112 protein-coding genes and 1 pseudogene (1 of these 113 cut by a window edge) are annotated in these 112,491 nt (G+C 64.6%); 42 read left to right on the plus strand and 71 right to left on the minus strand.

The features are described 5' to 3' along the window. The 3 genes from ADBZ9O_RS18560 to ADBZ9O_RS18570 form a co-directional block, all read right to left on the minus strand. Positions 1-49 carry the start of a sterol desaturase family protein gene (locus ADBZ9O_RS18560; RefSeq protein WP_526524391.1) on the minus strand. It extends 623 nt beyond the left edge of the window, so only the first 49 of its 672 coding nucleotides appear in the window; the start codon lies at positions 47-49; its stop codon lies beyond the left edge, outside the window. Then, positions 46-768, minus strand: coding sequence for a FadR/GntR family transcriptional regulator (locus ADBZ9O_RS18565; protein WP_526524393.1), 723 nt, complete (start codon positions 766-768; stop codon positions 46-48). The genes ADBZ9O_RS18560 and ADBZ9O_RS18565 overlap by 4 nt, the downstream gene beginning before the upstream one ends. 62 nt (positions 769-830) lie before the next feature. Further along, complete coding sequence (locus tag ADBZ9O_RS18570) at positions 831-2,054, minus strand: cytochrome P450 (RefSeq protein WP_526524395.1); 1,224 nt, start codon at positions 2,052-2,054, stop codon at positions 831-833. A gap of 160 nt (positions 2,055-2,214) precedes the next feature. Here ADBZ9O_RS18570 and ADBZ9O_RS18575 point away from each other — a divergent pair, with 160 nt between their 5' ends. Together ADBZ9O_RS18575 and ADBZ9O_RS18580 are read left to right on the plus strand one after the other, a co-directional pair. Next, positions 2,215-2,835 carry a Pr6Pr family membrane protein gene (locus tag ADBZ9O_RS18575; protein WP_526524397.1) on the plus strand — a complete coding sequence of 207 codons (621 nt, stop codon included), beginning with the start codon at positions 2,215-2,217 and terminating at the stop codon, positions 2,833-2,835. A gap of 31 nt (positions 2,836-2,866) precedes the next feature. Continuing rightward, positions 2,867-3,370: a hypothetical protein gene (locus ADBZ9O_RS18580; RefSeq protein ID WP_526524399.1), complete on the plus strand. Its 504-nt coding sequence runs from the start codon at positions 2,867-2,869 to the stop codon at positions 3,368-3,370. 7 nt (positions 3,371-3,377) lie between these two features. On the opposite strand, the gene ADBZ9O_RS18585 is transcribed toward ADBZ9O_RS18580, so the two are convergent. Next, on the minus strand, positions 3,378-3,914 hold the full coding sequence (locus ADBZ9O_RS18585; RefSeq protein WP_526524401.1) for a hypothetical protein: 537 nt from the start codon (positions 3,912-3,914) through the stop codon (positions 3,378-3,380). A gap of 199 nt (positions 3,915-4,113) precedes the next feature. Here ADBZ9O_RS18585 and ADBZ9O_RS18590 point away from each other — a divergent pair, with 199 nt between their 5' ends. Further along, on the plus strand, positions 4,114-4,515 hold the full coding sequence (locus ADBZ9O_RS18590; protein WP_526524403.1) for a hypothetical protein: 402 nt from the start codon (positions 4,114-4,116) through the stop codon (positions 4,513-4,515). On the opposite strand, the gene ADBZ9O_RS18595 is transcribed toward ADBZ9O_RS18590, so the two are convergent. After that, a complete protein-coding gene (locus tag ADBZ9O_RS18595; protein WP_526524405.1) occupies positions 4,512-5,645 on the minus strand; it encodes a nitronate monooxygenase in 1,134 nt (377 codons plus the stop codon). The genes ADBZ9O_RS18590 and ADBZ9O_RS18595 overlap by 4 nt on opposite strands. Before the next feature lie 251 nt (positions 5,646-5,896). On the opposite strand from ADBZ9O_RS18595, the gene ADBZ9O_RS18600 reads away from it, so the two are divergent. After that, complete coding sequence (locus tag ADBZ9O_RS18600) at positions 5,897-8,578, plus strand: glycoside hydrolase family 2 protein (protein ID WP_526524407.1); 2,682 nt, start codon at positions 5,897-5,899, stop codon at positions 8,576-8,578. Here the strand turns inward: ADBZ9O_RS18600 and ADBZ9O_RS18605 are convergent. Continuing rightward, on the minus strand, positions 8,575-9,708 hold the full coding sequence (locus ADBZ9O_RS18605; RefSeq protein WP_526524409.1) for an alpha/beta fold hydrolase: 1,134 nt from the start codon (positions 9,706-9,708) through the stop codon (positions 8,575-8,577). The genes ADBZ9O_RS18600 and ADBZ9O_RS18605 overlap by 4 nt on opposite strands. 137 nt (positions 9,709-9,845) lie before the next feature. Between ADBZ9O_RS18605 and ADBZ9O_RS18610 the strand changes: the two genes are divergently transcribed. Continuing rightward, positions 9,846-10,511 carry a GNAT family N-acetyltransferase gene (locus tag ADBZ9O_RS18610; RefSeq protein WP_526524411.1) on the plus strand — a complete coding sequence of 222 codons (666 nt, stop codon included), beginning with the start codon at positions 9,846-9,848 and terminating at the stop codon, positions 10,509-10,511. 3 nt (positions 10,512-10,514) lie between these two features. Further along, complete coding sequence (locus tag ADBZ9O_RS18615) at positions 10,515-11,810, plus strand: competence/damage-inducible protein A (RefSeq protein WP_526524413.1); 1,296 nt, start codon at positions 10,515-10,517, stop codon at positions 11,808-11,810. A gap of 314 nt (positions 11,811-12,124) precedes the next feature. Here ADBZ9O_RS18615 and ADBZ9O_RS18620 read toward each other — a convergent pair whose 3' ends face one another. Further along, positions 12,125-13,036 (minus strand): alpha/beta fold hydrolase, encoded by a 912-nt coding sequence (locus tag ADBZ9O_RS18620; protein WP_526524415.1) that lies wholly within the window; start codon positions 13,034-13,036, stop codon positions 12,125-12,127. 58 nt (positions 13,037-13,094) lie between these two features. Then, a complete protein-coding gene (locus ADBZ9O_RS18625; RefSeq protein WP_526524417.1) occupies positions 13,095-14,576 on the minus strand; it encodes an amidase in 1,482 nt (493 codons plus the stop codon). Between the two features lie 161 nt (positions 14,577-14,737). On the opposite strand from ADBZ9O_RS18625, the gene ADBZ9O_RS18630 reads away from it, so the two are divergent. The 3 genes from ADBZ9O_RS18630 to ADBZ9O_RS18640 all read left to right on the plus strand — a co-directional run bounded on the left by ADBZ9O_RS18630 (position 14,738) and on the right by ADBZ9O_RS18640 (position 18,281). Further along, positions 14,738-15,226, plus strand: coding sequence for a lipoprotein LpqH (locus ADBZ9O_RS18630; RefSeq protein WP_526524419.1), 489 nt, complete (start codon positions 14,738-14,740; stop codon positions 15,224-15,226). Between the two features lie 74 nt (positions 15,227-15,300). After that, the gene (locus tag ADBZ9O_RS18635) at positions 15,301-16,959 is read left to right on the plus strand and encodes a hypothetical protein (RefSeq protein WP_526524421.1); all 1,659 of its coding nucleotides are present in this window, start codon (positions 15,301-15,303) and stop codon (positions 16,957-16,959) included. Beyond that, positions 16,941-18,281, plus strand: coding sequence for a CHAT domain-containing protein (locus ADBZ9O_RS18640; protein WP_526524423.1), 1,341 nt, complete (start codon positions 16,941-16,943; stop codon positions 18,279-18,281). Before ADBZ9O_RS18635 ends, ADBZ9O_RS18640 begins: the two co-directional genes overlap by 19 nt. Before the next feature lie 20 nt (positions 18,282-18,301). On the opposite strand, the gene ADBZ9O_RS18645 is transcribed toward ADBZ9O_RS18640, so the two are convergent. Then, a complete protein-coding gene (locus tag ADBZ9O_RS18645) occupies positions 18,302-18,976 on the minus strand; it encodes a hypothetical protein (protein WP_526524425.1) in 675 nt (224 codons plus the stop codon). A 67-nt stretch (positions 18,977-19,043) separates the two neighbouring features. Here ADBZ9O_RS18645 and ADBZ9O_RS18650 point away from each other — a divergent pair, with 67 nt between their 5' ends. Together ADBZ9O_RS18650 and ADBZ9O_RS18655 are read left to right on the plus strand one after the other, a co-directional pair. Beyond that, positions 19,044-20,378: a hypothetical protein gene (locus ADBZ9O_RS18650; RefSeq protein WP_526524427.1), complete on the plus strand. Its 1,335-nt coding sequence runs from the start codon at positions 19,044-19,046 to the stop codon at positions 20,376-20,378. Continuing rightward, the gene (locus ADBZ9O_RS18655) at positions 20,375-21,535 is read left to right on the plus strand and encodes a hypothetical protein (RefSeq protein ID WP_526524429.1); all 1,161 of its coding nucleotides are present in this window, start codon (positions 20,375-20,377) and stop codon (positions 21,533-21,535) included. Before ADBZ9O_RS18650 ends, ADBZ9O_RS18655 begins: the two co-directional genes overlap by 4 nt. Before the next feature lie 3 nt (positions 21,536-21,538). On the opposite strand, the gene ADBZ9O_RS18660 is transcribed toward ADBZ9O_RS18655, so the two are convergent. The 5 genes from ADBZ9O_RS18660 to ADBZ9O_RS18680 are packed head-to-tail and all read right to left on the minus strand — an operon-like array spanning position 21,539 to position 24,782. After that, positions 21,539-21,838: a cytochrome C oxidase subunit IV family protein gene (locus tag ADBZ9O_RS18660; protein WP_526524431.1), complete on the minus strand. Its 300-nt coding sequence runs from the start codon at positions 21,836-21,838 to the stop codon at positions 21,539-21,541. Positions 21,839-21,842: 4 nt separating this feature from the next. Beyond that, a complete protein-coding gene (locus ADBZ9O_RS18665) occupies positions 21,843-22,430 on the minus strand; it encodes a cytochrome c oxidase subunit 3 (RefSeq protein WP_526524433.1) in 588 nt (195 codons plus the stop codon). Then, the gene (locus tag ADBZ9O_RS18670; protein ID WP_526524435.1) at positions 22,427-23,179 is read right to left on the minus strand and encodes a hypothetical protein; all 753 of its coding nucleotides are present in this window, start codon (positions 23,177-23,179) and stop codon (positions 22,427-22,429) included. Before ADBZ9O_RS18670 ends, ADBZ9O_RS18665 begins: the two co-directional genes overlap by 4 nt. Next, positions 23,176-23,886, minus strand: coding sequence for a hypothetical protein (locus tag ADBZ9O_RS18675; protein WP_526524437.1), 711 nt, complete (start codon positions 23,884-23,886; stop codon positions 23,176-23,178). The genes ADBZ9O_RS18670 and ADBZ9O_RS18675 overlap by 4 nt, the downstream gene beginning before the upstream one ends. A gap of 47 nt (positions 23,887-23,933) precedes the next feature. Then, positions 23,934-24,782, minus strand: coding sequence for an AraC family transcriptional regulator (locus ADBZ9O_RS18680; RefSeq protein ID WP_526524439.1), 849 nt, complete (start codon positions 24,780-24,782; stop codon positions 23,934-23,936). 24 nt (positions 24,783-24,806) lie between these two features. Here ADBZ9O_RS18680 and ADBZ9O_RS18685 point away from each other — a divergent pair, with 24 nt between their 5' ends. Both ADBZ9O_RS18685 and ADBZ9O_RS18690 read left to right on the plus strand, forming a co-directional pair. Further along, positions 24,807-26,069 (plus strand): amidohydrolase family protein, encoded by a 1,263-nt coding sequence (locus ADBZ9O_RS18685; protein ID WP_526524441.1) that lies wholly within the window; start codon positions 24,807-24,809, stop codon positions 26,067-26,069. A 9-nt stretch (positions 26,070-26,078) separates the two neighbouring features. Further along, positions 26,079-26,534, plus strand: coding sequence for a GNAT family N-acetyltransferase (locus ADBZ9O_RS18690; RefSeq protein ID WP_526524443.1), 456 nt, complete (start codon positions 26,079-26,081; stop codon positions 26,532-26,534). Here the strand turns inward: ADBZ9O_RS18690 and ADBZ9O_RS18695 are convergent. Genes ADBZ9O_RS18695 through ADBZ9O_RS18705 form a run of 3 tightly spaced genes read right to left on the minus strand, consistent with a single transcriptional unit; the run spans position 26,525 to position 29,807 of the window. After that, complete coding sequence (locus ADBZ9O_RS18695) at positions 26,525-26,965, minus strand: response regulator (RefSeq protein WP_526524445.1); 441 nt, start codon at positions 26,963-26,965, stop codon at positions 26,525-26,527. The two genes, ADBZ9O_RS18690 and ADBZ9O_RS18695, sit on opposite strands and share 10 nt — an antisense overlap. Next, positions 26,962-28,596 carry a sensor histidine kinase gene (locus ADBZ9O_RS18700; protein WP_526524447.1) on the minus strand — a complete coding sequence of 545 codons (1,635 nt, stop codon included), beginning with the start codon at positions 28,594-28,596 and terminating at the stop codon, positions 26,962-26,964. The genes ADBZ9O_RS18695 and ADBZ9O_RS18700 overlap by 4 nt, the downstream gene beginning before the upstream one ends. Beyond that, a complete protein-coding gene (locus ADBZ9O_RS18705) occupies positions 28,593-29,807 on the minus strand; it encodes a PP2C family protein-serine/threonine phosphatase (RefSeq protein WP_526524449.1) in 1,215 nt (404 codons plus the stop codon). The genes ADBZ9O_RS18700 and ADBZ9O_RS18705 overlap by 4 nt, the downstream gene beginning before the upstream one ends. Before the next feature lie 183 nt (positions 29,808-29,990). Between ADBZ9O_RS18705 and ADBZ9O_RS18710 the strand changes: the two genes are divergently transcribed. Then, positions 29,991-31,619 carry an acetolactate synthase large subunit gene (locus tag ADBZ9O_RS18710; protein ID WP_526533272.1) on the plus strand — a complete coding sequence of 543 codons (1,629 nt, stop codon included), beginning with the start codon at positions 29,991-29,993 and terminating at the stop codon, positions 31,617-31,619. Between the two features lie 12 nt (positions 31,620-31,631). Here ADBZ9O_RS18710 and ADBZ9O_RS18715 read toward each other — a convergent pair whose 3' ends face one another. Both ADBZ9O_RS18715 and ADBZ9O_RS18720 read right to left on the minus strand, forming a co-directional pair. Beyond that, complete coding sequence (locus tag ADBZ9O_RS18715; protein WP_526524450.1) at positions 31,632-32,216, minus strand: class I SAM-dependent DNA methyltransferase; 585 nt, start codon at positions 32,214-32,216, stop codon at positions 31,632-31,634. Between the two features lie 33 nt (positions 32,217-32,249). Further along, a complete protein-coding gene (locus tag ADBZ9O_RS18720) occupies positions 32,250-32,939 on the minus strand; it encodes a hypothetical protein (protein WP_526524451.1) in 690 nt (229 codons plus the stop codon). 714 nt (positions 32,940-33,653) lie between these two features. Between ADBZ9O_RS18720 and ADBZ9O_RS18725 the strand changes: the two genes are divergently transcribed. Then, positions 33,654-34,082 (plus strand): MmpS family transport accessory protein, encoded by a 429-nt coding sequence (locus tag ADBZ9O_RS18725; protein ID WP_526524452.1) that lies wholly within the window; start codon positions 33,654-33,656, stop codon positions 34,080-34,082. Further along, entirely contained in the window at positions 34,079-36,994 is a 2,916-nt protein-coding gene (locus ADBZ9O_RS18730) for an MMPL/RND family transporter (protein WP_526524453.1), read from the plus strand. The genes ADBZ9O_RS18725 and ADBZ9O_RS18730 overlap by 4 nt, the downstream gene beginning before the upstream one ends. 89 nt (positions 36,995-37,083) lie before the next feature. Here the strand turns inward: ADBZ9O_RS18730 and ADBZ9O_RS18735 are convergent, their stop codons facing one another. From ADBZ9O_RS18735 to ADBZ9O_RS18765, 7 genes are all read right to left on the minus strand, one after another. Continuing rightward, positions 37,084-37,491: a DUF5078 domain-containing protein gene (locus ADBZ9O_RS18735; RefSeq protein ID WP_526533274.1), complete on the minus strand. Its 408-nt coding sequence runs from the start codon at positions 37,489-37,491 to the stop codon at positions 37,084-37,086. A gap of 93 nt (positions 37,492-37,584) precedes the next feature. Beyond that, positions 37,585-37,920: a DUF732 domain-containing protein gene (locus ADBZ9O_RS18740; RefSeq protein WP_526524454.1), complete on the minus strand. Its 336-nt coding sequence runs from the start codon at positions 37,918-37,920 to the stop codon at positions 37,585-37,587. A gap of 88 nt (positions 37,921-38,008) precedes the next feature. After that, positions 38,009-38,749, minus strand: coding sequence for a YqjF family protein (locus ADBZ9O_RS18745; protein ID WP_526524455.1), 741 nt, complete (start codon positions 38,747-38,749; stop codon positions 38,009-38,011). 2 nt (positions 38,750-38,751) lie between these two features. Further along, entirely contained in the window at positions 38,752-39,729 is a 978-nt protein-coding gene (locus tag ADBZ9O_RS18750) for an alpha/beta hydrolase (RefSeq protein ID WP_526533276.1), read from the minus strand. 100 nt (positions 39,730-39,829) lie between these two features. Continuing rightward, positions 39,830-41,641 (minus strand): sulfatase-like hydrolase/transferase, encoded by a 1,812-nt coding sequence (locus ADBZ9O_RS18755; RefSeq protein WP_526524456.1) that lies wholly within the window; start codon positions 41,639-41,641, stop codon positions 39,830-39,832. Beyond that, positions 41,634-42,086 carry an SRPBCC family protein gene (locus tag ADBZ9O_RS18760; RefSeq protein ID WP_526524457.1) on the minus strand — a complete coding sequence of 151 codons (453 nt, stop codon included), beginning with the start codon at positions 42,084-42,086 and terminating at the stop codon, positions 41,634-41,636. The genes ADBZ9O_RS18755 and ADBZ9O_RS18760 overlap by 8 nt, the downstream gene beginning before the upstream one ends. Before the next feature lie 28 nt (positions 42,087-42,114). Further along, positions 42,115-43,032, minus strand: a complete 918-nt coding sequence (locus tag ADBZ9O_RS18765; RefSeq protein WP_526524458.1) for a helix-turn-helix transcriptional regulator — start codon at positions 43,030-43,032, stop codon at positions 42,115-42,117. Positions 43,033-43,213: 181 nt separating this feature from the next. On the opposite strand from ADBZ9O_RS18765, the pseudogene ADBZ9O_RS18770 reads away from it, so the two are divergent. Next, positions 43,214-44,032, plus strand: a pseudogene (locus ADBZ9O_RS18770) (aldo/keto reductase); the annotation flags it as partial. A 25-nt stretch (positions 44,033-44,057) separates the two neighbouring features. On the opposite strand, the gene ADBZ9O_RS18775 reads toward ADBZ9O_RS18770, so the two are convergent. Continuing rightward, positions 44,058-45,323, minus strand: a complete 1,266-nt coding sequence (locus ADBZ9O_RS18775; protein ID WP_526524459.1) for an acyltransferase family protein — start codon at positions 45,321-45,323, stop codon at positions 44,058-44,060. A 217-nt stretch (positions 45,324-45,540) separates the two neighbouring features. On the opposite strand from ADBZ9O_RS18775, the gene ADBZ9O_RS18780 reads away from it, so the two are divergent. Then, complete coding sequence (locus tag ADBZ9O_RS18780) at positions 45,541-45,759, plus strand: hypothetical protein (protein ID WP_526524460.1); 219 nt, start codon at positions 45,541-45,543, stop codon at positions 45,757-45,759. A 17-nt stretch (positions 45,760-45,776) separates the two neighbouring features. Here ADBZ9O_RS18780 and ADBZ9O_RS18785 read toward each other — a convergent pair whose 3' ends face one another. Genes ADBZ9O_RS18785 through ADBZ9O_RS18795 form a run of 3 tightly spaced genes read right to left on the minus strand, consistent with a single transcriptional unit; the run spans position 45,777 to position 47,199 of the window. After that, positions 45,777-45,968: a hypothetical protein gene (locus tag ADBZ9O_RS18785; protein ID WP_526524461.1), complete on the minus strand. Its 192-nt coding sequence runs from the start codon at positions 45,966-45,968 to the stop codon at positions 45,777-45,779. A gap of 25 nt (positions 45,969-45,993) precedes the next feature. Further along, positions 45,994-46,782 (minus strand): molybdate ABC transporter substrate-binding protein, encoded by a 789-nt coding sequence (gene modA, locus ADBZ9O_RS18790; protein WP_526524462.1) that lies wholly within the window; start codon positions 46,780-46,782, stop codon positions 45,994-45,996. 15 nt (positions 46,783-46,797) lie between these two features. Continuing rightward, complete coding sequence (locus ADBZ9O_RS18795; RefSeq protein WP_526524463.1) at positions 46,798-47,199, minus strand: TOBE domain-containing protein; 402 nt, start codon at positions 47,197-47,199, stop codon at positions 46,798-46,800. Positions 47,200-47,372: 173 nt separating this feature from the next. On the opposite strand from ADBZ9O_RS18795, the gene ADBZ9O_RS18800 reads away from it, so the two are divergent. Genes ADBZ9O_RS18800 through ADBZ9O_RS18810 form a run of 3 tightly spaced genes read left to right on the plus strand, consistent with a single transcriptional unit; the run spans position 47,373 to position 50,496 of the window. Continuing rightward, positions 47,373-48,581 (plus strand): acyltransferase family protein, encoded by a 1,209-nt coding sequence (locus ADBZ9O_RS18800; RefSeq protein ID WP_526524464.1) that lies wholly within the window; start codon positions 47,373-47,375, stop codon positions 48,579-48,581. Positions 48,582-48,625: 44 nt separating this feature from the next. Next, entirely contained in the window at positions 48,626-49,318 is a 693-nt protein-coding gene (locus ADBZ9O_RS18805; protein ID WP_526524465.1) for an Rv0518 family GDSL lipase, read from the plus strand. Continuing rightward, positions 49,315-50,496 carry an alkaline phosphatase family protein gene (locus ADBZ9O_RS18810; protein WP_526524466.1) on the plus strand — a complete coding sequence of 394 codons (1,182 nt, stop codon included), beginning with the start codon at positions 49,315-49,317 and terminating at the stop codon, positions 50,494-50,496. The genes ADBZ9O_RS18805 and ADBZ9O_RS18810 overlap by 4 nt, the downstream gene beginning before the upstream one ends. 1 nt (position 50,497) lies before the next feature. Here the strand turns inward: ADBZ9O_RS18810 and ADBZ9O_RS18815 are convergent, their stop codons facing one another. From ADBZ9O_RS18815 to ADBZ9O_RS18845, 7 genes are all read right to left on the minus strand, one after another. Beyond that, positions 50,498-51,913: an HNH endonuclease signature motif containing protein gene (locus tag ADBZ9O_RS18815; protein WP_526524467.1), complete on the minus strand. Its 1,416-nt coding sequence runs from the start codon at positions 51,911-51,913 to the stop codon at positions 50,498-50,500. A gap of 130 nt (positions 51,914-52,043) precedes the next feature. Beyond that, complete coding sequence (gene katG / locus ADBZ9O_RS18820) at positions 52,044-54,260, minus strand: catalase/peroxidase HPI (protein ID WP_526524468.1); 2,217 nt, start codon at positions 54,258-54,260, stop codon at positions 52,044-52,046. Positions 54,261-54,296: 36 nt separating this feature from the next. Continuing rightward, on the minus strand, positions 54,297-54,794 hold the full coding sequence (locus ADBZ9O_RS18825) for a Fur family transcriptional regulator (protein ID WP_526524469.1): 498 nt from the start codon (positions 54,792-54,794) through the stop codon (positions 54,297-54,299). A 31-nt stretch (positions 54,795-54,825) separates the two neighbouring features. Further along, positions 54,826-55,521: a cutinase family protein gene (locus ADBZ9O_RS18830; RefSeq protein ID WP_526533278.1), complete on the minus strand. Its 696-nt coding sequence runs from the start codon at positions 55,519-55,521 to the stop codon at positions 54,826-54,828. 166 nt (positions 55,522-55,687) lie between these two features. Further along, positions 55,688-56,644, minus strand: a complete 957-nt coding sequence (locus tag ADBZ9O_RS18835; RefSeq protein ID WP_526524470.1) for an alpha/beta fold hydrolase — start codon at positions 56,642-56,644, stop codon at positions 55,688-55,690. Between the two features lie 4 nt (positions 56,645-56,648). Continuing rightward, positions 56,649-57,860: an acyl-CoA dehydrogenase family protein gene (locus tag ADBZ9O_RS18840; protein WP_526524471.1), complete on the minus strand. Its 1,212-nt coding sequence runs from the start codon at positions 57,858-57,860 to the stop codon at positions 56,649-56,651. 96 nt (positions 57,861-57,956) lie between these two features. Continuing rightward, entirely contained in the window at positions 57,957-58,610 is a 654-nt protein-coding gene (locus ADBZ9O_RS18845; protein ID WP_526524472.1) for an MOSC domain-containing protein, read from the minus strand. Positions 58,611-58,675: 65 nt separating this feature from the next. Here ADBZ9O_RS18845 and ADBZ9O_RS18850 point away from each other — a divergent pair, with 65 nt between their 5' ends. Beyond that, on the plus strand, positions 58,676-59,653 hold the full coding sequence (locus ADBZ9O_RS18850; RefSeq protein ID WP_526524473.1) for an o-succinylbenzoate synthase: 978 nt from the start codon (positions 58,676-58,678) through the stop codon (positions 59,651-59,653). Positions 59,654-59,733: 80 nt separating this feature from the next. Further along, positions 59,734-61,335: a GMC family oxidoreductase gene (locus tag ADBZ9O_RS18855; protein WP_526524474.1), complete on the plus strand. Its 1,602-nt coding sequence runs from the start codon at positions 59,734-59,736 to the stop codon at positions 61,333-61,335. On the opposite strand, the gene ADBZ9O_RS18860 is transcribed toward ADBZ9O_RS18855, so the two are convergent. Then, a complete protein-coding gene (locus ADBZ9O_RS18860; RefSeq protein ID WP_526533280.1) occupies positions 61,332-61,775 on the minus strand; it encodes a hypothetical protein in 444 nt (147 codons plus the stop codon). The two genes, ADBZ9O_RS18855 and ADBZ9O_RS18860, sit on opposite strands and share 4 nt — an antisense overlap. A gap of 108 nt (positions 61,776-61,883) precedes the next feature. On the opposite strand from ADBZ9O_RS18860, the gene ADBZ9O_RS18865 reads away from it, so the two are divergent. From ADBZ9O_RS18865 to ADBZ9O_RS18890, 6 genes are all read left to right on the plus strand, one after another. Then, positions 61,884-62,579 carry a TenA family protein gene (locus ADBZ9O_RS18865; protein WP_526524475.1) on the plus strand — a complete coding sequence of 232 codons (696 nt, stop codon included), beginning with the start codon at positions 61,884-61,886 and terminating at the stop codon, positions 62,577-62,579. Next, the gene (locus tag ADBZ9O_RS18870; RefSeq protein ID WP_526524476.1) at positions 62,576-63,133 is read left to right on the plus strand and encodes a cysteine hydrolase family protein; all 558 of its coding nucleotides are present in this window, start codon (positions 62,576-62,578) and stop codon (positions 63,131-63,133) included. The genes ADBZ9O_RS18865 and ADBZ9O_RS18870 overlap by 4 nt, the downstream gene beginning before the upstream one ends. 29 nt (positions 63,134-63,162) lie before the next feature. Next, entirely contained in the window at positions 63,163-63,834 is a 672-nt protein-coding gene (locus ADBZ9O_RS18875) for a hypothetical protein (RefSeq protein ID WP_526524477.1), read from the plus strand. Positions 63,835-64,044: 210 nt separating this feature from the next. Then, positions 64,045-64,539: a thiol peroxidase gene (tpx, locus tag ADBZ9O_RS18880; RefSeq protein WP_526524478.1), complete on the plus strand. Its 495-nt coding sequence runs from the start codon at positions 64,045-64,047 to the stop codon at positions 64,537-64,539. A 187-nt stretch (positions 64,540-64,726) separates the two neighbouring features. Further along, positions 64,727-66,799 carry an adenylate/guanylate cyclase domain-containing protein gene (locus tag ADBZ9O_RS18885; protein WP_526524479.1) on the plus strand — a complete coding sequence of 691 codons (2,073 nt, stop codon included), beginning with the start codon at positions 64,727-64,729 and terminating at the stop codon, positions 66,797-66,799. Further along, the gene (locus tag ADBZ9O_RS18890) at positions 66,796-68,208 is read left to right on the plus strand and encodes a mechanosensitive ion channel domain-containing protein (RefSeq protein WP_526524480.1); all 1,413 of its coding nucleotides are present in this window, start codon (positions 66,796-66,798) and stop codon (positions 68,206-68,208) included. Before ADBZ9O_RS18885 ends, ADBZ9O_RS18890 begins: the two co-directional genes overlap by 4 nt. Before the next feature lie 10 nt (positions 68,209-68,218). On the opposite strand, the gene ADBZ9O_RS18895 is transcribed toward ADBZ9O_RS18890, so the two are convergent. Continuing rightward, positions 68,219-68,380, minus strand: a complete 162-nt coding sequence (locus ADBZ9O_RS18895; RefSeq protein ID WP_526524481.1) for a hypothetical protein — start codon at positions 68,378-68,380, stop codon at positions 68,219-68,221. Between the two features lie 216 nt (positions 68,381-68,596). On the opposite strand from ADBZ9O_RS18895, the gene ripD reads away from it, so the two are divergent. Continuing rightward, positions 68,597-69,220 (plus strand): NlpC/P60 family peptidoglycan-binding protein RipD, encoded by a 624-nt coding sequence (ripD, locus tag ADBZ9O_RS18900; protein WP_526524482.1) that lies wholly within the window; start codon positions 68,597-68,599, stop codon positions 69,218-69,220. On the opposite strand, the gene ADBZ9O_RS18905 is transcribed toward ripD, so the two are convergent. After that, positions 69,210-69,527 carry an EthD family reductase gene (locus ADBZ9O_RS18905; protein WP_526524483.1) on the minus strand — a complete coding sequence of 106 codons (318 nt, stop codon included), beginning with the start codon at positions 69,525-69,527 and terminating at the stop codon, positions 69,210-69,212. The genes ripD and ADBZ9O_RS18905 overlap by 11 nt on opposite strands. 46 nt (positions 69,528-69,573) lie before the next feature. Beyond that, positions 69,574-70,515 carry a R2-like ligand-binding oxidase gene (locus ADBZ9O_RS18910; RefSeq protein WP_526524484.1) on the minus strand — a complete coding sequence of 314 codons (942 nt, stop codon included), beginning with the start codon at positions 70,513-70,515 and terminating at the stop codon, positions 69,574-69,576. Between the two features lie 84 nt (positions 70,516-70,599). Here ADBZ9O_RS18910 and ADBZ9O_RS18915 point away from each other — a divergent pair, with 84 nt between their 5' ends. Continuing rightward, positions 70,600-72,435: a fatty acyl-AMP ligase gene (locus ADBZ9O_RS18915; RefSeq protein ID WP_526533282.1), complete on the plus strand. Its 1,836-nt coding sequence runs from the start codon at positions 70,600-70,602 to the stop codon at positions 72,433-72,435. Positions 72,436-72,453: 18 nt separating this feature from the next. On the opposite strand, the gene ADBZ9O_RS18920 is transcribed toward ADBZ9O_RS18915, so the two are convergent. Genes ADBZ9O_RS18920 through ADBZ9O_RS18930 form a run of 3 tightly spaced genes read right to left on the minus strand, consistent with a single transcriptional unit; the run spans position 72,454 to position 75,123 of the window. Next, positions 72,454-72,795 (minus strand): hypothetical protein, encoded by a 342-nt coding sequence (locus ADBZ9O_RS18920; protein WP_526524485.1) that lies wholly within the window; start codon positions 72,793-72,795, stop codon positions 72,454-72,456. Positions 72,796-72,848: 53 nt separating this feature from the next. Continuing rightward, positions 72,849-74,159, minus strand: a complete 1,311-nt coding sequence (locus tag ADBZ9O_RS18925; protein ID WP_526524486.1) for an NAD(P)/FAD-dependent oxidoreductase — start codon at positions 74,157-74,159, stop codon at positions 72,849-72,851. A 37-nt stretch (positions 74,160-74,196) separates the two neighbouring features. Next, a complete protein-coding gene (locus ADBZ9O_RS18930; protein WP_526524487.1) occupies positions 74,197-75,123 on the minus strand; it encodes an NADP-dependent oxidoreductase in 927 nt (308 codons plus the stop codon). A gap of 109 nt (positions 75,124-75,232) precedes the next feature. On the opposite strand from ADBZ9O_RS18930, the gene ADBZ9O_RS18935 reads away from it, so the two are divergent. Next, on the plus strand, positions 75,233-75,889 hold the full coding sequence (locus ADBZ9O_RS18935; RefSeq protein ID WP_526524488.1) for a C39 family peptidase: 657 nt from the start codon (positions 75,233-75,235) through the stop codon (positions 75,887-75,889). Positions 75,890-75,896: 7 nt separating this feature from the next. Here ADBZ9O_RS18935 and ADBZ9O_RS18940 read toward each other — a convergent pair whose 3' ends face one another. The 5 genes from ADBZ9O_RS18940 to hslR form a co-directional block, all read right to left on the minus strand. Beyond that, entirely contained in the window at positions 75,897-77,555 is a 1,659-nt protein-coding gene (locus ADBZ9O_RS18940; protein ID WP_526524489.1) for an SLC13 family permease, read from the minus strand. Positions 77,556-77,593: 38 nt separating this feature from the next. After that, positions 77,594-78,352: a cutinase family protein gene (locus ADBZ9O_RS18945; RefSeq protein ID WP_526524490.1), complete on the minus strand. Its 759-nt coding sequence runs from the start codon at positions 78,350-78,352 to the stop codon at positions 77,594-77,596. Between the two features lie 102 nt (positions 78,353-78,454). Next, on the minus strand, positions 78,455-78,850 hold the full coding sequence (locus ADBZ9O_RS18950) for a hypothetical protein (protein ID WP_526524491.1): 396 nt from the start codon (positions 78,848-78,850) through the stop codon (positions 78,455-78,457). A 102-nt stretch (positions 78,851-78,952) separates the two neighbouring features. After that, positions 78,953-79,507 carry a class I SAM-dependent methyltransferase gene (locus ADBZ9O_RS18955; protein WP_526524492.1) on the minus strand — a complete coding sequence of 185 codons (555 nt, stop codon included), beginning with the start codon at positions 79,505-79,507 and terminating at the stop codon, positions 78,953-78,955. Continuing rightward, entirely contained in the window at positions 79,500-79,877 is a 378-nt protein-coding gene (gene hslR / locus ADBZ9O_RS18960; protein ID WP_526524493.1) for an Hsp15 family ribosome-associated heat shock protein, read from the minus strand. The genes ADBZ9O_RS18955 and hslR overlap by 8 nt, the downstream gene beginning before the upstream one ends. 116 nt (positions 79,878-79,993) lie before the next feature. On the opposite strand from hslR, the gene ADBZ9O_RS18965 reads away from it, so the two are divergent. After that, entirely contained in the window at positions 79,994-80,626 is a 633-nt protein-coding gene (locus tag ADBZ9O_RS18965) for a hypothetical protein (protein ID WP_526524494.1), read from the plus strand. A 157-nt stretch (positions 80,627-80,783) separates the two neighbouring features. Here ADBZ9O_RS18965 and ADBZ9O_RS18970 read toward each other — a convergent pair whose 3' ends face one another. Continuing rightward, a complete protein-coding gene (locus ADBZ9O_RS18970) occupies positions 80,784-82,757 on the minus strand; it encodes an OPT family oligopeptide transporter (RefSeq protein ID WP_526524495.1) in 1,974 nt (657 codons plus the stop codon). A 125-nt stretch (positions 82,758-82,882) separates the two neighbouring features. After that, positions 82,883-83,656 (minus strand): helix-turn-helix domain-containing protein, encoded by a 774-nt coding sequence (locus ADBZ9O_RS18975; protein WP_526524496.1) that lies wholly within the window; start codon positions 83,654-83,656, stop codon positions 82,883-82,885. Positions 83,657-83,709: 53 nt separating this feature from the next. Here ADBZ9O_RS18975 and ADBZ9O_RS18980 point away from each other — a divergent pair, with 53 nt between their 5' ends. After that, positions 83,710-84,306 (plus strand): class I SAM-dependent methyltransferase, encoded by a 597-nt coding sequence (locus tag ADBZ9O_RS18980; protein WP_526524497.1) that lies wholly within the window; start codon positions 83,710-83,712, stop codon positions 84,304-84,306. Here the strand turns inward: ADBZ9O_RS18980 and ADBZ9O_RS18985 are convergent. After that, entirely contained in the window at positions 84,303-85,433 is a 1,131-nt protein-coding gene (locus tag ADBZ9O_RS18985) for an FAD-dependent oxidoreductase (protein ID WP_526533284.1), read from the minus strand. The two genes, ADBZ9O_RS18980 and ADBZ9O_RS18985, sit on opposite strands and share 4 nt — an antisense overlap. A gap of 82 nt (positions 85,434-85,515) precedes the next feature. Here ADBZ9O_RS18985 and ADBZ9O_RS18990 point away from each other — a divergent pair, with 82 nt between their 5' ends. After that, positions 85,516-86,181: a TetR/AcrR family transcriptional regulator gene (locus ADBZ9O_RS18990; protein ID WP_526524498.1), complete on the plus strand. Its 666-nt coding sequence runs from the start codon at positions 85,516-85,518 to the stop codon at positions 86,179-86,181. 8 nt (positions 86,182-86,189) lie between these two features. On the opposite strand, the gene ADBZ9O_RS18995 is transcribed toward ADBZ9O_RS18990, so the two are convergent. The 3 genes from ADBZ9O_RS18995 to ADBZ9O_RS19005 all read right to left on the minus strand — a co-directional run bounded on the left by ADBZ9O_RS18995 (position 86,190) and on the right by ADBZ9O_RS19005 (position 89,138). After that, positions 86,190-87,803, minus strand: a complete 1,614-nt coding sequence (locus ADBZ9O_RS18995) for an alpha/beta hydrolase (protein ID WP_526524499.1) — start codon at positions 87,801-87,803, stop codon at positions 86,190-86,192. A gap of 114 nt (positions 87,804-87,917) precedes the next feature. Continuing rightward, on the minus strand, positions 87,918-88,550 hold the full coding sequence (locus ADBZ9O_RS19000; protein ID WP_526524500.1) for an FKBP-type peptidyl-prolyl cis-trans isomerase: 633 nt from the start codon (positions 88,548-88,550) through the stop codon (positions 87,918-87,920). A gap of 12 nt (positions 88,551-88,562) precedes the next feature. After that, the gene (locus tag ADBZ9O_RS19005) at positions 88,563-89,138 is read right to left on the minus strand and encodes a TetR/AcrR family transcriptional regulator (protein WP_526524501.1); all 576 of its coding nucleotides are present in this window, start codon (positions 89,136-89,138) and stop codon (positions 88,563-88,565) included. Positions 89,139-89,227: 89 nt separating this feature from the next. On the opposite strand from ADBZ9O_RS19005, the gene ADBZ9O_RS19010 reads away from it, so the two are divergent. Then, a complete protein-coding gene (locus ADBZ9O_RS19010; protein WP_526524502.1) occupies positions 89,228-89,962 on the plus strand; it encodes an SDR family oxidoreductase in 735 nt (244 codons plus the stop codon). Positions 89,963-90,047: 85 nt separating this feature from the next. Here the strand turns inward: ADBZ9O_RS19010 and ADBZ9O_RS19015 are convergent, their stop codons facing one another. From ADBZ9O_RS19015 to ADBZ9O_RS19025, 3 genes are all read right to left on the minus strand, one after another. Then, positions 90,048-90,962 carry an MBL fold metallo-hydrolase gene (locus tag ADBZ9O_RS19015; RefSeq protein ID WP_526524503.1) on the minus strand — a complete coding sequence of 305 codons (915 nt, stop codon included), beginning with the start codon at positions 90,960-90,962 and terminating at the stop codon, positions 90,048-90,050. A 105-nt stretch (positions 90,963-91,067) separates the two neighbouring features. Continuing rightward, positions 91,068-92,795: an amidohydrolase gene (locus ADBZ9O_RS19020; protein ID WP_526524504.1), complete on the minus strand. Its 1,728-nt coding sequence runs from the start codon at positions 92,793-92,795 to the stop codon at positions 91,068-91,070. 143 nt (positions 92,796-92,938) lie between these two features. Continuing rightward, entirely contained in the window at positions 92,939-93,475 is a 537-nt protein-coding gene (locus ADBZ9O_RS19025; RefSeq protein WP_526524505.1) for an HD domain-containing protein, read from the minus strand. An 803-nt stretch (positions 93,476-94,278) separates the two neighbouring features. Here ADBZ9O_RS19025 and ADBZ9O_RS19030 point away from each other — a divergent pair. Further along, entirely contained in the window at positions 94,279-95,835 is a 1,557-nt protein-coding gene (locus ADBZ9O_RS19030) for a hypothetical protein (RefSeq protein ID WP_526524506.1), read from the plus strand. A gap of 37 nt (positions 95,836-95,872) precedes the next feature. Here the strand turns inward: ADBZ9O_RS19030 and ADBZ9O_RS19035 are convergent, their stop codons facing one another. The 10 genes from ADBZ9O_RS19035 to ADBZ9O_RS19080 all read right to left on the minus strand — a co-directional run bounded on the left by ADBZ9O_RS19035 (position 95,873) and on the right by ADBZ9O_RS19080 (position 105,884). Further along, on the minus strand, positions 95,873-97,258 hold the full coding sequence (locus ADBZ9O_RS19035; RefSeq protein ID WP_526524507.1) for an NAD(P)/FAD-dependent oxidoreductase: 1,386 nt from the start codon (positions 97,256-97,258) through the stop codon (positions 95,873-95,875). Beyond that, positions 97,255-98,127, minus strand: a complete 873-nt coding sequence (locus tag ADBZ9O_RS19040) for an ABC transporter permease (protein ID WP_526524508.1) — start codon at positions 98,125-98,127, stop codon at positions 97,255-97,257. The genes ADBZ9O_RS19035 and ADBZ9O_RS19040 overlap by 4 nt, the downstream gene beginning before the upstream one ends. Next, positions 98,124-99,080 carry an ABC transporter permease gene (locus ADBZ9O_RS19045; protein ID WP_526524509.1) on the minus strand — a complete coding sequence of 319 codons (957 nt, stop codon included), beginning with the start codon at positions 99,078-99,080 and terminating at the stop codon, positions 98,124-98,126. The genes ADBZ9O_RS19040 and ADBZ9O_RS19045 overlap by 4 nt, the downstream gene beginning before the upstream one ends. After that, positions 99,077-100,222: a polyamine ABC transporter substrate-binding protein gene (locus ADBZ9O_RS19050; RefSeq protein WP_526524510.1), complete on the minus strand. Its 1,146-nt coding sequence runs from the start codon at positions 100,220-100,222 to the stop codon at positions 99,077-99,079. Before ADBZ9O_RS19050 ends, ADBZ9O_RS19045 begins: the two co-directional genes overlap by 4 nt. A gap of 49 nt (positions 100,223-100,271) precedes the next feature. Continuing rightward, a complete protein-coding gene (locus ADBZ9O_RS19055; protein WP_526524511.1) occupies positions 100,272-101,429 on the minus strand; it encodes an ABC transporter ATP-binding protein in 1,158 nt (385 codons plus the stop codon). After that, entirely contained in the window at positions 101,426-103,078 is a 1,653-nt protein-coding gene (locus ADBZ9O_RS19060) for an amidohydrolase (protein ID WP_526524512.1), read from the minus strand. The genes ADBZ9O_RS19055 and ADBZ9O_RS19060 overlap by 4 nt, the downstream gene beginning before the upstream one ends. A 4-nt stretch (positions 103,079-103,082) precedes the next feature. Beyond that, on the minus strand, positions 103,083-103,727 hold the full coding sequence (locus ADBZ9O_RS19065) for a helix-turn-helix domain-containing protein (protein WP_526524513.1): 645 nt from the start codon (positions 103,725-103,727) through the stop codon (positions 103,083-103,085). A gap of 152 nt (positions 103,728-103,879) precedes the next feature. After that, positions 103,880-104,551 carry an NADPH-dependent F420 reductase gene (locus ADBZ9O_RS19070; protein ID WP_526524514.1) on the minus strand — a complete coding sequence of 224 codons (672 nt, stop codon included), beginning with the start codon at positions 104,549-104,551 and terminating at the stop codon, positions 103,880-103,882. After that, positions 104,548-105,369, minus strand: coding sequence for a helix-turn-helix domain-containing protein (locus tag ADBZ9O_RS19075; RefSeq protein ID WP_526524515.1), 822 nt, complete (start codon positions 105,367-105,369; stop codon positions 104,548-104,550). The genes ADBZ9O_RS19070 and ADBZ9O_RS19075 overlap by 4 nt, the downstream gene beginning before the upstream one ends. 74 nt (positions 105,370-105,443) lie before the next feature. Beyond that, positions 105,444-105,884, minus strand: a complete 441-nt coding sequence (locus ADBZ9O_RS19080) for a pyridoxamine 5'-phosphate oxidase family protein (RefSeq protein WP_526524516.1) — start codon at positions 105,882-105,884, stop codon at positions 105,444-105,446. Between the two features lie 207 nt (positions 105,885-106,091). Between ADBZ9O_RS19080 and ADBZ9O_RS19085 the strand changes: the two genes are divergently transcribed. From ADBZ9O_RS19085 to ADBZ9O_RS19105, 5 genes are all read left to right on the plus strand, one after another. Continuing rightward, a complete protein-coding gene (locus ADBZ9O_RS19085; RefSeq protein ID WP_526524517.1) occupies positions 106,092-106,706 on the plus strand; it encodes a dihydrofolate reductase family protein in 615 nt (204 codons plus the stop codon). Between the two features lie 152 nt (positions 106,707-106,858). Beyond that, complete coding sequence (locus tag ADBZ9O_RS19090) at positions 106,859-107,362, plus strand: nuclear transport factor 2 family protein (RefSeq protein ID WP_526524518.1); 504 nt, start codon at positions 106,859-106,861, stop codon at positions 107,360-107,362. A gap of 64 nt (positions 107,363-107,426) precedes the next feature. Beyond that, a complete protein-coding gene (locus tag ADBZ9O_RS19095; protein WP_526524519.1) occupies positions 107,427-108,497 on the plus strand; it encodes an NAD(P)H-dependent amine dehydrogenase family protein in 1,071 nt (356 codons plus the stop codon). Beyond that, positions 108,494-109,303 (plus strand): SDR family NAD(P)-dependent oxidoreductase, encoded by an 810-nt coding sequence (locus ADBZ9O_RS19100; RefSeq protein WP_526524520.1) that lies wholly within the window; start codon positions 108,494-108,496, stop codon positions 109,301-109,303. Before ADBZ9O_RS19095 ends, ADBZ9O_RS19100 begins: the two co-directional genes overlap by 4 nt. 4 nt (positions 109,304-109,307) lie before the next feature. Then, positions 109,308-110,414 carry an FAD-dependent oxidoreductase gene (locus ADBZ9O_RS19105; protein WP_526524521.1) on the plus strand — a complete coding sequence of 369 codons (1,107 nt, stop codon included), beginning with the start codon at positions 109,308-109,310 and terminating at the stop codon, positions 110,412-110,414. On the opposite strand, the gene ADBZ9O_RS19110 is transcribed toward ADBZ9O_RS19105, so the two are convergent. From ADBZ9O_RS19110 to ADBZ9O_RS19120, 3 genes are read right to left on the minus strand one after another with little or no spacing between them, the layout of a single operon-like run. Then, positions 110,390-110,908: a hypothetical protein gene (locus ADBZ9O_RS19110; protein WP_526524522.1), complete on the minus strand. Its 519-nt coding sequence runs from the start codon at positions 110,906-110,908 to the stop codon at positions 110,390-110,392. The genes ADBZ9O_RS19105 and ADBZ9O_RS19110 overlap by 25 nt on opposite strands. Further along, a complete protein-coding gene (locus tag ADBZ9O_RS19115; protein ID WP_526524523.1) occupies positions 110,905-111,567 on the minus strand; it encodes a TetR/AcrR family transcriptional regulator in 663 nt (220 codons plus the stop codon). The genes ADBZ9O_RS19110 and ADBZ9O_RS19115 overlap by 4 nt, the downstream gene beginning before the upstream one ends. 2 nt (positions 111,568-111,569) lie before the next feature. Next, complete coding sequence (locus tag ADBZ9O_RS19120) at positions 111,570-112,379, minus strand: SDR family NAD(P)-dependent oxidoreductase (protein ID WP_526524524.1); 810 nt, start codon at positions 112,377-112,379, stop codon at positions 111,570-111,572. Positions 112,380-112,491: the final 112 nt, after the last annotated feature.

Raw genomic sequence — 112,491 nt, forward strand, 5'->3', positions numbered from 1 at the left:
CGGCCTCGGTCAGGGTGACACCACGGCGGACCGCCGGGGTGGCGGTCATGACTGCGCACCGAACTCGTCCAGCGCCACGATCATTGCCGTCGTTGCGGGCTCGAGAAGCTCGACGGCGGCCCGTTTCGCGGCAACGGGATCACCCGCGCAGATGGCGTCGGCGAGTACGCGGTAGGCCTGCGGTCGACTCACCTCAAGGTCCATCAGGGTGGCCAGCGCTGGCAGTGCCGGCTCGTACGTCGCCCGCAGCGTGTTGTACATCAAGCGGAAGGCGATCGAATCGGCGTGGTCGACGATGTGATCCCAGAAGGCCAGTGCATGACGTTGTCGTTCGACGGCGTCGCCCTGGGCTTCCAGCGCAGCGATGGCGTCGGCGAGCAACCCGGCCAGCGCCGGGCCGTGCCGCTGGGCGGCCAGTTCGGCAATCTTTGGGCCGTTGTGTAACCGGGTTTCCAGAATGCTGCGGGCCACCGACGGATCCAGCCCGCCGTCACGTACCAGCAGCCGCGGGAGCAGGTCGAGCCCGCCGTGCCGCCGGAAATCGCGCACGGTGGTCGCATCGCCTTGGCGGACCTCCACCAACCCAGCGGCCGTCACCCGCTTGAGTGCCTCGCGAACCGCAGGCCGGGACACGCCGAGCACTTCGGCGAGCTTGCGCTCGCTGGGCAGGGTTTCGCCGGGCGCCATATCGCCGCGCAGTACTTCACCGACGATCTGTTCGAAGACGTCCTCGGGTACCGAACGCCGATTCACCGGTTGTAAGGCCATCAGGCCAGCGTGCCCCCACAGAGGACAGACGTCAAGTGGTCAGACCAGTCGGTTTTCTGGTCTTAGTAGCTCACCTGCCAGTGTTTGATGCCATTGAGCCAGCCCGAACGCAATCGCTCCGGGGTACTCAGCGGGGCCAGGTCCGGCATGTGGTCGGCGATCGCATTGAACATCAACTCGATCGTCATCCGCGCCAGGTTGGCACCGACGCAGTAGTGCGCCCCGGTACCGCCGAACCCGACATGCGGGTTGGGGTCGCGCAGGATATTGAAGGAGAAGGGGTCGTCGAACACCTCTTCGTCGAAATTCGCCGACCGGTAGGACATCAGCACCCGCTGGCCCTGCTTGATCTGGGTCCCGGACAGCTCGTAGTCGCTCAGCGCAGTCCGTTGGAACGTGCTCACCGGCGTGGCCCACCGGACGATCTCGTCGACTGCGGTCGCCGGTCGGTCCCGCTTGAACAGCTCCCACTGCTCGGGATGTTCGGCGAAGGCGATCATGCCGTGAGTGATCGAGTTGCGGGTGGTCTCGTTGCCGGCCACCGCCAGCAGCACCATGAAAAAACCGAACTCGTCATCGGTGAGTTTGTGGCCGTCGACGTCGGCCTGGATCAGCTTGGTGACGATGTCCTCGCCTGGCTCCTCGGCGCGAACCGCAGCCAGCCCCATGGCGTACATGATGAGTTCTGTTGCCGAGTTGCGGCCGTCGTGATGGGCGAACTCAGGATCGTCGTCGGCGACCATTTGGTTGGACCAGTCAAAGATCTTCTTGCGGTCCTCCAGCGGGATGCCGATGAGTCCGGCGATGGCTTGCAGCGGCAGCTCGCAGGAGACCTGTTCGACGAAATCGCCGGTTCCCTCGGCGGCTGCCGCCTTGGCGATGTCCTGCGCGCGTTGACTGAGGTCCTCCCTGAGCAGTTCGATCGCACGCGGTGTGAAGCCGCGCGAAATGATCTTGCGCAGGTGGGTGTGCCGGGGTGCGTCCATGTTCAGCAGGACGAAGCTGCCGGTCTCCAGCTGTTCCTGGGTGGAACCCTCCGGGTATCGAGGCAGGGCCGTCTTCGCCAGACTGGAGAAGACGTCACTACGTCGCGAAATCTCCTTCACGTCTTTGTGTTTGGTCGCCAACCAGTAGCCGCCGTCGCGGAATCCCGAGTCCAGCGGCTGCTCGTTCCACCAGATCGGCGCACTGCGGCGTAACTCGGCGAGTTCCTCGACCGGGAGTCGCTCGCGATTGAGGTCGGGATCAGTGAAATCGAAACCGGGCGGCAGGCTCGGACTCGGCATCGGTGCTCCTTCATACGAGATGTTCTAGGCTTCGACTGCATTGGTACACCGCTGATGGGCGCGTTGTGGCCGCTTCTGAAAAGCTTGCGAAATGCAAAACTGGAACGTGTTCTGAACGAGGGTGGTCGCGTCGAAACCGCTGCAAAACATCACGACGTGTATGACTGAAGACGTGCGGTTTGACGAGCGGCAGGTGCGCGTCGTGCTGCGCGCGGGCATCATCGTCGCCGTCCTCGCGGCGATGGCGTTGGTGGAAACACAATCCCGATCCGGGGTGTTGTGGCGGCTGGTGACGTTCACCTACCAAGCCAATGTGCTGGCCGCCGCCTACTACCTGTGGACGCTGGTGTCACCGCGGGCCGACAATCGGGTGGGCCTGCGCGGGGCGGTCGTCATGTACGTCCTGGTCGCCGGCGTGATCTGGAACCTGTATCTGGTGGACATGAGCATGGGCTACACCGGCGCGAACATTCTGCTGCACATCGTCGTACCGGCGCTCGCGGTCGCCGATTGGCTCCTGGTCGGGCACAGCCAAAGTCAGGTCCGATGGTGGCAGCCCCTGGCCTGGCTGTCGTATCCCGCTGTCTACCTCGGTCTGGCTCTGCTCGTGCTCAATCGCGCCGGCCGACGGGCGCCCTATTACTTCCTGGACCCGGTCACCGTCGGGATGAGCGGACTGCTGATCAACATCTCCCTCCTGGCCACCGGTCTCGTCATCGTGGGATATGGACTCTCGGGCGCCGGGCGGGTTGCGGTCAAGGCGCGGGTGTTGTCGCTGTAACGAATGGGGCGGCTGAGGTGAAGCACTAGTTATGGTGCGTATCGAATCCCGCCGGGTGGCGATGTCGGCAGCCCTCGGTGCACTCGGAGTCCTCACGGTAGTAACGCTGACGTCGATGCCGGTGGCATCCGCTGACCCGGCCCCGCTCACGCCGGATCCCAGCCAACCTGTTCCGGTCCAACAGCTGTCCGCAGACCCTGCGCCTGCGCCTGCGGCTGTCCCGCATCTGCCCAGCCCGGACAACCTGCCGCCGGGCACCACGGATGATCCGACCGGCCCGCCGCAGGGACACGGTTTGTCCTATCTGCGGGAACTCTGGCATGCCGTGCAGACTCAGGACGTCAGTGGTGGCGACGCCCTGCTGCTGCTCACGCAACGCCCGATGGACGCCAATGCGACACCGCCGGCCGGTATGTCCACAGGTCCGCAGTCGGCCGCGCCTGCCGATGCAACGGCACCGCTGCCCCCTGCGGATGCGGTTCTGCCCGTCCCGACTGCGCCGGCAGCCGAAGCCGTGCCCGCGCCGAGCCTCTAGCTGAGCGCTATCCCGTCGGCTTGGCGGTGGTAGTGGTAGCGGTCGTCGCCGTGGTGAACGTCGGCTGCTGCCGATATTCGATCCAGGTGTCGCGGTAGATCACCTTGTCGTTGGAGGTGACGACCAGTTCCGTCGGGGACACCGAATACACGGCCCCGTCGGTATCGGCCTCGAAGCCGTCGCTGGTCGCCGTCGCCGGCGTTTGGAGATCGGCGTCGTCACTGACCCGAACCGCCCGGTACTCGTAGCCACCGGTGCTCGTGGAGCAGATCACGACAAGCGATCGTTGGGTCCGGCCCAAGGCCACCGCTGTTTGGCCGTCATCGCAGCGGGCCTTCGAATCAACGAAGCCGCGGGTGTCGGCGGCATAGGGGTCCGACCTGGTGGTCGAGGTTGTGCTTGTCGTGGTCGAGGTCGGTGCCGCATCGGCGGCGGGGAGGGTGCCTGCGCCACCGGGGCGGGTCACCACGCCCGCGACCAACACCAGCGTCGCGAGCAGGGCCCCGAGTCCTGCCAGCATCAGGAAATTGCGGCTGGACAGCATCGCTCTAGGTAACCACCCGCAGCGGCGATGTGCCCGTTGCCGGTACCGCGTTTCGCGTAAAAGATCGTTTCGCGCAACCAGAGCAATAGATGTGAGTTGACCATGGCCGTCGATCACACCCACTAGGCTTTCCAGCTGCAGGGGTGGCGGGGGCACAGGCTGTGAGAGTTACGAACCTTCAAAGCGTCGAGGGCGGGACATGATTCGCAAACTATCCACTGCACTGAGCGCGGCCGCCATGGTCATCGCCGCTGTCACTGCGCCCCTGACGACCGCACCGGCGGCCGGCGCGGCGCCCACCCAGGGCCTAGCCGACGTGCCCAACATGGTCTACGGCGTCGAATACAGCACCGCTTGCACCAGCTGGGAGCGGTTCATCTTCGGTCGTGGCGATACCGGCCAGACCTACGCCTGCCACTACATCCCCAACCAGTGGCCGCCAGTGGAGACCGGTTTCTGGGTGTGGTCACCGCCGCTGTACGGAGTGCAGACGATCGGTGCGCCATGCCCGAACCCCCGCGGGGCAGCAGCGCAGACCGTGGACGGCCTGGCGCTGCTGTGCGCGGGTGCCAAGGGCTGGCAGCAGGACTTCTACGCCTAGACGGACGCGGCTTCGTTGAGCTGCTCGAGCGTGCTTGTCGCCTCGAGGTATTCCTGCACCCAACGCTGGATGACCGTCGAGGTCTTCTCCACCTTCGTGAACTGACCCACCACCTGGCCGACCGGGTTGAACGCGACGTCGACGGACTCGTCGGGATATTTGTTGGTTGCCGATACCGCGAGCCCGGAGACCATGAACTGCAACGGCATTCCGAGCGGCTTCGGGTTGTCCGGGTTCTCCCAGGCCTCAGTCCAGTCGTTGCGCAGCATCCGGGCCGGCTTACCGGTGAACGAGCGGCTGCGGACGGTGTCGCGGCTGCCGGCCTTGATGTAGGCCGCCTGCTGCACGGGGGTGTTCTCGGCTTCCTCGACCATCAGCCACTGCGAACCGGTCCAGGCGCCCTGCGCGCCGAGCGCGAGTGCCGCGGCGATCTGCTGGCCGCTGCCGATCCCACCGGCGGCCAGCACGGGCACCGGTGCCACCTCTTTGACGACCTGCGGCCACAGCACGATCGAGCCGACCTCGCCACTGTGCCCGCCGGCCTCACCGCCCTGGGCGATGATGATGTCGACGCCGGCGTCGGCGTGCTTACGCGCCTGCGACGCCGACCCGCAGAGTGCGGCGACCTTGCGGCCCTCGGCGTGGATGTGCTCGATCATGTCCTTCGGCGGAGTACCCAGCGCGTTGGCGATCAGGGTCATCTTCGGATGCTGCAGCGCCACCTCGACCTGCGGGGTGGCCGTCGCCTCGGTCCAGCCAAGCAACTGCAGCGTGCTCTCGTTGTCCTCCGCCGTCAGCGGGACGCCGTGATCGATGAGGATCTTCTTGGCGAAGTCCAGGTGCTCCTGGGGCACCATGTCCACCAGCATCTTCGCCAGTTCGTCGGCGGGCAGGTTCGAGTCCATGCCTTCGTACTTGTTGGGGATGACGATGTCCACGCCGTAGGTGTGGTCGCCGATGTTCTCGTCGATCCAGTTCAGCTCGATCTCGAGCTGTTCGGGCGTGAAACCGACCGCTCCGAGCACGCCGAAACCGCCCGCCTTACTGACTGCGACCACTACGTCGCGGCAGTGGGTGAACGCGAAGATCGGAAATTCGATGCCGAGCTGGTCACAGAGAGAAGTGTGCATTGCCTGTTCCTTGCTGGGGCGATGGGCGAAACTGAAACGTGTTCTAGTTTAGTACGCCGGCGGCTCGGTTCGTCGGCGCCTCCCGAATCTCGTAATGTATCGGCGTAGTCACGACAGGAGGCCGGGTCATATCGAGTGGGACGCGTCGAACCGCCGGCCGTCGGATTCTCGCCGCCTCGCTGGTCCTTCTCCTCATCCTGTGCGCCGGAGATTTTCCTGCGTTTGCCCGGCCTGAGGCGGCTCCCTCGACGGTGGAACTGGCCCAAGGTTGGCAACTGAGCTCAGCGCGCGATGTGCGAGCCGACGGCGCCGCCATCTCCAGTGCCGACTACCGCGCAGACGACTGGCATGTGGTCAAGCAGATGCCGGCGACGGTCTTGCAGGCGCTTTCCGATGACGGCACCTATCCCAATCTCTACTACGGCACCAACCTGCGCGATGAGGTGCCGCAGGACCTCTTTCAACAGGACTGGTGGTATCGCACCACGTTCACCGCGCCCGCCGGGCACAGCACGTACACCTTGCAATTCCCGGGGATCAACTACCGGGCCGAAATCTGGCTGAACGGTCGCCTGGTTGCCGACAACAAGCAGATCGCGGGGATGTACGTCGCGCACGAACTCGACGTCACACCGTTCCTTCGTCCCGACGAGGTCAACGTCCTAGCCGTCAAGGTCACCCCGGAGCAGGCGATCCAGGACGTCGACGGGGTTGAACTCGCCGACAGCTGGTATGACTGGATCAACTGGAAGTACCTCGGATACCAAGGGCCGCAGAAGAATCCGGCCAACGGCAACTCCTTCCCGGCGGACCGCAACGCCGGCATCTGGAAACCGGTGTACCTCAAGAGTTCGGGTGCGGCGACACTCGGCGCGGCGACGGTCACCACCGAACTTCCGTTGCCCAACACCGATTCCGCCCGACTGACGATCAATGCCGACGTACGCAACGATTCGGCCAAGGCGCTGCGCGGCGTGCTGCGGGCGACCATCTCCCGCGCCGGTAAGCCGAGCATCCAGGTCGAGCAGCCGGTGACGCTGTACCCCGGCCAGCGACGAGAAGTCACCTTCAGCCCAGACGCGTTCAGCGAGCTGACGATCCAGCACCCGGACCTGTGGTGGCCCTACACCATGGGTAAACCCGACCTCTATGACCTACAGCTGGAATTCCGCCAGTACGACCGCGCGGTGGATACCGCCCACCAGCGTTTCGGTATCCGCACCGTCACACAGCATCGCGACCAAGACACCCAGTTCCCCGAACTCGGCACAGGTGGCAATTTCTATCTGACGGTCAACGGCAAGGACTTCCTGATCCGCGGGGCCACCTATACGCCGGATCTACTCTTCAAATACGACCCGGACCGCGAGACCGCAATTCTGAGCTACGTCAAAGACCTCGGGCTCAACATGCTGCGGCTGGAGGGCAAGTTCCCCGGCGATCACCTGATCGAAACGGCGGACGAGTTGGGCATCCCGCTGATGTACGGATGGATGTGCTGCAACCAGTGGGAGAAATGGGCGCAGTGGGACACCGAGGACCGCAATATCGCGCAGGCCAGTATGCGGTCCCAGATCCAGGAGTTCGGTCCGCACGCGTCGGCGTTCATCTGGGCCAACGGTAGCGACGGGCGGGCGCCGCCGGAGGTACGTGGCTGGTACCACGACATCCTGTCCGAATTGCATTGGCAGAACGCCACTGTCGACACCGTCTCGTCCATCAACCGGGATGAGAACGGCGATATCGCCTGGGACGGCATCCAGATGGCCGGACCGTACAGTTGGCGGCCGCCGAGCTATTGGTTTGCCGGTAAGTACGCCGCCACCCGTGGATCGTCGGCGGAGCAGGGCGATAACGAGCACATCCCGCCGTTCGCGAGCCTCAAACAGTTCATCCCCGCCGATAAGTTGTGGCCCATCAACGAGGCCTGGTCTTTTCACGCCGGGTCCGACAGCAGCAATTCGCAGCTGGAAAGCATCCGCACCGCTGTCGTCCGCCGCTACGGGTCGTCTCGCGGCGCCGAGGAATTCGCACGCAAAGCTCAACTCGCACACTATGAGTCGACCAGGGCCCAGTTCGAGGCGTTCGCTGCCAACGGCTGGGACACCCACAAGATGACCATCTACTGGATGCTCAACAACCACTGGCCGTCGTTCTTCGGCAACTTGTTCGACTACTACCTGCGGCCCGGCGGCGCCTATTACGGCGCCAAGACCGGCCTACGGCCGCTATCGGCGGTCTTCGACGCCTACGCCACCGGCGACCACAGTCAAGCCAAGATCACCGCCGTCAATCAATCTCCGGACGACCAACGGGACCTGCAGGTGCGGGTCCGTACCTATGACCTGCAGGGCCGGGTTCGTGATGACCGCACTGCCGCCGGTATCGATATCCCGTCCGGTGGTGCGGCACAGGCACTATCGCTGCCGCGGATACCGGTCAGTTCGCCGGTGTATTTTGTGCGATGCGAACTGATGGACGCCGCCGGAAAGGTCCTCAGCGAGAACGTCTACTGGCAATCGCAGCAGCGTGACGATGTCGGCGATCCGAGTAACGATGCGGCCTTCGCGCTCAAACAGACCAGCTGGGCGGATATGACCGCCTTGAATTGGATGCCCCGTACACCGCTGGACGTCCGCGCACAGCGCTCAGCTGAAAACGGCGGTGACGCCGTGACCATCGCGCTGACGAACACCTCCAAACAGGTGGCGTTCTTCGAACGGGCAGAAGTGACCGCCACCCGCGACGGCGATGAGATCCTGCCTGTCGAGTACAGCGACAACTACGTCACGGTGTTCCCCGGCGAGACGGTGCAGGTGCGCGCGCTGGTGCCGACATCCGGTGCGACACCGCAATGGGTCCGGGTCAACGGGTACAACACCGATCAGATCGTGGTGCCCATCGATACCGGTAAACCGGCAGCGGTCCGCTAGCGCACCGTCGCGAAGAACGCCCGCACATCGTCGACGAAGGCAACGGGCTGCTCGAAAGCGGCGAAGTGCCCGCCGCGCGCCATATCGCTCCAGTGGGTGATGTTGTAGGCGACCTCGCACCAGGCCCGCGGGGATCGGATGATCTCCTTCGGAAAGGAAGCGATTCCGGTGGGCAACTCCACACGCGCGCCGGCACCGCCACTTCCGAAGCTCTCCCAATACAGCCGTGCCGACGACGCTCCAGAACCGGTGAGCCAGTACACCATCACGTTATCGAGCAGTTCGTCGCGGCTGAGCACATTCTCGGGGTGACCGTCGCAATCCATCCACGACCAGAACTTCTCGACGATCCAGGCCAGCTGCCCCACCGGGGAGTCCACCAACCCGTAGCCGATGGTCTGCGGCCGGGTGGACTGCTCCTTGGCATAACCCGAATCCCACTTCTGGTAATACTGCAGCCGAGCCAACGCGGCCTTATCGTCCTCGCTCGGCTCGCCCCCGCCGCCGGCCGGCGGCCTGCCCAGCGGCATGTTGAGGTGGATTCCTGCGCAGCCGCCGACGTTCCGCCCGATCGCAGTGGTGACCGCCGCACCCCAGTCCCCGCCCTGGGCGCCGTAGCGGTGATAGCCCAGGCGGCGCATCAGCACCTCCCATGCCTCGGCGATTCTGTCCACCCCCCAGCCGGTGCTGGTCGGCTTCGCTGAGAAGCCGTAGCCGGGCAGCGACGGACAGACCACGTGGAAGGCATCTTCGGCCCGCCCGCCGTGCGCGGTCGGGTTGGTCAGTGGCTCGATGACTTTGTGGAATTCGACGATCGACCCGGGCCAGCCGTGTGTCAGCACCAACGGGAAAGCGTCGTCATGGGGTGAGCGCTGGTGGATGAAGTGGATATCGAGACCGTCGAGTTGGGTGATCGACTGGTCGAACCTGTTCAGCGCGGCTTCCCTGGCGCGCCAGTCATAGTCGTCACGCCAGTACTGCGCCAAGTCGCGGGTGTAGGTCAAGGGCATGCCCTGACTCCAGTCGTCGACGCATTCCGCTTCGGGCCACCTGGTGCGGCTGAGTCGGGTGCGGAGATCGTCGAGATCGCTGTCGGCAATGTCGATGCGGAACGGGCGGACCTCGGTCATCGGGTTAAGATAGCCCTGCAAGTACGGCTGCTGGTCCACGGCCCACGCGATGGTCCCGTTGCAGCTGGGCAGCAGCGAAACCGCGAACCCACGTCATCGGGGACCGTTCTGAGCCGGCACTGTTCTAGGCTTGCGGCATGCCCGATCAAGACATCGCCGCCGACCGCCGTGAAATCACCGACGCCCTTCTGACGGCGTTGAACCGTCGGCACGAGGTGCTCGACGCGATTGTCGAAGCCGACGACAGGGCGGCCGCACTCGAATCCCTTGCTGCGTTACTCGACACGTCGACACGTTGCGCCGAGGCCGTGCTCGGCCTGTCCTTCAACCAGCTGACCAAGGACTCGCGCCGGACCATTGCCGCCGAACTCGACGACCTGAACAGCCAGTTGCACTTCACGCTCCAGGAGCGGCCGGCCAGCCGTGGTGACACGTTGGCACTGCGCCCGTTCTCCCACACCAGTGACCGCGACCTCTTCGCCGCGCGTACCGATGACATCAAGGCTGCCGGTGACGGTTCTGGCAGTCCCGCAGGCGATCTCGACGACGAGATCCGCGCGGCGCTGGCCAGGGTCGCTGCAGAGGAGGCCGCCTGGTTTGTGGCGCTCGAAGGTGCCGACAAGGTCGGGATGGTGTTCGGTGAACTCGTCGACGGTGAGGTCAACGTCCGGATCTGGATCCACCCGGAGCACCGCAAACACGGTTACGGGACTGCGGCGCTGCGCAAATCGCGCTCGGAGATGGCAGCGTACTTTCCTGCCGTCCCGATGATCGTCCGCGCTCCAGGCGTTGCGCCGGCCTAGCGGGTGAGTGTTCGCGCGGGAATTGTCGTCACCGGGACCGAGGTCTTGACCGGTCGGGTGCAGGATCGCAACGGTCCGTTCATCGCCGATCAACTGCTGGAGTTGGGTATCGAACTGGCCCATATCACCATCTGCGGTGACCGGCCCGGCGATATCGATGCCCAGCTGCGTTTCCTCGCCGGTGAGGGTGTCGACCTCATCGTCACCAGCGGGGGACTGGGCCCGACCGCCGATGACATGACCGTCGCGGTGGTGGCCCAGTTCTGCGGCCGCGAGCTGGTGCTGGACGACGCTCTCGAAGACAAGATCGCGGTGATTCTCAAACGCCTGATGGCGCAACGTTTGACAAGACCCGGCAATACGGCCGATTTCGAGTCGGTGCTCGCCGCCAATCGCAAACAGGCCATGGTGCCCGCCGGTGCGGTGATTCTCGACCCGGTGGGCACGGCACCAGGGGTGATCGTGCCCGGCGATGGTCCGGGAAAACCCACCGTGCTGGTGCTGCCGGGGCCGCCGCGCGAATTGCAGCCGATGTGGCGCATGGCAGTGGAAACTCCCGCGTTGCAGCAGGCGATCGCCGGCCGTACCCATTACCGGCAGGACACCGTGCGGATGTTCGGCCTGCCGGAGTCGGGACTGGCCGAAACGTTGCGCGATGCCGAAGGGATGATCGACGGCTTCGACGGCCTGGAGATCACCACCTGCCTTCGGCGCGGCGAACTTGAGGTGGTCACCCGCTACGAGCCGGACGCCGCGGACGCTTACGCCCGGCTGGTGGGACTGCTGCAGGACAGGCACGGCAGCGTCGTCTTTTCCACCGACGGTTCGTTGATCGATGACCAGGTGGCCGGGCTCTTGTCGGGTCGGCGCATCGCGACAGCGGAATCGTGCACCGCGGGTCTGGTCGCGGCGCGGCTGACCGAGCGACCCGGTTCGTCGGCCTACGTGGCCGGCGGCGCCGTGGTGTACGCCAACGATGCGAAAACCGACCTGCTGGGCGTGCCGGCGGATCTGATCGCCAGCGCCGGGGCGGTATCGGAACCGGTGGCCGAGGCGATGGCGCAGGGCGCGCTGAACCGGTTTGCCGCGGATACCGCGATCGCGATCACCGGGATCGCCGGACCAGGTGGGGGAACCGAGGCCAAACCGGTGGGCACGGTGTGTTTTTGCGTGAAGTTGGCTGACGGCCAGACCCGCACCACAACCATGCACCTGCCGGGAAATCGGGCCGATATCCGTGAACGGTCCACAACTATCGCCATGCACCTACTGAAACGGGTGCTCGCGGGCGAGGATTGACCCATGCACGAGGTGGACCAGACGACGGAACAAATGGTGCGCAGCGTGCTGGCCTACGCCGAGAATCGGCTCCGGATGAACCCGGTTCCGCTGGACAAGGGTGTGCTGACCGCCGCCGAGCTGCATGCCCGCCTCGACGGGTTGATCCGCGACGAACCGCGACCGCCTGGGCCTGCATCGCGATCAGGTGGCGTTCATCCCGCCGACCAAATGGGACGGCGAAACCGTCGGACGATTCGCCTTCCTGCATCCAGACACCAGCATCGACGTCGTACACCAGGTACTGGCCCGCACCGAGTGATCGTCGTGCTCGGTCACTCCGGTAGCTGGTCGTCCCAGATTTCCAGCATCGTGCTCAAGATGTCCTCCGCCCGCCCGAGGGCACCGAGGTGACTCTCTCCGGCCAGGGTGTACAGCTCGGCGTCGGGCAGAAGCGACACGACGTGCTGACCGTGCGCGTAGGGCACGATATGGTCCATATCGCCGTGCCACCACCGGACCGGGACCTTGATCTCTTCGAGCCGGAAACCCCAGTCGCGGGCAAAGACGACGACATCGGCGAACGGCGCGGCCATTTGTTTGCGGCTGCCGTTGAGCAGATCGTCGAGGAACATCGCCTTGAATTCGGGCCGGGCCAGCATCCGGCGGTCACCCTCCGGTGAGATCCGCGCGTACACCTCCAATGCCGAGGACGCGACCGGTCGGATCAACTGGATCAAGCTGACCGCGGCCAGTCGCAGCGGCAGCCCGATGATCGGAAGTGCCGGTGCCACAGCCGAACCCAGCGCCATCACACCGCCGGCGATGGCATCGGGACCTCGGGTGGGTGCCACCCCGCCGAGCACACCGACAGCCAGGACGCGATCGGGCATCACCGCCGCGCAGCCGAGTGTGTAGGGGCCGCCGCCGGACAATCCGACCACGGCCATCTGGTCGATGCCCAGTACGTCGGCGATCGTTCGCAGGTCATGGGCGAAATCGGCGACAGTGCCGTACTGATGCGGGGTCGACGAGCCGATGCCAGGCCGGTCGACGCCGATCAGGCGGATGCGGTTCTGTTCGGCGTACACCCTGGCCTCGACCGGGATCTGCCTACGCGCCCCCGGAGTCCCGTGCAGCCAGAAGATGGCCCGGCCCGCAGGGTCACCGAACTCGGCGAAGCCGATCTGCCGGTCGTCGCTGACGGCGACATTGCCCTCGAGTCTCGGGCGCGCGATATCGATCATTCGCAGAGTCTCGCACGGGTGATATCTGGACCGACGCAGTCCAGACAGACCCACAGCGTCAGGTAGCTGCCGGTGCGACCCACCGTGGCGGCCGCCGATCAGACCACGGCATCGCCAGTTCGAGCTGGGCGGCCAGCTGCAGCAGGATCGTCTCGTCCGGCGCCATCAGCTGAACACCGATCGGCAGACCGCTCGACGTCGTGCCCAGTGGCAGTGAGATTGCCGCCCAGCCGGTGATATTGGCCAGCGTGGTCCAGCCGGTGGTGGCGAACTCCACGTCGAAGAATGCCCTGGTCGTACCGCGTGGCTGGTCCAGCAGTTTGTATGGCGGCGGCCCGGTCAGCAGGGTGGGGACAAGCAGCACATCATGAGCACCCATCGTGGTCGTGAAGCGCCGGGTCTGCGCATGCACGGCATCGATGGCTGCGGCATAGGCGACACCGGTGGTGTGGAAACCTTCGCGGACCATCACCCAGGTGCTGGCCTCGAACTCGTCTTCATGCGGCTCGCGGCCGAGGTGGCTGGTGGCCAGCGCATGCAGCTGCGCGTTGCTGACGGTGTGCAGAACAGCGATCGCATCGGCCACTTCGTCGGGGTCGATCGTCGGCGCACCGGGTTCGACGCGGTGGCCGAGGCGTTCGAGCACCAGGCCCGTCGCCTCGACGGCCGCGGCGACCGCGGGATCGGTGGCGGTTCCGGGAAACGGTGAGGTGGTGCTGATCAGGATCCGCTGTGCCGGGGGTACCTGGTAGATCGACGTCAGATACGGGGCGGCGGGCGGGGGCGCCGAGTACGGATCCCCTGGTTCGGCGCCGGCCACGATATCCAGCAGTGCCGCGCTATCGCGGACCGTGCGAGTCAGGACGTGGTTGTTGACCAGACCTTCCATCCCGTGCCCGGCCCCCGGCGCGAACGACGTCCGCGCCCGCCGCGGTTTGAGCCCGACGAGTCCGCAACACGAGGCCGGGACTCGAATCGATCCGGTGCCGTCCCCGCCGGATGCCGCGGGCACGATGCCCGCAGCCACCGCCGCGGCCGACCCGCCACTGGAGCCGCCGGGGGTGATCAGGGGAGACCACGGATTGACGGTGGGGCCGAACAGTGATGGTTCGGTCGTGCAGTGGTTACCCCACTCCGGGGTGTTGGTTTTACCGAATACGACCAGCCCCGCCGCCAGGTACCGCTCGATGATGGCGGACGTTTCCGTTGCGGTCCGGTTCCGGAACGCGCGGGAGCCCATCGCTTCCGGTGCGCCGGCCAACGATGCGCCAAGATCTTTGAGTAGGAACGGAACTCCGGCCACCGGACCGGCAGTGCCGGTGCGTAGAACACCGTCGGCATCGAGGGCGGCGGCCTGGTCGAGTCCCCGATCGAAGAGGTCGGCGATAACGGCGTTGAGGTCGCGCGCCGACTCCAGCCGGGTGATCGCGGCATCGAGGAGCTCGGTCGCCGACAGCTCGCCGGAGGCGAGGAGGCTGCCCTGCCCGATCGCGTCGACGCCGGCCAGTTCAAAGGCGAGTTGTACATCCTTGGAAGTCATTGACACGGATCTTGCGGTCTCACGGTGTCCGGGGCAACTCGGCGGTCCAGAGTGTGCCCACCAGCGAGAGCCTGCCGATGTTGGGATCGGTAGCGTTCCACGACGTCTGTACTTCTCTTCGACGGCGCCAACGAGGCGGCGCATGAACGAAGGGAAGACCCGTGAAACGAGTTCTCGCGGCAGTGGTCGGATTGAGCGCGGGCGCCACGATCCTGATGGCCTGCTCGGACACCCAGAGCAACAACAGCGGCAGCAGCACCCCCGCCGCCAGCAGTAAGCCCGCCGCCGCGGCAAGCGGTAACGAGGTCACAGTCGACGGCGCAGCGCTGGTCGGCCTGGACACCAGTACCGTGACCTGCGTCAAACAGGGCGGCAAGATCAACGTGGCCAGCGGTGCGATCGGTGGCCAGCAAGGGCTGGGCATCGTGATGACCGACGAAGCAACGCCCAAGGTCGAATCACTGGGCATGGTCGTCGACGGCAACGCGCTCGCGGTGAGCGACAACATGGGGATGAAAGTCGGCAACGCCTCGGTGTCGGTCGACGGCAACTCCTACACCATCACCGGTGAGGCCTCCGGTGCCGATATGAAGAATCCGATGGCCGGGATGATCAACAAGAAGTTCACCGTCAAGGTGACCTGCAGCTGATCCTTCGGCCAATCCCTGACCTGGCCAGCGGTGGGCGTGCCTGGCACGCCCACCGCTGGCCATATGATGCTGCCGTGTCGATCACTTCCGATCTGCAAGGGGAGCTCGACCAGGCGCGCCAACGTGCGTTCGCCGCCGATGAGGCAGGTGCCAGAGACCTTCTGCTGGCGCTGTTACCGCGCATCGATGCCGCCGATCGGCGGGATCTGGCACTGCAGGCATTCGCTCAGCTGGGGGAGATATACCTCGCCCGGAGCGCCAATGATGCAGTGGCCGAATGTATTCAGCGAATCTCTGGCCTTATGGAAGCGGCTCCTGAGCAGCTGATCCGGCGCTACCTGCGATGGGTGCGGTTGCTGCGGACCGGCTTGGCTGCGGCCAACGGTGAGCACGATGCCGCAGCTGCGGAGCTCGCACTCCTGGCTGATGAGCAGGACTATCTGCTGATCTATGCCACGGTGCTCTGTGCCAAAGCCCTCTGCGATGACGATCTGCATATTCGGTCGGGGCCATTGTGGGAGCAGGTGATCGCCGCCGTCAGCGCGCCGGAGGTCTACCCCAACGATGAGTCGGACCGGCTCCTGGTGATCGCGGGCACCGGATACGGCAGATTCTGCGTCGAGACCGGCCGCCTGGCGCAGGCGCTGCCCTGGCTTGCGCGGGCCGGGGCGCGGGCCACCGCCCGCGGCTGGGAACTAGACACCGCCAGAACACAATTGGAGCGAGCAGCGGCCAGCTGGTCGGCCGGTGACCACCTGATGACCGAAGAGCTGGTCGGGGCGGCCTATCCGGTGATCGCCCGGCACGCCCGAGCCGATGACGTTTCCCGCTGCTGGTTGTATTTCGGACTGACCAGGATGGCCGCCGGTGCCCTCGAAGCCGCCGATCAGAGCTGGGAGCACGCCGAGCGGCACTGGCTCGAACTCGGCAAACCGCTCTATATCTACCGGATTTTGATGCAGCGCAGCTGGATTCCGATCTTCCTCGGTAGGTTCGCCGATGCGGTCGAACTGGTTGCGCGGGCCAGGGATGCCCTTGATGCATGGCCGCGGGCCAACTGGCTGCAGTACGCAAGACTCGACGATCATCTCGGCACCATCTGGCGCGCCGACGCGCTGGCCGATCTCGGTTTCGACGGCGCAGGCGATCCGTCGGAGACCTGGCAGGAGGCCGAGGCCCGGCAGGTCACCGCACTGGGTGTGACGTACGCCGAAACCGGTAGCGCCGGATACCGGAGTGCACTGATCAAACTCGACCAGGCCGCCGACCTCAAGGTGCCCGCCGCCCTTGCGGTGGATTCGGTGCGCTATTCCATCGCCGACGCCGACGCCAGATTGCGCTGGGCGGGCCGCGTCGCGGCGCCGATCCTGGCCGGCGCGTTCGCCGTCGCCTGGGAAGCCGATAATACCGAACTGATCAGCGAGCTCATCGAATACCACAGCGCGCGCGGCACATTCAGTACTGCGCCGCAAGCTGAGCAGATGGGGGACTGGGCGGCCACCGCGACGGCCGTCAGGGCAGACGAGGATGAATTGGCGCTCGTTGCCGGTTCCCTGACAGCGGCCGGACCCTTGGGCCCCGGTGGCCGGGCACTGACCCGGTTGGGCCCGCTACCACCGCTGCAGATGCAACCCGGCAGCCAGCCGATCCTCGGGCGTTACCGGGCACTGGCTTATGAGCGTTACCACCGCGAGGTCACCGCGGACGAGACCGCATGGTCGACGTGGCCGTGAGTGCACCGGCCGATCGACTGACGCTGGTACTGCGATTCGCCGATGTCGGCATCGCGACCTATGCGAGTCTGCGCGTGATCGGGCAGCCGTCCAGAACCGTCACCTGGGTGGTGGAGGAGCCGATACTGCTGACCGCGCTGGCGCAGCTGGTCGATGCGATGCCCAATCCGCAACCGGCCGAGTCGCGGCGCGACGCCATCGAAAGAGCCTTGACCGCAGGGCCATTCGCGACGCCGCAGACCGAGCTGACCATCGCCTACATTCTGGGTGTCCTGCTGATCGGCGCCCCTGGATGGGACCTGCTGATGGAGTGCGTCAGTGCGGACCGCGCGGTGCTGTTCGTCGCGCCGAGCGCGCGCCTGGCCGGTGTGCCATGGGGGCTGCTGGCTGTGCCGATCACCGGGCCCACGCGGGAAGAACTGGTCCGTGCGCGGGCCGCCGCGATGACGCCGTCGGGTCCTGAGCCGGCCCGAATTCCTTGGCAGCTGGATGATCTGAGTGGCCGCACCGAGGGTTACCGGTTGATGGAACTGGTCGACGTGTTGATGGCGGCACCGCCGAATATCGTGCACTCACCCCGCTCGCCGACCCCGTGGGCCCAGCTGGCCGGTCACCCGCCGCTGCTGCTGCTGGACCCTCGGGTGCCAGGGCAGCGCCCCGACTCGGTGCTCGGCTCGGTTCTGGGTCGGCCCACCCCGCAGACCCGGTTGGCGCGGTACTTCGCCGAGCTGATGGCCGCTCAGCCAGTGCTACCGGCTGTCGACACCTCGGTCGAGTTATTCCGGCGCACCGATGCCGATCGGGAGTGGTTGGCCGGCCAGCTCGCTCAGGCGCCGAATCGGCTGCTGTTCGTTGGGCACGCCAGTGCCGCCGATGGTGATATCGGGCATGCCGACCGGGCGTCGATCCACCTGGCGGAGCAGACAGCGCTCACTGCTGCCGACCTGATGGCCATGCGGCTGCCGTTGCCGCCCCGGGTGGCGCTGCTGGCCTGCGCGTCCGGGGGCGACTATCAGTTCGATGAGGCGACGGGTCTGGTCGCCGCCATGATTCTCGGCGGCGCGCAGCTGGTGACCGCCACGCTGTGGTCGCTGCCCACCACCGCGGGTTTCCGGCAGTTCACCGCGCCGGCTGGGCCGGAGGTCGATCCGATGGCCGAGTTGATCATCGCGGTGGATGGTGCGCACCAGCAGGCCGACGCGGGGTTTGCGGTGAACCGCTGGCAGCGCGCCCAGATGCGCCGTTGGCGCGGCGGTGACGCCGGTGCGAGCCCGCTGTATTGGGCCGCACTGGTCACCTTCGCCGTCGACGGTCAGCGCTGAGAACGGCCGGCGGTGAAGGTTCAGCCAGGCGGCACGCAGATCGCTATCGCCGACTCGTCATCGGGCCGATAGTAGGTGTCGATCATGGCGCCGGGACCCACCGTCGCCACCGCGGACGCCGGGATCAGGGCCGTCTCATGGGCCGGGAACTGTCCGCCCCCGGGTCTGCGGATCATCAGGTCCAATTCGACTTCGCGATGGTCTTCGCGGGTCACTCCGGTGCAGCGCACCGCGGTCACCACACCGCAGGTCCTGATGCCATGCCGGATCAGGTCGAGATGGGCGGCCGTGGCCAGTCCCTTGCGAATCAACATCCGGTCAAACGCCGCACGTACGGCGACCATATCGTCTGGCAGTGAGAGATGTTCTCTGGCAACAGGATCGAAGGCGACGAGGACCACACTGCCGGGACGTAAGGCTGCGGCCACCGGGTCACCCGCGGAGCAGTGCAGCCGACCGGTGAACAGGTGCCCGGGTGCGGTCTCGACATCGATGGTGACCTGGTGTCGCCCTCCATTGACAGCGCGCACGGTGCCGATACCCACTGCCAATTCATCGGATACACGGCCCGCCCGCGTCGGTGCCAGGCCCGCCAGGCCCGCCAGGCGCGCCCGAACGACGAGCGCGGCCGCCGCGGTGAGGGCACACAGCACGGCCAGGAGTATCACGACGAGCTCGAGGGACGACGTTGTCATCGGTCCAGGCTCCGACAGGTCTTCGGCTACCGAACCCAACTTTGACGGTGCGCCCTATCCTGAGCGGATGAGCACGAGCCCCCAGGCGATACCGGTGGCCGGGGCGCGCGAGCCGACCGAGCGCCAGCCGCGCCGCGCGGTCATCGACCAAGCGTGGCGGGCGATAGGTCCTGGCGTCGAAGTGCTCAGCGGTGATGACGGCGGGCCGCTGCGCAGGACGGTCAAGCGCATCCTTGACCCGCTGGTGTTCCGGTTGCGGGTGAATCCGCAGTTCTCGGCGCCCATCCTGGAGGCCGGTGTGGCCTCTGCCATGCACGACCTGATCGTCGATCACGCCGACCATCTGCGGTGCACCGCCGCCTGGTTCGCGGCGCTGAAAGTCGAGCGCAGGCGACTGCGCCTGACCACAGGTAACGCTCAAGAGCTGTACTTCCCGGTCTGCTTCGAATTGGCGATCACCGAGGGGGTGCCGACTCGAAACGCCGCGCGGACACCGGAATCGGTGCTGCGGGAGATCCATCACGACCGTGATCGCACGGCCATCGAGGTACTCAACCGCTATGTCGCCGACGGGCGGGTGATCGCCTCTCTGGAGCGCCAACGTGATCGCAGCTGGCGAGATGTCCGCGCCGATGACGCCATCACCGGCCCCTTCCTGGCCGGGCTGACCACCGTGCTCGGGCCCGCCGACGATCATCGCGCCGCCGTGGCCCGGCAACGGGTGTGGTCGGCCCTGATCGCCGACGCGACACCGTTCAACCTCGGCGCCAGAACCAGAAACCCGGCACCGGAACTGCCGTGGTCCATCGTCGACATCGGACTCAGTGTTGTTGCACCGCAACGACCGCCACCGATCTGTGCCGAACCGAGTAGCGATCGACCGCTCGACCGCACCGTCATCGACCGGGTCAGGGCCACCCTGCGGCGCGCGATGGACCGCGACGAACTCCCCGATATTCCGGCGCTGTGCGCAGAGGAGGTCGACAGGGCCTGCGCGCCTTGGGGTCTGCTGGTCGAAGACAAACAGGCCACCCTGGTGGCCGGTATCGCACTCGCGGTCCAGCTGGCCCCACTGGCCGACCCGCCGGTCGCCACCTATCAGCTGGCCGGACAGATTTCGGCCCGGCTGCGCAAGGAGGCCTATGTGCTGCGCGCCCGGCGGTATCTGGCCGAAGCTGGGCCGGTGCACCCGCGCCAACAGCAGGTGATCGACGATCTGGCCGCCTTCGCCCGCCCCTATCTGAGCCGGCTGTGGGCTCGATTGCACGGTCGCGATGTCTGGCAGGAACCATGCGATGACGTCGACGACGTGCGGGCCCTGCTGGAAGGCGTGGCACGGTCGGTGAGCCTGGATCATCGCCAGCGCATCAAGGCGATGCTGGAAATGCAGGTGGTGTTGTGAAGCTGGTGTCCGATGCCGGGTTGTGGAGCACGGTGGCGCGGACGTCACCCGCGCCGTTGGTGGCGCTGCTCGAGGTCAGCGGCGCGGTACTGGCGTGGCCGATCGATGACCCGGTCGCCGCGGACACCCCGCAGATCACCTTCACCGATCCCCGTCGCGCCGACTGGCTCTGGCGGGTACTCGGCGAGTCCGGGCACGTGGCGGTCGCCGCTGCGCTGGCAGGTTCTGCACCCGGCAGGGTATCGACTGTCGAACTGGCCGGGGTTGACCTGATCGCGGGCTCCACCGACCGGCTGCGTCGGCTGGCACTGGGACATTGGCTACGGCGTTGGTGGCCGGCGAGTGAGCGCGACGGGATTGCCGGACTCGATGCGGCGCTGCTCGACGCCGAGATCGCACTGTTGACCGCCGGCGCTCAGGAGTTCTTCACCGACGACACGTTCGATTCCGATGTGCGCGGGTTGCTCGCACCGCATCCCGTGGCGCTCACCGAGCACATTCGCAACGGGGATCATCGGATCGACGAACTGATCCGCGCCTGCGCCGACCTGGCCGCGGATATCGGTATCGACAGTGCAGGCTGGACGCAACTCTATGCGGCTCTTGATGATTCACCTCGGCCCGAGCGGGGCGAGATGGCGTTACCGACCGGTCATCGTGACGATTACGCCTTGGCTGCGGGAGCCGGCGGCGGGGTGAACGGCACAGGGGTGATCGGTGCAGGCGTTTGTTCTGTTCAGTGGTCGGCGGTGCCCCCAGGCATCTTCGATGCGGCGGAGAACACCGTCAGCTGGGCCATCGACGTGGTCGACGGGCTTGCCGTCGCGACCGTTCAGGTTGCGGTGCTGGGGCCGGCGGCACCGTCAGGGATTGCGGTATCGCTGAGATCCGGCGCGATCGGGGGCGCCGGCCTTCTCGATGCGGTTGGCCATTCGGCCATTGCGCTTGTCGATTCTGAGCAGCAGCCGATCACCGAAGCCGCGGCATGGGATCACCGGTGGTCAGCCACCACGGTGACGGTCGGTGCCGACGGGCAGCAGCTGGGGGAGTCACCCCAGCTGCGTCAGCGAATTCGCGATATCGCCAGGACCCGGCTGCAGCGGCAGGCAAGTGACGCCTATCTGGCGGAAATCGTTGCGGCAGAATCGGATTACTGAACCTCACCAGAGATAGATCGCCAACACGGCCCCCCAGAACACGACGAGCCAGGTATCGGTGGCGATCCGCAGCCATCGCGGGGCGGTACGGACCTCCATGAAATACCGGATGATCAGACGCGATTTGATCAGCCCGAGGGTCAGTACGGCGACGGTGATGGGGGCGCTGGCAACGAGGGGGCCGCGGGCGTGTCCCGGCCCCAGCCACCACGAGACGACGGTGATGACGCTGAGAATCACCCACACCACGGTGATCACGCGGTCGCTGGACCGTGCGACAGTGGCGGTTTCGCCGGCGGTCACCGGGTCACCTCATCACGTACACGAGTGCGAATATGACGACCCAGAGCAGGTCGACCATGTGCCAGTAGGTGGCACCGGTCTCCACCATCGTCACCCGGCGAAGGGCGGGGTTGCGCAATTGCAGGAAGACGACGCCGAGGAAGACCAGACCGAGTGCGACATGGAACAGGTGCACACCGGTGAGCAGGTAGTAGAACATGTAGAAGTCGTTGCTCGGAAAGGTCAGTCCCTGGCCGATTTTCATGGTCCACTCGTAGGCTTTGACGGCGATGAACACCACACCGCACCCAGCGCCGAGCACGGTCAGCCGCAGCGCGTGATCGAATTCACCTCTGCGCGTTGCCAATACGCTTCCGGCGACGAACCATGAGCTGGCCAGCAACACCAGCGTGTTGACGACGCCGACGGTCAAGCTCAGGTGCTGCTGCGAGTCCAGGAATAGCTGGTGCTCCCGGTTGCGGTAGATCATGAAGATGATGAAGTAGGCCGAGAAGATGACCAGGTCGCCGAGGACGAAGATCCAGATGTCCCGGTCGGCAGGCAGGTGGACGCCCGGCTTCTCGGTGGGCTTCTTTGCGTCGGTGGTGGTCAATCCTGCACCCGTTCGTCGGCCGGTTGATTCTTGATCGCCGTGTACAGCAGCCGGATCATGCAGATCTCCCAGACCACAAAGACTGCTGTGCCCACCCAGAAGCTGATCGAGCCGTTCCAGGCCAGGGGTCCCGACCGGAACACGAACACCGGGCCGGCCAGCAGTTCGGTGACGATCATCCAGATCGACATGTAAGCCAGCCATTTCGGCAGAATCCCGTTGTTGTCCAGGAAGATTGCGAGAGCCAACACCAGGTTCTGGGCGACGAAACAGCCCAGCGAGCCGACGAATGACAGCAGCCCGAGATCGTAGAGGAGCGCGATCAGCGCCGGGTCGCGGTCGGGTCGGAAGGCTGCGGTGACGAAGGCGAAGGCGGCGAACAGGCACCCGGGTATGGCGCCGACGACCAGGGTGGCGATATAGCCGTAGGCGAAAACCGGTGCCACCGACATCCTTTTGATCTGATAGGCGATCAGCCCGTTGGCCACCCCGGTGAACCCGACGACGACCATCAGCAGCGCGAATCCGATTCGGATGCTCAGTGAATGGGAGGCGAAGAAGTCGACCATCTGATCCTGGGTGACATCCGGCCGAGGCGGTGGCATCACCCGGGTGAGCACGCAGAAGATCAGCCCGAACAGGTTGTAGAAGATCGGCAGTGTCCACCAGCAGATCCAGAGGTCCAGCTTGGCCCTGCGCTGGGGCGCGGCGGGATCCCTGGTCGCCTCGGCCAGCGCTGTGCCGGTCACGCCGTCACCATGGCCGGTTCGCTGCGCGCTTGCTCTTTGATGGCGGCCCGCACGACGACGAACATCACCGCCAGGTACACCGAGAAGGTGCCGATCTTGAGCCAGAAGGACACGGCGCCATCCCAGGCCAGCGGTCCCGTCCGGAAGATGACGGCGCATGCCGCGGGAGTCATGGCCGCAGCGGCAACCAGGCTAAACGGCGCAACCCAGCGCGGAAAGACCGGCGCGTCGCGGGCATCGAGGTACACCGCAAGCGCCAGGACCAGATTCTGGACGACGAGCATCCCGACCGGCGCGGTGAACATCAGCCAGGCCATATCGTTGAGCATCATCGTCAGCTGCGGGTCGCGTTCCGGCCGGTACGCCGCGACCAGCCAAAAGACGTCGGCGACGGCGAAAACCGTTGCGCCCGTTGCGGCAGCACTGAGGTAGCAGTAGGCGAGCACGGTACTTGGTGTCGCCATCCGCTTGATCTGCACGACGATCACCATGAAGAACGGGATCAGCAGGATCCCGCAGAGGTTGAACGTGATCATGCTGAACCGGATCATCGCCGAGTTCTCGGTGTAGAAGGCCGCCACTTCGCCGGCACTCATCCCCGGTGACATCGGCGGGAAGAATCCGGGGAATGCCAGAAAAGCGATCAGCAGGAGCGCGCCAAAAAACGGCGTCATCCACAGGCTGATCCACTGCGCGCGTACGTTCATCGCTCGCAGAGTAGCCGATCGGCTACTTGGATTGTGGCGCTTTTGGCTCAGCTCTCGGCGCGAGTCACCCGCCGCCGATACGACGACGGCGTCTCCCCGCAGAACAGCGTGAATGCGCGGGTGAAGGAACTCAGGCTGTCGAAGCCGACGGCCGTCGACGTCTCCTGGACCGACTGCCCCGGCGCGGCGAGCAGTGCCATCGCCCGCAGCATCCGCGCGTGCAGCAGATAGGTACGCCACGACAGGCCCAGCGTGTTCTGAAACAGGCGGCGCAGCGTGCGCTCCGACACCGCAACCGCGCGGCTGACCTGATCGGCCGTCACGGAATCGAGGTGTTCCTTGGTGTACGCCATGGCCGCCGCCACGATCGGATGATCGGATGTCGGAAGACTCAGCGGCGCTTCATGATCCAACGCCTCGGCGACCAGGGCCGCCAGGGTGCGAAAGAAATTGTCCGACTCGTCATCGCCGACTGCTCGCTCGATCGGCCAGCGCAGCGCGTAGATCATCATCTCCCGGATCAGCGGCGAGACCGCGATGATGCGCGCCCGCCCACCGGAATCGGGGATCAGTGCAGGGTCGAACATCACCGCCACGGTCTTGACGTCGGGGTTCATCACGGCCTGGTGCTCGAGGCCGACCGGAATCCACGCGGCCTGCTGTGGGGGCAGCAGATAATGCGCCGAATCGGTCTCGACCTCGACAAGACCGTGCAATGCGTATTCGATCTGATGGACTTCGTGCGAGTGCCAGCCGGTGATCAGTCCGTCGCCCTCATAGAGGTAGCTCCCAGCCATCGCGCGGCCGCCGCGACGCAGTTCGACGACCGGTCTGGCCTGGTTTTCCAGGTTGGCCGATTGAGTCAAACGTCTGTCCGATAGCGCAGAGACGGTCACGGAATCCGAGGGTACTAGTTGGATATGAACAAAGACGACCTGATTCTGGTGAGTATCGACGACCACGTCGTCGAGCCGCCCGATATGTTCCTGCGCCACGTGCCGGCCAAGTACAAGGACCAGGCACCGATCGTCGTCACCGACGACAACGGCGTCGATCAGTGGGTCTACCAGGGCAAACCCCAGGGTGTCAGTGGCCTGAACGCGGTGGTGTCCTGGCCGCCGGAGGAGTGGGGTCGCAACCCCGCGGGCTTCGCCGAGATGCGGCCGGGTGTGTACGACGTGCATCAGCGGGTCAAGGACATGAGTCGCAACGGCATCCTGGCGTCGATGTGCTTTCCGACCTTCACCGGTTTCTCGGCTCGGCATCTCAACCAGTTCCAGGACCCAACCACCCTGATCATGGTGTCGGCCTATAACGACTGGCATATCGATGAATGGGCTGGCAGCTACCCGGACCGGTTCATCCCCATCGCCGTGTTGCCGACCTGGAACCCCGAAGCCATGTGTGACGAGATTCGCCGGGTGGCCGCCAAGGGCTGCCGGGCCGTCACCATGCCTGAGCTCCCGCACCTCGAGGGCATCCCGAGCTACCACGACGAGGACTACTGGGGCCCGGTGTTCCGGACCCTGTCCGAGGAAAACGTGGTGATGTGCCTGCACATCGGTACCGGATTCGGGGCGATCAGCATGGCGCCCAACGCGCCCATCGACAACCTGATCATCCTGGCCACTCAGATCTCGGCCATGTGCGCGCAGGATCTGTTGTGGGGCCCGGCGATGCGCAACTATCCGGACCTGAAATTCGCCTTCTCCGAGGGCGGTATCGGCTGGATTCCGTTCTACTTGGACCGCAGCGACCGGCACTACACCAACCAGAAATGGCTGCGCCGGGACTTCGGCGACAAGCTCCCCAGCGATGTGTTCCGTGAGCATTCGCTGGCCTGCTATGTCACCGATAAGACATCGCTGAAACTGCGCCACGAGATCGGCATCGACATCATCGCCTGGGAATGCGACTACCCGCACTCGGACTGCTTCTGGCCCGATGCGCCCGAGCAGGTGCTCGCCGAACTCAACGCCGCCGGTGCCGACGACTCCGATATCAACAAGATCACCTGGGAGAACTCCTGCCGGTTCTTCGGCTGGGATCCGTTCAAACGGACCCCCCGAGCACAAGCCACGGTAGGCGCCTTACGGGCGACGGCCACTGACGTCGACGTCTCGATTCGGCCGCGCAAGGAGTGGGCAGCGCGCTACGCGGAGAAGCACCTCGCGACGACCTAACCTGAGGTGGTGCGACGCGCAACAGAACAGGACCTTCCCGCCATTGCCGCGCTGGTCGACGCGGCGTACCTCAAGTACGTGGAGCGCATCGGCAGAAAGCCCGCCCCGATGACCGAGGATTACGCGCAGTTGCTTGCGTCCTCGCGGATATGGGTGATCGACCATGGCGCAGCGCTTGTCGGAATGCTGGTCACCGAGAACAAGGGCGACCACTTGTTCCTCGACGTGATCGCCGTCGCCCCTGACGCGCAGGGCCACGGGTACGGCCAGCAGTTGATGGACCGCGCCGAACTCGATGCGCAAGAACAGGGCTTGGCCGAAGTGCGGCTGTACACCAACCAGGCAATGACGGAGAACCTGACCTTCTATCCGAAACGTGGCTACCGCGAAACCAACCGCGGTGGGCAAGACGGCTTTCGTCGGGTGTTCTATACGAAAACCCTGGACGCCGACTATCAGATCTGAGGCAGGCGGACGACCTGGACGAAGAATTCGTCAATCTGCCGGACCGCTCCCATGAACTGATCCAGGTCCACCGGCTTGGTGACGTAGGCGTTGGCATGCAGCTTGTAGCTGCGCAGGATGTCTTCCTCGGCCGAGGACGTGGTCAGGACAACGACCGGGATATGGCACAGATCGGGATCGTTCTTGATCTTCTCCAGCAGTTGCCTACCGTCGTATTTCGGCAGGTTCAGATCGAGCAGGATCAGATCCGGCCGGGGTGCATGCTCGTAGGAACCGCGCTTGTACAAGAAGTCGAGACCCTCTTGGCCGTCATGCGCCACGTGCAGAGTGTTGCTGATCTTGTTGTGCTCGAACGCTTCCCGCGTGATGAGCTCATCCCCGGGGTCGTCTTCGACAAGCAGTACGTCGATGGGTCGACTGGCGGGAGTCATTGTGGTGATCCTTCCATAGCGGCCGCCGTCGTGCCTTCTGGCTGGGCCGGGGTGGGGTGAGTGGAGATGGGCAGGGTGAACCGGAAGCGGGTGCCCTCGGTGTAGGACGTGTCGATCCAGATGGTGCCCCCGTGATGCTCAACGATCTTTTTGCACAGCGCCAGGCCGATACCGGTGCCTGTGTATGCGTCCCGGACGTGGAGGCGCTGGAAGATCACAAAAACCTTGTCGACGAATTCTTCGGCGATGCCGATCCCATTGTCCGACACGGTGAATGACCACTGGCCCGCATACTCACCGACGCCGGGCTGGCAGTCGATGACGATGCGCGGTGCGGCCCCCTCGCGCCGGAACTTGACCGCATTGCCGATCAGGTTCTGCCACACCATGGCCAGCAGCGTCGGATCGCCGTCGATCTGCGGGAGATGTCCACTCTGGCGGACGATCTCAGCACCGGATTCCTCGATCCCGGTGGCCAGATTCGCCAGGGCCGTATCAAGCGCCGCGTCCATCTCGACCTCGGTGTGGGTGGCATTGAGCCTGCCGACCCGAGAGAACGTGAGCAGGTCGTTGATCAGCGCCTGCATGCGTTTGGCGCCGTCAACGGCGAACGCGATGTACTCGATACCGCGCTCATCGAGCTTGTCGGAGTAGCGCCGCTCGAGCAGCTGGCAGAACGACGCCACCTTGCGCAGTGGTTCCTGCAGATCGTGCGATGCGACATAGGCGAACTGCTCGAGTTCGGCATTCGAGCGGCGCAACTCCATCGCCTGCGCGTCGAGCGCCTCGGTCTGCTCTAGCAGTTCCGTCCTTGCGGTCCTGGACAATTCGAGTTCGTCGACGATCCGCTGTCGCATGTTGTCGACATCGGTGGCAATGGCTCGAATGTCCTTGGGACCATGCGGCACGATCTGCTGGCTGAAATTGCCTTCGCTGGTTCGTCGGCACGCTGCGGCGAGCGCCTTGAGCGGCCGACTGACCGCGGTCTGCATCACGATGGCCAGCACCACCGCCGCGATCAGCACTACGGCGACGATGCCGATCAGGACACCGTTGCGCCAGCCGCGAATCGTGTTCAGGTCGTTGATCCCGACTTCCCGGGCTTTCGTCAGATTCTGGTTCTGAGTATCGAAAAGCGCTCGGATCCGATCGAATTCGACCTTCCCCCGTTCGGCGAGGGCAGGACTGACCACCGTCGGGCTGCCGGGTACGACGCTGGCGATGGCCGGTTCGGCGAAGTCTGCGCGCCACGAGGTGGATGCCGCCTCGATCGCGTCCACGTCAGCGACGAGCTCCGTTCGGCCACCTGCCCGGTCCCGGATATCCTGGGCGGCCTGTTTCTCGGCTTCCTGGCCCGCGTAGTACGGCGCGAGGAAGTCCCGGTCGGCGCTGATCGCGTAACCGCGGACCGCGGTTTCCTGGTCGCGCAACGCAGCCTGCAGGCGATAGGCCGCCGACCGCGACGGCTGTACGTCCTCGATCAACTGACTGGACACCCGGTCAGTGCGGTCGAGCAGGACAACACCGCCCACCGCGCCGACGAGCACCAGCACAGCCATAACCAGCAGCACCAGCGTCTGCAGCTGCTGCACAGTCAACGGCGACCTACGCCACGGGCCAGGATCTTTCACTTACTCGTCCGCTCCACCCGCACCACCGCAATATCGTCGGTCAACCCGCCGAAGGCATGGGCGCGTTGTTCGGCGCTGTCGATCAGCGCATCGACGAATGCCGGTCCGGGCAGGGACGCCAACGAACGCGCCAACTCCAGGAGGCCGTCCTCGCCGAGGCGCTCGTTACCCCGTCCCGAATGGCCTTCGAACAGCCCGTCGGTCAACAAGACAATCGCGTGTCCTTCGGGCAGTTCCAGCTCGTTGAGCGGCCAGCCGTTCCCGCTCAGACCGAGTGCGCGCCCGGCGGTCGGTTCCAGCCACTCCACCGTGCCCGGGCCGTGGAGCAGCATTCCGGGGTGCCCGGCACGCACCGCGGTGAAGCGCAGGCTGTCGGGAGCGAACGCCAGACTCAGCACCGTGGCGAAGGTGGCGCTGCTGGAACTCTCGGCGCGCAGCAGCCGCTCCATCTCGCGCATCCGTTCGTTACCCCGCAGGCCGGCGAAGGTCAGCGCCCGCCAGCCGATCCGCAGTGCCACACCGAGGGCGGCTTCATCCGGCCCGTGCCCGGCCACGTCACCGACCACGACGTGCACGGTTCGGTCCGGGGTCTGGACGGAATCGTAGAAGTCGCCGCCGAGGAGGGCATCCGGGCGACTGGACCGGTACCGGGCGACGATGTCGACACCGGGGCTATCGAGCAGCAGGGGAGTGGCCAGCAGGCCGCGTTCGAGCCGGGCGTTTTCCTTGGCCCGATGTTCACTGGCATGTAGTTCCACCGCTGTCAGCTCGGCCCGCTTGCGTTCGATGGCGTACAACATTGCGCGCCGCAGGACCTCGGGTTCGACCCGACCCTTCACCAGGTAGTCCTGTGCGCCGGAAGCGACGGCGGATACGCCGAAGTGCTCATCGTTGAGGCCGGTCAGTACCACTATCGGCACTGTGGGGTCGAGCTTGGCGATCCGATCCAACGCCGCGATCCCATTGGCGTCCGGAAGGTTCAGATCGAGCAGCACGCAGTCCGGCCTGGACCGGCCCAGTTCATACTGCGCCCGCGCCATCGAATCCGCCCACACCAGCTGGATATCGCCGACGGCGTCGGCGATCAGCTCTTCCACCAGCAGGGCGTCGCCCCTGTCGTCCTCGACCAGGAGCAGCGATAGCGGCTGCAATTGGGCGACGGCGGGGATATCGGGCACCACAGCCAGTTCCGCGTCACGCGGCCCAAGCATTGCCAAAACAGATCCTCACGTCACAACGACCACGACAACGAAACCCGGTGCTGGAGTTCGACGTCCCGCCAACAATACCGGCCGGTCCTGGTCAGGCAGCCCATTGGGCCGAACCGGTATTTGCGTAGGGTCTTAGTCGTGGACGAATCAAGTCGGACCAAGAGCCTTACCGCGGCCGAACTCATCGTTGAATGCCTGCAAAACGAAGGCGTGACGCATGTCTTCGGCATCCCGGGGGAAGAGAACATCCGATTCGTGGAGGCCCTGTCGAGGTCACCGATCGACTATGTCTTGACCCGGCACGAACAAGGCGCGTCATTCATGGCCGAGGTCTACGGTCGGCTCACCGGTAAAGCGGGCGTGTGCTCGGCGACCCTGGGCCCCGGCGCCATCAACTTGCTACTCGGTGTCGCCGACGCCACCACGAATTCGACTCCACTGGTTGCCATTTCGGCGCAAGTCGGGATGCGCCGCAGCTTCAAGGAATCGCACCAAGGCGTGGACCTGGTCTCGATGTTTGAACCGGTGACGAAATGGTCGGCGCTGGTGGCGACGCCGGGTTCGATTCCGGAGATGGTCCGTAAAGCCTTCAAACTTGCCCAGACCGAACGACCAGGTGCGGTATATCTCGCTGTGCCAGAGGATATCGAGTCCGCCGAGGCGGCGTCGGATTCACGGCCGCTTCGGGTGAATAGCCCGCGGCCTGACGATCCGTCGGCCGCGCAGCTGGAGCGGGCCGCACAGATCTTGCGAACCGCGCGCAACCCGATTCTGCTGGCTGGTCACGGCGCTGCCCGCGCCGACGCCGCCGATGCGGTGCGTCGCTTCGCTGAAACCCTCGGCATCCCGGTGGCGACCACCTTCCACGGCAAGGGCGTCATGCCCGATGACCATCCGTTGGCACTTGGCGCAGTGGGTTTCATGCGCCACGACTATGTGAACTTCGGTTTCGACCGTGCCGATGCGATCATCGCCGCCGGCTATGAACTGCAGGAATTTGATCCGATCAAGATCAATCCGCGCGGTGACACCCCGATCATCCACCTGCACCGGTTTCCGGCCGAAGTCGACGTCCACTACGACGTCGCCGTGGGGGTACACGCCGATATCGGGCGCAGTCTGGACGCATTGGCGTCGGCGGTGGGGCCAGACCACGACTATGCCGCAGGCGGTGAGCGAATCCGTGAGTTGCTCTCCGGTGAGCTCGACCGCGGTCGTCTCGACGACCGGTTTCCGCTGGCCCCGGCCCGTATCGTCGCCGACACGCGAGCGGCCTTGGCGCGCAACGATATTGCGCTGGTGGACACCGGCGCACTGAAGATGTGGATGGCCCGCCTCTACCCGACCTACGAGCCGAACACCTGTCTGATCAGCAACGGGCTGTCTACCATGGCCTGGACATTGCCCGGCGCGATCGCGGCCAAGATCGCCAGGCCGCAGTCGAAAGTTCTGGTCGCCACCGGCGACGGCGCATTTCTGATGAATTCCCAGGAGATCGAGACCGCGTTGCGCATCGGCACCCCGATGGTGATCTTGATCTGGGTGGACGACGCCTACGGACTGATCAGCTGGAAGATGGAAATGGAAATCGGCCACAGTGTCGATACTCGATTCAACAATCCGGATTTCGTCGCCTACGCGGAGAGTTTCGGTGCTACCGGCTACCGGATTTCATCCGCCGATGAACTGCTGCCCACCCTGCGCGAGGCGCTGGCCGCAGACACCGTCAGCGTCATCGCCTGCCCGGTGGACTACTCGGTGAACAGTGCCCTGATCGCCACCCTCGGCGGACTGGACGAGTCGTTATCGTGACGGCCTGACGGCTCAACGATGGTGAACGGTCACCGCGTAATCGCCGTCGTCGAACGGAGCGCGCTCCCAGCTGGACCAGCGAGCCACCGGCTCGAGGCCCGCCGCCGCCGCCAGCTCGTCATACTCACCCACCCCGAGTCGATCCGGGCGGAGCGAGAATCCCGAGACCAGCAGCGCGCCGGGCTGTAGATGGTCGGCCAACGCGCGGAGCACCTGTCCCTCGGTGCCCGGCTCCAGGTAGATCATCACGTTGCCGGCCAACACGATCAGATCGAATGATCCGCTGAGACCGGCGCCGGGCTCGGCAAGATCGGCCTCGATCCAGGGCAGGTCCGGCGCCTTGGCCCGTGCGGACCCGAGCATCGCGGCGTCGGTATCCACACCGGTGACCGCGAAGCCGCGCCGCGCCAGTTCAATTGCCACGCGTCCGGTGCCGCAGCCGGCGTCCAGGACGCTGCTACCGCCGGTTTCCTGCAGGAGTGCCTCGACGAGGTCGGCTTCACCGTGCAGATTTCGTCCCTCGGCGGCCAGCGCAGTCCAGCGCGCGTCGTAGTCGTCGCCCCGCGGCGCACGGGTCCGCTGCCACCGGGTGCTCACCGCTCGATAGTAGGTGCCCGCGTTTCGTCATGCTCAGATCGTTCGAAGATTCGCACCGCTGCGTTCGACACGTTTCTTCAACACCGCCATCATGCGGGCCTGCATTATCCAGACGACCGGAACGTAGATCCAGAAGTTATAGAACCGTTCCAACCATTGAGGTCGGGTGGCTTGGTAACCCCCGATAACCAGACGTGTCCGGCTGCCCTCAAGCTCGTTGAGCTGGAAGCACCACAGCCCTTCGGTGTAGGCCGTGGGTCTGGGCTGTTTCGGGTCGAGGGCTTGGCCTCGAAGATCGCTCAACCAATACAGCCCCAGAAACCGGTTCGGTTCGAGGATCGCGATCTCGTAGGAGTCCATCATTGCGCCACCCGGCGTACGGAACTTCAGGCGATCGCCGACGGCGCGGTCCTGCCACTGCGGGTGCACCTCATGGGCACTCGATACGCCGGCGTTGTCGAGGAGATCCCACGAGTACCAGCCGGCGCGATCGCCGCCCAGCTGGACCAGCCAGGGCCAGACTCGATCCGGAGGTGCCTCGATTGTGACGGCCATCGTCACCCCTCGTGAGCCGCCCGGAACCCATTCCGCGCCGGGGAACGGCCCGGCTACTTCCTCGTCGCTGGCGCCCCAACGCCAGAGCCGGGGCCGCGCCAGCCGGGCATACCCAAGTGCCGCTGCGCTGGCCGCCGCCGCTGATACCAGTACGATTTGGTCCTTCACACCGACAGCGTCTCCTGATTGGATCGCCGGCGGCAGAGACCAAAGTCACCTCGACAGCCCCCGGATCGTCGGCGACCGGTCTGGTGAGTGCAAAGCCGTTCATCCCAGGGCGTAATAAAAGCGTCAGCGGCGAGAGACCCGCTTGACTGGCAAACAATAAAACGCCGTTAACCCGGGTCGATATGGTTCATAGTTCACGTACGCATGTACGTGTTTCCAATGCATACAGGGGCGCCGTCGCCGATCGCGTCAGGAGCGAGGCTCGCGTGGCGCGGCGATTTATCCGCCCACCTGTGAACGCGATGCGCCGATCGCGGCGGCGATCGGCACAGGGTGGCCAATTCTCTTGTGATCATTGAGAATTCGTGGAATATCGGAACTGTGGCCGACGGCATTCGGGGGTCATGGCGACGCGATTGTGCTGACGATCTGGTGCGACCGCAGAGCCATTGCGGTACCAGAAACGACGCCATTGCGCCCTGCGAGTTAAGGCCGCGAAGTGTGATCAAATAAGCGACGCCCCGAACGCGAACGCCCGCTGGGCCCGCGATCAGTGATGCTCGCCACAGCTACATGCCCAATCTGTGGTGCCACTTAGAACTTAAATGTACTAATCTGTGGCGACAGTAAGAAGAATGAGGTCGATATGGGACGAACAGACGGCAGCATCCGGGGCTCGATGGCCCCAGTCGCCAGCGCAGGAACCGCCGCCGCATGACCGGCTTGTTGAAGCGCGCTTGGATTCCGGTGCTCATTCTGGTCGTCGTACTCATCGGCGTTTTCACCGTCATGAGAATCAAGACATTCTTCGGTGCTCCGGATCCGGCCAGCCAATCCAGTAAGCCCGCCGAGGACACCAAGCCGTTCAACCCCAAAGTGGTCAAGTACGAGGTGTGGGGTAACGGCAGCTACGCCGATATCAACTATCTGGATCTCGATGCCCAGCCGCAGCGGATCGACGGTGCCGCCCTGCCCTTCACGCTGACACTGAGCACCACAGATCCATCGGTCTTCCCGAATATCGTCGCCCAAGGTGACAGCACCGATATCACCTGTCGCATCACCGTCGACGACGAGGTCAAGGACGAACGAACCTCGACCGGCGTCACCGCCCAGACCTTCTGCTTGGTGAAATCTGCATGAGTTCTACCCATAACGACGAGCCCACGGATGCCATCCCGACCGGCGGCCGGCAGGCGACGTCGCCGGCCGAGCGGCACGGCCGCGACGGTATCGCCAAATGGATCCGCAGGCTCGCGATCCCGATCATCCTGGTGTGGATCTTCCTCATCGGTGTGCTGAACACTGTCGTGCCCCAACTGGAGGCAGTGGGCATTCTGCGCTCGGTCTCGATGACGCCTGACGACGCCCCATCGGTGGTGGCGATGAAAGAAGTCGGCCACGTCTTCAACGAGTTCAAATCCAACAGCTCAGTGATGCTGGTACTGGAAAGCGACCAGCCACTCGGTGATCCGGCGCACCAGTATTACGACGGGTTGATCCAGAAGCTCGAAGTCGACACCAAACACGTCGAGCACGTGCAGAACTTCTGGGGCGACCCACTGACCGCATCCGGTGCGCAGAGCCCGGATGGTAAAGCGGCCTACGCCCAGGTCTATCTGGCAGGCAACCAGGGTGAGGCCCTGGCCAACGAGTCGGTTGAAGCAGTCCAGAAAATCGTCGAGGAGGATCAGCCGCCGGCGGGCCTGAAGGCCTTTGTCACCGGTCCAGCAGCCATCTCAGCCGATCAGCACATCGCCGGCGACCGAAGTCTGCAAATGATCACCGCGCTGACCTTCGTGGTGATCATCGTGATGTTGTTGCTGATCTACCGATCGATCGTCACGGTGCTCATCGTGTTGGTCATGGTGGTGCTCGAGCTAGCCGCGGCCCGCGGGTTGATCGCATTCCTGGGCTATCACAACATCATTGGGCTCTCGACGTTCGCCACCAGCCTGCTGGTCATGCTGGCCATCGCCTGTGCGACGGACTACGCCATCTTCCTGATCGGCCGATATCAGGAAGCGCGAAGTCTCGGCGAGGACAAGGAAACCGCCTACTACTCCATGTTCCACGGCACGGCCCACGTCGTCCTCGGCTCCGGTCTGACCATCGCCGGCGCCACCTTCTGCCTGCACTTCACGAATCTGCCGTATTTCCAGTCGCTGGGCATTCCACTGGCCGTCGGCATGGCATTTGTGGTGCTGGCCGCACTTACGCTCGGCCCGGCCGTCATCACGGTGGCCAGTCATTTCAATCTGCTCGAGCCCAAACGGGCGCTGCGGACCCGGGGTTGGCGCAAAGTCGGTGCCGCCGTGACGCGGTGGCCCGGACCGATTCTGGTCGCGACGATCGCCCTGGCCCTGGTGGGTCTGCTGACGCTGCCGGGCTATCGGACCAACTACAACGACCGCAACTACCTCCCGACGGATCTGCCTTCACAGCTGGGATATCAGGCCGCCGACCGGCATTTCTCGCCGGCTCGGATGAACCCTGAACTGTTATTGATCGAATCCGATCACGATCTGCGGAACTCGGCGGACTTCCTGGTGATCGACAAGGTCGCCAAGGCCATCTTCAAGGTGCCGGGAATCTCACGCGTGCAAGCGATTACGCGGCCACAAGGCACGCCGATCGAACACACGTCGATTCCGTTCCAGATCAGCATGCAAAGCACCACGCAGAAGATGAACGAGAAGTACAACCAGGACATGACGGCCAATATGCTCAAACAGGCCGACGATATGCAGAGCACCATCGACTCGATGACGAAGATGTCGAGCATCACCGCGCAGATGGCCGACGTCACGCACAACATGGTCGTGCAGATGAAAAACATGACCATCGATATCGCGACGTTGCGCGATAACATCGCCAACTTCGACGATTTCCTGCGGCCGATTCGCAACTACTTGTATTGGGAACCGCACTGCTACGACATCCCGATGTGCTTCTCGATCCGATCGGTCTTCGACACCCTTGACGGTATCGACACCATGACCGATGACATCCAGGCGTTGATGCCGCAGATGGAAAAGCTCGACACCCTGATGCCGCAGATGGTCGCCTTGATGCCGTCGATGATCGAGACCATGAAGAGCATGAAGACCATGATGCTGACGATGTATGCCACCCAGAAGGGTATGCAGGATCAGCAGACGGCCGGCTCGGAGAACGCCACCGCGATGGGCCAGGCCTTCGACGCCGCACAGAACGACGATTCGTTCTATCTGCCACCGGAAACGTTCAACAACCCCGATTTCAAACGCGGTATCAAACAGTTCATCTCGCCGGACGGCAAGGCGGTCCGCTTCATCATCAGCCATGACGGTGATCCGATGACGCCCGAGGGCATCAAGCATATCGACGCCATCAAGCAGGCCGCGAAGGAAGCGATCAAGGGCACGCCGCTGGAAGGATCGAAGATCTTCCTCGGCGGCACCGCTGCCACCTTCAAAGATATGCAGGACGGCGCCAACTACGACCTGCTGATCGCCGGAATCGCCTCGCTCTGTTTGATTTTCATCATCATGCTGATCATCACGCGGGCCGTTGTCGCCGCTGCCGTCATCGTCGGGACGGTGGTGTTATCCCTGGGCGCATCGTTCGGCCTGTCGGTGCTGATCTGGCAGCACATCATCGGGATCGAGCTGCACTGGATGGTGCTGGCGATGGCGGTGATCATCCTGCTCGCCGTCGGCGCCGACTACAACCTGCTGCTGGTATCCCGGATCAAGGAAGAAATCCACGCCGGGCTGAACACCGGCATCATCCGGGCCATGGGTGGCAGCGGCTCTGTGGTCACCTCCGCGGGCCTGGTGTTCGCCTTCACCATGATGTCGTTCGCGATCAGCGAGCTCACCGTGATGGCCCAGGTGGGCACCACCATCGGCCTCGGCCTGCTGTTCGACACCCTGATCGTCCGGTCGCTCATGACACCGTCTATCGCGGCGCTGATGGGCAAATGGTTCTGGTGGCCGCAGCGGGTCCGCCAACGCCCGGTCCCCGAACCATGGCCCAACCCGCCGACTCCCAAGGAGGAGGCGACCGTCTAGAGGCGGTTCCCGCGCTCTGGGACAACAGCACCCGATACGAAAAGCCCTCCCACTCATGTTGAGCGGGAGGGCTTTTCAGCTGTCAGAGGTCAGTAAACCCAGACTGAGGGGTCACTGGGTGGGTAGTTCATGCAGATGTCGGTGGAGTTGGCGGCGACGCCTTTGTTGTTGAAGAAGAGTTTGGCCCAGTTGCCCCAGTGGGTGGCGACTTGTTCGTAGTAGACGTTGGTGGCGGTGTCTTCGGAGTATTGGCGGCGGCCTGCGGCGTCGAGGGAGAAGAACCAGTAGATGCGGTCGCGGGCCATTTGTTCGATGGCGGGGCCGCGGTTGTTGTAGTCGATCATGTACCGGGAGTAGTAGATGGGTTCGACGTCGCGGGCGGCGGCCATGTATTGGTCGACGGTGCAGGTGGTTTTGATGATCCGGTTGGGGATCGGGTAGTCGTCGGAGGCGTCGGCCGAGGCGATGCCTGGCACGGCGGTGACGGCGGCGGTCATGGCCAGTGCGGCGGCGGTGGTGCGGAACAAACGACGTGTGTGAGACCGGCGCATCGCGGTCACCTCTCTATCTCTTGGCCGTGGTGAACTGACTTAGCTTTGCGGTGCTGCGGCTGCCTGGAGGACGGGCAGTTTGTCGGGGCAGTAGAAGTTGATGGCCGAGCCCAGGAATTGCCAGGCTTGGGCGGTGGTGCTGCCCTTGGGGAGTTGCATGGAGACGAAGTGGGCGGACTTGTAGGCGTCGCCGTCGAGTCCGTCGTACATGCGTTTACAGGCGATCTTGCCGATCCAGGCGTTGTAGTCCCGCGGACCGTAGATCCCGTAACTGTGCAGCTCGTTCGCGAAATCGGTATCAGGATCGGCATGCGCGGCCGGAGCGAGGCCGACGGCAGCGGAAGCCAACAATGCAGCGAGGAAGACGCCTTTCATAACCGAGGATCTTAGCCTGTCTAAGCCTAATAGTCCTAGTTAGGTAACTTATTCGCCCGCCGAAGATGAGGGCTGCGTCATCGCAGGACTACCGCACTACGGTGGGACGACCGAATTGCGTGCGGACACCGGGGGAGAACAGGGCGCGTAGTGGTTCACCGGCGGGCTGGACGCCGCTTGCAGCCAACAGATCGTCGTCGATGTCGACGATGTCTGCGATCCGGACCGGCCAGGCGTCATGCGTATTGGGCACCCACCAGGTGCGCCCCGCCTTGCGGGTGTGCGCACCCCAGCGTGCGGTGAGCCACATCTCCAGCGGCGTGGGTGTCGCGACGGCACCGATATCGATTGTCAGTTGGCTGCGCAGACCACGCTGGGGCCATCGTCGCAGCGTCTCGTAGGTGATCCGGTCACCGGATCGTGTCATCCGCATCCGGGCCCAGGTGTACGGCACGCCCATGGCGATGCGGACCGTCGGCACCACCGCCAGGCGTGCCGTTTCCAGCGAACGGAACAACACGCCGTGGCGACCGGCGTCGTCCACCGAGTACAGCCGGATATTGGTCTCCAGGAACCTGCCGAAATAGGGCAGTGGAAGTGATGCGCCAATTGCTGTGCGCGCCATGAAGAATGGCACCAGCGCGACATAGGTGAACCCGTCGGCGAAGACGTCAGGTCGGGTGCCAGGCGGGTAAAGATGCGCAATGGTGTCCGGCCGCACCGGCCAGTGCACAAACGTCAGGTCTGCCCAACTCTGGTCGATGTATACCGGACCAGCCAGGGCTGGCGGGTCGACCGGGTAACCCTGCAGTGCCGGGTCGGTCACCATCGTCAGCCGGGCGGCGCGGGCACCGGCGCAGGAGCCGGCGGCGGAGGGGGATTGAGCAGACGCTGCAGGTCGGGTTTCATCGCCTGCAGCTGGCCGCCCCAGTAGCCCCAGCTGTGGGTGCCGTTGGGCGGAAAATTGAACACCGCGTTATGCCCACCCGCAGCAAGATAGTTCTCCTGGAACTGCTTGTTGGTGTTCAACGTGATGTTCTCCAAGAAGCCTGCGCTGAACAGGCCGCCGGCACTGGCGTCTCCGCTGGAATCCAGGTCCGACGGAGTGCCGGTACCGCAGTAGACCCAGACCGCGGTCCCGTTGGCGACCAGCCTGCGGACGTTGACCATGGGATCGTTGCGTTTCCAGGCCACATCACTGGACGGACCCCACATATTGGCGGGGCTGAAGCCGCCGGCATCCTTCATGGCCAGCCCGATCATCGTCGGCCACAATCCCAGCGAAGGATTGAGGAAACCCGATAGCGATGCGGCGAAGACGAACTGGGCCGGATGCCAGATGGCCAGTGTCAACGCCGAGCCGCCCGACATGGACAGGCCGACGACGGCGTTACCGGCCGGCGAGATCCCCCGATTCTGGGCCAGCCAGGCCGGCAGCTCCTGAGTCAGGAACGTCTCCCACTTATAGGTGACCGTCCCTGCGCTGTTGGCCGCGGGCTGGTACCAGTCGCTATAGAAGCTGGACTGCCCGCCGACCGGCATCACCATCGACAGACCGGACTCGTAGTACCACTCGAATGCGGCCGTGTTGATATCCCAGCCGTTGGCGTCGTCCTGGGCCCGCAGACCGTCCAGCAGGTAGACCGCATGCTGGCCGCCGCCCTGGAACTCGACGCGGATGTTTCGACCCATCGACGGTGACGGCACGTCGATCTGTTCGACCGGCAATCCTTCGCGTGAATACGCCGCTGCCACCGCCGATACACCCGCGACCATCAGGAAACCGGGGAGCATGGCGGCCAGCACCATAAGGACACGAATGCGGAACGCGTTCACGCCACCCAGCTAACCGCACGAGCGGGGTGGGCCCCGTAGCCCACGCTGGCCGTGACCGGCTTGTTATCAGCCGCTATCGCTTGTTCAGGAACCACAACTTTCGACGTTTACCGGTCAACGGCCGGCGCACCGCGTAGGGCCAGGGTTTGTTGCGCTCGGGAATGGAGTCGGCGCGAGCCGCCTTGAGCTGCATCCGCAGGTACGTCCGGAGCTCGTGCAGGTTGGGATCGGTCCACCGATTATCGGCCTCGACCGGGTCGGCGGTCAGGTCGTAGAGCTCCCACTGGTCATCCAGCGGGGACATCCGGTAGGCCTCACCGCCGAAACCGTTCGCCGCGAGGTGTCGCACACCGGGTTCGGTCCAGGTAGCCGGATCGTCGAAACTGCGGACCAACTTCCACAGATGGTCCGAACCGCCGCGCGCCACCGTGTCGGCCACCTCAAGGACAAGGCCCTCGAAATTCGAGGCGACGTATGCGGGGATCTGAATGCGAAGCGGGGCAGGCGGATTCGCGGCGCGCTTCAACCGGCGACCGAGCCCCGACGCGCGACTGTCGCCGTCGAGCATATTGTCGCGGGTCATCAGGTACACCGCTCTGCCTTCCTCGGCGGGTGCCCCGTCGACAATGGGCATCAGGTCCCGACCCGGCAGGGGGTGCACCTCGGAGAATGACTCGGTCAAGGTGGCGGCAAGCGCATCGATGTCGACGCCAGCCGCACCGAGCAGGGTGGGCACGAGATCGACGTGTGAGGTGGGCGCGGTGATGACGCGCGGCGCCGTCGCATCCTGGCCCACCCGTGCGATGACGAACGGGACTCTGGTGGCCTCGTCATAGAGGTTGAACCACTTCTGGTGCAGTCCGCCGTGGGCTCCCAGTAGGTCGCCATGATCAGACGTCCGGACCAGAACGGCGTTATCGGAGCCGCCCTCGGTGACCGCCCGGCGAACGCGGTCGATCGGGCCGTCGGCTTCTGCGTGCAGGCGGTAGTACAGCTCGCGGTATTGCGCGGCATTGCGGTCGTAGATCCGGCTGATCGCGGCAGCTGGGCCGTACCCGGAGTAGTACGCCTCGCGGAAAGCGATCTGCGCGGCGGGTTTTGCCGCCAGGTCTTCATTCGCCGTCGGCGCGGCAGGCACCGGCGGCGGGTCCAGCGGTGACGGTGCCAGCGGGCTGCGTCGAAACCAGGTTGGGAACAGCACGATATCGTGCGGGTTCACGAAACTGGCGACCAGCAGGAACGGACGAAGAGCCGCGGCGTCACCGGCCCGTCGGCGGGCATAGCGATCGTGCAACCAGGCCACCACCCGATCGGCGATCAGGGGATCGCGCCGAAAACCGCTGTTCGCCAGGCTGGCTCCATGCGGTTCCGGGCCGACCCAGCCCGAGAAGCCGAAGGGGTCCAACGGATCGGCGTCGAGATAGCGCGCGACGGCGGCGCTGTCGATGGCACCGTCGTCGTCATTGGTGGCCAGGGCACCATGACCCGACGGGTCGGGCAGGTCGGCGTGCGAGATATGCCACTTACCGTCGTAGTGCGTGTCGTAGCCCGCTGCGCGGAACCAGTTGCCAAGTGTCGGCACCTCGCCTTCACGCAGCCACCGCATCCGCGAATCGTCGAACATCTTGCCGATACCGTCGGTCTGGGTAACGCCGTGCAGGTCGGGATACTGTCCGGTGAAGATGGTCGGCCGGCTGGGCACACACGCCAGCGACCCCGTGTAGTGCCGGTGGAAGCTCACGCCGTGCTCGTCGAACCACCTTCGGCCACTGAGTGTTTGGTTGCGCCAGGCCAACACATCGGGCGATTCGTACGGGGGGATCGCACGTTCCTCGTCGGTCATCACGATGACGATGTCGGGGCGAGCGGATGCGGATTCAGACATGGTGTTTTTCCATCCGGTTGGCCAGACCCGCGAGCAGCGCCTCGGATTGCTTGGCCGCAACGCGGCAGATGGCGCGTTCGGCAAGTCGTTGGTGCGGCCGATTGCCCATATTGACCGTGCTGGTCAGTGTGACCGCGGTGGCACCGGCCGTCGGGGTCAGTGTCCAACGGTTACGCAACGATCCCAGCACTCGCGGTAGTCCGGTCACGTCGTAGGCCAGCACCGATTCGGGGACGAATTCGACGATCTGCTCGACGACGGTGTTCCTTTTGAGCTGGACGCGACGGGTCGTGCCGATCGGACCACCGTCGGGGCCGTGCTCCAACACACAGGAATGGTCGACATCCTCGGCCCAGGAACTGATCCCGCCGAAGTCCGCCAGCACGCCCCAGATCTCCTGCGGCCCTGCCGCTATGGTGCGCGTTCGGCTGATGTCGGAAGTCACAACACCAGACACTAGTGCGGGATGCCCGTCATGGCAGGTGAGTTACGTGTTCAGGTGCGGCGCTCGACCGTAAAGCCGCAGCGTGCTGCCCCGGTGGTGCGCCGAACAGGCGCCGGTATTCGCGGTTGAATTGCGTTGGGCTGTCATAGCCGACGAGATGCCCCACTCCGGCGACGTCATCTGCACCTGCCATCAAAAAGGCACGCGCCTGCTGGAGGCGAATACGCTTCTGAAACTGCAACGGGCTCATCGCCGTAATGGCGCGGAAGCGCCGGTGAAACGCCGACGGGCTCATCCCCGCCAGTCTCGCGATGTCCTCGATCCGCATCGATTCGGCGTAGTTATCGCGCATCCAGGTGATCGCACGACTGATATGCGCCAGCCCGCTGTCGGCCAGGCCGATCTCGCGCAGTACGGCGCCGTGCGGGCCGGTCATCACCCGCCAGAGGATCTCGCGTTCGACGAGCGGAGCCAGCACGCGCGCATCCGTTGGGCACTCCAGCAGTCGCGCCATGCGGACCACCGCATCCAGCAGATCGACCGAGGCGTCGCCGGTGGCGATGGCGGGCAGACCCGCCGCGCGACGCGACCACCGTGGCGCCGGATTCTCCAACATCAGCGATGCGATCGCTGTCGATCGGAGCGTGAGCCCCACCCCGAGCGCAGGTGACTGCGGGCTGGCGCCGAGGAAATGTCCGGTCACCGGCAGATCGGCCGTGACGATCAGGCACTGACCGGCGCGGTACTCGAAAACCTGGTCTCCCAGCAGGAGTCGCTTTCCGCCCTGGGCCAGCACCACCAGCAGCGGCTCAGTCAGCGAATAGTCAGGCGCCGAGGTCTCGACCCGGGAGACCAGCAGCCCATCGATCGTGCTGCGCATATCCGGGTTGGCGTGCCGCTCGATCAGGCGGCCCATCTCGTCGAGCAGGCCGGCCACGGTGTGCATAAGCCTGATTCGATCAACTTTGCGTGGATTAGGCAAGATCACGGTCGCATCGGCCTACCGCCGACCAGGCCGCAGGCGTTCGATAAAGCGAACATCCCAACAAGGAGCCACGATGCCACTCGATCACTACCTCACCCTTGGCCGGTCCGGTCTACGGGTCAGTCCGTTCGCCCTCGGCGCGATGACGTTCGGCGACGATCCCGGGGGAGCCGGCTGCAGCGTCGAAGAGTCCGAACTGATCCTGTCGACGTACCTCGACCTGGGCGGAAACTTCATCGATACCGCGAATTTCTACACCAACGGCCATTCCGAGAAGATCCTCGGCGACTACTTCGCCGCGCGACCTGGGCTCCGTGAGCGAGTGGTGTTGGCATCGAAGTTCTTCACGAACATGTATCCGGGTGACCCCAACGGGGGCGGCGCGGGCCGCGCGTCGATCATCGCCCAGCTCGAGCAGACACTGCGTCGACTGCAGACCGACTACCTTGACGTGTACTGGTTGCACAACTGGGACCGGTACACGCCGATCGAAGAAACCATGCGCACGCTCGATGATCTGGTCCGGATGGGCAAGATTCGCTACCTCGGATTCTCCAATACCCCGGCCTGGGTGACCGCGCAGGCGCAGACGATGGCGTTGCTCAAGAACTGGACACCCTTGATCGCGCTGCAGGTGGAGTACTCGCTACTGGCGCGGACCGTCGAAGGTGAGCTGGCACCACTGGCGGGTGACCAGGGGATGGCGTTGGCGGCGTGGAGCCCACTGAAGAACGGCTTCCTGTCCGGCAAATACCGGCGCGGTGACCACGTGACGGACTCCTCCCGCACCGCCTTCGTCGGCGCTCCGAGCGATGCCGAGTATCAGGTCATCGACGCGGTCACCGGCGTCGCCGACGAATGGGGCAGTACCGCTGCGGCAGTGTCGCTGGCCTGGTTGCGGTCCCGGGAAGGCACGGTGGTGCCGATTCTGGGTGCGCGGCGGGTGGATCATCTGCTGAACAATCTTGCGGGGCTGGAGCTGAGCCTCACCGAGGAGCAGTTACACCGGTTGGCTGCAGTGTCGACACCGCAGCTGAACTATCCGGCACCGATGCACGGGGACCTTCAACAGATGCTGCAGTTCGCGGGCGCCACCGTGCACGGCCGGCCGTCGATGGTGTATCCGCCGCTGACACAGAGCGATATCCGCTACTGAACCGGCGCAGCAGCCAGGCCAGTGGCACGGTCAGCAGCAGCGTCACTACGAACAGCCCTGCCGTCGAACCGGTGAAAACCGGCCAGTGCAGCACCGACGCCATCACGATCTCCATCACCATCACGTGCACCAGGAAGATCTCGTAGGAGATTTCGCCGAGCCAGACCATCGGCCTGCTGGCCAGCAGACGGGCGTAGCCGCCTCGACTGCCGAGTGCCAGCGGCGCCACCGCCAGCGTGGCGATCGACGCATAGAACACCGCCTTGATCAGCGGTTGCCACGGTTGCATCGGCGTGGTGATATCTCCGGCGATCGGTGTTGACACGATCAGGAAGCCGACCACCGCCACCGGGATCACGGCGAGCGCGTGGCAGCGCTTGCCCATCACCTGCAAGACCGCCAGCGCCATCCCGCCGACGAAGTAGAGCAGGTAGCCGGGCAGCCACATTCCGGCCGAGCTCGGTAACCAACCGGTGGTGATGAACGCCCATGACCAGACCAGGCTGAACACGGCGAGCCCGGCCAGCCCGGCCAGCAGCAGAGCAGGGCGCCACTGTCGGCGACACAGGACGCGGATCAACACATAGGCCAGCGCCGGCAGCGTCACATAGAACGCGGCCTCGACAGCCAGGCTCCACATCTGGGTCAGCCCCTGGTGGAGCTGGGTGCTCAGATAGGTGTTGCTGTAGATCTGTGTGAGGGTGAGATGGCGCACCAGGCCCAGCCAGGTATGTCCGGGATTTGGTGTGGCGCTGCGAAATTGGTACAGCAGGTAGGCCGCCAGCACCGTGACGACGTAGGCGGGCATGATTCGGCGGACGCGGTGCAGGCCGTAGCGGCTCAGCCGCGGTGACGGTGCGCCACCTGCAGCGGCCCGCACCCACGGCCGAAAAAGCAGGAAGCCCGAGAGGACGAAGAAGATCGACACGCCGATCTCCAGGCGGGCCAGCGCGAGACCGAGATAGCCGTGCGTGAGCACCCCGGTGCCGAACGCGGCGTGGGTTCCGACGACCAGCAGCGCGGCCACGGCCCGCATCCCGGTCAACGACGCCACCCGGTCGACGGCGCGAGTACCGAGCGCCGAATCTGGGTCCATTCTCGTGAGAATACCTAAGCAATCTAATGGCATTCGAAGTGTTTGCCATAGCAACGGTCTGAATCGTCGAACTGCCAGTCGGCGATCAATTCCTGCCAACGGAATTAATGCCATGAACATCGGAGTTAGTACAGCCAGACCGGCCAGATTGACCACCACCACAGGCCGCAACAAGGGTTCGGGCGACATCACGCACGGGCCAAAAGGAGTTAGCACCATGAAGAATTTGGGATTTGCCGCAATCATCGCCGGTGGACTGACCGCAGGCATCGTCGGGCTGGCTGCACCCGCGCAGGCTGCCGTCGTCGAAGCGCCCACCGCCGTCGCGTCCATCTTGGTGCCGGCCGGTATCGACCATCATTCGTGGCTGGACCAGATCACCCCGGATGTGCACGTGCCGAAGGTGGACACCTCGGTTCAGCACAGCGGCCGCTAACGGATTGGGCCGTTTGGCTAGGGCTTGCGTGAGCGCCAGCCGAACGCCGCAATCGCGATGCCGACCACCACGGTGATCGGGCCGATAACCGACCAGGTGACGGTATTGCTCATCGGGCTGCCCAGCAGTACGCCGAAACCTTGGAGGGCCCAGATCAGGCCGAAGATCGCCAACAGCACACCGAGGCCGAGCAGGAGGATTGCGCGCATCGTCCGACAGTAACCCAGCCAGCTGTCAGGGCTTGGTGAAGCCGGCTGCTGCCAGCACCTTCTGGCCGGCTTCGCCCTTGACGAAATCAACGAAACTCTGTGCCAAGGTGGCATTCTCGGATTGCCTGAGCACCGCAATAGGGTAGGTGTTGACCGCACCTGACGACTCTGGGAATGGCACCGCCGTCACCTTGTCACCGGCGCTGAGCGCGTCTGTCACGTAGACCAGGCCCGCATCGGCCTGGCCTGTGGTGATTTTGTTGAGGACATCGGTGACCGATGATTCCTCACTGACCGGGGTGAGTTGCACACCCGCGGCGTCTTCGACCTTCTTCGTCGCCGATCCGCACGGCACCTGCGGCGCGCACACCACCACGGTGGTACCGGACTTGGCGAGATCGCCAAATGACTTGATCTGCAAAGGGTTTCCCGGCGCGACGGCGATGGTCAAGGTGTTGGACGCGAAGTTCACCGGATCGCCGGCCAACAGATTGGCCGTCGCCGCCTTGTCCATGTTCTTGGTATCGGCTGAGGCGAAGACATCACCGGGGGCGCCCTGCGTCAGCTGGGTGACGAGGTCCGAGGATCCCGCGAAGTTGAACTCGACCGATACGCCGGGGTGACCGCTGGTGAACTGCTGGCCGATATCGGTGAACGTGCCTTTGAGCGACGCGGCGGCGAACACCATCAGCTTTCCGCCCGCTGCGGAACTGGCCGAGGGCGAGTCGGTACCTGAACCGCACCCGCTGATCAGTACCAGTGTCGCCATCAGCGCGGCGCCGTGGGCCAGTGCGGCCGCTCGGGTGCGTCTCATCGGTGGTTCTCTCTTCTAGGGTTTCGGGGTTTCCACGATGACCGTGGTGGCTTTCACGACCGCGACGGCGATGCTTCCCGGTTCCAGCTTCAGTTCCCGCACGGCCTCGGAGCTCATCAGCGAGACGACGGTGAAAGGCCCGCATTGCATTTCGACCTGAGCCATCACGGTGTCGGTGGTGACCTTGGTGACCAGACCGGCGAAGCGGTTGCGTGCTGAGCTGGCGACGCTGAGGGGATCCTTCGGTGCCGTGGCTGCATTTGTTCTGACGAACTCGGCGAGAGCGGCACCATCAATGACCTTGCGCGACGAGGCGTCCTGGCCGGCGGGCAGGCTGCCGTCATCGATCCAGCGTCGGACGGTGTCGTCGCTGACTCCGAGCAGTTCGGCGGCCTCGCGGACACGGATCGTCGGCATCGCAGCATAGTAACCGCATTTGCGTCCTCAAACGATAATTAGGGGTGCAGATGCGGATCAGGACTAGTGGTGTGAGGTATCTGCAGCGATCCCACAGCGTTGCGAGCGCGACAATGCCGCGACCTGATTGGTAATCTGCCACTGCTGTTCAGCGGAGTCACGGAAAGAGGGTTTTGCGTACCGGAGAGATCAAGGCCCTATCCGGTCTTCGCATCGTTGCCGCTTTGTGGGTGGTGCTATTTCACTTCCGCCCCCTGCTGTGGGCGGCGGCGCCGTCTTTTGCCTCGGCACTGAAACCCGTATTGGATCGTGGCGCGCAGGGCGTCGACCTGTTCTTCATTCTCAGCGGTTTTGTCATCACGCTGAACTACCTCGACAAAATGGGACCGACCTGGTCGGCCCGCGCGACGGTGCGGTTTTTGTGGCTGCGCCTGGCCAGGGTGTGGCCGGTCTATCTGGTCACCATGCATCTGGCCGCGTTATGGATCATCTTCACGCTCTATGTCGGTCACGTGCCATCCAAGCTCGTGGACACCCTCAACGCGACGGACTACATGCGGCAGCTGCTGCTGATCCAGCTGTGGTTCCAGCCATTCTTCGACGGGACGAGCTGGGACGGTCCGGCCTGGTCGATCAGCGCGGAATGGCTGGCTTACCTACTCTTCGGCGTGCTGGTGCTGGTGGTATTCCGGATCGCGCGGGTCACCAGAGCGAGAAGCCTGATGTGGCTGGCCTTCGCAGCCACGTTGCCGCCGCTGGTGTTGCTGCTGGCGAGCGGCCATTTCTACACCCCATGGAGCTGGCTGCCTCGGATCATTCTGCAATTCACTGCCGGCGCGCTCGCCTGCGCCGCCGTCCGCAAATTGCAGTTGAGCGATCGGTCTCGCCTGGCCGCGGGCTACTTCTCCGTGCTGCTGGTCGCCGCCGCCATCGGTGCCCTCTACTGGTTCGACGCCCATCCGCAGACGTGGCTCTATGACGCGGGCGGTCTGGTCGACGTGCTCTTCATGCCGCTGGTTGTCACACTGGCGGTGGGTGCGGGCAGCCTGCCGTGGGTGTTGTCTTTGCGGCCGATGGTCTACCTCGGTCAGATCTCGTTCAGTCTCTACATGGTTCACGAATTGGTGCATACCGCCTGGCTGTGGGTGGGGGAGCAGTTCGCCCTCGTGCCCACCGTCACCATGTGGAAGCTGATCGTCCTCGCCCTGTTCGGGATCGCATTCGGAGCCTCGATGTTGCTGTTCCATTTCGTCGAGGAGCCGGCTCGTCGGTGGATGCGCAGGATGGCCGACGGCGGCCGCGGGGTCACCGGCACGCTGACAGCGGTACCCAAGCCTCGCGACAAGCATGACGGTGTGGTGAAGGAAACCCGGGCGGGGTGAGAGTCGGGCAGGGCTTCACAGCAAACAGCCCTAGGCTGAGCGCCATGGGTCGTCTGACCACCTTCGTCGTCTCGCTCATTGTGTTGGTCGGTCTTTCCGCCATCCCGTCAACCTCGGGGCATCGCTATCAATTGGCGACTCGCGAGTCACCGCTCTACCGCGTCGCGGTCGTCGGCGATTCCTACACCAACGGCACCGATATCGGGGGAGTCGGACCGAAGGCGTGGCCCACTCAGACGTGGCAGACACTGGCCGGTCAGGGCGTGCAGATCTCGCCTGATGTGGCGGCCGAGGGTCGTGCCGGGTACGGCGTGCGTGGCGATCACGGCAGCCTTTTCGTGGATCTGACCAGCAGGGCGGTCCGTGCCGACGACGCGCTGGTGGTCTTCTTCGGCTCCCGCAACGACCAGGACGTGGATCCGACGGTCCTGGCCGGGATGGCCCACGACGCCTTCGCCCTGGCGCGGCAACGTGCGCCGTCGGCCAACCTTCTGGTGATCGGACCCCCGTGGCCGACCCCCGATGTACCGCCGTGGGTGCTGCAGATCCGCGACATACTCAAGGCTCAGGCGCAGTGGGCGGGCGCTTCGTTCTTCGACCCGCTTGTCGCGGGCTGGTTCTTCGGCAGACCCGACCTGATCGGCGCCGACGGTGTCCATCCCACTGACGCGGGACACACCTACATGGCGCAGCGACTCGCCCCACTGATCAGCTCACAGCTGCCGCGACGAACGTGAACCCCGACGAAGCGTTCGTCACACCGCGTTACGGCCAAGGCGCCCTTGCCGATCTCATCCCGTCGGTACTGGGAGTGCTTGGGGTGCCGGGGGAGTCGGATCGGATCGGCCTCGGGGTGGACGGGGCACGCCGTATGGCGGTGCTGCTGATCGACGGTATGGGCGCCGAACTTGTGGCGGCGCACCGCGACGCCGCGCCGTTTCTCGCCGCTGCGTTGTCCGGCGATCAGACGCCACGAACGCTGACGGCCGGATTCCCCAGCACCACCGCGACCAGTCTCGCATCGCTGGGCACCGGTGTACCCGCCGGAGAGCACGGTATCGTCGGCTACCTCCTGGCGATCCCCGACCACGATCGTCTGATGAACCCGCTGAGCTGGCGGTTGACGGGCCAGGGACCAAGTGTCGATCTGCTCAAAGAGGTTGTCCCAGAACAGTTTCAGCCCATGGAAACGACGTTTCAGCGGGCCGCGGCGGATGGTATCGCTGTCACTCAGGTGGCGCCGACGTATCAGGACGGTTCTGGCCTGACCCGGGCTGCGCTACGGGGCGGCGAGTTTCGTCCGAGCTTTTCCTCCGGCGACCTCGTCGACGGCGTTCTCACCGCACTTCGCCGCGGCGATCGGTCGTTGGTGTACGCCTACCACGGCGACCTGGACCTGACCGGCCATGTCCGCGGCCCGAATTCGGATGCGTGGGCACTCGAATTAGCGCAGATCGATCTGACCGTCCGACTGATCGCCGAAAGACTGCCGGCAGGCGCCGCCCTGATCGTCACCGCCGACCATGGCATGGTGACCGTCGGTGCACCCATCGACTTCGACAGGCACCCTGAACTCCAGGCCGGCGTGCGAACACTCGGCGGTGAACCCCGCGCACGGCATGTCTACACAGAGCCCGGCGCAGCCGACGATGTCGCCGCGGCGTGGCGCGCCGTTCTCGGTGCCGATTTCACCGTGGCGACGCGGGCCGAGACGTTTGGTTCCGGCTGGTTCGGTCCGCACGTCGCAGAGCGGGCCAAAGCCCGGATCGGGGATCTGGTGGTGGTCGCCCGTGGCGACGGTGCCGTGATCCGGTCCGCGGCCGAACCCATGCAGTCACGGCTGATCGGTCACCACGGCTCGCTGACGCCAGCGGAGATGCTGGTGCCGCTGTGCACGTATTACGTGCCCATCTGACTCACTTGTCGGACGGCGGTGAGCCCTCTCCATCCTCCCGGAGTAGTCGTTCGGGATGGTGGTAATCGTTGACAGCACTGGGCAATTGGAGCTGGGATGGGGGTATCCACTCGGTGGCGCCGTCGGCGCGTTTGCGGACTTTCCAGCCTTTGTCGATCAGATCGTGGTGGGGTGCGCAGTTGAAGGTGAGCAGATCGATATTGGTGGGGCCATGCTCGGCGGCCCATTCTTGGATGTGGTGCACCTCGGAGAGGTACCCGGGCTTATCGCAGCCAGGAAACGTGCAACCCCGATCCAGCGCGTGCAGCATGATGCGCTGATCGGCGGTCGCGAAGCGCTTGGACCGGTAGAGATCCAGCGGTCGGCCGGCTTGGGTGAAGATAGCCAGGTAATGATAGGAGTGAGTGGCCATCCGCAGCACATCAGCCATCGGGATCAGGGTGCCGCCACCGGTACAGGCCCAACCGGTGATCTTCTGACCGGCCGCGGATTGCTTGGCAGCACATTGGAGTTGCTCAAGGGTGGCAGACACGATGATCGTCACCGGCAGCCCGCGGTGCACACCCAGATTCGATGCCAGGGCGGCGCGGCCCACAGCAAGCAGGGCGTCGTGTTGGCGCTGCGGCACACGGCGATCGTCGCCCTTTTCGCGTTCTGGTGAGGGGTCGCCGTCGACTTGCGGGCTTTGGTCGGCGGGGTTGCACATGCCGGGGGCAGCGAGTTTGGCGAATACCGCATCGAGGGTGGCGCGCAGTTCCGGGGTGGCGGTGAGGCGTCCTTCGGACAAGCCGTCTGCCCCTTGTGGGCTCCAGCGGAACCCGCGGCGACGCTGGCGATCACCCTCTTCTAACACTCCGTCGGGGTTGATGAGCAGTTCCATGTGCCGGGCCAGGACGCGCAGCTGATCTGGACGTAATCCGCAGGCGTAGCGGGCCAGGTTGCGTTCGGCATCCTCGCGTTCTTTTGCGTCGACGCGTGCGGGGAGACGGTGCAGGAAGTCGCGGATCACCGTGACGTGGTCGCCGCCGATGCGGCCCTGGCGGTAGCGGGGGGCGGTGTGCTCCAGCGTCGGCGGCAGCTGCTCGCCGGTCATCGCCCGACGCGGGGTCAGGTCTTCGGCTTCGTGGATGCGTCGACGGGCGTCTTTGGGGCTGATCCGGAGTGCCGACGCCAGGGCCATCGGGACGGTGTCGGCGACTTCCTCGGCCGTCGCGTACTGATGCAGCGCGACCAACGCGGGTATGGCGGTCGCCGAAAGGCGTCGGGTGGCGTGTTCCAGGCGGCGTAGCAGGGCCAGGTGCTGACCGGCTGTCAATGTATCGACATCCCCGGCGAGCAGGCTCTCCACGGCAGTGTCGATGGCGGCCAGGGGAGCGTCGAACTCCTCCGGCAAACCAATCACGCACGTCGAAAGCATGTTCGAATACTATGTCGCCCTGCCGACAGAACAGCCCGAATTGTGACCACTGAAACCATTGCGACAGAAGTGATTACACAACAACACCCCGCGGGCCGGGCCCGCGGGGTGTCGTCGTCGAATTACCTGTTTACACGTCGAACCGGTCGGCGTTGGACACCTTGACCCATGCGGCGACGAAGTCCTTCACGAACTTCTCCTTCGCGTCGTCCTCGGCGTACACCTCGGCCACGGCGCGTAGCTGCGAGTTGGAGCCGAAGAGCAGATCGATGCGACTGCCGGTGTACTTCTGCGCACCCGAGGTGCGATCCGTGCCGACATAGGTTCCGTCGTCCGCAGGTGACGGCGACCAGACGGTATCCATATCGAGCAGGTTGACGAAGAAGTCGTTGGTCAACGTGCCCGGCTTATCGGTCAGCACACCGAGTTTGGTGTCGCCGAAGTTCGTGCCCAGCACCCGAAGGCCGCCGACTAGAACCGTCATCTCGGGAGCGGACAGCCCCAGCAGATTCGCCCGGTCCACCAACCGGAACTCGGCGGGCAGCTGGCCACCCTTGCCGAGGTAGTTGCGGAACCCGTCGGAATGCGGCTCCAGGTACGCGAACGATTCGACGTCGGTCTGCTCCTGAGTCGCATCGCCGCGGCCCGGCGTGAAGGGCACCGTGACATCGAATCCGGCGTCCTTGGCTGCCTTTTCGACACCAACCGCGCCACCGAGGACGACCAGGTCGGCGAAGGACACCCCGGTGCCGGACGACTTCTGGATCTCTTCGAGCTTGCGCACGACCTGGGCCAGCTCGTCAGGCTCATTGAGTTCCCACCCGGCCTGCGGCTGCAGGCGAATGCGGCCACCGTTGGCGCCACCGCGCTTATCACTGCCGCGGAACGACGACGCCGCTTTCCATGCGGTCGAAACCAGCTGCGACACAGTCAGATCCGAGGCCAGGATGGCTGCCTTGAGCGTTGCGATATCCGCATCGCTCAGTGAAGTGCCTGCCGGGGTGACGTCCTGCCACAACCAGGTCTGCGCAGGTGCCAGCGGACCGAGGTAGCGCACCACCGGGCCCATATCGCGGTGCAATAGCTTGAACCAGGCGTTGGCGAACTCCTTGGCGAGTTCCTCGGGATGATCCAACCAACGGCGGGTGATCTTTTCGTAGATCGGATCGAAACGAAGCGCCAGGTCAGAGGTCAGCATCGACGGGTGGGTCTTGCCGGGGCCGAAGGCATCTGGCACCGAGTTGGCCCAGCCGCCGTCCTTGGGTCGCCACTGGTTGGCACCCGCGGGGCTCTTGAACAGCTCCCACTCGTTGCCGTAGAGGATCTCCAGGAAGCTGTTGTCCCACTTGGTCGGGGTGTGGGTCCAGGTGACCTCCAGGCCACTGGAGATGGCGTCGGGGCCGACACCGGTGCCCTGCGGGTTGTGCCAACCCAGGCCCTGCAGCTCGATCGGAGCGGCCTCGGGCTCGGGCCCGACGAGTTCGGCGTCACCATTGCCGTGAGTCTTGCCGAAGGTGTGGCCACCGACGATCAGCGCGGCGGTCTCGATATCGTTCATCGCCATCCGGCCGAAGGTGTCCCGGATATCGATGGCAGAGGCCAGCGGATCGGGGTTGCCGTTGGGGCCTTCGGGGTTGACGTAGATCAGACCCATCTGCACTGCGGCCAAGGGGTTTTCGAGGTCGCGCTTGCCGGTGTAGCGCTTGTCGTCGAGCCATTCGAGCTCGGGACCCCAGTACACGTCCTCTTCGGGCTCCCAGCGATCTTCGCGGCCGAAGGCAAACCCTGCGGTCTGGAAGCCCATGTGCTCCAGGGCATGGTTGCCGGCGAAGACGATCAGGTCCGCCCACGACAGGTTCTTGCCGTACTTCTTCTTGACCGGCCACAGCAGGCGACGGGCCTTGTCCAGGCTGACGTTATCGGGCCAGCTGTTCAGCGGGGCGAAGCGCTGCATACCCGCGCCACCGCCGCCGCGGCCGTCCTGCACCCGGTAGGTGCCTGCGGCATGCCATGACATCCGGATGAAGAACGGGCCGTAGTGCCCGAAGTCGGCGGGCCACCAGTCCTGCGAGGTGGTCATGACGGCCTCGACATCGGCCTTGAGCGCGTCGACATCGAGGGTCTGAACCGCTGCTGAGTAGTCGAAGTCCGGATCGAGCGGGTTGATGACGTCGGGGTTCTTCTGCAGGATCTTCAGGTTGAGCTGGTTGGGCCACCAGTCACGGTTGCCGCCACCCTCGACCGGTGGTTTGACCTTGCCGAAGCCGGCGGGGCAACTGCCTTCGGTCTGGTCGGTCTGAGCCTCGCCAATGGGTGGGCTTTGTTCTATCGGGCGGTCGTCAGGCACGATATTCCTTCCGGGAGTGGGTGATTCGGGCTGTGATCACGGGCGTGATCCCGAAGTGTGTGGCGCCGCGCTTTGCGGCGCGGTGGCGTCCGGCGGACTGCAGTCAGGGCACAGGCCCCAGTAGATGACCTCGGCCTCGTCCACGAGGTAACCGTCAAGACGGCCGTCTGGGTCGGCCGCGGTCAAGCAGGGTGCTTCACCCACGGCGCAGTCGACATCGGAGATGACGCCGCAGGACCGGCAGACGATGTGATGGTGGTTGTCACCGACCCGCGACTCGTAGCGGGCGACTGACCCCGACGGCTGGATCCGCCGCACCAACCCGACGGCGGTCAGCGCGTTCAGTACGTCGTAGACGGCCTGGCGCGATACCTCGGGTAGGTCGGTGCGGACGGCTGCGAAGACGGTTTCGGTGTCGGCGTGTGGATGGATGTCGACGGCTTCGAGCACCGCCACCCGCGGGCGGGTCACTCGCAGCGAGGCCCCGCGCAGCAGATCCTGATATCCCCCCGACGAGGACCTGGAAGCCGGCACCCGGAAACTATGTCGACTTTTCTGGAATCAGTCAAGACTTTGTGCGGTCAGGTTTTTTCGCAGGACCGGCCTTCGGTGATTCCCCTTGGGAGGCAACATTTTGCAAGATGTGTTCAGCCGCCCACTTCGCGGCCGTCTTGACCAAACCCGATTCCGGATAGGTCACATGCGAGTTGAAATCTTTGCCGAGTGAGCAGATCGGGTCCGCGACGTTGCACATATCGGCGGTCTTGGCGCCGTAGAGCTGGCTCATCCTGGTCAGCGGCTGTCCCAGCCGGGCCGAGGGATTACCGAAAACGGCAACTGCAGCAACGTGGTTGGCGACGGCCGCCGGCATCGGAGCCGCAAATCCGAGCCCGGCGATCGGCGAGGTGGTGATCACATCGATGACCGCCGCACCCTGCGAATATCCACCGAGCACCATCTTGGTTTTCGGGCACTTCGCGGCGGTGGCCTGGATATGGGTGCTCGCGTCGTTGGCACCGGCGGCCGCGGCCAGGAAATCCCACGATGCCGGGTACTGCACGGCATAGGTGCGGATGGACTTGCCCTTCACCAAAGGTTTGAGCTCGTCGACGAGCGCCTGTCCGACGCGGCCGATGCCGGCCGGCTCGTCGGTGCCGCGGGCGAACACCACCTCAATATCGGGGCAGTCGGCGGCGGACGCGGTCGGCATCCCGGTCGTAGTGCTGACGAAGCCCGCCATCAGTACGGCAATGGCGGCCATCAACCGGGGACCCCTGAGCAGCGACGCGCTGCTGGCGGACGTGCTGGTGAAAGACACGGTCCTCTCCCTCGGCCTGATCTTCGTCGGTTTCCATGGTTGGGCACCCGCGGGTTACCCAATAATCACTACTGTCACTCTAGTAACAGAGTACCGGCGATTTTTCGACTCAGGTCGCGCCGACGAATTCCGCGATGATGCGGCCTAGTTCGGCACCGCGCTGCTCCTGCACGAAATGACCGGCTCCGGTGATGGTGGTGTGGGCCTGACCTGCAGCTCCAGGGATGCGCTGCTGAAAAACGGCGTCCCATCCGCGGGTCGCCGGATCCCCATCGGAATATGCCGTCAGGAATGGCCGTCGCCACTGTTCCAGGACGGCCATCGTCGCTCGGCCGATCATCGCGCCGGGGTCATTGCGGGTCAACGGCACCAACGCGATCTGTTGTCGTAAACCAGCCTTATAGGACCGATCGGGAAACGGGGCGTCGTAGGCAGCGAGCACCTGTGCGTCCAGCGGGCCCGCGACGGCCTCAAGGAAGAAGCTCGCGACGATATCGGGGGAGCGCTGGTAGAACGCCACATAGTCGAGCAGGCTTTCCTGCAGCAGCACCCGGTCATCGCCGACGCCGTGATGAGCCCAGGTCAGTGCGCCGTCCAGCGCGGGGTCGCACGTGTGCAGAATCGTGTTGGTGGCGACCACCCGTGCGAAGCGGTCGGGGTCGCGAGCCAGCACGCTCAGTCCGATCGGGCCGCCCCAGTCTTGGACGACGAGGGTGATATCGCGCAGGTCAAGACGTGCGATCAGACTGTGCATCCAGTCGATATGGCGGCGGAATGTGTAATCGGTTGGCTCGGTGAGTTTGTCGGACCGACCGAACCCGATGTTGTCTGGGGCGATGACGCGTAGGCCCGCGGCGGCCAGCACCGCGATGACGTCCCGGTACAGATAGGACCACGTGGGTTGGCCGTGCAGCAGCAGCACCACCGGCCCGTCCGCTGGGCCGGCATCGACATAGTGCATGCGCAGCGGATCAATTCCCCGGGTCTCGACCGTTTGATAATTCGGTTCGAAGAGATAGCCGGGCAGGCCGTTGAAGCGGTCGTCGGGAGTTCGCAGTACACCCATCGGTTCAGGAGAGCCGGACACCGGAGATCGACCGGGCGATGACCAACTGCTGAATTTGCTCGGTGCCCTCGAAAATGTCAAAGATCTTGGCATCCCTGTGCATTCGCTCCACCGGGTACTCCCGCGTATAGCCGACGCCGCCGAGGATCTGCATTGCGCGTTCGGTCGACCAGACGGCCACCCGGCCGGCCTTGAGCTTGCTCATCGATCCCTCGGCGTGAGTGAAGCGCTGGCCGGTCGCACCCATCCAGGCGGCCCGACGCGTCAGCAACCTGGCCGCGTCGATCTCGGTGGCGATATCGGCCAGCAGAAACGAGATGGCCTGGTTTTCGATGATGGGGCGCCCGAACACCACCCGGCCCTTGGCGTACTCCAGGGCGTACTCGTACGCGGCCCTGGCCACCCCGACGGCCATCGCGGCGACGGTCGGCCGGGTGCGTTCGAAGGTGGCCATTGCGGCCTGTCCGCCGGCCTTCAGGCCCTCGCGCGCCCGCGCCAGCTTCTCGTCCAGTTTGTCCTTGCCGCCGAGGATCGCGCTGCCGGGCACGCGCACGTCGTCGAAGAAGATATCCGCGGTGTTCGAGGCACGCAGGCCATGCTTTTTCAGCTTCTGCGGCGCCGCGATACCCGGCGTGTTGGCAGCCATGATGAAGGCCGCCTGACCGCGTGACCCGAGGTCGCCGTCGACGACTGCCTGCACCACCAAGACGTCGGCGATACCGCCATTGGTCACCCACGCCTTCTGTCCCGAAATCACCCATTCATCGGCGGCCTCGTCGTACTTCGCCGTGGTGCGCATGTTGGCGACGTCGGACCCGGCCTCGGGCTCCGAGGAGCAGAACGCCCCGACTTTGACATCGTTCTCGTCGCCGTAACACTGTGGCACCCACTCGATGACCTGTTCGATGGTGCCCGCCGCAGCAATACCCGCGGCGGCCAGACCGGTACCCATCAGCGCCATCCCGATGCCGGCGTCTCCCCAGAACAGCTCCTCGGCGAGGATCGGAAAACTCTGCCCGGTCTCATCGGAGCGCAGCGTCACCATGGTCTCGTAGCCGTACAGGCCGATCTTTGCCGCTTCCTGCAGGATCGGCCACGGCGTCTCCTCGCGCTCGTCCCATTCGTGGGCGGCCGGCCGAATCACCTTCTCGGCGAATTCGTGCACCCAATCACGCAGATGGACCTGATCGTCAGTCAACGCAAGGGAAAAGGTCACAGAACGCCCTTTCGAGCCATCGGGGAGGTACGCGCCAGAGCGCTTGTGCTTGATTTTCGCTTGTGCCTGATCGTAGTGGTGGCGCTGAACGCGTCGTCACGAACGTCTGCGGGCCAGCTTCGTGATCGCTTCTGGCAGGGCATCGGCCTCGAGAATGCGAGGCAGGAGCTCTGGCTCCGAGGTCATCGCCCGAAAGACCAGTCCCACCGTCACGTCATGGTCAGGGCGTTCGATGATCTCGATCTGATCGCCTGCGAGCACGCTGCCAGGGGTGATCACCCGGAAGTAGGCACCGGGCACCGCAGCCGTAGTGAACGTCTTCATCCAGCCCCGCACCTCGAGCCAGGCCGCGAAGGTTCGGCACGGTGTCCGTGGGCTGGACACCTCCAGCACCAAACCGGCCGAGCCGACCTGCCACCGTTCGCCGATCCTGGCGCCGGTCACGTCTGCGCCTGCCGTGGTGAAATTCTCGCCGAACTCACCGTTGGCCAATGTTCGATCGAGGCTGCTCTCCCAGGCGTCCAGATCTTCTCGGGCGTACGCGTACACCGCCTGATCGTCGCCGCCGTGAAATTTGGGATTGCCGATGGCATCACCGACCAGGCCGCTGCCGAGGCCGCCTTTCCTCGGGCCGGGTGCCCGGATCGCGACCACCTCGTCGATGGGCCGCTTGCCGATACCGGTCGGGCCGCCCTTGGGATCGGGGTTGGTCTGTAATTGCGCCACGTTGACGGTCAAGACATTCGCCATAGGTGCGAGGTTAATTGGCCGTGCCCAGCACTGGCGCGGGAAGAGCCGCTAGCTTGGTAACGCCCATGAGAACTCTGATCGATTTTGACGACGCGCCGATCTTCGCGATTCCCGTATTGGAGGGCTTCGACGACCAGGTCATCCGCCAAGGCATGCTGCTGGAAGGCCCGCAGGGATGGGGTGAGTTCAGCCCGCCCGGCACCGTCGATGATCACGCGGCGGTGCGGTGGCTGACCGCGGCCATCGAGGTGGGCACCGTTGGTTGGCCAGACCCGGTGCGTGGGCGGGTGCCCGTCGCTGTACCGGTGCCCCCGGTCGACCCTGACCTGGCTTTCGACTTGGTCACGCGGTCGGGATGCACCACGGCCGATGTCGTCGTCGCCGCTCAGCCGGGTTCGCTGGCCGGCGATATCGCCCGGCTGGAGGCGGTGCGCGCTGCGCTCGGTCCTGGCGGCGCCATTCGGTGTGACGCCAATCGGCGGTGGGATGTCGATACCGCCGTGACCTCGATTACCGCGCTGGCATCGGCGGCAGGTGCTTTGGAGTACGTCGTGCAGCCATGTCGCACCATCGAGGAGCTGGCGGCTGTTCGGCGGAAGGTCGAGGTCAGAGTTGCCGTCGACATGTCGATTCGCTATGCCGTGCCACCCCTTGCTGTTTCGCTCACGGAAGCCGCGGATATCGCGGTGCTGCGTTGCGGGCCGCTGGGGGGAGTGCGGCGCGCGCTACGGATCGCCGAAACCGCCGGGCTGCCCTGTGTGGTGGCGTCGAACCTGGAAACAAGTATCGGGCTGGCCGCCGGGCTGGCTCTGGCCGGCGCGCTGCCGGAACTGCCGTTCGCGTGCGGACTCGGCACCGCAACGGTGCTCGGTGGCGACGTGGTGGCCGCGTCACGCTCGTTGCTGCCGGTCGACGGATACCTGCCCGTCGCCCCGATGCCTGCGGCTCCGGATCCTGAACTGCTTCAGCGTTTCGCGGTTACCGACCCCGATGTCATCACCCGTTGGCGGCGGCGGTTGAGTGCGGTCAGGGCCGCTCAATGATGCAGTTACATTTTGTGAATAAATCGTAATGGGTACCGTACGCTCGTAGCGCGTCACTGACTGATACGAGGGAACGGTGCATGAGCAGTTACGACTACATCATCGCCGGGGCCGGGTCTGCGGGTTGCGTACTCGCCAACCGACTCTCGGCCGACCCACGAAACACCGTTCTGCTGCTGGAGGCCGGCGGTACCGACCGCCATCCGATGATCCACGTGCCCAAGGGGTCGGGGATGCTGCTGGAGAACCAGAAGTACGTGTGGCGGCACACCACCGTCCCGTTCGGACCGAAGCAGCGAGCCGAGCACTGGACGCGCGGGAAGGTGCTCGGCGGATCAAGCTCCATCAACGGCATGGTCTACAACCGCGGTAACCGCGGCGACTATGACGAGCTGGAACGCCTCGGCAACAAAGGGTGGGGCTGGAACGACATCTTGCCGATCTTCACCTCATTCGAGAACAACGAATTCGGTGCGTCACCAACCCGCGGCATCGGCGGGCCTCTGAACATCTCCATGATGCGTGACCCGGATGTACTCGACACCGAAATGATCAGTGCGGCCAATAAACTCGGCCTACGGGCGATGGATGATGTCAACGAGTGCGACGAACCGCGGATCGGATTCGCACCGTCGACGATCAAGAACGGCCGCCGGGTCAGCGCGGCCGACGCCTTTCTGAAACCCGCCCTTGGCAGGGTCAACCTCACGGTCAGCACCAATACCATCGCGCGCCGGATCGTCTTCGAGCACGGCCGCGCCGTCGGGGTCGAAGTCGCGAATGCCAACGGTGTGGCGCAGCTGCGGGCCACCCGCGAAGTCATCATCGCGATGGGCAGCCTCAGTAGCCCAAAGCTGTTGCAGCTATCCGGAATCGGACCCCGCGATGTGCTGGCGGCGGCGGGTGTTCAGGTGTATCTCGAACGGGATAACGTCGGCCGGCGGATGCGTGAACACCGATGCCTGGCACTCAAATTCCGGTTGAACGAGAATCTGGGCTATAACCGGCAGTTGTCATCGCGTTCTGCGCAAGCGCGCACCGCGGCCCGCTACCTGGCCACCCGCAAGGGCCCGTTGGCCACCCCGGTCTTCGATCTGCTGGCCTTCGTCAAGACCACACCCGACGTCGAACGAGTGGACGGCCAAATACTTTTGGGGCCATTCACCATCCCCACCTACAACTCGGGTGAGCCGATGGCCATCGAGAAGGAACCCGGTATCTCCTGCCTGGGTTCGGTTCTGCGTCCGACATCGCAGGGCAGTGTGGGGATCACCTCGGCCGACCCCGACGCCGACCTGCGGATCGAGCCGAACTACTTCACCACCGATTACGATCGCAAGACCGGCGCCAAGGTGTTGCGCAAGATGCGCGAGATCTTCGAACAGTCACCGATCGCCGAGCGCATCGATCACGAGATGTTCCCTGGGCGCGATGCCCAAACCGACGACGAGATCATCGATTCCGCACTCGACGGCGGGTTCTGCGGCTACCACGCGGTCGGCAGTTGTGCGATGGGCCCCGATGACGCGGATATCGTCGACAGCCAGTTGCGGGTCCGCGGTGTGGACGGTTTACGGGTCGTGGACTGCTCGGTGATGCCGACCATGGTGGCAGGCAATCTCAATGGGCCGGTGATGGCGATGGCATGGCGCGCAGCCGATTTCATCCTGCAGGACCGCTAGTGTGCTCCGGCCGCGCCGATGGTCTGATTGGTTCCCGCTAGCTCGTCGGCCTGGTTCTGCTGCGCCGCGGCCTGAGCCTCTGCGGCCTTTTCGGCCTGCCCCTCCGGGCTGGCCAGTGAGTTACCCGGCGCCTTGTTCGAGGCCAGCTTGGCATCGCAGTTGAGGTACACCAGGACGGTATCGGTCACCGGGGTAAACGAGTCGCCCTTGATCCACGGTGCCTTTTGCGAATGCGACACCACGCAGTCGTCCTGTGAGTCCTGGTCGCCGACCCTAGCTGCGATGACCACTTTCTGGCCGGCGCTGCTGATTGCCGATGACGCGTCCGAGTACGACTGACCGGCGTAATCGTCGGCGGCCGCGACGCCAGAACCGAATGTCACCAACGAGGCCATCGCCACGGCGGGGACACCGATCACCCCGAGCACAACAGGTTTCATCACGGTGGGACCTCCTTTAGTTGTCCAAACCGTAACCAGGGTTTCTGGGACTCTTCTGCGCTGACGCTGAATAAGCGCTGCGGATCTCCTCCGGGCAAGATAGGCGCCATGACAACAGCTTCGGTGGCCTCTGTTTCAGTAGAGCCCTGGTCGACGCGGCTGTGGACGGAGATCGAGCCGATCTTCGCCGCGATCCTCGACCATCCGTTCCTGACCGGGCTGACCGATGGGACGTTGGATCCCGCCGTCTTCGCCGAATACGTCGCCCAGGATGTGTACTACCTGCGGGACTATGCCCGCGCGCTGGCCATCGTCGGGGCCAAGTCGCCCACCCCCGCTGCCACCTCGATGTTCGCCCGGCACGCTGCTGAGATATTCGACGTCGAGCTGGCCCTGCACGCCGCGCTGCTGCCCGATTTCGGACTGGACCCGGCCGCAGTGGGCGCCGTACCGGTGTCGCCGACCACCCGCGCGTACACCAGTTACCTTCTCGCCACCACCTACAGTGGCACCTTCGCCGCCGGACTGGCCGCGATCCTGCCCTGTTACTGGATCTACGCGCGCGTCGGTACGGCACTGCTGCACCGTGGATCACCTGATCGGCGTTTCCAAAGCTGGATCGACAGCTATGGCGGTGAAGAATTTGCCGCGACCGTCGCCGAGGTTCTCACACTGGTCGACCAGGTCGGACCTAACCTGAACGCAGTTGACGAAGAGGTGGCCCGCGGGCATTTCGTGACCACCGCCCGCTACGAGTGGATGTTTTTCGACGCAGCTCACCGAGGGGAAAGGTGGCCGGTATGACGACCCTGCCGAACCGGGACGCCAGCGCATTGTTGGTGGTCGATGTCCAGAATGACGTCGTGGCCCGCGCCCACCAACGCGATGCCGCCGTCGCCAATATCGCCACCCTGGTCGAGCAGGCTCGTCGAGATCAGGTCCCGGTCATCTGGATCCAGCATTCCGATGATGATTTGGTCAATGGCAGCGACGGCTGGCAGATCGTCGCTGAACTCGCTCCGGCTGCGGGCGAGGCCCGCATCGATAAGCACCACGGCGATGCCTTCGAGGACACCGCCCTGGAGGTGGTGTTGAGTGGCGCCGGTATCGGCCGACTCGTCGTCGTCGGTGCGCAGACGGATGCGTGTATCCGCTCGACCATTCACGGCGGATTCGTCAGGGGATATGACGTCACCCTGGTCAGCGACGCCCACACCACCGAGGACCAGACGGCTTGGGGTGCGCCGGAACCGCAGCAGGTGATCGCACATACCAACCTCTATTGGGGACACGAAACCGCTGTCGGGCGCACAGCTGAGACCGTCGAGACCAAGAACGTCAGGTTCGCCCCCGCCTGAGAAGTGCGTGATGCTGGCATCCTGGCGTGATGGGATTGCTGTTTCGGTTGGCGGAGCTGCTGATCGTGCTGGTGCCGCTGGCCGGCGTCATCTACGCAGCGATCAGAGGATTCTCCGCGGGGCAACGCCGACTGCAGGAGCGGCCCGAGACCCTGGACACGGTGCCGGAAGACGACAGGCCCGCGGCCGCCTCCAACAATCAGGCCGCGCAGTGGCGCGCCATCACCCGCATGGTGGAGGAACACTCCCGGACCGACGGCAGGTGGTTGGACTATGAACTCGACTTCGCCAAACTGCTCGATCTGCCGGTGATGACCGATATGCGCAATCCACTCACCATTGAATTCCACAAAGCCAAGCTGCGTGCGGACCTGTTGCGTCCGGACAAGGCGGAAGATCTGCTCGACGACCGCGCCGCCGCAGCTGCTTATCTGAGCGCGGTGGAGAACTATGTGACGGCCTTCGATGCGGCCGAGGCTGAGGCGACCCGCACCCGGCGCAGCGATTTTTCCTCCGACGGCCAGCAGCGCATCGCCCGCGCCCAGACGCTGCTGCGCGTCGCCTCCGATACCGGCGCGACCACGCCGGAGCGCCAGCAGGCCTACGACCTCGCTCGTCGCGAACTCGACGGTCTGCTGGTATTACCGGCTACCACCCAGACCAGAATCGAGCGAGGGATCACCGGGCAACTCGATCAGTGACAGCCCGGTCGACGAGGCGGGCGAGGAACGAGTCCGGGGAGAGAGGGCCGGGCCATGAGCCAGCCCGGTAGACGAGGCGGGCGAGGAACGAGTCCGGGGAGAGAGGGCCGGGCCATGAGCCAGCCCGGTCGACGAGGCGGGCGAGGAACGAGTCCGGGGAGAGAGGGCCGGGCCATGAGCCAGCCCGGTCGGTCATGACAGACTAGGGGCATGGCACAGATAACCCTAGGCGGAAATCCCATCAACACAGTCGGCGAGCTTCCCGCCGTCGGGGCGCCTGCCCCCGAATTCACCCTCACCGGCACCGATCTCGGCCCGGTCAGCAGCGATCAATTCAGCGGTAAATCGGTGTTGCTGAACATCTTTCCCTCGGTCGATACCCCGGTCTGCGCTGTCAGCGTGCGCACCTTCAATGAGCGCGCCGCAGGCAGCGGTGTCTCGGTGCTGTGTGTCTCGAACGATCTGCCGTTCGCGCAGAAGCGTTTCTGCGGCGCCGAGGGCATCGAGAACGTCACGACCGCATCGGGATTCCGCGACAGCTTCGGTGCCGATTACGGCATCACCATCGCCGAGGGCCCCTTTGCTGGCTTGCTGGGCCGTGCGGTTGTGGTGATCGGCGCGGACGGCAACGTCGCCTACACCGAACTGGTTCCCGAGGTCGGCCAGGAGCCCAACTACGACGCGGCCCTGGCCGCACTGAGCTGACTCGGAGCTCCCGCAGGCCAGTCCTGCATTCCCGTCAATAAGCCCCGCTCACAGCGGTTTGATGGGCTAACATTCGCGCAATCGTCCGTCTGATTGTGTAAATGGGGGAACCTCTGTGGCGCGACTGCCGGTATTAAGCCGAATACCGAGTACACGATCTCTGGGGTTCCAATCCAAGCTGCTCATCATGCTTTTGACGGTGAGCGTGCTTTCGGTACTGATCGCCGGGGCAATCGGATATGTCTCGGGGACCAATTCGCTGCGTCAGGCGGAATACCACCGCCTGACGCAGCTACGGGAGTCCCGGGCGCGCGAGATCACCGCCTATTACCGCAGCATCACCGACGGCGCATCGATCGTCACGCACGGTGCCACCGCGGTGAACGCGACGCGTGACTTCTCGGCAGCCTTCACCGCGCTGCAGACCACCCCATTACCGCCCAATGCGCAACAGGCGGTGGGGGATTACTACAAAACCGTCTTCGGTCCGGAGCTGAGCGAGCGCACGGGTAAGCAGGTCGACCCCTCGCTGTTCGCGCCCACCTCGAATGCGGCCCTGTATTTGCAGAACGCCTACACCGTGCCAGCCGGAGGTGACTTCGAGAAGGCGCTCGCCGCGAATACGGCCGGCGATCCGAGCGCGTGGTCGGCGGCCAATGCCCGCTATCAACCCTTCTTCGCCGATATCACCACGCGGTTCGGTTTCGAGGATGCACTGATCCTCAACACCACCGGCGATGTCGTCTACAGCGCCTACAAGGGCGTCGATCTGGGGACCAACCTTCTCACCGGACCCTATAAGACCACCAAACTTGCCGAAGGCTATCGCCAAGCGGTACAGGCGGTTTCGGTGGACGAAACCGTCGTGACGGATTTCGAGCGGTATGCCCCGTCGCTAGGCATGCCCACCCCGTGGGTGTTATCTCCGGTCGGAAGCGACGGGGTGATCACCGGTGTGCTGGCCTTGCAGCTGTCACTCGATCGCATCAACGCTGTGATGACCGGTAACGATGGCTGGGAGAAGGACGGGCTCGGCAGCACCGGGGAGACTTACCTGGCCGGCACCGACAAGCTGATGCGCTCGATATCCCGCGAACTGGTGACCGATCCCGGCAACTTCGTCAACGACGTGGTGGCCAACGGTACCCCGGAGGATATCGCCGAGCGGGAAGTCGTTGTCAAGGGCAGCGTGCTATTACAGCCCGTCGACACCATCGCGGTGAACCGGGCACTGGTGGGTGAATCCGGAATCGTGGCGGATAAGGATTACATCGGTCCGGAGTCCCTGGTGGCCTATGCGCCGTTGGACATCCCCGGCTTGGACTGGGTGCTGGTCGCCAAGATCGACGAAGACGAAGCACTGGCACCGGTCAATGATTTCGCGCGCAACATCGCCTTGTCGATCGCCGCGATCGTGTTGGTGGTGTGCCTGTTGGCCCTGTGGTTCAGCCGGATCTTCACCCGGCCGCTGACCAGGCTCGCCGAGGCGGTGCGACGGGTCACCGGGGGTGAGCGGGGAGTGGCGGTGCCGGTCACCACCAAGGACGAAATCGGTGATCTGGGAGCGGCATTCAACGAGATGAGCAACACCCTGGCGCTCAAACAGGAGCTGATCGACGAGCAGCGCAAGGAAATCGATGACCTGCTGGCCAGCTTGATGCCCGAACCCTTGGCGCGCCGGTACCGCGACGGTGAGGAGAACATCAGCGGGGATTACCGCGATGTCTCGGTCATCTACGCCGAACTGGTCGGATTCGACGACTTCGCCCGCTCGACATCGGCCGATGACTCCGTGGGGCTGTTGAACTCCCTCATTGAAGGTATCGACGAAGCTGCCGGACGCCATGGCATCGAGCGGGTTCGTCACCTGCACAACGGATTTCTGGCCACCTGCGGCCTGGTGGTACCCCGCGTCGACCACGCCAGCCGAACCGTTGCGTTCGCCAGTGAGCTCACCGAGATCATCGAACGCACCAACGACCAGCACCAGGCCAACCTCGCGATTCGCGCCGGTATCGACAGCGGGTCGGTCTCCAGTGGCCTGCTCGGCCAGCGTGCCCGGGTCTATGACCTGTGGGGTGAGGCCGTGGATCTGGCCCACCGCGTCCACGGGGCAACCAATGCGCCGGGGGTGTTCGTCAGTGCCAAGGTGCATGACGATCTGACCGGCATCTACTCCTTCGCCCCGGCAGGAACAGTGGCCGGCGCGACTGGGGACGAGGCCATCTGGTCTCTCGAGCTGGCAGTGCGGCGACCGTGATAAGCGGTATCACCAACCAGGATTGGTTCTGGCCATCGCTGATCGTCGTGGTCGGATTGCCGGTCCTGCTGCTGGTGCTGACCGAGCTGAACAACTATCTCGCCCGACGACGCAGCAGTTTCGCCCGACCGGTTCAGCTGCTACGTAATTACGTACTGCCGGCGTGCGCCCTGTTCTTGCTGGTCGATCAGGTCGAGCACACCAATGTCCACGCGACATGGTCCCGTATCGCCGCGACGGTCTTTGGCTTCCTGGTCATGTTGTTCCTGCTGTCCGGCGCGAACGCCGTGCTGTTCGGTGAGGCGCGGGCGGGCAGCTGGCGCGAGCGGCTGCCGACAATCTTCATCGACCTGGGCCGTCTCGTCCTGATTGTCGTCGGTATCGGCATTTTGCTGTCTTGGGTGTGGGGGACCGATATCGGTGGCCTCATCACCGCGGTCGGCGTGACGTCCATCGTGATCGGCCTCGCGGTGCAATCTGCCGTCGGACCGGTGATCGCCGGGCTGCTGATGCTCTTCGAACAGCCATTCCGGATCGGCGACTGGCTGGATGCACCCGACGCCAAAGGCCGTGTGGTCGAGGTGAATTGGCGTTCGGTACACATCGACACCGGCAACGGCATCAAGATCATCCCGAACGCGGCGTTGGCAACCGATTCGTTCACCAACCTCAGCCGGGTCGAAGGTGCGTCCTACCGGGCGACCGCGAAACTGTGTTTTTCCTCTGCCGACCGGCCAGGGATCGTCAAGGCGACGCTGCTTGCCGTCGCCGACGAACTTCCGGCGAAACTGCGACATCTGCCCGCGTCGGTCTCCGCGCTCGGCGAGTCCGACTATCAGGTCTCGATTCCGATTGCCTCGCCCTCTGACGAAGGTGCGACGAAAACCCAACTGCTGCATCGAACGTGGTACGCGGCGCAGCGGGCCGGGCTACATCTCGACGGTGCGGACAACTCGCCCGAGAAGCACTCGGACTACGTCGCAGCCCAGCTGAGCATTGTTGCCGGATCGCTCGGTCTCGACGAGGAGGCGCTGGACATCATGACGACCCATGGTCGTTGCCTGATGTACGCCGAAGGCGAGACGATCCAGCAGCCCGACAGCGTGCCCAATGCCATCGGGTTCATCACCGAGGGCGCCGTATCGATGGTTGTCTACACCGCGGACGGGTTCGAGGTGACGGTCGGCGAGCTTGGTGCCGGTGACTACATCGGCACCACCGCGCTGACGCGTCAACGCGTGGTCAGCGGGGTGCTGGCGCTGGCCGACACCACCCTGATCTCCGTACCCCGCGACGCCATCAACACGGTGGTGCGGGCCAATCCTCGGCTGGCCCGCAGCCTGGGTGAAGCAATCGAGATGCGGCGCGCCGCGGCCTCTGACGCCCTCGCCGATGCCTCGGCACGGTAATCGATCCCGGTCACCGGATCTGTTGACCGCCATAGTGGAAGCGCACTGGATGGTGGTGCGTCGGCGTCGATAGCGGCGCTGTCGATATGCACCGCGCCGCGAGCATCAGCAGTAGTGCAGTGGGCGACAAGACCAGCACGCCCAGAACCAGAAGAGTCAGTGCAGTAGCCATAGGGCAAATATTCGCTGCCGTAGCCATAGCCGGCAGTGGCAGTACTGCCGTGATAAGTCAAGATTCTGCCAGTGGAACGTGATGCCGCCGACAGGGGCGATCACCGTTCGGTCACAGTCGGGCATCTCATTGACCCGTCGGCCCCTGCGCGTTCGTTCGCCAACACCGTCGTGCGCGAAAATATTGGCAGTTAGCTCAATGAGAGGTGTGGTTCGGATGAGGCGCGTCCTGGTCGTCATGGTCAGTTTGGTCTTGCTTGCGGTGAGTTCGGGTTTCGCAACCGCTGATGCGTACACCCGCCCGGCAGGCAACCAGAAGTACATCGACGCACTGATCGCTCGTGGCCTATCGCAGCGCGGCGTGCCGTTCGCCTACGGCGGCGGCAATGCCAATGGCCCGAGCCTGGGTAATCCGAGCACCCCAGACCGGGCCGCCGACCCGGCCGCCGTCACCCCGGGGGTCGACTCCGCGCCACTTCTGCCTGCAGCGCCCCAGGTGCCGGCCGCACCGCTGGCCACCGCTCCCGTCGTGCCGGGCACTCCCGCCGCGCCGGTCACCCAGATCGTCGGCTTCGACGCGTCCGGATTGATGGTGTACGCCTACGCCGGTGTGGGTGTGAAACTGCCGCGGACATCAGGTGAGCAGTACAACGCCGGCCAGAAGGTGTTGCCTGCGCAGGCACTGCCCGGCGACCTGATCTTCTACGGCCCGGACGGCACCCAGAGCGTGGCGATGTTCATCGGCAACGCGCAGATGCTGGAAACCACCGATACCGGTGTCACGGTTTCGCCGGTGCGGACCAACAATATGGCGCCCTACCTGGTCCGCATCATTCAGTAACTTCGATATCGGAAAACAGCACGCGCACGCCGCCGGTGGACAACGCGGCCATCGCAGCAAAGAACGCGCCGAACTCCGGGGTGGTGACCGCGGCGCTGGCGGCGTCGTAATCCGGGAAGTACCAGTCGATCATCCGATGCGCGGGCGTCGGGCTGCCGTCTTCTTTGGGCCAGACCTTCGACGTCTCGAACCGGCTGTATCCCGGAACCTTGCGTGCGGCTTCCAATTGTTCGGCCGGGTAGGCCGTTTCGAAGGCATCGGGATCGGCGGGGTTGTCATAGATGACCGTGATCTTGGTTTCAGACATACAACAGATCATGGACCATCGCGCTGGAGGAGGCTCATCAAACAGGTCAGGCCGATGAGGCCGCCAACGCCTTCTCGTCTTCGTCTGCGAAGGAATCCTCCAACTGCAGCGGCGAGTAGTCCACGTCGATTTCACCCAGCGGACGGCCGCGGGCGCTGCTGATCGTGCCGAACCGGCGCATCCCCTTGTCCGTGGCGTATTGCATCGACTCGTCCATCGTCAGGCCGAACGGGATGTTGTCGCCGTACGGGCCGTAGAAATCGTCGGTGTTGCTCAGGGCCAGCGGCATCATCTCGGTCATCCGCGATTCGAACACCGCCCAGTTGGCATCGTCCGCAGCGACGTGGCGCCGACACGTGAAGGTGCCCCAGGCCATATGACGCCGCTCGTCATCACCGATGCGTCGCACCAGTTCCTGCATACCGGGCAGGATGCCGCGGTCGGAGCAGATCTTGTGCCAGATGAAGTAACCCGTCAGCGCCATCATGCCTTCGACGATGTGGTTGTAGACCACCGACGCCCGAACCTGGGCGGCCGGAGACGGGTCGGTGCGCAGGGCGTCGAGCGATGCCGGCAGCTCCTCGTAGAAGATCGCCCGGTAATTCGGCGTATCAACGTAACTGTGCAGGTCGTCGGTGATCCCGACGGCATCGAGCCACATCCGGAACACCTGGGTGTGCTTGGCTTCTTCGAACGCGAACTGAGTCAGATACATTTCGTCACCGAGTCGGCCCTCCGCCCGCATCGCAGCCATGAACGGCTGAATGTCCTCGGTGACGGCCTCCTCGCCGGCGATGAACTGAGCGCACAGCCGGGTCGCGACGTCACGCTCGAGTTCGGTCAGCGATTCCCAGTCGGCCCGCTCGCGGGAGAAATCGATATCGGCCGGATTCCAGAACTTCGCGTTCCCGCCGGCCATCAACTTCAGCGGCAGACTGTCCCAGTTGAGACCGCCCGCGCCCAGTGCGCTGAATCCTGTCCGCGTCATGGTGTGCCCACTTCCCATCTGCGTGCGACATCGACGTCGCCGTCAAATATCACTGTAGGCAGCGTCACAGTGCCTGTCGTCGGAATGGCGGCCAACTTCCGTTCCGATAATCTCGATGTGGTGGTGGATCAGTCCGGACTCCTGCAGATCGAAGATTGCCTCGACGCCGACGGCGCCGTTGTGCTTCCGCCGGGGACCACGTTGATATCCCTCATCGACCGCAATATCGCCAATGTCGGTGAGTCCGTGGCATATCGCTATCTGGACTACACAGGCGTGGGGGATGGGCGCGCAGTCGAAATCTCGTGGCGCCAACTCGGAGTGCGGTTGCGCGCCATCGGTGCGCGGGTCCAGCAGGCGACGCGACGCGGTGACCGGGTCGCCATCCTCGCACCGCAGGGTATCGACTACATCGCCGGATTCTTCGCAGCGATCAAGGCGGGAACGATTGCGGTACCGCTGTTCGCGCCCGAGTTGCCGGGCCACGCCGAGCGCCTCGAAACCGCCCTGCGCGACGCACTGCCCACCGTCGTCCTCACCACGGCGGCGGCGGTCGACGGGGTGACTGCTCACCTCGATCAGCTGGCCGAGGTGGCGCGACCGCACATCATCGTCATCGACGACATCCCCGATTCGGCGGGGGATGGTTTCGTCACCGTCGATCTGGACGAGGATGACATTTCGCATTTGCAATACACCTCCGGATCGACGCGGCCGCCAGTGGGCATCGAGATCACCCATCGGGCCGTCGGCACCAACCTGATCCAGATGATTCTCTCGATCGACCTGCTGGACCGAAACACCCACGGCGTCAGCTGGTTACCTCTGTATCACGATATGGGGTTGTCGATGATCGGCTTTCCTGCGGTCTACGGCGGGCACTCCACCCTGATGTCGCCGACGGCATTCATCCGTCGCCCACTTCGCTGGATCCAGGCGTTATCCGACGGCTCCCGCGTCGGCCGAGTGGTCACCGCCGCACCGAACTTCGCCTACGAATGGACCGCACAGCGCGGCAGGCCCGCCAACGGCGACGATATCGATCTGCGCAATGTATCGATGATCATCGGTTCCGAACCGGTCAGCATCAACGCGATCGAGGCTTTCAACGACGCCTTCGCGCCGTTCGGACTTCCCGCGACGGCGATCAAACCCTCATACGGGATCGCCGAAGGCACGCTGTTCGTCGCCACGATCGGGCATCAGGCCGAGGCGGCGGTCGTCTATTTCGACCGGGAGCAGCTGGCGGTGGGCCGAGCCGTCTATGTCCCCGCCGACGCTCCGACCGCGGTGGCCCAGGTGTCCTGCGGTCAGATTGCCCGCAGCCAGTGGGGTGTGATCACCGATCCGGTCACCGGCGATGAGCTGCCCGACGGTTACATTGGCGAAATTCGGTTGCACGGCAACAATATTGGTCGCGGATACTGGGGCAAACCCGAGGAAACCCGCCACACATTCGGCGCCGGCCTCGGTTCCCGGTTAGAAGCCGGCAGTCACGCGCATGGCGTCCCGGATGGAGCCAGTTGGCTGCATACCGGCGATCTTGGTACCTACCTCGACGGTGAACTGTATGTCACCGGCAGGCTGGCGGATGCGGTGATGATCGGTGGCCGCCAGCACTACCCGGAGGATATCGAGGCCACCGCGGCCGACGCGTCATCGATGGTCCGACGCGGTTATGTCGCGGCCTTCGCGGTACCGCACGACCGGGTGGTGATCATCGCCGAACGCGCGGCCCGCACCGCACGCGCCGATCCGCAAGCGGCGATCGACGCGATCGGAGATGCGGTCTCACACCGACATGGGTTGAGCGATATCGAGATTCACTTCCTGCCCGCCGGTGCCATCCCACGCACCACCAGCGGCAAACTGGCTCGCCGGGCGTGTCGCGCCCAGTATCTCGACGGTGCGTATCGGTGAGGCGCGCTGCGGGGATTTTCAGCAGAATTGGTATTCGACATCCCAATAACTGCCATTCCACGTGATGGCGAATGGCCCACCGAGATTCGGATTGGCGTCATGGATCATCCCGGAACCACCGTCGGGTAGAAATCCCGGCGGGTTCCAGGTGACGGAGTCGAATACGGGCGACAGCTCGGGGGTGCAGTCCATCTGTTTCACGATGTAACCGTCCGCGATGGAGAATTCCGCGCTGTCTTGGGTCTGGACCGGCAGGTACGGGTTGGCGATGGCGGCGGGTGCCGTCATGATCAGTGCGCTCACGGTGACCGCAGCCATCGACAGCAGTGCGCCGATTCGGCCGTGAATTACCACCTTCATGACTGACCCCTCATCGCCTATTGACTCGGAGTATGCATCACCGTGCCCGCCTATCACCAGGTATAGGGCTGGTCCTTGGTGGCAGGGCTACCGAGAATGAATGTCCGGTCGGTGCGGTTCGCGCGGGTGATGGTCGACAGCCAGGTGCCGACGGTGCTGAAACGGTTCTGCACGCCGGTGAGAAACGCGATGTGGATGAACCCCCAGCCCACCCAGCCCAGAAAGCCGGTCAGTTTGATCGGCCCCGCCTGCAGCAGGGCGTGCCCCCGGCTGATGTAGGCCGCCGAACCGAGATCGCGGTATTTGAAATTTCGGCGGGCCTCGCCCTTGATTTCCCGCCTGACACAGGCCGCCACATGAAGACCGCCCTGCATGGCGTTCTCGGCGACGCCGGGCAGCTTGTCGCGACCGACCAGATCGCCGATGACGAAGACCTCGGGATGGCCCGGCACAGAGAGATCGGCGTCAACGGCGATACGTCCGGACCGGTCGGCGGAAACTCCCAACACCTCGGCCACCCGCCGCGCGAACGGCACGGCTTCCACCCCTGCGGTCCACAACACGGTGCGTGTGGCGTACTGCTCGTCAGGGCCGCCGGCCTTCGGGCTGATCGTCACCCCATCGCGCCGAACGTCGGTGACGTGCACGCCCAGGTGCAGTTCGACACCGAGCCTCTGCAGGATCCGGGCGGCCTTATCGGCCATTGCGGGCGCGAAACTCTTCAGCAGTCGGTCCCCGCCGTCGAACAACAACACCCGCGCGTCTTCTGGTTGGATGCTGTGGAATTCGTTGGCCAGAGTCCTGGTGGCCATCTCTCGAATCTGACCAGCCAGTTCGACGCCCGTCGGCCCGCCGCCGGCCACGGCGAACGTCAGGAAGCTGTCCCGTTCCGGACCGGGGGGCAAGGTCTCGGCGATCTCGAACGCGCAGAACAACCGGCGACGGATGCTGAGCGCATCATCGAGGGTTTTCATCCCCGGTGCCCACTGGGCGAACTCCTCGTGCCCGAAATAGGACTGCTGCATCCCGACTGCGACGACAAGGATGTCGTAGTCAAGGGTGAATGTCGTCCCGTCGGGCCGATTGGCCGTCACGCGCCGGGCATCGGCATCGAGGTCGACCGCCTCGCCCAAGAGCGTGGTCACGTTGCGGTGGTGCATCAGCTCTTCGCGCAGCGACCGGCTGATCTGGCCGATACTGAGCAGACCGGTCGCGCACTGGTACAGCAACGGCTGAAATACATGGCCGGCCGCACGGTCGAGCAGGGTGACATCGACATGGGCACCGCCGAGGCTGCGCGCGCAAAACAGCCCGCCGAAACCTCCGCCGATGACCAAAACCCGCGTGCGATCGTCACTGCCCATCGCCCGAGATTAACGGGGTTCCGGTGTGACGACGCAATTACCTCGAAGCACTCACCTCGATCACTACCTTGCCTCTCGCGTGGCCGATCTCAACCGCGGCCAGCGCTTCGGCCGCATCGTCGAGTGGCCGCACGTCCTCGACGTGGGGATCCAGTTTGCCCTGCGCCACCAGATCGCCGACGATCTCAAGGACACGCGAGGTGCGATCCCGGTCGACCATGTGGCCGCCCAATTCTGCTGCGGCCGGATCTCCGGCGCTGATCAGCTTGGTGCGGTCTGCGAGCAGGTCCGCCACCGCCCGTAGCCCGTCTCCGCCGGCCAGGTCGAGAATGGCGTCCACTCCGTCGGGCATCAACTGCCGGATCCGCTCGCTGACCCCGTCGCCGTAAGGAACCAGGGTGGCGCCAAGGGTTTCCACCAAGGCGCGTTTGTCCTCGCTTGCCGTGCCGATGACGTTGATGTTCAGGTCCCTGGCAATCTGGGCTGCGGCGACACCGACGCCCCCTCCGACACCGTTGATCAGGAGTGTCTGTCCCTCTTTGAGTTCCAACTGCGTGACGCCGTCGTAGGCGGTCGCCGCCGCTACCCCGAGTGTCGCTGCGTCATTGAAGGTTACCTGCGGCGGTTTCACCGCTGCGGCGTTCGCCGGCATCAGCGTGTACTCGGCGTAACCCCCAGAGCCCGGCGCGACGGTGCCGAACACCTCGTCGTTGACCTTGAAGCCGGTCACGTCCTTGCCGACCTCCCGCACCACGCCGGACACCTCGGATCCCAGGACCGCCGGCAAATCGCTGGGGCCGGCCATCCCCAGCACTCCGCTGCGGATCTTCCAATCAACCGGATTGACGCCCGCCGCGCGGACCTCGACAAGTAGCTCGTCGGGAAGGGGGGTGGGCATCTCGAGATCGAGAAACTCCTGAACGTCCGCGCCACCATTGCTGCTGTATCCGAATGCTTTGACCATCCCAGGCGCGTACCCAGGGAGCCGGCGGAGTAACCGCCGTCTGAGGGACCGGCTACACCCCCGTCAATTACTGTCAAGAGCAGCACTCGTCTAGGCAGAGGGGTACACCGTGAGGACGCTTGCACCACGGTTGGTCCGGGCGGCCGGTCTTGCCGTTGTGGTGGCGCTGGCGTTCGGGTCCAATTCCAGCATCGCCGTGGCGGACCCGGAGACGGGTTCCGGGTCCGGGATGTACGGCGACCCCGCGGCCGCCGCCCCATATTGGCAACCACAATCGCTGGAGGACAACTGCGGGGCAATGTCGGTAGCCGACGTCGTCGGCGAAATCACCGGCGACGCTCCGACCGAGGCGCAAATCCTCGCCGTCGCCGAGCAGACACCGTCGGAGATTAATCCGGGGACAAAGATCTATGCACCGAACACCGGCGGTATCTCCGTCGGAGACCTGCCCGTGCTGCTCAAGCACTACGGCATCACCGCGGCAACCTCGGACGGCGCCGCGGATGGCCTGGGTGGACTGGAGCATGACCTGGCGTCCGGTAGCAAGGTGATCGCCTACGTCAACTCGGCGCTGATCTGGGATACCGCCGATCAACGCAGTGCCGCAGACCATTTCGTCGTCGTGACGGGTATCGATGCCAATAACAACATCGTCCATCTCAACGACCCCGGTGCCGATAACGCCAACGAGACGATCCCCGCACCGATCTTCATGGAGGCGTGGCGCACCGGCGAGTACAACAGTGTCGTCACCGCGGCGGCCTGACGGGTTGTCAGGCCAGCATCGCCCAGCCGACCCCGAACGCGACCGCCAGTGACACCACTGTGACCGGGATGCCGAAGCGGACAAACCTTGCTGGCGAGTAGCCGCCCGGTGTCATCACCATCAGGTTCGTCTGGTGGCTGAACGGGTTGAGGAAGGTGAACGAGATACAGGTGCCGATCAGCGTGAGGAGCAGGACGGGATTCAGCCCGCTTGTCGCGGCCACCTGCAAGGCCACCGGTGTGAGGATGGCCGCCGCGGCGGCGTTGGTGACGATATTGGTCAACAAGGTGGTACCGACGGCGATGACCAGTACCAGAAGTGCGGTGTTCCCCGCGGAGAGATGAAGGATCGCTGCGGAGATGTGCGCGCCGAGACCGCTGTTGACGACGATGGTGCCCAGCCCGATCGAACCGGCGATGATCGCCAGGATGTTCCAGTTCAGGGCACGCACCGCAGAACGCGGAGTCAGCACTCTGGTGACCACCATCAGCGTGGCCCCTGCTACGGCGGCCAGTTCGATGGGAGCCAGATTGAGTGACCCGGCAAGGATGACCGCAGCCAGGATTGTCAGCGCGGTCCAGGTCTTGCCGGTCTGCGGTGCCTTACCTGCTACCTTCTGCCATAGTCCGACCAACGGATGATTGGTCAATACGTCAGCGGATTGGGCTGTGACAAGACACATCTCGCCTTGGCGGGCCGGGGTGTCACGCAACAGTTGGTCGCTTTTGGCGGCGATGACGACGATATCGTCGTCTTCTTCGAGTTCGCGTATGGTGGCCTGCTCATCCGTGGCGATAGACACCTTGTAGAGGTCTTGCCGGGACTGCCCGAATCGCGGTGTTCCCCACAGCATGCGGACGCCCGCCTCGGTTGCGCGGTAGACCAGTACGTCACCTTCTTCGATCGCGGCGGTGGTCGGGACCGAGGCGCCCCATCGCTGGATACCGAGCAGTGCGAAATCGGGTGTGGTGAGTACACCTATTTGTGCGGCGGTGCGGCCGATGGCGATAGCACGCGATGTCACCGGGATTTCGGCATGCCAGTACGGTTCGGGTTCGCTGGTCATCGAGCGGCCGCGCAGCATCAATGGTGCGGTCAGCAGCAATACCAGCCACCCAACCAGCGCCACCGGAACGGCGATCGGGGCGAACGAGAACATCGACAGTTCCACGCCGGACTGTGCTGCCAGGCCGGAGATCAGCAGATTCGAACTGGTGCCGATCAATGTCGCCGAGCCGGCCAGGGTGGTGGCATGCGCGATGGGTAGCAGCACACTGCGGGCGGACACCCCGGACCGCTGCTCCAGCTCTTCGGCGGCGGGGATCAGCATGGCGACGATCGGCGTGGTGTTAATCAGGGCGGACACGATTCCCACCGGCGGGATGAGCCGGGCCAGCGTCTGTGTCGACGTGGTAACCCCGTCGAGCAGCCGATACGTCACCCTCGATACCACCCCGGTGTACAGCACCCCCTTGGCGATGACCAGCATGGCCGCGATCGTGATTACGCCACCGTTGCTCAGCCCGGCGAACAGCTCTGCGGGAGTGGCGATTCCGAGTAGACCTGCGGTCACCAGTGCGCAGATCAGCGCCAGCACCGCTGGAGCCCTGCCGGTGGTCATCACCGCCAGGGTGATGACCACAATTACCGCCGCGACGATCGCCATGGGGAGACCTTATGGCCTGTGGTGGCGGGTCCAGTGCGCTACCTGGGGTTAGCCACCTTCGACGCGACCTGCTGCGTGGCGAATCCTGCTGCCTGCTCAGTCATTCCGTTGACCGCATAGGCGCCGTGTGCGCCTGGATCGCCCCCGCCCTGGGAACACACCGGGTCGTTGTCGACGCACAGATCGAGAGCTTTGGCGCTGTACTCCTGACCGATGGCGATCGGCGGTGCGCCCTGATTGACCATTTGCAGGAATCCACTCGAGGGCTTGCCGAACAGGGTGACCGCGGCAACATGGCCTGCCGTCGACTCCGGCATGGGTCCGGTGATGCCGGCGGGTAACTGGTAGTTCGATGGGAGCGTATCGGTGGTGGTGTACGCGATCACCGCGGCGCCCTGGGAATAACCCCCGAGGACTATTTTCGTTTTCGGGCACGTGGCTACCACGTTCTCGACCTTGTTGCTGGCATCGAGTACGCCATCTGCCGCCCGCGCAAAGTCAAGGGAAGCAGGGTAATTGACCGCATACACGTCGACGGACTTGTCGGGCAGCTGCGCCCGCAGCGAGTCCACGAACGATTGGCCAATTGCGCCGACGCCGGCTGGTTCGAAGGTGCCGCGCGCGAAGACAACCTGGACATCTGGACATGGCTGCGCCGACGCCGACGGGGCTGAGGTGACCGGGTAGATCAGCGAGGCGCCGGCCACGGCGGTGAACACCAACCGCCCGAAGCGGCGCTGTGCGCCGCTCGCCGACGATGTGGTGGACGCAGAGTTGGACGACACAGAATTAGACATAGTCGGCTCCCGTTGGTTACGAAGAGATGTTTGATTGCCTAATTTCCACACACGAGTGCGTTCAAACATCTTGGCGGGGAGCCAGACGAGGAGCCAGACGAGTCAGGGTGCCGGCGGTGCCATCGGCCCGTAAATGAACTCGCCTGGGACGCCGTTGCCGAATTGGTTCATCACGTCACCGAGAAATCCGTCTTGACCGAACGACTGGCTGCCGTCGGCGTTGAACGTGGGCGGTATCGCCGGGGCCTGGCCAGCCGGCGGGAGCGCGTCGGGCAGCGGTGCGCCGTCCACCGGAACGGGACCGGACGCCCCGACGATGGGTGCGGCGGGCGCCGGATCGGGGCACGACAGCACGGGTTGTGGCGTCATGGACATGGTGATCGGGTCACAGGGCGACGCGTGCGCTCCGGCGACCAGGCCCGTTATCGAGCCACCACAGATGGAGAGGGCGATGGTGATCGCCGGTGCGATGAGCGTTGCGCGCTGAAGTCTGTTCATGCGGAGAGCAGCTCTTTCCCGGTTGCCTGCGTGACCAGAGGGTAACGCGTTGTCTGATGTATCGCCGCGGCGTGAAGCATTGTGACAGTCGAGCGTCATCGTTCACGGCCCATGTTTCCGGCCGATCAGCCAGGCGATTCCGCTGCCCTCACCCGCGCCGATCACCTCCAGCACGTCGAAAGCGAGCGGCAGTTCCCCAGCCGTCGCCCGGAAGGGTCCCGGGCTTGCGCCGACCTCGCTCAGTGCACTGATGGCAAGTAGCCCACCTGCTGCCAGCCGGGATATGACGGCATCGTCGAGGCGGGAATCCCGGAATTTGTGGCACAGAACAACATTCACGGTTGGACCGGTTGGTAGTCCACCGTCGAGGTCAGCCACCTCGAACCGGCAGCGGGTGCCCAATCCGAGTCCGCGCGCCAGGTCGTTGGCCTGGGCGACGACCGCGGGGGAGATGTCGACGCCGCGGACCTCCATTCCGCGGCGAGCGAGCCACAGAGCGCTCAGGCCGCGTCCGCACGCAATATCGAGGGCGAAACCCGAGGTCGGGAACAACTCTGCATAGGCAGCGAATTCGGCGGGCAGTCGCACGTCATCGCCGGTTGCGGGTGCCGAGGCGGCATAGCGCTCGTCCCAGTGCTCGCGATCTCGGTCAGACACCGCTCGCGCGCCACCTGTCCAACACCCGGCGATCACGCTTCGTGGGTCGTCCGGTGCCCCGATCTCGGGCGGCGACCGGAATGACCGCGGTCGGCGATGGCTTGGGCGTCCGGTCGAGATAGCAGGTCACCGCATCGGGTGCACCGACCCGCTTCTGGATGACCCGGACCACCTCGACGATGCGCGTCGTGTCACCCACCCGGGCACGTACCTCGTCACCGGGGACCACCATCGTCGACGGTTTGGCCACCCGATCATTGACCCGCACGTGCCCACCACGGCACGCCTCAGCGGCGTCCGGCCTGGTTTTGGTCAGCCGGACTGCCCACAACCACCTATCCACGCGGGACGATTCCACACGTTCCATCATGGCCTGCTGTCGTCAGGGTGTCGCTAACCGCGCACAGGCGTTAGCCTTGCTCGCAGGTCGGGCTAGGCGCCTGGACGGATATTCGAAGGGCGCCACCAGAGAGGACACCCAGGTTGATGACTGAACCGCATCGCGTGAGACCGTTCGCCAACGCCGCCAGGATCGCGGTTGCCGGCGTCATCATCGCCGGTGGCGCATTGGCGATGGCGGGCCAAGCGAGTGCCGATCCGGTGGAGCCCTACCCGACGCCGGTGCCTGTTGACCCGGGTGCACCGCCACCGCCGGACGGCCAGCCGGTCGCAGTGGCCGTGGACGCGCCAGTCGGCCCGCCGCCGGCCGCGAACGTCACACCTGAGGTGCCCGGCGTGCAGAACCCGGTATATGGCCAGGGCCAGTCGGGTGGCGGGCTCGGCTACGCCAAAGACATCTGGCGTGCCCTGCACACCACCGACCCCGCTGCCGCGCTGAGCGCACCGCCGGAAGGTATCCCGGCCGCCTCCGGTGCCCCGGAAGGGGCCGGTCCGGCACCGCAGTTGCCGCCCGGATACATGTCGCTGACCGCACCGGAGTCCTCGACGGGCACGATTCCGGGAACTGGCCCGCAGCCTTACCAGGGTGGGCCGCCCCTGCCTCCCGGCTACTACCCGGTGACCGGCCCGCCGCCCCCCGGGTACTTCGACCCGGCAGGCCCGGCGCCCGATCCGGCGGCGGCGCCGCCGACTCTGCCGTATCTGCCGCCCACGCCGTAGCTAGGCGCGCAGAGAACGACATCTTCGTCGCCGACCAGTTGTTCCCTAGGTGCTACGCCCGAGTTCACCACCAGGGTCGATGTTGGTTGTGGTTTTGCCCTGATCCGCCACCATCTACAGCCGTAGTGGTGAACTCGGCCATAGCACCGGGAACGGGTTAGTCAACCGAGGCGGTGCGCCGAGACCACTTGTACAGCCCGGCGACGAGCCCGACGAACAGGACGACGCCGAGGATCTCAGCCCAGCTCGCGAAGCTTTTTCCGACGAGCGCGAGTGGGCTGTCGGTTCCGGCGGCGGCGACGATGCCCGCAAACACGACTCCGAAAAGGCTTTCGCCGACGATGAGGCCGGTGGCCATCAGCACGCCGAGCCGTTTTTTCTGCTCGACATCACCACCGGAGCGCTCCGACCATTTGTTGTAGGACCGGCCGAGTAGCGCGCCGATGGGGATCACGATGGTCAGCGACATCGGCAGGTACATGCCCATCCCGACGGCCAGGGGCGGCAGCGCGAGCTTGGTCGTGCGCCGCAGCACCTCGTCGATGGCGATGACCACCGCACCGATCGCCGCGCCGAGACCTAACAGCTTCCAGTTCAGATCGCCGCCGAAGACACCTTTGGCCAGCGACGAGATCAGCGCCGCCTGCGGTGCTGCCAGTGCGTTCTCACCGGCGCCCGGCGCCCCCGCGAAGCCGAATGCCTTGTTCAGCAGATCGAGCACCGGCGCGATCACCAATCCGCCGAAGATCACGCCGATAACGAGTGCGACCTGCTGCTTCCACGGTGTCGCACCGACCAGTTGACCAGTCTTGAGATCCTGGAGGTTGTCGTTGGCGATGGTCGCGATGCTGAACACGATCGCGGTGGCGAACAGCGCGTAGGCCACCAATCCCATTGTCTGCGCGGCGTCCTCGCTGCGCCCGTGCACCAGCACCAGCATCACCGACGCAATCAGGATCACCAGGATGCCCAGACCGGAGATCGGGCTGTTGGACGAACCGATCAGGCCGGCCATATAACCCGCGACCGACGCGAGCAGGGCGCCGATCAACACCACGAATATCAGGGTGACCACGATCGTGAGCGGGCGGTTGCTGGTGATCTCGGTGCTTGCGAGAAACCACCACAGCAGCAGTCCGATCGGAATCAGCGATGCCACGATAGTGCCGCCCACTATGCCGATGGGGAGGTCGCGCTCAACCAGGTCGACCTGATTTCCACCGCGGCGCTCGCTGGACGAGGCGGCGGCGGCACGGATGCCACGGACAATCGGGCCGATGATCTTCAGCAGCGTCCATACCGCCGCGATGGCGATGGCGCCGGCGCCGACAAACCGGACATCGGTGGAGAACGTACTGGAGACGATGTCCTCGACGGCACTGCCGTCGGGGATGTCACCCCAGGTCAGTGTGGGTAGCAAAATGAAGAAGGAGATCACCAGCCCAACGACCATCGCGATCCCCACGGTCAGTCCGACGAGGTGCCCCACACCGATCAGCGCGAGAGACAGGCTGGCGCCCACCATTGAACCGCCGGAGCCGACGCGGAAGTAGGCAGATACATCGCTGAGGATGACTTTCGTCGCGGCCAGCAGCGAAAACCCTGCTGCTGCAAGTGAACCCACGATAATCGCGCGCAAGCTCCGCTTATTGCCCTCACCGTCGACGGCGGCCTCGCCGACCTGGAGCACTTCCGCGGCCGCTACACCCTCGGGATAGGGCAGGTCAGAGCCCGTGACCAGAGCGCGACGCAGGGGTACTGAATACATGACGCCGAGAACGCCGCCCACGATGCAGACCGCCACGGTGATCCAGTACGGGAAGCCCGTCCACCAGCCGATCATGATCAGCCCGGGCAGCACGAAGATGATCGCGGCCAGTGTGCCTGCGGCCGACGCGATCGTCTGCACGATGTTGTTCTCGAGGATTGTGTGTCCACGGAAGTAGCGCAGGATGGCCATCGAGATGACCGCGGCGGGGATGGCGGTGGCGAACGTCAGGCCGACCTTGAGCCCGAGATAGACGTTGGCGGCGGTGAAGACCAGGGTGATGACGCCACCGAGCACGATGCCCCGGATGGTGAGTTCTCGAATGGTCGGAGTGGTTGCCTCCGGGCTGTCCACCTGCGTCATGACTTCTTCCCATCCACGTGCCGGCACTGCATCTGCGTTCGGGCGATGCTAGCTGGTGGTTACGGGCTTTTGCAGCACAACACCCGACCTGCCGAAACACGTTTTGCCGCAAGGCAAGTCCGGTGTCAGGGCAGCGCCGATTGGTAGCGGCCCGGAGTCTGGCCGACGATCGAGGTGAATGCCTCGATGAAGCTCGACGGGTTTGACCACCCACATTCGATCGCGGTGTCGGTCACGGACCGACCGTCGGCGAGTTGGATCAGGGCGTGATGAACCCGCAATGTGGTCCGCCAGCGATGGAAGCTCATCCCGAACTCACTGTGGAACAGGCGGCTCAGGGTGCGCCCACTGGCGCCTGCGGCCCGGCCCAGCTCGCCGAGGGTCGACGGCTGTGCCGGATCCGCGTGAAGCAGGTCGGTGACGGTACGCAGCCGGTCATCCCGCGGTTCGGGTAGGTGCAGCGACTGCGCGGCCGTCTCGACCAACTCGTCGATTACCACCGCGCACAGCCGCTGGTAGACGCCGGGGTGGATATCGGCCCGTTCGGTGAGCGCCAACAAGAGTTCTCGCAGCAGCGGACTCACCATGAACGCGCTGGGGCTCGCCACCAACGCTGTGCACAGATCGGCGGGAATTCCGATCACCCGGATATCGGTCCTGCCGTAGAAGCGATGGGAATGATCGAATCCCGGCGGTGTCCACGCGACCCGGTTGGCGGGCGAGACCCAGGTGCCGCGCTCGGTGATGGTGGCGACGACGCCCGAAGCCGGATAAACGAGCTGGCCCTCGGCGTGGGAGTGGGTGTCGATCTGCTCACCGTGCGCGAGCCATCCGGCGCCGTGTGCTGGTGTCAGCCTAGGCGGCGCGGGAGCCTCGAAAGGTTGGCGGGTTTGCGGCATCGGTCGTCAACTTACCGGTAGCAGGGAAGTACTAGTTAGGTCACCCTTACTTTATGAAACTCAACTCGTTCGAACGCGCAGTGATGAACAATCCGCTGCGCGCCTTCCATCAGCGCCATGTCGAAGCGGGGTGGTTCCTGCGGCTCGCCGGTGGTGCGCTGTCCGGCCAGCATGTCCTCGAGGTGGGCTGCGGGCGCGGGGTCGGATCCGAGGTGATCCTCGACCGCCTCGGTGCGCAGCAGGTCACCGCGATCGACCTCGACGAATCCATGGTGGCGCTCGCCGAGCGCCGGTTACACGGTCGACCGGTGACGCTAGCGGTCGGCGATGTGTGCGCCATCGATCAGCCGACCGGGGTGATCGATACCGTGGTGGATTTCGGGATCATTCACCACGTCCCCGATTGGCAGCAGTCCATCGCCGAGATCGCCCGTGTGCTTCGGCCTGGCGGTCTTCTGCTCTTCGAAGAGTTGCCGCGGCACGTCCTGGATTCCTGGACGGTACGCACCCTGACCGACCACCCACGTGAGAACCGTTTCGAGGCAGACGAATTCGCCGCCGAACTCGCGCGACACGGTTTGCACGGGACGGGCGCGATCGAACGGCGAGGTGGCGGAAGTCTGTTCGTCGGTGCGGCTCGTAAGAGCTAAGGCCCCTCTGCGGCGAATGCCTCGATGAGCCCAAACGGTGCGTGTTCGCCGAACAGAAGTTCTTGGAGCTGGTGAGCCTCGGCGTCGGCCGCCGCACTGCGCGGGAACAAGGACTCCTCGTAGGCTACGAGCGCCGCCTCGATATCACCGGGATGCGCGGCGAGCGCTTCCCCGAGTTCGGCGCCGTCCAACATCGCCAAGTTGGCGCCCTCGCCGGACGGCGGCATCAGGTGTGCGGCATCGCCGACCAGGGTGACGCCAGGCACGCGATCCCATCGGTGCCCGATCGGCAGTGCGTAGAGCGGGCGCGAGGTGGGCGCGGTATCGCCGTCGGTGATCAGCGATGTGAGTTCCGGTGACCACCCGTCGAATTCGGCGGCGATCTGCGCTCGCGCGCCGGTGGCATCGGTGAAGTCGATGCTGTCGATCCACTCGACTGGTCGGTTCAACGCCACGTAGGTGTGCAGAACGTCGCCCTGCTCGCGGTGCGCGAAAATCGCCTTACCGGGCGCGAGCGCGAACATGGCGCCCCTGCCGACCAGTTCGGCTGCCGCGGAGTGCTTCTCGTCGGCGTCATAGAGGTATGTCTCGATATATGACATGCCGAGGTACTCGGGAATCGCCGTCGATAGCAGCGGCCGGATTCTTGACCATGCGCCGTCCGCTCCTACGAGCACGTCAGTGACGACAACGGTGCCGTCGGTGAAAGTCAGCTGATGCGAGCCGGTTTCGAGCGTTCGCGCCGTAACGACCTTGCTGCCCCAATGGACCGTGTCCGCGGGTAGGGAGTCCAGCAGGATCTGCCGTAACCGGCCGCGCAGGACCTCGGGTCGCTCACCGGGTTCATGGCCGGCGGGGGCGTCCATCAGCACCGTGGCGTCCTTGTCGAGCATCCGCATCGCTTCGCCGCCGACGTGGATGAGGTCGAGGAACTGCTCGTACAGCCCGGCAGACCTGAGCGCACGCTGCCCGTTGTCCGGATGGATGTCGAGCTGGCCGCCCTGGGTGCGCGCCTGCGCCGACGGCTCCGCCTCGTACACCGCCGATGCGATGCCGTGCACATGCAGGATGCGGGCTAGGGTGAGCCCGCCGAGGCCTGCGCCGACGATTGTGACTGATGCCGTCATCATTCCTTCCGGAAGCACTCGTTGGAATGCCGTTCCAACCGATAGCTTGGAACAATGTTCCAGGCATGTCAAGATGATGAACATGGCGACGACGCGGCGATCTGACCGACGCACTGACGCGCTCTCCAAAGAGCGAATCGTCGAGGCGGCCATCGAGATCCTGGACACCCAGGGCGAGAGCGCGTTGACATTTCGCGCGCTGACCGCCCGCCTGGCCACCGGAGCCGGTGCGATCTACTGGCACGTCGCCAACAAGGACGAACTCCTGGCGGCGACAACCAACGACATCATCGCCCGTCTGATGACCGACCTGGTCGGCGCGGCACAGCCACGGGACACCATCAGGGCCATCGCGCTGAGCATTTTCGATGCCATCGACGCGCACCCCTGGGTCGGCGCCCAGATCGCGCGTGAGCCGTGGCAGATGGCGATGCTGCAGATCTTCGAAGGGGTCGGCGCCCAGTTGCAAGCCCTCGGCGTTCCCGAGCGAGCGTTGTTCGATTCCGCGTCTGCGCTGGTCAACTACATTCTCGGCGTAGCAGGACAAAACGCGGCCAACGCCCGCCGTGTGTGTGAAGGCGACCGGACTGAGTTCCTCGCGACCGTCGCTGCCCGATGGACACAGCACGACCCGGCGCACTATCCCTTCGTACATCAGGTGGCACCGCAACTGCGCGATCACGATGACCGTGAGCAGTTCCTCGCCGGTATCGACCTCATCCTGGCCGGTGCTTTGGTCATGAGCTGAATTGCGTATCAGACGGTGATGCGCAGTGGGACCAGCGTCTGCCGAATACCGGGCAGCACAATCGAAGCCGCATCGATCGGTTGGAAGCGGTCAGTACCGGGTAGCGACCCCGAATCGATCACCACTGCCGACGCCTCGCCGCTATCGGTGGATATGTAGATGGTCTCACCCGGGTCGGCATACTGACCGGCGCAATCGGCGCCCAGGCAGCGGCCGGTGGTGGGATCGATTGTGCCGTCGAACATATCGTTGACCCAACCCGCCATCAGCAGTTGCACGGCCGGCGGGTTCTGCGGCTGTGGGACACCCGCGACGAGGTAGGCCGAGGCCTGGATCAGCAGGTTGCCGCCAAGCATCGAATCCATGTGGACGCCGCCGTTGACGACGACTCCGTTGAACTTTCCCGGGCGGGCATCGGTGAGCTCCTGGTTGACAGCGCTCAACGAGTTCAAATAGTTAAGCGGTGCCCCGATCTCGTAGACGGGGATGTAATCAGCGGGGTCGCCGTTGTTGCTGGCCTCGAGCGCGTCCATTCGGTCCAGCGCGTTGGGCAGGATGGGGGAGAACGGGACTGCATCGAGGATCACCACGCCGGCCAGGTGGTTGGCCTCGTCGCTCTCGTTGAGCGCATCGGCGCGGCGGGCCACCAGACCTTCGGCGTAATGACCGGCAACGCCTGGGGCGAATCCGCCTCCGAGTGAGTGTCCGACGAGCACGAATTCATCGGGCACGGTCACGGTGGTCGCGCCGGCCTTGAGGGTGGCTGTCGTCAGGCTGGCGTTCAACGCTGCGTGGTCGTCGTCGAGGAACAATTGGGCGACCGCGTTGTGCATATTGTCGCCGCCCAGCCACATCCCGTCGTCGGCGAACGGGTTTGAGGTAATGGTGGTCACCACGACCACACTGTTGGTGCGCTGGGCCAGATATGCCGCGGTGTAGCTGTACATCGGCCCGCTGGCGAGGATGCCGTGCTGCAAGTAGATCAGCCGTTGCGGTTGCGAGCCGTCGGTGGGGAAGTACCAGTCGGCGGCCACTTCGTTGCCGGGAGCGACGACCAAAGTGGAACTGCTGACCTGTACCGAGTCGCGTAGCTCCGCGGGCACCAGCGGTGGGCCGTCGGTGGCCTGGACCACCGCGCCGATCAGGTTGAAGATCGCCGAACCCACGGCCCTGACCAGCGGTGGGTAGTCCGGCTGGAAGGGACCCAGGACGTCACCGATGATCGGGATGGTCGGGGTCTGCTCTGCGGCAGCTGCCTGTCGGGTGAGGCTGGTCGCCGCCCGACTTGACTGGGTGGTCGGCTCGCCCGGAGTAGGAGCAGCGGTGGAGATATCACGCGCTGTTTGCGGACTCAGCCGTACAACCGGCTTCTTTTCGGTCCCAGTGGCCTTCGCACTGGTCACGTGAGTGCTCGCCCGTGATGTGCGCTGGGCGCCAGGGCGGTGGTCGCTCGACGCACCGGCGTTCGATTTGGTATCGCCGGCCACGGCTGACGTCTTGGCGGGGCCGGTGGTCGAACTACTCTCGGAGTCCGCGTTTGCCGCACTGGCACCGGCCAACAACGCCGCCGATACTCCCGCGGTCAGTACACCTGCCCCCAACCACACCGACACCTGCGCCACGAGTTCCCCCTTGTGCCTACTCTGACCGCGGCCGATGCTATCCCGACTGGCGAAAAGTATTGGCAGTTCAGCGGAATCAGCAACGGTGCAGCATGTGCCGACCGGTCAGGCAGCTCAGCTCGAGGCGTTGAGAATCTTGAGTGCGAAGACCAGTGTGTCGCCCGGCAGGATGCCGGCGCCGGGCTGACCCTGGGGATAGCCGTCGGCTGAGGTCATCGCAACGGCAACCGTCGACCCGACTTTCTGGCCCGCGATGGCCTTCTGGAAGCCCGGCACGACGCCAGTCAGCGGGAACTCCTCAGGGGCGCCGCGCTCGTAGCTGCTGTCGAATACCTTGCCGTCACGTCCGTCGACGCCCACGTAGCACACGGAGACCGTGGCGGTATCTGCGACGACCGGTCCGTCACCGGCAACCAGCGTGTGGACCTGAGTCTCGGCGACGCTGAACGGTGCGGTCACCGTGACCAGGGGCGCCAGCGTATCCGTTGATCCGGTCACCGCGACACTGCCGGTCGCGCCGGGCAATGTCCACTCCGGGGCGCCTCCGGGCTGCGGCAACGCTGTCGGGCATGACGCCTCATCGGCGACAAGGGTCGGTTCAGCCAGGGGAGCCAAGCTGCTCGCAGCGGTCGGCGACGAACTCGCTGAGGTGTCGGCATCGGCACCGCACGCGGTGAGCGTGACGGCCAGCGTCGTGGCAGAGGCGATGAGCGCGACAGAGGCAGACAGTTTATTCACAGGGGCCACGTTACAGCCGCCTCAACGCGCCTTGAACACTCCTGCGGTAGCCAGGCCCACCCGATGCCGGGCGCGTTTCTGGTCGTCGCCGAAGCGATCGATGGCCCAGGACACTGCGGTGATCAGTTCGAATAACTCATCCGCGGTCACGGTGTCGGCCGCCGACCCGTCGCTGCAGGCCCGGTGAAGAAAATCCCGGGTGCGGTTCGTGAGCCGCGTCGAGACGTCCTGCACCGGCGATGTGGAGTCCTCGATTGATGTTGCGATGCAGGTAGGCAGGTCATTCCAGATGCGCAGCTGCCACGCGAGTCCGTAGAGCCACTCGCGGAGGGCGTCATCAGCGGACATCTCCCGCTTTAGCTCGTCAGATTCGTTGAGGAGGTCGCCGATGCTGTCCTCGATGACGGCAGCCAACAGGTCGTTTCGGGTGGGGAAGTTGCGGTAGAGGGTGGCATTGCCGACGCCGGCGGCCGTGGCGATGCCATCGATCGAAGCGAAAATGCCCTCGACCTCGAAAACGTCGCGGGCGGCCCGCAGGATCGCATCGCGGTTTCGTTGGGCGTCGGCGCGCAATGGCCGGGAGGTCGATGCGGCCATACGCAACCCCTCCTTGCATAAGTGGGGGGACTCCCCACATACTGATGTGGGGAGTGGCCCCACTTACCCAGACTTTAACACTCGGAGTGATGATGGCAGAGCGTCTTGATGGTCGAACAGTGCTGGTGACGGGAGCAAACGGCGGGCTTGGAGAAGAGTTCGTGCGACAGGCCCTCGATCGTGGTGCGCGAAAGGTGTACGCGGCTGCGCGTTCGCCCCGAAGCTGGGATGACGACCGGGTCGAACCGCTGTTGCTTGATCTGACCGATGTCGGTGCGGCTGCCAGCGCCGCAGAGGTGGCGAAAGACGTTGACCTGGTGGTGAACAACGCGGCGATCGCGCCCGCCGAGGACACGTCGGTGGCCGACGGTGACGAGGATGTCGCACGGCGAATCTTCGATACCAATTACTTCGGAACTGTCCGCGTCGCGCAGTCTTTCGCGCCGGTGCTGGCCGCCAACGGCGGGGGTGCACTGCTCAATGTTCTGTCTCTGGCGGCGTGGATCCCGGTGACCACGGCCTACGCGGCGTCGAAGGCGGCGATGTGGTCGGCGACCAACGCGCTCCGGGTCGAATTGGCCCCGCAGAAGACGAGCGTTACTGCGTTGATGGTCGGGATGATCGATACGCCGATGTCGGCCCGCTGGGATATGCCCAAGGTCAGCGCGGCCAGTGTGGTGGACCAGGCCTATGACGCGGTGGCCAACGGTGCATTCGAAGTCCTCGCCGACGCCGACACCCGCGATGTCAAGGCACTTCTCAGCACCAGCTCCGAGGAGTTCAACACCTTTCTCGCCGAAGCCCTGAAAGACTTCGAGGCGTGAGATAACGCACGGTGCGTACGCTGCCGGCGACCGATGCCGTGCAGGTAGAGCGCAAGGGCTCAGATAGCTGTTCGGCCACAGACGCTCAGTAGTCCCAGTTGGCGGGCACGCAGCGGAAGGCGTTGCCGACGACGGCCACCCGGCAGACGGACGGGAATGGCAGGTGAGTCGCCACCAGCGATTCACCGGTGGCCGCCAGCTCACGCAAGAGCTGAACGCGCACACGGGCCGCCTCGTCGGGGTCATGCTCGAAACCGTTGTGCCACTCGGGGTTGTCGAACCCCGGCGCGAACACTGCATCGCCGGCGAACGTCAGCCGTTCTCCGCCCGATTCCAGGCGGACGATGCTGTGCCCGGGAGTGTGACCGCCGGTGCGCGAGAGGAGCACGCCCGGGGCGAGCTCGTACTCCGTTTCGAACGTCTGCATCTGGCCGCGATAGGTGTCGAGGAACCGCGAGGCAATCGACCGAAGCGCGTCTGGCACCGGGGCAGGCATGACGGTACGGGAGAAGTCCGGTGCCTCCCAGAACTCGGCCTCGCGGGCCGCCACGTGAACCCGCAGATCAGGGCGCAGCCGGTCTTTCAGTCCCTCGGTGAGCAGCCCGCCCACGTGATCCATATGCAAATGGGTCAGCACCACGTCGGTCACAGCTTCCGGATCGATGCCCGCGGCCTCCAGTCGGTGCACGGTCTGCCCGGCCCGCGGGAAATCCGGGAACTCGACGCCCAATCCGGCGTCGACGAGGATGGTCTTGTCACCGTGGCGCACCACGACCACGTTCAGCGGCCAATCGAGCACATCCCGGGGCAGGAACCTGTCGTCCAGCCAGCTGCCGTACTCGTCGGCATCGGCATTGGTAGCCAAGGTCTTGGCGGTAATCGGTAGGACACCATCGCTGATCACCAAGACCTCGATATCGCCGACCTGAACCGCGTAGCGTGACGGCACCAACTCGTCGAGTCCCTGACGTGCCGGATGTGCAATGTTGACCGAGCTCATGTTGTTCTCCTCGTGTGGGCGCAATCCGAAGACAATGTCGAAATGACCTGTCTTCTGCGTCGAACGCCGTCCGAGGGCGGGATTCATCCAGCTGGGCGCAAGGGGTCAACACTGATGAGGTTGGGCACCGCGGACCAAAACGTCGTCGTGGCGATGAGCCACCTCTTGCACGCTGTGGATGAAGCGCTCGAGGTCAACCCGGTGACCTGAAATCCATGTGCCTTGGCACTGCATGGTGTCTTGGAGGCGAGACGGGTCGACCGTGTAGGGATCATTGCTCAGTAGGACGAGGTCGGCGAGCTTCCCTGTTTCTATCGAACCGATCTCGTGGTCGCGCTTCTGTTGCCAGGCCGCGTTGATCGTGTGCGCTTTCAGAGCCTCGTCGAGGGTGAGCGACTGCTCCGGTGCGTGCACGGCTCCAGAGGCACTTCGCCGGGTCACCGCGTTCTGAATGTTCAACCAGGGCAAGGGAGGTGACAGATATCCGTCGTTGTGAAAGGTGGGTCGAACACCCCCGTCGTACGCGTCGCGGTAGGGCTGCCAGCGGGCTCCGTAGGACGGCTCGAAAATGACCCCGTCGTAGAGATCGCCCCAGTACAGCGCCTGGAATGGCGACATCGAAGCGGTGATGCCCAAGCTGCCGGTTCGTGCGCACTGGTCGCGGGTCGGGGTGGCGAAGTGTTCGAGGCGCCAGCGGTGATCGGAGCCGGCGAGCCCATGTTCGGTCAGGGCCCGTTCGTAACCGTCCAAGACGACGTCGATACCGGCGTCGCCATTGATGTGGGTGGCAATCTGGACGTCGCTGTCGGCGAATTGGCCTATCAGCTCAACGAATTGGTCTGCGGTGTAGTTGAGGACGGACAACCCTGGAACAGTGCCGACCGGGACGCCGGCGATCCGAGCTCTGGGGGAGTCCAGGTAGGGCACGCTGATGGACGCAGTGCCGATGGAAGGACTGCCATCCATCCAGATCTTGTATCCGACCCTCTGGATCATGCCGGACAGCTCACCGAAGTCCAGCTCCGAATGCGCCTCGGGGTCATAGGTGGTCTGGTAGAGGGAGTACCGGACCGGGCAACCGGGCAGCGACGCCAGCTGTTCCATCGGTGCCCGCAGCTTGCTGACGAATCCCAAATCACCCACGGCGGTAAAACCGTTGCGCGCCAACGTTGAATACCACGCACCGAGATTGAGCAGAGGCGATGGGACCACTCCGGGCAGGAAGGCGCCGAGCGCCATCATCGTCGCCTGCGTCTCGAACCCGACACCGCCGGCGCTGCCGTCTGGTCGTCGAGTCCACCGCGCGTCGGGCGTGTCCGCAGGCGGCGTTCCGTTACGCCATCCGAACAAATCCGTTGCGCGAGAGTTGAAGTACAGGGCGTGGCCGGTGATATCGAAGATGAGAACCGGGTGGTCCGGGAAGTACCTGTCGAGGCTCGCACGATCCGGCATGGGGATCGACAGGAGAAGTCGGTCGAGACCGTTGAACAGCAGCGGCTGCCCGGCAGGTGTCTGCCTGCGGAGCCGATAAAAAAGCGCCTCGACATCAGACCAGGTGGGGAAGCCCACGAAGGGTGCGATCCAGTGCGCCGGTTGTTCACAGAGAACCGCGGCGGGGACCGGGTGGTCATGCGCCTGGATGAGCCCAGGCATCAGTACGCCTGAGCCGAGATCTTCCACGGGGGCCTCGGGCGCCTCGGCCTTGCACTCCGCGAGCGAACCCACAGCGACGATGGAGCCTGCGTCGACGTCCACCACGATGGCTTCGGCGCGTGGTTGCCCAGGATTCATCGTAATGATCGAAGCCGCAGTGAGAATCCGGCGCGCGCTCACGGCGACTCCTAGATCAGTGGTCGAGCGAAAACGCGCTGGGCAGTGCGCTTGCCGGATGAGTCTGCCTGATGAACAGCGTTTCTAGGCAGCCGACGGATCGAGAACCCCGGCGGCGCCGACAGTTGATGTCGACCAGTGACGGATCAGTGTGAATAAGTCCACGGTTCGCGCGCGAAGACGTGCTCAACCATGGGGCGGAAGAACTCAAGAGGACGGTGCTCGTACCGATCATCGAAACAGTTCTGGTCGTACTTCTCGCAGAATTCGACACAATCGTCGAACCACGGGTGGTCGCGGTACTTTTCGCGGGCATCCCGAACGCCACCCATGTGTGGGGCGTAGTAGTACTGCTGGAATTCGGGGTGGACCTTGACGATCCAGGCCATCTGTTCGGACACATACGGTGCGATCACCGCCGACGCAAATGCGCCATGAGCATGTGGTGCGTACGTATCACCGATGTCGTGCAGCAGTGCCGCGACGACGTACTCGACCGATCGCTCGTCGTCGTAGGCCCGGGATGCCGACTGCAGGGAGTGATCCAGCCGGCTGATCGGAAAAGCCTGCTGTCCATCGGCGAGTGCTTCCACCAAGCCGAGTACTCGGGGCACCAATCCGGCGTTGTTAACGTCCTCGGCGCGCATGATGAGGGCATAGTCTTCCGCGGTGCCCTCCGCCATGGTGCGGTACGTGGCGCGTGCTTGCGTGTTGATCGCAGCCTCCTTTCGACATGCTTCTACTGGTCAAAATCTAGCTGTGACTTGTTTCTGTCGCGTGTCGTCTGACGGCGGCGGAGCCCAGCCGTCTGCTTCGAGCAAACTCCCCGCGATGACAGGGGATGAAAGTTTGCAGTGGCTGTCATGTTCAAAGTAATTGTGGACGCAAACGTCAATAAGCCTTTATGCTGCGACGTGCTACGTGGTTGACGGGTCCTCTCCCGCGAGCGGTTTGGTTCATTTGTCGTCCCAATAGGGGGAGTGGGTTGATGTCTTCTTTCGTCTCGAAAACTGCCGACACGTGCCGAAGTCGCGCTCGGTCGGACGGTCGCCGAGGAGCAGGTACCGGCGGACTGCAGTTGAGCCGGGTCGAGTTCGGCCTTGCAGCACTTGGTAATTCATATGTGCTGGCTTGGATCGGCGCTTCCGCAGTAGCCCTGGGTGTCGGGGCGGCCATCGCTTCAATGCCCGCTGTGGCCTCCGCTGAGACCTCTGATTCGGCCGGATCGAAAGCTTCGTCGGCCTCGAGTGGCTCATCGGCCAACGGGCCGTCGAAGCCAAGCGGACATTCAGCCGCCCCGCGATCGAACGCGGGCGCGCAACCTTCGTCCAAGGTGTCATCGTCAGGCGGATCACCAGAGTCGACAGTGCGCGCGAGCGGGACAGCTACTACCAGGACCGCCGGCGGCGGTACACAATCTTCTGGCTCTGCAGCAGCCGCACCGGGCTCGGCCGCGGTCGGCGCGGCGCCCGGATTCGACTCGATCGTGAGCGTCTTCTTCGGCGACGGCACCGCCGAGCGACCCAATGGCGGCATCATCGTGGGTAACGGTTACTCCTGGACCGCGAGCACATGCGTCGGCGTCTGTAACGGTGGCAATGGCGGGATCCTCGGCAATGGTGGAAATGGTTTCAACGGTGGCAATGGCGGCTCGGCAGGCTGGTTCGGGATAGGCGGTGCCGGCGGCAGCGGCGCGGATGCTGTCTATGCACAGGACGGAACATTGATCTCCGAAGCCGGCCGCGGTGGTAACGGCGGCCGCGGCGGCCTGCTGATCGGCGATGGCGGCGACGGCGGTGAGGGCGGCTGGGATATCGACGGCCCGACGGGCGATGCCATCGGTGGTGACGGCGGGACCGGTGGCGTCAGCGGACTTCTCGGCACCGCGGGCCGCGGGGGCAACGGCGGGACAGCGTATTCCGCCAACGGAGCGGCAGTCGGCGGCAACGGTGGGGCCGGCGGCGGCGGGGTGCTCGGCGCGAGTGGCCGCGGCGGTGACGGTGGCATGGCCGTCGCGGATGCCGGGACGGCGGTCGCCGGCAACGGCGGCGATGGCGGTGCCAGCATGCTTGGTCGCGGCGGTGCGGGTGGCAACGGCGGGGTTGGCGAAGCGGAGAGTTCCAACCCCGACGACATCGCATTCGGCGGCGACGGCGGTCAGGGCGGTAACAGCGTCTTTGGGCGCGGTGGCCTCGGTGGCGAGGGTGGCGACGGTTCGGCGTACGGCGCAGCCGCTGCCCTCGGCGGTGTCGGCGGAGCCGGCGGTGACGCGGCACTCGGGGCGGGTGGCAAAGGCGGCCTTGGCGGCGACGGTTATTCCGATGATGGCGATGCCGAGGGCGGTGTCGGCGGCGACGGTGGTCAGGTGCTGATCGGCCTCGGTGGCGCGGGCGGCGAAGGGGGAGACGCGGTCGCCTACGGTGACGGCAATGCCCAAGGCGGCAACGGTGGGATCGGTGGCGGCGGAGTGGTCGCGTCCATCGGCGGGCGCGGCGGAGGCGGCGGCGACGCCGACGCCTTCGGCACCGGCACCGCGATCGCCGGGATCGGCCAACCCGGTGGTAGGGGTGGACTATTCGGACTCAACGGCCATCGAGGCGAGGACGGCACGGCCTCTGAGGGGTCCGGGAGCCCGGATGTCCCCGCCACTGCCGGCCTGCGCGTGTCCGCCGCTGCTGCGGCAATCGGCGACTACGACGAGGATATGCGCGTCTACCTTCAGAAGGTCGAGGCAATACAGCGAGCCGACGATGCCGCATACAAGGCCTGGCAGGGCCAGGTTGCCTATATCACCAGGCAGAACAATGTTGCATACAACAATTACGTCAACCGCTTCAACTACATCAAACAGTTCAACGCCACCAACTACAGCAATTACAAGCAGCGCTACGCCTACTGGATCAGGAACAAAAAGCGCGGGCCGATGCCGACGTACAAAGCAGCTCCGCTGCCGGTGGCGCCACGGCCCCTTCCGAAACCAGCAGCCCCACTGCGGACGCCGCTGCCCCCGGCCCCTACACCGGATGCGCAGTTGGCGATCTGACTCCAGATAGGGCGAGCGGCGCTGGGACCAAACAGTTTCAGTGCCCGCGGCCCGAGACGAGGTCGGCTACGGTCGCGATCGGTGAGGTACCACGTCGGCCGCGCAATTCGGCGCGGTCGGCGGCGTAGTAGGCCGCGTAGAGAGCCTGTACCGCGATGTACCGCAGGGGCTCCGGCTCCCATTTGCGCACCCGGTGATTCACCCACGGCAACTCGGTCAACGCCGATGGCGATTTCAGGATCAGATCGCGCAGCGTGCGGCCGGCCAGATTGGTCGACGTGACGCCGGTGCCCACGTAGCCGCCGGCCCAGCCCAGTCCCGTCGCGGGATCGAGCCCCACCGTCGCGGACCAATCACGCGGCACGCCAAGCACTCCCGACCAGACATGTTCCACCGAAGCCTGCGCCGTCGAGGGAAAAAAGCGGCTCAAGATTTCCCGCAGGAGCCCGACGGTCTTCGGGTCGGTCGCGCCGTCCACGTCGGTGCCCGAGCCATAGCGATATGGAACACCTCTGCCGCCGATGGCGATGCGGTCATCAGCTGTGCGTTGGGCATACATATAGGCGTGAGCCAGGTCGCCGAGCGTCTCGTAGCCATCCCAGCCGATCTCCGCCCAGGTCTGTGCTGGCAGGGGTTCGGTCACGATGAGCGATGAGTTCATCGGCAGCCAGGTGCGTCGAAGGCCGTCGATCTGCGCGGTGAAACCCTCCGTTGCTCGCACGATGGTGTCGGCCGTGACTGTACCGAACGGTGTCACGGCCTCATGCGGGCGAATCTCGGAAACTCTTGTCCCTTCATAGATCTCGACTCCCAGCGCATCGACAACCCGAGCCAGCCCGGCAGCGAGTTTCGCCGGGTGCAGCCTGGCACAGTGCGGATGCCACATCGCGCCGGTCGTACCGTGCACATTGATGCGGGCCTTAGCCTCGGCAGAGCTCAGGAGTTCGACATCGGTCATCGACCATGTGCGGGCCTCGGCGACGGCGTCGAGCAGGCGCGCTTGCTGTGCGGCGTTGGTGGCAACGGTGAACTCGCCGCCCTTGACCACGTCGCAGTCGATGCTCTCAGCGCGGGTGACCCGGATGACTTCGTCGACGGTCTCGTTCATCGCGGTCTGGAAGCGCCCAACGGCTTCCCGACCGTGTGACTTCAGGTAGGAGCTGCGACCGCCGGTGATGTCATTGGTGAGCCAGCCACCGTTGCGGCCCGACGCTCCGAAACCGGCAAAGCGCTGCTCCAGCATGACAACCCGCAATTGCGGTGCTGCCTTCTTGAGGTAGTAGGCGGTCCATAGGCCGGTGTAGCCGGCACCGATGATGCAGACATCGGCCCGGGTGGAACCCGTCAGTGCCGGCCGTGTCGATTCCCGTCCAATGCTCTTCCACCAGAACGACACATCGCCGTTGCTCAATGCCGCGCTCATCGTCCCACCATAGCTCCGGTGAGGCCGGCGGCCCCGCTGCCCGAACCCGTCGGATCCCTGCGCAGGATCAAGGCGGCGATGCCCAGCACGATCAGGGTGAGGACCAGCATCAGCGTGGACATCGCTGCGATCTCCGGCCGCAGCGATGCCTTCAGTGACGCGAAGATGTAGACCGGCCACGGCGTCGAGCCGGCCACCGAGACGAACGACGAGACGACCGTGTTGTCAAGGCTGAGGGTGAAAGCGAGCAGCGCACCCGAGATCACGGCGGGCCGGATGAGGGGCAGCGTGATGTCGGTGAATCGCCGCAACGGCGAGGCGTACAGATCTGCGGCCGCCTCTTCAAGGAATTCATTCATCCCGGTCATCCTTGCACGCACGATGAAAGTGACCACGGCGCTTGCGAATAGCGAGTTGGCGATGATCAGGCGCACCTGACCGATGTTGAACCCGGTGAATCCCCAGTCGACGCCGAGGGTGACGAACCAGGGGAGCAGCGAGATCGCCGAGACGATTTCCGGTGTCACCATCACCAGGCCCAGCAGAACCAGGAGCCCGGGTGCCCACCAGCCGGGTCGACGGGTCAACGCGATTCCGGCGAAGGTGCCGAGCAGGGTCGCGACGATAGCGGTGCCGGTGGCGGTGATCAGCGAAACGGTGATCGAGTTGGTGATCGCAGGGTTGCTCAGGGCCGATAGGTACGGTTCGATGCCGAACCCTTCGAACGTCTGCAGGGTGCGGCCGTTGTTGAACGAGAACACCACGATGACGAAGATCGGGAAGAAGAGGAACAGCAGCCCGAGCATTCCCCAGACATTCAGGAACGCATCGGCGGGGCGGAACCTGCGCTTGCCGCTCTTGCCGCTCATGCGGACTCCTTTGCCGGCAGTTTGAGAGATGTCACGGCGGTGGTGATACGACCGATCACGTTGAGAAGACCCCCAACCACGGCGGTGGTGCCGAAAATGGCCATCATGAGCAGCACTGCCATGGCGGCGCCGAGCGCCCAGTTCTGTGCGCTCTGGAACTGGGCGGCCACCATCTGACCGACCATGCTGCCGCTGGCCCCGCCGAGAACGGCCGGGGTGATGTAGTCGCCCATCAATGGGACGAAGACGAGCAGCATCCCGGCCGTCACCCCTGGCGCAGCCAGGGGAACGGTGATGTGACACAGCGTGTTCCACGCGGTTCCGCCGAGGTCGCGGCTGGCCTCAAGTAGCTTGGGGTCGAGTCGCTCCAGTGCTACATACAGGGGAAGAATCATCAGCGGCAGGTAGTTGTAGACCACGCCGAGTTGAACCGCCGCCGAGGTGTAAAGCACGTGCAGTGGCCCATCGGTGAGGTTGGCCCACTGCAGTATCTTCGACACGAAACCCTGTGGTGTCAGCGAGATTTGCCAACCAATGGTGCGAACCAGGAAGTTGGTCCAGTACGGGATGAGAACCAGCGCCAGTACGACACCGCGCCATTTAGGGGCCAGTTTGACCGCCATCCAGTAGGCCATCGGAAACGCGATCACCAAACAGAGCACCGTCCCCGTTACGGCGATTTTCAGTGTCCGAACGAAGATCGCGAAGAACGCGGGCGAGGCCGCTTCGCCGTATCGGTCGAACGAGAGGATGTCGTTGGCGTGGGTGACGTACAGGCCGGGCTTGTAACCGAAGCTGTACCAGACGACGAGGCCGAAGGGCAGGATGAAAAACAGCAGCATGAACACGCTGATCGGCAGTGCGCCGAGTCCGCTGGGCAGCCGCAACCGTCGCGGTGGGGATGGGATGTCCGCCTGCCGCACGTGCCCTTCTTCGCCTCTCAGGGCGGTCACTTGCCCGCCGCCGCCTTGAGCTCGTCGTAAATGCCGATGATCGTGCCGTCGGCCGACGTCATCTGGCTGTAGACCAACTTTTTCATGATGTCGTCGCTGATGAAGACCAGATCGGGACGCTTGATGTCGGCCTTTTTGGCTGCCGCCTCGATGCCTTCGATCCCGGTGTTGTAGCCGATGTAGGTCAGCTCCTTGAGGGAGACCGTTGGGTCGAGCACATAGTTGATGAACTCGTAGGCGGCGTCCTCGTGGGGTGCACCCTTGACGATGGCCCAGTTGTCCTGCCAGAGGTTCGCACCCTCCGAGGGCCAGACCCACTTGTACTTGTCGGGCTCGGGATTGGCCAGGATGCCCAGCCGGGCATCCCCGTTCCAGCAGTGAATCAGGGTGCGGGCCGAGGAGGAGATGGACGTATTGGTCGACGACTCGAAAGCCTGCACGTGCGGCGCGATCTTGTCGAGGATGAAGGAGCGATAGGCCGCGATGTGGGCGGGGTCGGTGGTGTTTTCGTCGATCCCGTTGGCCCAGAAGTAGGTGAATGCCACCTCGCCCTGATCTTCAAGGAGCGAGAAACTTCCGGACGCCTCCTTTTGCGCGGCGTCGAGAAAATCAGCCCACGAGGTCAGGTCGCGCTTGATGACGGTGGTGTCGTAGACGTAGCCGGTGGAGCCCCAGTCCTTACACACGCTGTACTTGTTGCCGGGATCGAAGGGGGTGTTGACCACTTTGGCGTTGAGGTTCTTCATGTTCGGCAGCTTGGCGTGATCGAGTTCGGTGAGCAGCCCGCCGGTGGCCATCTGCTGAATGGACGAGTGGGTGGGCACACAGATGTCGTAGCCCGTGGTGCCTTTCGCCGCACTGAGTTTGGCGATCATCTCCGGGTTCGAGCCATAGGAGTCGAGGGTGATCTTGGGGCCTTTGGCCGAGGTGAAGTCCGTCAGCACGGCGGGGTCGTCGTACTCGCCCCAGGTGTAGATGTTCAGGCCGTCGGAGGACGAGCCGCCACCCCCCGACGACTTGGAACAGGCGGCGAGGACGGCGGCGGCCCCGAGTGCAGCGGTGCCGCCCAGGAACGTTCGGCGGCTCAGTGAGTTTTTCAGCGATTCGGGAACGAGAGCGCGAAGATTCGGTGGCTGATTCATGACGTGACCTCCAGGTCGATCGGCGAGACGATGGGCGGGGGAGCAGCGGTTACGACGTGAAGATGCGGACGGCGTCGGCCGACCACGAACACACCACCGGCGAACCGAGTTCGGTGGGTGGGTTGGCGGCGCGGGGCAGACGGGCCAGAATCTGGCCATCGCTCGGTGTGTGGACGACCAACTGCAGGGCGTGACCGAGTTCTGAGACTCCGAGTAGCGTGCCGGTGACGGAGTTGACGGGGGTGTCCGACGACAGAGCCTCGGCACCCGATGGCGCGGCAGTGGTGATGTGCACCGATTCTGGCCTGATCGCCGCGGTGACCTCAGCGCCTACCGCTGCCGGCACGCTGCCCTTGGTCTGGCGTGAGGAATGCAGCGCGAGGCCTGCGGTGCGCACGCTTGCTCCGGTGCTGTCGAATGAGGAGACGGTGCCAGCGAAGGAGTTCTGCCTGCCGATGAAACCCGCCACAAAGGCCGACTCCGGCGAATCGTAAACGCTTGAGGCCGTGCCGATCTGCTCGATCCGCCCGTCCTTCATCACCGCGACCCGATCGCTCATCGACAGCGCTTCCTCCTGGTCGTGCGTGACGAAGATGAAGGTCGTGCCCAGTTCGTGCTGCAGTAGTTTGAGCTCGACCTGCATCTCCTCCCGCAGCTTGCGGTCCAGGGCGCTCATCGGCTCATCGAGCAGCAACACCGCCGGCCGATTCACCAAAGCCCGTGCCAAAGCAATGCGTTGCTGCTGACCGCCCGAGAGCTGTGCGGGTTTCCGATCGGCGAAAGCCGTCATTCTCACCATGTCGAGGGCGCGGCTCACGCGGTCGGCCATCTCCGTTTTGGCTACACCCGATCGGCGCAGCCCGTAGGCGACGTTATCGGCGACTTTCATATGCGGGAACAGGGCGTACGCCTGGAACACGGTGTTGACGGGACGTTTATGCGGTGGGAGGTTCTCGACGTTGCGGCCGGAAATCTGGATGGAACCGTCGTCGGGAAACTCGAAGCCACCGATCATCCGAAGCGTCGTCGTCTTGCCGCACCCGCTGGGTCCCAGCAGGCTGAGAAACTCCCCGGCCTGCACGTTGAGCGTGAGATTGTCCACGGCCACCGCCGACCCGTAGCTCTTGGTGAGCGAGCGCAGTTCAACGGAGCCGGGGGCTGAGGTGACGGGCTCGGTGGATGCGGCGGTCAGATCCATGATGGTCATGCCGAGACCAGGGTCGAGGTTGCGTCATAGACGATCTCGCCACCAATGATCGTGTAGAGCACTGTGGCCGAACCGATTTCGGCCACCGGGGCGGCGAAAATATCGCGGTCGAGGATGACGATATCCCCGGCCTTACCGACTTCGATGCTGCCAGAACGATGTTCGTCGTGATTGAGGTAGGCCGTACCGAGAGAGTGTGCGATCAACGCGTCGGCCAGCGAGAGCGCCTGCTCGCCAAGGAACGGCAGAGCGGCCGCGCCCGCCGCGCCCGCGGGCGCCCGGTTGACTGCTGTGTGGATGATCTCCAGCGGATTCGCGGTGCTCACCGGCCAATCACTTCCCGACGCCAACGGCGCCCCGGCCCTGTGCAGTGAACCAAACGGGTACTGCCAGGCCGCCCGGCGGGTGCCAAGGAACGGAATGGTCAACAGGTCCATCTGGCCCTCGTGCCGCGCCCACAGCGGTTGCATGTTCGCGACCACCTTCAGTTCGGCGAACCGGGGGACATCGTCGGGGTGGACCACCTGGATATGGGCCAGCGTGTGGCGCAGGTCGCTGTCTCCGTTGGCCGCGCGGGCCGCCTCGATCGCGTCCAGCGATTCACGCACGGCCCGGTCGCCGAGAGCATGGTAATGCAGCTGAAAGCCCAAAGCGTCTAGCTGCGTGGAGATCTCGATGAGGGTGGTGGGGTCCACGAAGCTCTTACCGGTGTTCTTGCCCGGGCAACCGCATGCGTCGAGATAGGGCTCGAGCATCCCGGCCGTGAAGTTCTCGGCGACACCGTCCTGCATGATCTTGACCGTGGTGGCCGCAAACCCGACGGCCAGGGCGCGCTCACGTTTCTCCACGAGCTCGGGAATCTGCTCGAGCCCGCGGTTGCGGTCCCACCACAGTGCGCCGACGACGTGCGCCTTCAACACTCCGGAGGCCGTGGCGCGCAAGTAGGAGTCGAGGCAGTCGGGGGTATCGTTCGTGGCGCCGACGATGGCGTCGTGCCACGCGGTTACCCCCCACGAAAATAGTTGCTGCTGAGCAATTTTCAGCGCCTCGTCCAGGTCATCTTGACTGGGTAGTGGGATGTGTCGGGCGACCAGGCCCATGGCTCCTTCCTGCAATGTGCCGATCGCGTGGCCGTCTGCGTCACGTTCAATCCGACCGTCGAAGGGATCGGGCGTCGTATCGTCGATTCCGGCGATCGCCAGGGCTTTCGTATTGACCCAAGCGCCGTGGCCGTCGCGGTTGGGAAAGAACGCCGGCCGGTCAGAAACGATGGCGTCCAGTGCCGCCGCCGTCGGCAGGCCACCGGGGAATGAGTCCATCGACCAGCCGCCGCCGCTGATCCAGTCCAGCTCGGGGTGGGCCGCCGCGTACTCGGCGATGCGTTCGAGGTAGCCGTCAGCGGTGACGTAGGGGGTCAGATCGCAGGCGATCATGTCGAGACCGGCGTGATAGGGGTGGATGTGGCAGTCCTGAAAGCCCGGAGAGACAAGGCCACCCGCCGCGTCGATCTCGACGGCGCCGGAAGCAGAGAGCGCGTCGGCGCCGATCGCGGTGATGATGCCGTCTTCGATGAGAACGGGTTCTTCGACGATTCCAGCAGGGGTGAAGACGTGGCCTCCGGTGATCAGCAGGCGATCGCGAGCGGTCATGGTGTCATTCCTTCATTTGATGAGCGGGTAGCGCGCTGAGGGGGTTGGTATCGACCGGCGGGGTGAAATGCGATGTGATCCACATGGCCTGAGCTGGGGTTGCGCCGATGTTGACGGCCCGGTGCGGAACCGACGAGAGGTACTCGACACTGTCGCGGGGTCCGAGGATGAGCGTCTCGGAGGCTATCGAAATCTCGATGTGGCCGGCGAGAACGTAGAAGAGCTCCTGCGCATTATCGTGCGCGTACGGTTCGGGCCCAGTCGAGCCGCCCACTTCGAATGTGCCTTCGTACACTTCGAGTTGGTGGATCGGCGGCCGTGAGAGCAGCAGTTTCTGTAATCCGCTGTCGCTGGAAAAGATGGGCCTCTCATGCGCTCGCAGCACCGGCCGCGCGACGGGCGCTTCGTCGGAGAGCAGGTCGGCCACCGAGACGCCGACGGCAGCAGAAAGGCGCTTGAGCACTCCGACGGAAACCCCGCACTTACCGTTTTCCACCTGGCTGATGAACCCTGCGCTCACCCCCGCCCGGCCCGCGACATCCCGCGTCGACAGTCGGGCGCGCTCACGGGCCGCCCGGAGCCGATCTCCGAGCATGGAACGAGCCGCGCCGTCGACTTTGGCAGCGGTAATCGTGGGTTCAGAAAACACGTCCCTCATTTCGTTAAGACGTACTTAACGGATCGCTTACTGAGGGACGGTAGGGGCAGACTCGCCGGCACGCAAGACCGAGCGGCCAGATGGCCGAAGTCTTAACACCCTGGAAATACGGACCGAAGAACGGCGCTTGTGCTCGCGTCTAGTTAGGTGGTCGTGCGCGCGGACCATTCAGACGTACGTTCCCGCGTCGCCTCGGCGAGCGCCTTGCGGGTGTTGTCCGCGTCAAAGTCTTTGCCGTACACCGGCGTTCCAGGCTGCTGGCGCCACGATTCGGAAATCGGTCCGGCATCGACGGGGTCGAATCCGAGTTGGTCGACGATATCGTGGACCAGCGCACGGCCAGGTCCGTCTTCGCCTGCGACCGGCAGCGCGATGCGTTTCGGTGTGCCGCCGGGGCTTCCGCTCTCCAGCAGGTGCTTCCACCAGATTCCGTTAAACACCTTGTAGACCGGTGCACCGATCTGCTCGGCGACCCACGCGCTTTCAACCTGGCCGTCTTCGATCGCCGCGATCTCACCGTCGCGCTGCTGCGGGTAATAGTTGTTGGTCTCGATCACCGGCGCACCGGGCCGACGCGCATCGACAATTCCGGTGGCGAGGTCGGGCACGGCCTTCTGCGGAATGCTCACGATGACCAGGTCGGCATCGACTGCGGCATCCTTGGCCCACGCGGGCGTCGCACCGGTTTCGCTCGCGAGGTCTGCCAGAGTCTCGGGAGAACGAGAGTTCGACACGGTCACCTCATGTCCGAGCTCGCGCAGCCGACGTACCAACGTGCCACCGATCTGCCCTGCACCGATGATTCCAACCTTCATGCATCGCCTCCACGTGGTAGCGCCCATTCCCGGGACACCAACGTCGGCTGCGAGGCGCCTATTCCATATCGATGCCGGCGGTATCGCCCTGGTGTCTGGCCGACAAGGTCGGTAAAGGCCGTGATGAAGCTGCTTGGATTCGCCCAACCCAGTCGCATTGAGGTGTCGGTGACCGAGGTGCCTTGGCCGAGTTCGAGTAGCGCCCGCTGAATACGCAGCAGAGTTCGCCACTGGTGGAAGCTCATCGACAGCTCGCTGCTGAACAGGCGGCTGAGACTGCGTTCGCTTGAGCCAGTTGAGCGCCCCAGATCGGCCAGCGTCGCCGGGTTGGCCGGGTCGGTGTGCAGGAGATCGGTCACGGCTTTCAGTCGCGCGTCGCTCGGTTCCGGAAGGCGCAGTGATTCCTTTGCGGCGCGGGCGAGCTCGACGGTGACGACCTCCAGCAGTAGGCGGGTGCGAGCGCTGTCGACGGGTTCGTGTTCGTTGACGAGCGCCAGGTAGGCCTCGAGCATCAGCGCAGTGGTCACGAACACAGATGGCTCGGCCGGGAGTTGTTCTGCCAGTGTCGTCGGAACCCGCAGCAGTCGAATATCGGTCTCGCCATAGGAGCGAGAGCTGTGGACGTAAAAAGGAGGCACCCAGGTAATGCGGTTCGCCGGCGCCACCCATGTGCCAACCTCGGTGGTGGTGACCAGGGCGCCAGAAGTGGCGTACCTGAGCTGGCCGTAGTCGTGGAAGTGCGGAGCGACGCCCTGGCCGTGGGCCATCGGTTCGCAGACCGCAGTATCGTCGGTCCAGTGCACCGGCTCGCCGCTCACTTCGCTCACTTCACGGCAATCGCCATGTCAGAATGCACTTTTCGACCATAGCCGCTGTTCTGCTGCGGCAGAACCTATAGCTCATCCGAGAAATCGGCGGTGAGCCAGCGGAGGGGCCGGATGGTAAACATCACGGTGTTCTCGTGGCCGATACTGCTCGCCATATTGCTGGTGAACGCCCGCCCACCGTCCTCGCCGAGGTATCGGATCGCGGTGGCCTCGAGCATCTCGAATGGTGTGGGAGTCGTGGTGTCGACGATGGTGCCCTCGACAACAACGTATTGGTACGGCGGCTGCTCGTTCTGGACGACCATCGTGACCGCCCCGGCCCGTTCTATCAGCTTCGATTTGCGCGAAGCCACGGTGGTGCTGATCCGAATGTCCCCACCAGGGGAGTACTCATACCAAATTGGCACGCTGGCCGGTGGGCGGCCATCCGTGGTAGCGACCGACAAGACCGCCACATGTGTGGCGGCCAGAAACTCTTGACGTCCGCTCTCGGAGAAGGCCTTCATTGGGCCGCAACCGGGACGACCAGATCACCCATGGAATAAGACATCACACCAGAGTCGGCGCGCCGTGTCGGGCGTGCAACTGATGTTCCGCCAGTTATTACCGAAAACCCGCCAAAGACGGGTGTCCGGCCCTGATTCGATGAGTTCGTCTGCCTGCCGAAGTCAGAATGACGTATTACCGGATCGTCCCACTGGATCGGAAAATCTATGCCAAGAACCAATCTGTCGATGTCGATCTCCGCCGATGGTTACGTCGCGGGCCCACATCAAGACGAAGATCACCCGCTTGGCGTCGGTGGCCTGCGCCTTCACGAATGGCACATCGGTCCGAACAGCGACCATCCGGTCAACCGAGAGGTGGTGTCGGACATGATGGCCGGCATCGGTGCGACGATCATGGGACGCAACATGTTTGGGCCGATCCGCGGCGAATGGGGGAACTCGGACTGGAGGGGATGGTGGGGTGACGTCCCGCCGTACCACTGTCCGGTATTCGTCCTGACCCATTACGAGCGCGACCCGATCGACATGGGCGGCGGAACGACCTTTTACTTTGTCACCGACGGGATCGAATCTGCGTACGCACAGGCCGAGGCGGCGGCCGGCGACCAGGCCATCTCGATCGCCGGAGGCGCCTCCTGCGCGCGTCAGGCGCTCAAAGCGGGACTTGTCGACGAGGTCGATCTGCAAGTCAATCCGGTGATCCTTGGATCCGGAGAGCGCCTGTTCGACGGCTTCGATGCAGGTAAACCTGAGCTCGAACTCGAACGGGTACTGCAGGCGCCAGGCGTAGCGCACTTGCGCTTCCGTGTCATCAAGTGAGACCGGGACTGCAACTTGCTTCTTGATAGTCACTGTCAGATTGGGTACGTTCGGGCTTCTCGACGAAGCGTCGGACAACGCGGCGAAATGGCAGTAGAGACAATCATTTTCGGCGACGTATCGGTCGATCGGCACCAACCGAAGGGGACACGATGGCAGAATTGACCGCGCGCGAGCAGGAGGCGCTGGCGTCGTACCGGCGATACGTCGAACAGCGCGAACGCTGCGTTGCGGGGCACGATCCCTGGTCGGCCATCGGAAAGTGGTTCACCGAGGACGCCGTCTTTATTGACCCGGCCTGGGGTCGAGTCCAGGGCCGCGCCGAAATCACCCGGTTCCTCGACCACTCCATGACTGGATTCGAGGGCTGGAGCTTCCCCGAAGAGTGGACCATGGTCGACGGCGACCGCCTCGTCACCTATTGGTGGAACCGCCTCCCCGGGACTCGCGCGAACGGCACCGCCTATCAGGCTCCGGCGTTCTCGCTGCTCCATCACGCCGGCGATGGCCTGTTCGACTACGAGCTGGATGTGCTGAACATCGCTGAGGTGGGTGACCTGGTAGTCGAGTCCGGCTGGGCACCCGGTGCGGGGATGTCCTTCCCCGGCCCCCGCCCCGATCGGAACATCACCCCGCCACGCCTGGACGCACCCTGACCTGACCATTCGGGATTCACTGTAATATTGACAGTGACTCTCACAAACGACTTGAATGGTTCGCATGGCGATTCGAGTGGTGCAGTGGGCGACAGGTGGCGTGGGTAAGGCGGCCATCGAGGGGGTGCTGGCGCATCCTGACCTCGAGTTGGTGGGCGCGTGGGTGCACTCGGAGGCCAAAAACGGCAAGGACGTTGGCGAACTCGTCGACCTTGACCCGATCGGTGTCACCGCGACCACCAGCATGGACGAGATTCTGGCCCTCGATGCCGACTGCGTGGTCTACAGCCCTCTGCTGCCGAACGAGGACGAGGTGGTGGCCCTGCTTCGGTCGGGCAAGAACGTCGTCACCCCCGTCGGGTGGGTCTATCCCGATCTGGACAACTGCAAAGCCATCCTCGATGCCTGCGCCGAGGGGCGAAGCACATTGCACGGCACCGGTATTCACCCTGGTGGCATCACCGAGCGGTTCCCGCTGATGGTGTCGGCGTTGACCGCAGGCGTCACGCATGTGCGGTCGGAAGAATTCAGTGACATCCGCACCTACAACGCACCTGATGTGGTGCGCTACATCATGGGGTTCGGGGTCTCGCCAGAAGAGGCGATGGCCGGACCGATCGTCGGTCTGTTGGGCGCGGGATTCAAGGCATCTGTCCGGATGATCGTGACCGAGATGGGCTTCGACGTGGATCCCGAGCTCGATACTGTGCAGGAGGTCGCCGTGGCGACAGAGCCGATCGATACACCAGTCGGAATCATCCAACCGGGGCAGGTCGCGGCGCGAAAGTTCCACTGGCGCGCTGTTGTTGACGGAACGCCCGTCGTCACCGCGAGCGTCAACTGGTTCATGGGGGAGGAGCACTTCGACCCGGCCTGGAGTTTCGGGCCGGAGGGGGAGCGATTCGAGGTCGAGATCAGTGGCGAACCCGATGTCAAGCTGACGTTCAAAGGTCTGCAGCCAGACACCATCGAGGAGGGTCTGGTACGCAACCCCGGCATCGTCGTCACCGCCAACCACTGTGTCAGCGCGATCCCGTATGTGGTGGCAGCCGATCCCGGTATCAAGACCTACCTCGATCTGCCCTTGCTGGCGGGCCGCGCCGCACCTCAGTTCGGGCTGGGCCGTCACAAGTGATCCTCGATGAGTTCCGGCTCGAGGGACGCGTCGCCGTTGTCACCGGGGCCGGCCAGGGCATCGGCCGTGGGATTGCGCTGGGGCTGGCCGAGGCCGGAGCCAGTGTCGTCCTCGGTGCGCGCACCAAGGCCGACCTCGACGAGGTCGTCGCACATATCGAGGCGGCCGGCGGCAGTGCTCTCGCCGTTGTCACCGATGTGCTCGTTGATGAGGATCGTCGCTGGCTTATCGATGCGGCCACCACGCATTACGGCCGGTTGGATGTGCTGGTCAACAACGCGGGCGGGACCGGACCTCGACCGGCGATGACGACCTCGGAACGGTTCTTCGATATGGCGATGAAGTTCAACGTCACCGCGCCGTTTCTGATGAGCCAGCTGGCCGCTCAAGCCATGGTGGACACCGCAGGCAGCGGTTCGATCGTCAACATCTCATCGCGGTGCTCCGACATGGTGATGAGTTCGTTCGTCGCCTACGGGGCTGGCAAGGCCGCACTCAATCAGATGACACGCAACCTCGCCGGAGAATTCGCCCCGTTGGTTCGGGTGAACGGGATCATCGTGGGTGGCGTTGAGACCAAGGGGCTGGAGGTCGTGCTCACCAACGCCGAACTGCGGGCCCAGTTCGAGGCCAACACCCCGATGGGCCGGCCAGGGACGCCGAAAGACATCGCCTGCGCTGCTCTCTATCTGGCCTCGCCGGCATCGGCGTGGGTCACCGGCAAACTCCTGCACGTCGACGGTGGTTGCGAAGAACCGGCAATGGACGTCCCGGTGCCGCGGCTACGTCCTAGTCGACGAGAGTGACTGCATGCCCAAGGTTCTCATCGCAGGCCTAGGTGATATCGGGCTCCTCACGGCCATCCGACTGTCCCGCCACGCCAGCGTCGTCGGGATTTCGGCGAAACCCGAGCTGGTGAGCGGCCAGGAGCTCGGGGTGCGGTTGGCCAGACCTGATGACTGGGCTCGTGACAACCGTGTCGACTTCGGTCGCTATCGACGGCTCGACGGCGTCCGCAGGGTGCACGGGGTGCTGACCGGTCTCGATCCCGAAGCACAAGAGGTCACTGTCCGCCGCTTCGACGGTAGCGTCGAGATCGAGACCTACGACGTACTGATCATCTCGACCGGTGTGACGAACGGTTTTTGGCGCACCACCGCTCTGCAATCGCGCGCGGAGATCGACGCCGAGGTCCGGTCGCATCACCAGATCCTCGCCGACGCGACGTCGGTGATGGTGATCGGCGGGGGAGCGGCGGCTGTCAGCGCGGCGGCCAACGTACAGACTCGGTGGCCGCAGAAGAAAGTCGATCTGTACTTCCCTGGGCCGCAAGCCCTCCGAGAACATCATCCGCGTGCCTGGGCGAAGGTGCGCGCTCGCCTCGTCGGGCTCGGGGTCGGCGTGCACCCAGAGCATCGGGCAGTCGTACCCGATGGATTCGTGTGCGACGAGATCACCCAAGAGCCGGTGCAGTGGAGTACCGGACAAGACCCCGCCGAGGCCGACGCCGTCGTCTGGGCGATCGGTCAAACGCGCCCCAATACCGGTTGGCTCCCCGAGTCGTTGCTCGATGAGCACGGCTTCGTCGCGGTCGGACCCACCCTGCAGACGCGGACCCACCCGGAGATCTTCGCCATCGGCGACGTCGCGGCCACAGACCCGCTGCGGTCCTCTGCCCGTAACCGGGCTGATGGCTTGCTGGCGAACAATATTCGTGCCCACCTGGCCGGCCGGCCGCTCAAGAACTATCGAGCCTCCCGGTCGCGGTGGGGCTCTGTGCTCGGTGTGCAGGACGACGGACTGATGTTCTTCGCTCCAGACGGGCGGACCATTCAGATTCCGGCGTGGGTGATTCATCGGGTCCTGCTGCCGTGGGTGGTCCGACGTGGGATCTATCGCGGCGTTCGGCCAGCCTGAGAACGAAGACTGCTCGGCCAGAAGCGATATGCCACCAACATCGGCACGATCGCCCAGGGGAGGTTGAGCGGTAGGTAGGTCATGAGATGCGGCGGGCTGTCGGGTCCGAGGAAGGTCTGTGCGAAGTAGAAGTACATGTTCATCACTGCGCTGACGGCATAGGCCAGGGCCAGGGTGCTCAGCCAGGGCCACGACTTGAGACTCCAGAGTCCGATGGTGAGCACAATGAGCAGCGGCAGTTGCACCAAACCGTCGTAGAGGAGTGAGGCCTGCAATGCGGGTGGCATGACGAGATGCTGCGGTTCCTGTTCGACACCCCAGGTGTACAACGCCCGCAATGGTGGCCACCAACTATCAGGGGCGACAGGCACTCCCAGTCCTTCCGGCAGGCTCAACACGATGGCGTTGATTATCCCGAGCACGAAGGCCGGCAGTAGGAGGTAGTCGAGCCGTCGCCGTACCAGTGGTGGGGTGGCCACGGTCGTATCCGTCATCGTCGACCGTGCCCACGCGGGATTGGCGCGGCGAGCCCACGGGTGACCAGGTGGAGCGCCTGTTCGGTGAGGGCGTGCAAAGACTGTTCCTGGCCGTAGGTGAGCCACCATTCGTAGGCGTATTCGACCGCCGCGACGGCGGCGCGGACCAGCACCCCAGCCCGCATATCGGCCGATGGAACGCTGCCGCTCAGCCGGGATGCGACCGCGTCGATCAGTTCGTCGCAGTCTTCACGATTGAGAATGGAGGCTCGCCGCAACTCTGCTGGCGCCGAAGCTATTGCGCGCCGCCATAGTTCGAGTGTCTCGTCGTCGTCGACGAACTGAGAGGTGCGCGCGAGGATGGCCGCAGCCAGGGCGTCGGCGACATCCTCGCCTTGCGGTCGTGCGTGAAAGTTGGCGACCACCTTTGCTCGTCCGCGCTGAGACGCACCAAGCAGAAGGTATTCCTTGCTCGGCACGTGCCGGAAGAACGTACTCGGTGAAATGCCGACCTCCGCTGCGATTGCTTCGGTGGTGACGTTGTCAAAGCCTTTGGCAGCGAACAGGCGCAAAGCGGCGTGGTGAATATCGGCGCGCAGCGCAATGCGCTGGCGTTCACGAAGCGGAAGCGACGCGGCGCCATCGACCTGAGCGGAGTCGTTCTCTGAGATGGACACGGTCAGCGCACCGCTTTTGGTTCGAGGGGCGGAACAGGAATCTCGATGGCCGGAACGGAGGATCCTCCGTCGACGTTGAGAATCGTGCCGGTGACCCACGCTGACGCAGGGGAGGCCAGATACAAGGCCGCGCAGGCGATATCCTCCGGGGTACCAGCCCGCCCCATCGGAGTGCGGGACAGCAGTTCGCGCTTCATCTGCTCATCTTGCATCACCGTGGCCAGGGCTCGGGTGTCGACGGCGCCGGCACCTATGGCGTTGACGCGGACCCTGGGGGCGAACTCCGCCGCAAGGTTCTTGGTCAGATGAGTCAGAGCGGCCTTGCCGACTCCGTGGGCGACGAACGAGGTGAGCGCCATATCGCCGGCCCGGGAGGAAATGTTGACGACGCTGCCGCTTCCGGTGGTATCCACCATTGCCTGGGCGGCGATCTTGGTCAGCAGGAACGGTGCGATGGCATTGAAGTGGACAGCGGAGTGCAGGAAACGTTCCGACGTCATCATCGCCGGCCGGGGTGCTGTACCGCCGGCATTGTTGATCAGAATGTCGAGTCGACCGAAGACTCGCAGAGCTTCAGTCACCAAGTGCTCCAGCTGATCTGACTCCGTCACGTCGGCCTGGACCGCGAAGGCACGTCTACCTGTCCGTTCAATGCGAGCGGCCACCTCGTCCAAGTCGGACCGTGTCCGCGCGGCGATGACGACATCGGCACCCGCTTCGGCTAGTCCGATAGCGATGCGGCGCCCGATCCCTTGGCCTGCGCCGGTGACAATGGCGACCTTGTCGGTAACTGCAAAGTTGTCGAGGATCATGCGTTTACCGCCGGCTTCAGTAGAGAATATGACACTAACTCTCAATATTAACGTAACTGTTATTCTGATGGTAGATGCCAAGACCTGTGAACAGTTCGTACGTGAGGCCGGC

The sequence above is a fragment of the Mycobacterium sp. genome (genome assembly GCF_965229105.1).
GTDB lineage: Bacteria > Actinomycetota > Actinomycetes > Mycobacteriales > Mycobacteriaceae > Mycobacterium.

Coding starts and splice junctions, on each gene's coding strand:
- ADBZ9O_RS18785 (WP_526524461.1), bottom strand. CDS start 45,968: ATGCGCGCAATCCTCCTGCTCGGCCTCGGTGTGCTGTTGGCGATCTTC.
- ADBZ9O_RS18905 (WP_526524483.1), bottom strand. CDS start 69,527: ATGTCTGAAACCAAGATCACGGTCATCTATGACAACCCCGCCGATCCC.
- ADBZ9O_RS18735 (WP_526533274.1), bottom strand. CDS start 37,491: ATGACCGCCGCCGTCACCGCCGTGCCAGGCATCGCCTCGGCCGACGCC.
- ADBZ9O_RS18575 (WP_526524397.1), top strand. CDS start 2,215: ATGACTGAAGACGTGCGGTTTGACGAGCGGCAGGTGCGCGTCGTGCTG.
- ADBZ9O_RS19015 (WP_526524503.1), bottom strand. CDS start 90,962: ATGAGCTCGGTCAACATTGCACATCCGGCACGTCAGGGACTCGACGAG.
- ADBZ9O_RS18585 (WP_526524401.1), bottom strand. CDS start 3,914: ATGCTGTCCAGCCGCAATTTCCTGATGCTGGCAGGACTCGGGGCCCTG.
- ADBZ9O_RS18685 (WP_526524441.1), top strand. CDS start 24,807: ATGAACAAAGACGACCTGATTCTGGTGAGTATCGACGACCACGTCGTC.
- ADBZ9O_RS19060 (WP_526524512.1), bottom strand. CDS start 103,078: ATGACCGCTCGCGATCGCCTGCTGATCACCGGAGGCCACGTCTTCACC.
- ADBZ9O_RS18595 (WP_526524405.1), bottom strand. CDS start 5,645: ATGCACACTTCTCTCTGTGACCAGCTCGGCATCGAATTTCCGATCTTC.
- ADBZ9O_RS19120 (WP_526524524.1), bottom strand. CDS start 112,379: ATGATCCTCGACAACTTTGCAGTTACCGACAAGGTCGCCATTGTCACC.
- ADBZ9O_RS18870 (WP_526524476.1), top strand. CDS start 62,576: ATGACGACCCTGCCGAACCGGGACGCCAGCGCATTGTTGGTGGTCGAT.
- ADBZ9O_RS18865 (WP_526524475.1), top strand. CDS start 61,884: ATGACAACAGCTTCGGTGGCCTCTGTTTCAGTAGAGCCCTGGTCGACG.
- ADBZ9O_RS19035 (WP_526524507.1), bottom strand. CDS start 97,258: ATGAGCGCGGCATTGAGCAACGGCGATGTGTCGTTCTGGTGGAAGAGC.
- ADBZ9O_RS18695 (WP_526524445.1), bottom strand. CDS start 26,965: ATGACTCCCGCCAGTCGACCCATCGACGTACTGCTTGTCGAAGACGAC.
- ADBZ9O_RS19105 (WP_526524521.1), top strand. CDS start 109,308: ATGCCCAAGGTTCTCATCGCAGGCCTAGGTGATATCGGGCTCCTCACG.
- ADBZ9O_RS18910 (WP_526524484.1), bottom strand. CDS start 70,515: ATGACGCGGACAGGATTCAGCGCACTGGGCGCGGGCGGTCTCAACTGG.
- ADBZ9O_RS18895 (WP_526524481.1), bottom strand. CDS start 68,380: ATGGCTACTGCACTGACTCTTCTGGTTCTGGGCGTGCTGGTCTTGTCG.
- ADBZ9O_RS18940 (WP_526524489.1), bottom strand. CDS start 77,555: ATGGCGATCGTCGCGGCGGTAATTGTGGTCATCACCCTGGCGGTGATG.
- ADBZ9O_RS18650 (WP_526524427.1), top strand. CDS start 19,044: ATGAGCACGAGCCCCCAGGCGATACCGGTGGCCGGGGCGCGCGAGCCG.
- ADBZ9O_RS18620 (WP_526524415.1), bottom strand. CDS start 13,036: ATGATCGATATCGCGCGCCCGAGACTCGAGGGCAATGTCGCCGTCAGC.
- ADBZ9O_RS18780 (WP_526524460.1), top strand. CDS start 45,541: ATGAAGAATTTGGGATTTGCCGCAATCATCGCCGGTGGACTGACCGCA.
- ADBZ9O_RS18885 (WP_526524479.1), top strand. CDS start 64,727: ATGCTTTTGACGGTGAGCGTGCTTTCGGTACTGATCGCCGGGGCAATC.
- ADBZ9O_RS18805 (WP_526524465.1), top strand. CDS start 48,626: ATGGGTCGTCTGACCACCTTCGTCGTCTCGCTCATTGTGTTGGTCGGT.
- ADBZ9O_RS18705 (WP_526524449.1), bottom strand. CDS start 29,807: ATGCTTGGGCCGCGTGACGCGGAACTGGCTGTGGTGCCCGATATCCCC.
- ADBZ9O_RS18975 (WP_526524496.1), bottom strand. CDS start 83,656: ATGCCGCAAACCCGCCAACCTTTCGAGGCTCCCGCGCCGCCTAGGCTG.
- ADBZ9O_RS18875 (WP_526524477.1), top strand. CDS start 63,163: ATGGGATTGCTGTTTCGGTTGGCGGAGCTGCTGATCGTGCTGGTGCCG.
- ADBZ9O_RS19080 (WP_526524516.1), bottom strand. CDS start 105,884: ATGAAGGCCTTCTCCGAGAGCGGACGTCAAGAGTTTCTGGCCGCCACA.
- ADBZ9O_RS18765 (WP_526524458.1), bottom strand. CDS start 43,032: ATGCACACCGTGGCCGGCCTGCTCGACGAGATGGGCCGCCTGATCGAG.
- ADBZ9O_RS18795 (WP_526524463.1), bottom strand. CDS start 47,199: ATGCCGACGATCCGTGTCCGCGAGGCCGCCGAACTGCTCGGAGTCAGC.
- ADBZ9O_RS19025 (WP_526524505.1), bottom strand. CDS start 93,475: ATGGCGGAGGGCACCGCGGAAGACTATGCCCTCATCATGCGCGCCGAG.
- ADBZ9O_RS18965 (WP_526524494.1), top strand. CDS start 79,994: ATGACTGAACCGCATCGCGTGAGACCGTTCGCCAACGCCGCCAGGATC.
- ADBZ9O_RS18580 (WP_526524399.1), top strand. CDS start 2,867: ATGGTGCGTATCGAATCCCGCCGGGTGGCGATGTCGGCAGCCCTCGGT.
- ADBZ9O_RS18990 (WP_526524498.1), top strand. CDS start 85,516: ATGGCGACGACGCGGCGATCTGACCGACGCACTGACGCGCTCTCCAAA.
- ADBZ9O_RS18860 (WP_526533280.1), bottom strand. CDS start 61,775: ATGAAACCTGTTGTGCTCGGGGTGATCGGTGTCCCCGCCGTGGCGATG.
- ADBZ9O_RS18640 (WP_526524423.1), top strand. CDS start 16,941: ATGGTCGACGTGGCCGTGAGTGCACCGGCCGATCGACTGACGCTGGTA.
- ADBZ9O_RS18750 (WP_526533276.1), bottom strand. CDS start 39,729: ATGGTGCTGGCCGCCATGCTCCCCGGTTTCCTGATGGTCGCGGGTGTA.
- ADBZ9O_RS19085 (WP_526524517.1), top strand. CDS start 106,092: ATGCCAAGAACCAATCTGTCGATGTCGATCTCCGCCGATGGTTACGTC.
- ADBZ9O_RS18815 (WP_526524467.1), bottom strand. CDS start 51,913: ATGCTTTCGACGTGCGTGATTGGTTTGCCGGAGGAGTTCGACGCTCCC.
- ADBZ9O_RS18850 (WP_526524473.1), top strand. CDS start 58,676: ATGAGAACTCTGATCGATTTTGACGACGCGCCGATCTTCGCGATTCCC.
- ADBZ9O_RS18725 (WP_526524452.1), top strand. CDS start 33,654: ATGACCGGCTTGTTGAAGCGCGCTTGGATTCCGGTGCTCATTCTGGTC.
- ADBZ9O_RS18675 (WP_526524437.1), bottom strand. CDS start 23,886: ATGAACGTACGCGCGCAGTGGATCAGCCTGTGGATGACGCCGTTTTTT.
- ADBZ9O_RS19055 (WP_526524511.1), bottom strand. CDS start 101,429: ATGACCATCATGGATCTGACCGCCGCATCCACCGAGCCCGTCACCTCA.
- ADBZ9O_RS18925 (WP_526524486.1), bottom strand. CDS start 74,159: ATGGGCAGTGACGATCGCACGCGGGTTTTGGTCATCGGCGGAGGTTTC.
- ADBZ9O_RS18945 (WP_526524490.1), bottom strand. CDS start 78,352: ATGTCTAATTCTGTGTCGTCCAACTCTGCGTCCACCACATCGTCGGCG.
- ADBZ9O_RS18590 (WP_526524403.1), top strand. CDS start 4,114: ATGATTCGCAAACTATCCACTGCACTGAGCGCGGCCGCCATGGTCATC.
- ADBZ9O_RS18745 (WP_526524455.1), bottom strand. CDS start 38,749: ATGGTGACCGACCCGGCACTGCAGGGTTACCCGGTCGACCCGCCAGCC.
- ADBZ9O_RS19010 (WP_526524502.1), top strand. CDS start 89,228: ATGATGGCAGAGCGTCTTGATGGTCGAACAGTGCTGGTGACGGGAGCA.
- ADBZ9O_RS18740 (WP_526524454.1), bottom strand. CDS start 37,920: ATGAAAGGCGTCTTCCTCGCTGCATTGTTGGCTTCCGCTGCCGTCGGC.
- ADBZ9O_RS18970 (WP_526524495.1), bottom strand. CDS start 82,757: ATGACGCAGGTGGACAGCCCGGAGGCAACCACTCCGACCATTCGAGAA.
- ripD (WP_526524482.1), top strand. CDS start 68,597: ATGAGGCGCGTCCTGGTCGTCATGGTCAGTTTGGTCTTGCTTGCGGTG.
- ADBZ9O_RS18835 (WP_526524470.1), bottom strand. CDS start 56,644: ATGGGTGTACTGCGAACTCCCGACGACCGCTTCAACGGCCTGCCCGGC.
- ADBZ9O_RS18570 (WP_526524395.1), bottom strand. CDS start 2,054: ATGCCGAGTCCGAGCCTGCCGCCCGGTTTCGATTTCACTGATCCCGAC.
- ADBZ9O_RS18830 (WP_526533278.1), bottom strand. CDS start 55,521: ATGGCCGCCATTGCCGTACTGATGGCGGGCTTCGTCAGCACTACGACC.
- ADBZ9O_RS18610 (WP_526524411.1), top strand. CDS start 9,846: ATGCCCGATCAAGACATCGCCGCCGACCGCCGTGAAATCACCGACGCC.
- ADBZ9O_RS19095 (WP_526524519.1), top strand. CDS start 107,427: ATGGCGATTCGAGTGGTGCAGTGGGCGACAGGTGGCGTGGGTAAGGCG.
- hslR (WP_526524493.1), bottom strand. CDS start 79,877: ATGATGGAACGTGTGGAATCGTCCCGCGTGGATAGGTGGTTGTGGGCA.
- ADBZ9O_RS18565 (WP_526524393.1), bottom strand. CDS start 768: ATGGCCTTACAACCGGTGAATCGGCGTTCGGTACCCGAGGACGTCTTC.
- ADBZ9O_RS18855 (WP_526524474.1), top strand. CDS start 59,734: ATGAGCAGTTACGACTACATCATCGCCGGGGCCGGGTCTGCGGGTTGC.
- ADBZ9O_RS19090 (WP_526524518.1), top strand. CDS start 106,859: ATGGCAGAATTGACCGCGCGCGAGCAGGAGGCGCTGGCGTCGTACCGG.
- ADBZ9O_RS19005 (WP_526524501.1), bottom strand. CDS start 89,138: ATGGCCGCATCGACCTCCCGGCCATTGCGCGCCGACGCCCAACGAAAC.
- ADBZ9O_RS18755 (WP_526524456.1), bottom strand. CDS start 41,641: ATGTCTGAATCCGCATCCGCTCGCCCCGACATCGTCATCGTGATGACC.
- ADBZ9O_RS18985 (WP_526533284.1), bottom strand. CDS start 85,433: ATGACGGCATCAGTCACAATCGTCGGCGCAGGCCTCGGCGGGCTCACC.
- ADBZ9O_RS18920 (WP_526524485.1), bottom strand. CDS start 72,795: ATGAAGGTGGTAATTCACGGCCGAATCGGCGCACTGCTGTCGATGGCT.
- ADBZ9O_RS18775 (WP_526524459.1), bottom strand. CDS start 45,323: ATGGACCCAGATTCGGCGCTCGGTACTCGCGCCGTCGACCGGGTGGCG.
- ADBZ9O_RS18625 (WP_526524417.1), bottom strand. CDS start 14,576: ATGACTTCCAAGGATGTACAACTCGCCTTTGAACTGGCCGGCGTCGAC.
- ADBZ9O_RS18915 (WP_526533282.1), top strand. CDS start 70,600: ATGGCGGCCAACTTCCGTTCCGATAATCTCGATGTGGTGGTGGATCAG.
- ADBZ9O_RS18950 (WP_526524491.1), bottom strand. CDS start 78,850: ATGAACAGACTTCAGCGCGCAACGCTCATCGCACCGGCGATCACCATC.
- ADBZ9O_RS19070 (WP_526524514.1), bottom strand. CDS start 104,551: ATGAAGGTTGGAATCATCGGTGCAGGGCAGATCGGTGGCACGTTGGTA.
- ADBZ9O_RS18845 (WP_526524472.1), bottom strand. CDS start 58,610: ATGGCGAATGTCTTGACCGTCAACGTGGCGCAATTACAGACCAACCCC.
- ADBZ9O_RS19040 (WP_526524508.1), bottom strand. CDS start 98,127: ATGAGCGGCAAGAGCGGCAAGCGCAGGTTCCGCCCCGCCGATGCGTTC.
- ADBZ9O_RS19110 (WP_526524522.1), bottom strand. CDS start 110,908: ATGACGGATACGACCGTGGCCACCCCACCACTGGTACGGCGACGGCTC.
- ADBZ9O_RS18730 (WP_526524453.1), top strand. CDS start 34,079: ATGAGTTCTACCCATAACGACGAGCCCACGGATGCCATCCCGACCGGC.
- ADBZ9O_RS18605 (WP_526524409.1), bottom strand. CDS start 9,708: ATGACCGAGGTCCGCCCGTTCCGCATCGACATTGCCGACAGCGATCTC.
- modA (WP_526524462.1), bottom strand. CDS start 46,782: ATGAGACGCACCCGAGCGGCCGCACTGGCCCACGGCGCCGCGCTGATG.
- ADBZ9O_RS18980 (WP_526524497.1), top strand. CDS start 83,710: ATGAAACTCAACTCGTTCGAACGCGCAGTGATGAACAATCCGCTGCGC.
- tpx (WP_526524478.1), top strand. CDS start 64,045: ATGGCACAGATAACCCTAGGCGGAAATCCCATCAACACAGTCGGCGAG.
- ADBZ9O_RS18930 (WP_526524487.1), bottom strand. CDS start 75,123: ATGGTCAAAGCATTCGGATACAGCAGCAATGGTGGCGCGGACGTTCAG.
- ADBZ9O_RS18645 (WP_526524425.1), bottom strand. CDS start 18,976: ATGACAACGTCGTCCCTCGAGCTCGTCGTGATACTCCTGGCCGTGCTG.
- ADBZ9O_RS19050 (WP_526524510.1), bottom strand. CDS start 100,222: ATGAATCAGCCACCGAATCTTCGCGCTCTCGTTCCCGAATCGCTGAAA.